The organism is Streptomyces sp. S.PNR 29, from assembly GCF_030386795.1.
In the GTDB taxonomy this organism is placed as follows: Bacteria; Actinomycetota; Actinomycetes; order Streptomycetales; family Streptomycetaceae; genus Streptomyces.
Window position 1 is genome coordinate 114573 of sequence record NZ_JANUQM010000008.1, and the last position, 115343, is coordinate 229915.

General features: G+C 71.6%; 100 protein-coding genes and 6 pseudogenes (2 of these 106 cut by a window edge). 52 read left to right on the forward strand and 54 right to left on the reverse strand.

What is annotated here, in order from left to right; all coding sequences use genetic code 11:
• On the reverse strand, positions 1–462 hold the 5' portion of the coding sequence (locus NW895_RS22020) for an HAD family hydrolase (protein ID WP_289937495.1). The gene continues 210 nt to the left of window position 1, outside the view; 462 of the gene's 672 nt are visible here — the first part of the coding sequence; its start codon is at positions 460–462; its stop codon lies off the left edge, out of view.
• Between the two features lie 37 nt (positions 463–499).
• Positions 500–1537, reverse strand: coding sequence for a PHP domain-containing protein (locus NW895_RS22025; protein WP_289937496.1), 1038 nt, complete (start codon positions 1535–1537; stop codon positions 500–502).
• A gap of 118 nt (positions 1538–1655) precedes the next feature.
• Between NW895_RS22025 and NW895_RS22030 the strand changes: the two genes are divergently transcribed.
• Positions 1656–2465: an SDR family oxidoreductase gene (locus NW895_RS22030; protein WP_289937497.1), complete on the forward strand. Its 810-nt coding sequence runs from the start codon at positions 1656–1658 to the stop codon at positions 2463–2465.
• A 225-nt stretch (positions 2466–2690) separates the two neighbouring features.
• Complete coding sequence (locus NW895_RS22035; protein ID WP_289937498.1) at positions 2691–2921, forward strand: hypothetical protein; 231 nt, start codon at positions 2691–2693, stop codon at positions 2919–2921.
• Between the two features lie 63 nt (positions 2922–2984).
• Here NW895_RS22035 and NW895_RS22040 read toward each other — a convergent pair whose 3' ends face one another.
• The 4 genes from NW895_RS22040 to NW895_RS22055 form a co-directional block, all read right to left on the reverse strand.
• Positions 2985–3614: a PadR family transcriptional regulator gene (locus NW895_RS22040; RefSeq protein WP_289937499.1), complete on the reverse strand. Its 630-nt coding sequence runs from the start codon at positions 3612–3614 to the stop codon at positions 2985–2987.
• A gap of 131 nt (positions 3615–3745) precedes the next feature.
• Positions 3746–4276 (reverse strand): hypothetical protein, encoded by a 531-nt coding sequence (locus NW895_RS22045; protein WP_289937500.1) that lies wholly within the window; start codon positions 4274–4276, stop codon positions 3746–3748.
• A gap of 63 nt (positions 4277–4339) precedes the next feature.
• Entirely contained in the window at positions 4340–6151 is a 1812-nt protein-coding gene (locus tag NW895_RS22050) for a PDR/VanB family oxidoreductase (protein WP_289937501.1), read from the reverse strand.
• Positions 6152–6453: 302 nt separating this feature from the next.
• Positions 6454–6987: a MarR family transcriptional regulator gene (locus NW895_RS22055; RefSeq protein WP_289937502.1), complete on the reverse strand. Its 534-nt coding sequence runs from the start codon at positions 6985–6987 to the stop codon at positions 6454–6456.
• A gap of 134 nt (positions 6988–7121) precedes the next feature.
• Between NW895_RS22055 and NW895_RS22060 the strand changes: the two genes are divergently transcribed.
• Positions 7122–7661: a phenolic acid decarboxylase gene (locus NW895_RS22060; RefSeq protein ID WP_289937503.1), complete on the forward strand. Its 540-nt coding sequence runs from the start codon at positions 7122–7124 to the stop codon at positions 7659–7661.
• Between the two features lie 33 nt (positions 7662–7694).
• Here the strand turns inward: NW895_RS22060 and NW895_RS22065 are convergent, their stop codons facing one another.
• On the reverse strand, positions 7695–8315 hold the full coding sequence (locus NW895_RS22065) for a hypothetical protein (RefSeq protein WP_289937504.1): 621 nt from the start codon (positions 8313–8315) through the stop codon (positions 7695–7697).
• 223 nt (positions 8316–8538) lie between these two features.
• Positions 8539–9081: a VanZ family protein gene (locus tag NW895_RS22070; protein ID WP_289937505.1), complete on the reverse strand. Its 543-nt coding sequence runs from the start codon at positions 9079–9081 to the stop codon at positions 8539–8541.
• A gap of 217 nt (positions 9082–9298) precedes the next feature.
• On the opposite strand from NW895_RS22070, the gene NW895_RS22075 reads away from it, so the two are divergent.
• From NW895_RS22075 to NW895_RS22100, 6 genes are read left to right on the forward strand one after another with little or no spacing between them, the layout of a single operon-like run.
• Positions 9299–9481: a hypothetical protein gene (locus tag NW895_RS22075; RefSeq protein WP_289937506.1), complete on the forward strand. Its 183-nt coding sequence runs from the start codon at positions 9299–9301 to the stop codon at positions 9479–9481.
• Positions 9478–9930, forward strand: coding sequence for a monovalent cation/H+ antiporter complex subunit F (locus NW895_RS22080; RefSeq protein ID WP_289937507.1), 453 nt, complete (start codon positions 9478–9480; stop codon positions 9928–9930). The genes NW895_RS22075 and NW895_RS22080 overlap by 4 nt, the downstream gene beginning before the upstream one ends.
• On the forward strand, positions 9923–10183 hold the full coding sequence (locus NW895_RS22085) for a hydrogenase subunit MbhD domain-containing protein (RefSeq protein WP_289937508.1): 261 nt from the start codon (positions 9923–9925) through the stop codon (positions 10181–10183). The genes NW895_RS22080 and NW895_RS22085 overlap by 8 nt, the downstream gene beginning before the upstream one ends.
• Positions 10180–10935, forward strand: a complete 756-nt coding sequence (locus tag NW895_RS22090; protein ID WP_289937509.1) for an MnhB domain-containing protein — start codon at positions 10180–10182, stop codon at positions 10933–10935. Before NW895_RS22085 ends, NW895_RS22090 begins: the two co-directional genes overlap by 4 nt.
• 19 nt (positions 10936–10954) lie before the next feature.
• Positions 10955–11302, forward strand: coding sequence for a cation:proton antiporter subunit C (locus NW895_RS22095; RefSeq protein ID WP_289937801.1), 348 nt, complete (start codon positions 10955–10957; stop codon positions 11300–11302).
• Positions 11302–13059, forward strand: coding sequence for a complex I subunit 5 family protein (locus tag NW895_RS22100; RefSeq protein ID WP_289937510.1), 1758 nt, complete (start codon positions 11302–11304; stop codon positions 13057–13059). Before NW895_RS22095 ends, NW895_RS22100 begins: the two co-directional genes overlap by 1 nt.
• An 8-nt stretch (positions 13060–13067) precedes the next feature.
• Here the strand turns inward: NW895_RS22100 and NW895_RS22105 are convergent, their stop codons facing one another.
• From NW895_RS22105 to NW895_RS22115, 3 genes are all read right to left on the reverse strand, one after another.
• Positions 13068–13730 (reverse strand): DUF4230 domain-containing protein, encoded by a 663-nt coding sequence (locus tag NW895_RS22105; RefSeq protein ID WP_289937511.1) that lies wholly within the window; start codon positions 13728–13730, stop codon positions 13068–13070.
• Between the two features lie 91 nt (positions 13731–13821).
• Positions 13822–14202, reverse strand: coding sequence for an anti-sigma factor antagonist (locus NW895_RS22110; RefSeq protein ID WP_289937802.1), 381 nt, complete (start codon positions 14200–14202; stop codon positions 13822–13824).
• Positions 14203–14356: 154 nt separating this feature from the next.
• On the reverse strand, positions 14357–14800 hold the full coding sequence (locus NW895_RS22115) for a MarR family transcriptional regulator (protein WP_289937512.1): 444 nt from the start codon (positions 14798–14800) through the stop codon (positions 14357–14359).
• Between the two features lie 104 nt (positions 14801–14904).
• Here NW895_RS22115 and NW895_RS22120 point away from each other — a divergent pair, with 104 nt between their 5' ends.
• Positions 14905–16359: an aldehyde dehydrogenase family protein gene (locus NW895_RS22120; protein WP_289937513.1), complete on the forward strand. Its 1455-nt coding sequence runs from the start codon at positions 14905–14907 to the stop codon at positions 16357–16359.
• A gap of 36 nt (positions 16360–16395) precedes the next feature.
• The gene (locus NW895_RS22125) at positions 16396–17502 is read left to right on the forward strand and encodes an NAD(P)-dependent alcohol dehydrogenase (RefSeq protein WP_289937514.1); all 1107 of its coding nucleotides are present in this window, start codon (positions 16396–16398) and stop codon (positions 17500–17502) included.
• 6 nt (positions 17503–17508) lie between these two features.
• Here NW895_RS22125 and NW895_RS22130 read toward each other — a convergent pair whose 3' ends face one another.
• On the reverse strand, positions 17509–18459 hold the full coding sequence (locus NW895_RS22130) for an NADP-dependent oxidoreductase (RefSeq protein ID WP_289937515.1): 951 nt from the start codon (positions 18457–18459) through the stop codon (positions 17509–17511).
• A gap of 71 nt (positions 18460–18530) precedes the next feature.
• Between NW895_RS22130 and NW895_RS22135 the strand changes: the two genes are divergently transcribed.
• The 6 genes from NW895_RS22135 (at position 18531) to NW895_RS22160 (ending at position 24171) form a co-directional block, all read left to right on the forward strand.
• The gene (locus NW895_RS22135; RefSeq protein ID WP_289937516.1) at positions 18531–19475 is read left to right on the forward strand and encodes a helix-turn-helix domain-containing protein; all 945 of its coding nucleotides are present in this window, start codon (positions 18531–18533) and stop codon (positions 19473–19475) included.
• Between the two features lie 294 nt (positions 19476–19769).
• Positions 19770–21554 carry an ATP-binding protein gene (locus tag NW895_RS22140; RefSeq protein WP_289937517.1) on the forward strand — a complete coding sequence of 595 codons (1785 nt, stop codon included), beginning with the start codon at positions 19770–19772 and terminating at the stop codon, positions 21552–21554.
• Between the two features lie 5 nt (positions 21555–21559).
• Complete coding sequence (locus NW895_RS22145; RefSeq protein WP_289937518.1) at positions 21560–21970, forward strand: roadblock/LC7 domain-containing protein; 411 nt, start codon at positions 21560–21562, stop codon at positions 21968–21970.
• Positions 21967–22338 carry a DUF742 domain-containing protein gene (locus tag NW895_RS22150; protein ID WP_289937519.1) on the forward strand — a complete coding sequence of 124 codons (372 nt, stop codon included), beginning with the start codon at positions 21967–21969 and terminating at the stop codon, positions 22336–22338. The genes NW895_RS22145 and NW895_RS22150 overlap by 4 nt, the downstream gene beginning before the upstream one ends.
• On the forward strand, positions 22319–22924 hold the full coding sequence (locus NW895_RS22155; protein WP_289937520.1) for an ATP/GTP-binding protein: 606 nt from the start codon (positions 22319–22321) through the stop codon (positions 22922–22924). Before NW895_RS22150 ends, NW895_RS22155 begins: the two co-directional genes overlap by 20 nt.
• Positions 22921–24171 carry a cytochrome P450 gene (locus NW895_RS22160; RefSeq protein ID WP_289937521.1) on the forward strand — a complete coding sequence of 417 codons (1251 nt, stop codon included), beginning with the start codon at positions 22921–22923 and terminating at the stop codon, positions 24169–24171. The genes NW895_RS22155 and NW895_RS22160 overlap by 4 nt, the downstream gene beginning before the upstream one ends.
• 149 nt (positions 24172–24320) lie before the next feature.
• Here NW895_RS22160 and NW895_RS22165 read toward each other — a convergent pair whose 3' ends face one another.
• Positions 24321–25352 (reverse strand): 7-epi-alpha-eudesmol synthase, encoded by a 1032-nt coding sequence (locus NW895_RS22165; protein WP_289937522.1) that lies wholly within the window; start codon positions 25350–25352, stop codon positions 24321–24323.
• A 376-nt stretch (positions 25353–25728) separates the two neighbouring features.
• Between NW895_RS22165 and NW895_RS22170 the strand changes: the two genes are divergently transcribed.
• Positions 25729–26121: a VOC family protein gene (locus NW895_RS22170; RefSeq protein ID WP_289937523.1), complete on the forward strand. Its 393-nt coding sequence runs from the start codon at positions 25729–25731 to the stop codon at positions 26119–26121.
• Positions 26122–26462: 341 nt separating this feature from the next.
• Here the strand turns inward: NW895_RS22170 and NW895_RS22175 are convergent, their stop codons facing one another.
• Positions 26463–26759, reverse strand: coding sequence for a DUF4235 domain-containing protein (locus NW895_RS22175; RefSeq protein ID WP_289937524.1), 297 nt, complete (start codon positions 26757–26759; stop codon positions 26463–26465).
• Positions 26760–26801: 42 nt separating this feature from the next.
• Complete coding sequence (locus NW895_RS22180) at positions 26802–27827, reverse strand: glutathione S-transferase C-terminal domain-containing protein (protein ID WP_289937525.1); 1026 nt, start codon at positions 27825–27827, stop codon at positions 26802–26804.
• A gap of 264 nt (positions 27828–28091) precedes the next feature.
• On the opposite strand from NW895_RS22180, the gene NW895_RS22185 reads away from it, so the two are divergent.
• The gene (locus tag NW895_RS22185; RefSeq protein ID WP_289937526.1) at positions 28092–29009 is read left to right on the forward strand and encodes a cation diffusion facilitator family transporter; all 918 of its coding nucleotides are present in this window, start codon (positions 28092–28094) and stop codon (positions 29007–29009) included.
• A gap of 186 nt (positions 29010–29195) precedes the next feature.
• Here NW895_RS22185 and NW895_RS22190 read toward each other — a convergent pair whose 3' ends face one another.
• Positions 29196–29822, reverse strand: coding sequence for a LysE family transporter (locus tag NW895_RS22190; protein WP_289937527.1), 627 nt, complete (start codon positions 29820–29822; stop codon positions 29196–29198).
• 704 nt (positions 29823–30526) lie between these two features.
• On the opposite strand from NW895_RS22190, the gene NW895_RS22195 reads away from it, so the two are divergent.
• Positions 30527–31723, forward strand: coding sequence for a cytochrome P450 (locus NW895_RS22195; protein ID WP_289937528.1), 1197 nt, complete (start codon positions 30527–30529; stop codon positions 31721–31723).
• 24 nt (positions 31724–31747) lie between these two features.
• Positions 31748–31948, forward strand: a complete 201-nt coding sequence (locus NW895_RS22200) for a ferredoxin (RefSeq protein WP_289937803.1) — start codon at positions 31748–31750, stop codon at positions 31946–31948.
• Here NW895_RS22200 and NW895_RS22205 read toward each other — a convergent pair.
• The 7 genes and pseudogenes from NW895_RS22205 to NW895_RS22235 form a co-directional block, all read right to left on the reverse strand.
• Positions 31923–32240: pseudogene (locus tag NW895_RS22205) on the reverse strand (TetR/AcrR family transcriptional regulator); the annotation flags it as partial. The gene NW895_RS22200 and the pseudogene NW895_RS22205 sit on opposite strands and share 26 nt — an antisense overlap.
• Before the next feature lie 82 nt (positions 32241–32322).
• Positions 32323–34017 (reverse strand): IclR family transcriptional regulator C-terminal domain-containing protein, encoded by a 1695-nt coding sequence (locus NW895_RS22210; RefSeq protein WP_289937529.1) that lies wholly within the window; start codon positions 34015–34017, stop codon positions 32323–32325.
• A 187-nt stretch (positions 34018–34204) separates the two neighbouring features.
• Positions 34205–34981: an IclR family transcriptional regulator gene (locus NW895_RS22215; protein WP_289937530.1), complete on the reverse strand. Its 777-nt coding sequence runs from the start codon at positions 34979–34981 to the stop codon at positions 34205–34207.
• 29 nt (positions 34982–35010) lie between these two features.
• Entirely contained in the window at positions 35011–35844 is an 834-nt protein-coding gene (locus tag NW895_RS22220; protein ID WP_126396058.1) for an ABC transporter ATP-binding protein, read from the reverse strand.
• A 13-nt stretch (positions 35845–35857) separates the two neighbouring features.
• Positions 35858–36640 carry an ABC transporter permease subunit gene (locus NW895_RS22225; protein WP_289937531.1) on the reverse strand — a complete coding sequence of 261 codons (783 nt, stop codon included), beginning with the start codon at positions 36638–36640 and terminating at the stop codon, positions 35858–35860.
• On the reverse strand, positions 36637–37506 hold the full coding sequence (locus tag NW895_RS22230) for an ABC transporter permease (RefSeq protein WP_234310559.1): 870 nt from the start codon (positions 37504–37506) through the stop codon (positions 36637–36639). The genes NW895_RS22225 and NW895_RS22230 overlap by 4 nt, the downstream gene beginning before the upstream one ends.
• Complete coding sequence (locus NW895_RS22235) at positions 37503–38477, reverse strand: ABC transporter substrate-binding protein (protein WP_030249854.1); 975 nt, start codon at positions 38475–38477, stop codon at positions 37503–37505. Before NW895_RS22235 ends, NW895_RS22230 begins: the two co-directional genes overlap by 4 nt.
• 350 nt (positions 38478–38827) lie before the next feature.
• Here NW895_RS22235 and NW895_RS22240 point away from each other — a divergent pair, with 350 nt between their 5' ends.
• The 6 genes and pseudogenes from NW895_RS22240 to NW895_RS22265 all read left to right on the forward strand — a co-directional run bounded on the left by NW895_RS22240 (position 38828) and on the right by NW895_RS22265 (position 44659).
• On the forward strand, positions 38828–39058 hold the full coding sequence (locus NW895_RS22240) for a hypothetical protein (RefSeq protein ID WP_289937532.1): 231 nt from the start codon (positions 38828–38830) through the stop codon (positions 39056–39058).
• A gap of 328 nt (positions 39059–39386) precedes the next feature.
• Positions 39387–39797 (forward strand): annotated as a pseudogene (locus tag NW895_RS22245) (hypothetical protein); the annotation flags it as partial.
• Positions 39798–39837: 40 nt separating this feature from the next.
• Complete coding sequence (locus NW895_RS22250; protein ID WP_289937533.1) at positions 39838–40923, forward strand: alpha/beta hydrolase; 1086 nt, start codon at positions 39838–39840, stop codon at positions 40921–40923.
• Positions 40924–40931: 8 nt separating this feature from the next.
• Positions 40932–42689, forward strand: coding sequence for an FAD-dependent monooxygenase (locus NW895_RS22255; RefSeq protein WP_289937534.1), 1758 nt, complete (start codon positions 40932–40934; stop codon positions 42687–42689).
• A gap of 6 nt (positions 42690–42695) precedes the next feature.
• The gene (locus NW895_RS22260; protein ID WP_289937535.1) at positions 42696–43583 is read left to right on the forward strand and encodes an intradiol ring-cleavage dioxygenase; all 888 of its coding nucleotides are present in this window, start codon (positions 42696–42698) and stop codon (positions 43581–43583) included.
• A gap of 38 nt (positions 43584–43621) precedes the next feature.
• Complete coding sequence (locus NW895_RS22265; RefSeq protein ID WP_289937804.1) at positions 43622–44659, forward strand: maleylacetate reductase; 1038 nt, start codon at positions 43622–43624, stop codon at positions 44657–44659.
• A 6-nt stretch (positions 44660–44665) separates the two neighbouring features.
• On the opposite strand, the gene NW895_RS22270 is transcribed toward NW895_RS22265, so the two are convergent.
• Positions 44666–45568, reverse strand: a complete 903-nt coding sequence (locus tag NW895_RS22270) for a LysR family transcriptional regulator (RefSeq protein WP_289937536.1) — start codon at positions 45566–45568, stop codon at positions 44666–44668.
• Between the two features lie 228 nt (positions 45569–45796).
• Between NW895_RS22270 and NW895_RS22275 the strand changes: the two genes are divergently transcribed.
• From NW895_RS22275 to NW895_RS22285, 3 genes are read left to right on the forward strand one after another with little or no spacing between them, the layout of a single operon-like run.
• The gene (locus NW895_RS22275) at positions 45797–47038 is read left to right on the forward strand and encodes an acyl-CoA dehydrogenase family protein (protein WP_289937537.1); all 1242 of its coding nucleotides are present in this window, start codon (positions 45797–45799) and stop codon (positions 47036–47038) included.
• Positions 47035–47607, forward strand: a complete 573-nt coding sequence (locus tag NW895_RS22280; RefSeq protein WP_289937538.1) for a flavin reductase family protein — start codon at positions 47035–47037, stop codon at positions 47605–47607. Before NW895_RS22275 ends, NW895_RS22280 begins: the two co-directional genes overlap by 4 nt.
• Positions 47608–47633: 26 nt before the next feature.
• On the forward strand, positions 47634–49163 hold the full coding sequence (locus NW895_RS22285; RefSeq protein WP_289937539.1) for a long-chain fatty acid--CoA ligase: 1530 nt from the start codon (positions 47634–47636) through the stop codon (positions 49161–49163).
• 629 nt (positions 49164–49792) lie between these two features.
• Here the strand turns inward: NW895_RS22285 and NW895_RS22290 are convergent.
• The 4 genes and pseudogenes from NW895_RS22290 to NW895_RS22305 form a co-directional block, all read right to left on the reverse strand.
• Positions 49793–51190 (reverse strand): carotenoid oxygenase family protein, encoded by a 1398-nt coding sequence (locus NW895_RS22290; RefSeq protein WP_289937540.1) that lies wholly within the window; start codon positions 51188–51190, stop codon positions 49793–49795.
• Between the two features lie 89 nt (positions 51191–51279).
• On the reverse strand, positions 51280–52617 hold the full coding sequence (locus NW895_RS22295) for an FAD-binding protein (protein WP_289937541.1): 1338 nt from the start codon (positions 52615–52617) through the stop codon (positions 51280–51282).
• Between the two features lie 86 nt (positions 52618–52703).
• Entirely contained in the window at positions 52704–53330 is a 627-nt protein-coding gene (locus NW895_RS22300; protein ID WP_289937542.1) for a TetR/AcrR family transcriptional regulator, read from the reverse strand.
• Between the two features lie 343 nt (positions 53331–53673).
• A pseudogene (locus NW895_RS22305) lies at positions 53674–53927 on the reverse strand (Sua5/YciO/YrdC/YwlC family protein); the annotation flags it as partial.
• A 580-nt stretch (positions 53928–54507) separates the two neighbouring features.
• Between NW895_RS22305 and NW895_RS22310 the strand changes: the two are divergent.
• A complete protein-coding gene (locus NW895_RS22310; protein ID WP_289937543.1) occupies positions 54508–55476 on the forward strand; it encodes an aldo/keto reductase in 969 nt (322 codons plus the stop codon).
• Between the two features lie 7 nt (positions 55477–55483).
• Here NW895_RS22310 and NW895_RS22315 read toward each other — a convergent pair whose 3' ends face one another.
• A complete protein-coding gene (locus NW895_RS22315) occupies positions 55484–56314 on the reverse strand; it encodes a phytanoyl-CoA dioxygenase family protein (protein WP_289937544.1) in 831 nt (276 codons plus the stop codon).
• 63 nt (positions 56315–56377) lie between these two features.
• On the opposite strand from NW895_RS22315, the pseudogene NW895_RS22320 reads away from it, so the two are divergent.
• Both NW895_RS22320 and NW895_RS22325 read left to right on the forward strand, forming a co-directional pair.
• A pseudogene (locus NW895_RS22320) lies at positions 56378–57393 on the forward strand (AraC family transcriptional regulator).
• 298 nt (positions 57394–57691) lie between these two features.
• Positions 57692–59641 (forward strand): ricin-type beta-trefoil lectin domain protein, encoded by a 1950-nt coding sequence (locus NW895_RS22325; RefSeq protein ID WP_289937545.1) that lies wholly within the window; start codon positions 57692–57694, stop codon positions 59639–59641.
• A 6-nt stretch (positions 59642–59647) separates the two neighbouring features.
• On the opposite strand, the gene NW895_RS22330 is transcribed toward NW895_RS22325, so the two are convergent.
• The gene (locus tag NW895_RS22330; protein WP_289937546.1) at positions 59648–60280 is read right to left on the reverse strand and encodes a DUF4232 domain-containing protein; all 633 of its coding nucleotides are present in this window, start codon (positions 60278–60280) and stop codon (positions 59648–59650) included.
• Positions 60281–60377: 97 nt separating this feature from the next.
• On the reverse strand, positions 60378–62759 hold the full coding sequence (locus NW895_RS22335) for a SpoIIE family protein phosphatase (RefSeq protein ID WP_289937547.1): 2382 nt from the start codon (positions 62757–62759) through the stop codon (positions 60378–60380).
• A gap of 281 nt (positions 62760–63040) precedes the next feature.
• Here NW895_RS22335 and NW895_RS22340 point away from each other — a divergent pair, with 281 nt between their 5' ends.
• From NW895_RS22340 to NW895_RS22360, 5 genes are all read left to right on the forward strand, one after another.
• A complete protein-coding gene (locus tag NW895_RS22340; protein ID WP_289937548.1) occupies positions 63041–66136 on the forward strand; it encodes a glycoside hydrolase family 2 TIM barrel-domain containing protein in 3096 nt (1031 codons plus the stop codon).
• A 148-nt stretch (positions 66137–66284) separates the two neighbouring features.
• Positions 66285–68528: a glycoside hydrolase family 9 protein gene (locus tag NW895_RS22345; protein ID WP_289937549.1), complete on the forward strand. Its 2244-nt coding sequence runs from the start codon at positions 66285–66287 to the stop codon at positions 68526–68528.
• A 120-nt stretch (positions 68529–68648) separates the two neighbouring features.
• Entirely contained in the window at positions 68649–68894 is a 246-nt protein-coding gene (locus tag NW895_RS22350; RefSeq protein ID WP_289937550.1) for a hypothetical protein, read from the forward strand.
• Positions 68895–68897: 3 nt separating this feature from the next.
• A complete protein-coding gene (locus NW895_RS22355) occupies positions 68898–69275 on the forward strand; it encodes a toxin Doc (RefSeq protein ID WP_289937551.1) in 378 nt (125 codons plus the stop codon).
• A 500-nt stretch (positions 69276–69775) separates the two neighbouring features.
• Entirely contained in the window at positions 69776–71392 is a 1617-nt protein-coding gene (locus tag NW895_RS22360; protein WP_289937552.1) for an RICIN domain-containing protein, read from the forward strand.
• Positions 71393–71455: 63 nt separating this feature from the next.
• Here NW895_RS22360 and NW895_RS22365 read toward each other — a convergent pair whose 3' ends face one another.
• From NW895_RS22365 to NW895_RS22375, 3 genes are all read right to left on the reverse strand, one after another.
• The gene (locus tag NW895_RS22365) at positions 71456–72619 is read right to left on the reverse strand and encodes a lactate 2-monooxygenase (RefSeq protein ID WP_289937553.1); all 1164 of its coding nucleotides are present in this window, start codon (positions 72617–72619) and stop codon (positions 71456–71458) included.
• A gap of 106 nt (positions 72620–72725) precedes the next feature.
• Positions 72726–73421 carry an alpha/beta fold hydrolase gene (locus NW895_RS22370; protein WP_289937554.1) on the reverse strand — a complete coding sequence of 232 codons (696 nt, stop codon included), beginning with the start codon at positions 73419–73421 and terminating at the stop codon, positions 72726–72728.
• Between the two features lie 92 nt (positions 73422–73513).
• Positions 73514–74044, reverse strand: coding sequence for a hypothetical protein (locus tag NW895_RS22375; protein ID WP_289937555.1), 531 nt, complete (start codon positions 74042–74044; stop codon positions 73514–73516).
• 324 nt (positions 74045–74368) lie between these two features.
• Between NW895_RS22375 and NW895_RS22380 the strand changes: the two genes are divergently transcribed.
• The gene (locus tag NW895_RS22380) at positions 74369–74803 is read left to right on the forward strand and encodes a protease inhibitor (RefSeq protein ID WP_289937556.1); all 435 of its coding nucleotides are present in this window, start codon (positions 74369–74371) and stop codon (positions 74801–74803) included.
• 131 nt (positions 74804–74934) lie between these two features.
• Here NW895_RS22380 and NW895_RS22385 read toward each other — a convergent pair whose 3' ends face one another.
• The 11 genes and pseudogenes from NW895_RS22385 to NW895_RS22435 form a co-directional block, all read right to left on the reverse strand.
• On the reverse strand, positions 74935–75348 hold the full coding sequence (locus tag NW895_RS22385) for an STAS domain-containing protein (protein WP_289937557.1): 414 nt from the start codon (positions 75346–75348) through the stop codon (positions 74935–74937).
• Positions 75349–75458: 110 nt separating this feature from the next.
• The gene (locus tag NW895_RS22390; RefSeq protein ID WP_289937558.1) at positions 75459–75722 is read right to left on the reverse strand and encodes a CDGSH iron-sulfur domain-containing protein; all 264 of its coding nucleotides are present in this window, start codon (positions 75720–75722) and stop codon (positions 75459–75461) included.
• Positions 75703–76365 (reverse strand): HemK2/MTQ2 family protein methyltransferase, encoded by a 663-nt coding sequence (locus tag NW895_RS22395; RefSeq protein WP_289937805.1) that lies wholly within the window; start codon positions 76363–76365, stop codon positions 75703–75705. The genes NW895_RS22390 and NW895_RS22395 overlap by 20 nt, the downstream gene beginning before the upstream one ends.
• 12 nt (positions 76366–76377) lie before the next feature.
• A complete protein-coding gene (locus NW895_RS22400; protein ID WP_289937559.1) occupies positions 76378–77400 on the reverse strand; it encodes an iron-containing redox enzyme family protein in 1023 nt (340 codons plus the stop codon).
• Positions 77401–77539: 139 nt separating this feature from the next.
• Positions 77540–78556, reverse strand: a complete 1017-nt coding sequence (locus NW895_RS22405) for a Ppx/GppA phosphatase family protein (RefSeq protein ID WP_289937560.1) — start codon at positions 78554–78556, stop codon at positions 77540–77542.
• 127 nt (positions 78557–78683) lie between these two features.
• Positions 78684–78836 (reverse strand): annotated as a pseudogene (locus NW895_RS22410) (MFS transporter); the annotation flags it as partial.
• Positions 78837–78850: 14 nt separating this feature from the next.
• Positions 78851–81664 carry an NHLP bacteriocin export ABC transporter permease/ATPase subunit gene (locus tag NW895_RS22415; protein WP_289937561.1) on the reverse strand — a complete coding sequence of 938 codons (2814 nt, stop codon included), beginning with the start codon at positions 81662–81664 and terminating at the stop codon, positions 78851–78853.
• A 1-nt stretch (position 81665) separates the two neighbouring features.
• Complete coding sequence (locus NW895_RS22420) at positions 81666–83891, reverse strand: NHLP family bacteriocin export ABC transporter peptidase/permease/ATPase subunit (RefSeq protein ID WP_289937562.1); 2226 nt, start codon at positions 83889–83891, stop codon at positions 81666–81668.
• The gene (locus NW895_RS22425) at positions 83888–84694 is read right to left on the reverse strand and encodes an HlyD family efflux transporter periplasmic adaptor subunit (protein WP_289937563.1); all 807 of its coding nucleotides are present in this window, start codon (positions 84692–84694) and stop codon (positions 83888–83890) included. Before NW895_RS22425 ends, NW895_RS22420 begins: the two co-directional genes overlap by 4 nt.
• Before the next feature lie 133 nt (positions 84695–84827).
• Positions 84828–85043 (reverse strand): type A2 lantipeptide, encoded by a 216-nt coding sequence (locus tag NW895_RS22430; RefSeq protein WP_289937564.1) that lies wholly within the window; start codon positions 85041–85043, stop codon positions 84828–84830.
• Between the two features lie 453 nt (positions 85044–85496).
• Entirely contained in the window at positions 85497–85910 is a 414-nt protein-coding gene (locus NW895_RS22435; RefSeq protein WP_289937565.1) for a PaaI family thioesterase, read from the reverse strand.
• A gap of 185 nt (positions 85911–86095) precedes the next feature.
• Between NW895_RS22435 and NW895_RS22440 the strand changes: the two genes are divergently transcribed.
• Positions 86096–87502 (forward strand): S1 family peptidase, encoded by a 1407-nt coding sequence (locus NW895_RS22440; protein WP_289937566.1) that lies wholly within the window; start codon positions 86096–86098, stop codon positions 87500–87502.
• A gap of 193 nt (positions 87503–87695) precedes the next feature.
• On the opposite strand, the gene NW895_RS22445 is transcribed toward NW895_RS22440, so the two are convergent.
• Positions 87696–89849, reverse strand: a complete 2154-nt coding sequence (locus tag NW895_RS22445; RefSeq protein WP_289937806.1) for a SpoIIE family protein phosphatase — start codon at positions 89847–89849, stop codon at positions 87696–87698.
• Positions 89850–90400: 551 nt separating this feature from the next.
• Here NW895_RS22445 and NW895_RS41235 point away from each other — a divergent pair.
• Positions 90401–90709, forward strand: a pseudogene (locus NW895_RS41235) (LuxR C-terminal-related transcriptional regulator); the annotation flags it as partial.
• Here the strand turns inward: NW895_RS41235 and NW895_RS41240 are convergent.
• The 4 genes from NW895_RS41240 to lanKC form a co-directional block, all read right to left on the reverse strand.
• On the reverse strand, positions 90632–92539 hold the full coding sequence (locus NW895_RS41240) for an ABC transporter ATP-binding protein (protein WP_354670102.1): 1908 nt from the start codon (positions 92537–92539) through the stop codon (positions 90632–90634). The pseudogene NW895_RS41235 and the gene NW895_RS41240 sit on opposite strands and share 78 nt — an antisense overlap.
• A complete protein-coding gene (locus tag NW895_RS22460; protein WP_289937568.1) occupies positions 92536–94239 on the reverse strand; it encodes an ABC transporter ATP-binding protein in 1704 nt (567 codons plus the stop codon). The genes NW895_RS41240 and NW895_RS22460 overlap by 4 nt, the downstream gene beginning before the upstream one ends.
• 104 nt (positions 94240–94343) lie before the next feature.
• Positions 94344–94460, reverse strand: coding sequence for a SapB/AmfS family lanthipeptide (locus NW895_RS22465; protein WP_289937569.1), 117 nt, complete (start codon positions 94458–94460; stop codon positions 94344–94346).
• A gap of 55 nt (positions 94461–94515) precedes the next feature.
• Positions 94516–97116, reverse strand: coding sequence for a class III lanthionine synthetase LanKC (lanKC, locus tag NW895_RS22470; protein WP_289937571.1), 2601 nt, complete (start codon positions 97114–97116; stop codon positions 94516–94518).
• A 225-nt stretch (positions 97117–97341) separates the two neighbouring features.
• On the opposite strand from lanKC, the gene NW895_RS22475 reads away from it, so the two are divergent.
• On the forward strand, positions 97342–99795 hold the full coding sequence (locus NW895_RS22475; RefSeq protein ID WP_289937573.1) for a SpoIIE family protein phosphatase: 2454 nt from the start codon (positions 97342–97344) through the stop codon (positions 99793–99795).
• A gap of 16 nt (positions 99796–99811) precedes the next feature.
• Here the strand turns inward: NW895_RS22475 and NW895_RS22480 are convergent, their stop codons facing one another.
• Positions 99812–100507, reverse strand: a complete 696-nt coding sequence (locus NW895_RS22480; RefSeq protein ID WP_289937575.1) for a type 1 glutamine amidotransferase domain-containing protein — start codon at positions 100505–100507, stop codon at positions 99812–99814.
• Positions 100508–100668: 161 nt separating this feature from the next.
• Here NW895_RS22480 and NW895_RS22485 point away from each other — a divergent pair, with 161 nt between their 5' ends.
• The 7 genes from NW895_RS22485 to NW895_RS22515 all read left to right on the forward strand — a co-directional run bounded on the left by NW895_RS22485 (position 100669) and on the right by NW895_RS22515 (position 106295).
• Positions 100669–101595 carry a LysR family transcriptional regulator gene (locus tag NW895_RS22485; RefSeq protein WP_289937576.1) on the forward strand — a complete coding sequence of 309 codons (927 nt, stop codon included), beginning with the start codon at positions 100669–100671 and terminating at the stop codon, positions 101593–101595.
• Positions 101596–101681: 86 nt separating this feature from the next.
• Positions 101682–102101 carry a CBS domain-containing protein gene (locus NW895_RS22490; protein WP_289937577.1) on the forward strand — a complete coding sequence of 140 codons (420 nt, stop codon included), beginning with the start codon at positions 101682–101684 and terminating at the stop codon, positions 102099–102101.
• 196 nt (positions 102102–102297) lie between these two features.
• On the forward strand, positions 102298–102474 hold the full coding sequence (locus NW895_RS22495; RefSeq protein ID WP_289937580.1) for a hypothetical protein: 177 nt from the start codon (positions 102298–102300) through the stop codon (positions 102472–102474).
• Between the two features lie 104 nt (positions 102475–102578).
• Complete coding sequence (locus tag NW895_RS22500) at positions 102579–103646, forward strand: glucose-1-phosphate thymidylyltransferase (RefSeq protein ID WP_289937581.1); 1068 nt, start codon at positions 102579–102581, stop codon at positions 103644–103646.
• On the forward strand, positions 103643–104623 hold the full coding sequence (gene rfbB / locus NW895_RS22505; RefSeq protein ID WP_289937582.1) for a dTDP-glucose 4,6-dehydratase: 981 nt from the start codon (positions 103643–103645) through the stop codon (positions 104621–104623). The genes NW895_RS22500 and rfbB overlap by 4 nt, the downstream gene beginning before the upstream one ends.
• Positions 104620–105495, forward strand: coding sequence for a dTDP-4-dehydrorhamnose reductase (rfbD, locus tag NW895_RS22510; RefSeq protein ID WP_289937583.1), 876 nt, complete (start codon positions 104620–104622; stop codon positions 105493–105495). Before rfbB ends, rfbD begins: the two co-directional genes overlap by 4 nt.
• A complete protein-coding gene (locus NW895_RS22515) occupies positions 105492–106295 on the forward strand; it encodes a class I SAM-dependent methyltransferase (RefSeq protein ID WP_289937584.1) in 804 nt (267 codons plus the stop codon). The genes rfbD and NW895_RS22515 overlap by 4 nt, the downstream gene beginning before the upstream one ends.
• Positions 106296–106345: 50 nt before the next feature.
• Here NW895_RS22515 and rfbC read toward each other — a convergent pair whose 3' ends face one another.
• Both rfbC and NW895_RS22525 read right to left on the reverse strand, forming a co-directional pair.
• Complete coding sequence (rfbC, locus tag NW895_RS22520) at positions 106346–106954, reverse strand: dTDP-4-dehydrorhamnose 3,5-epimerase (RefSeq protein ID WP_289937585.1); 609 nt, start codon at positions 106952–106954, stop codon at positions 106346–106348.
• Positions 106955–106958: 4 nt separating this feature from the next.
• Complete coding sequence (locus NW895_RS22525; RefSeq protein ID WP_289937586.1) at positions 106959–108881, reverse strand: glycosyltransferase family 2 protein; 1923 nt, start codon at positions 108879–108881, stop codon at positions 106959–106961.
• Positions 108882–109377: 496 nt separating this feature from the next.
• Between NW895_RS22525 and NW895_RS22530 the strand changes: the two genes are divergently transcribed.
• Positions 109378–109884 carry a metallophosphoesterase gene (locus tag NW895_RS22530; RefSeq protein WP_289937588.1) on the forward strand — a complete coding sequence of 169 codons (507 nt, stop codon included), beginning with the start codon at positions 109378–109380 and terminating at the stop codon, positions 109882–109884.
• A gap of 142 nt (positions 109885–110026) precedes the next feature.
• On the opposite strand, the gene NW895_RS22535 is transcribed toward NW895_RS22530, so the two are convergent.
• Positions 110027–110788, reverse strand: a complete 762-nt coding sequence (locus NW895_RS22535; RefSeq protein ID WP_289937590.1) for a ZIP family zinc transporter — start codon at positions 110786–110788, stop codon at positions 110027–110029.
• A gap of 159 nt (positions 110789–110947) precedes the next feature.
• Between NW895_RS22535 and NW895_RS22540 the strand changes: the two genes are divergently transcribed.
• On the forward strand, positions 110948–113383 hold the full coding sequence (locus NW895_RS22540; protein WP_289937591.1) for a SpoIIE family protein phosphatase: 2436 nt from the start codon (positions 110948–110950) through the stop codon (positions 113381–113383).
• A gap of 174 nt (positions 113384–113557) precedes the next feature.
• Positions 113558–115343, forward strand: the 5' portion of a protein-coding gene (locus tag NW895_RS22545) for a TetM/TetW/TetO/TetS family tetracycline resistance ribosomal protection protein (RefSeq protein ID WP_289937593.1). 185 nt of this gene lie beyond the right edge of the window; only the first 1786 of its 1971 coding nucleotides appear in the window; its start codon is at positions 113558–113560; its stop codon lies off the right edge, out of view.

Here is a 115343-nt window from a genome sequence, read left to right on the forward strand (position 1 = left end):
CCCGGCCAGCTCCAGGGCGTGTTCCACCGGCTCGGGCGCGGGCTTGCCCTCGTCGACGTCGTCCGCGCTCGCCGTCGCGGTGATGGCGTCGTCCGCGCCGATCGCCCGGCGCAGCGCGCTCAGTTCCGCGCCGCCCGCGGAGGTGGCGAGCACCACCTTCCAGCCGTCGCCGTGCAGTCGCCGCAGCAGGTCCCCGGCGTCCGGCAGTGGGGGCAGCCGGTCGAAGTACTGTCCGTACAGCGCCTTGTGGGCGGCGCTCAGTTCGCCGTCCCGGTCCTTGTCCCGGTCGTCGCCGAGCAGATGCGCGATGAGATCCGTCGAGGCGAGGCCGACGGCCCGGTGGATGGCGTGCATCGGCACCCGGTGGCCCGCCTGGCGGAAGGCCTCCCACCAGGTCGCCACATGCAGATGGTTGGTGTCGACGAGGGTCCCGTCGACGTCGAACACGGCCGCCCGTTCCATTCACCCTTCCTTTCTCGCTCGCCGCGCGGGTACCACGTCAGGCGCCCGCCACTCGGGACGGCGTACGGCGCTCCCGGGCCCAGGCCAGCAGCTCCTCCCTCGACCAGGTGGTGACCACCCGCTCGGCGGGCACCCCGCACTCCTCCGCCCGGGCGCACCCGTTGATCTGCCAGTCCAGCTGGCCCGGCGCGTGCGCATCGGTGTCGATCGAGAACAGCACGCCCGCCTCCACGGCCCGGCGCAGCAGCCGGCGCGGCGGGTCGAGCCGCTCGGGCCGGCTGTTGATCTCCAGGGCCGTGCCCGTCTCCGCGCACGCCGCGAACACCTCGTCCGCGTCGAACTGCGATTCCGGCCGGCCCCGCCCGGTCAGCAGCCGCCCGGTGCAGTGCCCGAGGACGTCGGTGTGCGGATTGCGGACGGCGGTCACCATACGGCGGGTCATCGAGCGGGCGTCCATCCGGAGCTTGGAGTGCACCGACGCCACCACGACGTCGACCCGTCCCAGCAGCTCCGGTTCCTGGTCGAGGGAGCCGTCCTCAAGGATGTCGCACTCGATGCCCGTCAGCAGCCGGAACGGCGCCCAGGTCTCGTTGAGCCCCGCCACCACCTTCAGCTGCTCGCGCAGCCTCTCGGGCGACAGGCCCCGGGCCACCGTCAGCCGCGGCGAGTGGTCGGTCAGCACCGCCCACTCGTGGCCGAGCCGTGCCGCCGCCCGCCCCATCTCCTCGATCGGGCTGCCGCCGTCCGACCAGTCCGAATGCAGATGGCAGTCCCCGCGCAGCAGCGCCCGCAGCCGCTCACCGGGCCGGGCCGAAGGGGTGCCCGCCTCGCTCTCCAGCTTCCGCAGATACTCGGGCACCGTCCCGGCCAGCGCCTCACGCACCACCTGCGCCGTCTTCGGCCCGACGCCCTTGAGCGACTCCAGCGACCCGGCCGCCGCCCGCTCGCGTACCTCGTCCTCGGAAAGCTCCGACAGCACCCGGGCGGCGGTGCGGAAAGCGCGGACGCGGTACGTCGGCGCCAGGGACCGCTCCAGCAGGAAGGCGATCCGGTCCAGTGCCTCGACGGGATCCATGGCATCCAGGGTTCCCCAGGGCCCCGGGGGCCGCACGACGGGGGAGGCGGTTTGCCCGGAACGTACCCGGGTACTGCGATGCGTCATCGCGAGCCCCGCGCCGACGAGGAGGCCTGTCATGTCCGCCCCCACCGCATCCCGCAGCAAGGTGGCTCTGATCACCGGTGCCGACTCCGGCATCGGAAAGGCCACCGCCGTACGGCTGGCCCGGGCGGGGATGGACGTCGGCATCACCTGGCACCGTGATCTGAAGGGCGCCGAGAACACCGCCGAGGAGGTGCGCGCCCACGGGCAGCGGGCCGCCGTGGCCCAGATGGACCTCACCCGCCTGCCGACCGCCGCGGGCACGGTGGACGAGCTGTGCGACCGGCTCGGCCGCCTCGACGTGCTGGTCAACAACGCCGGTACGGGCACCATGACGCCCTTCCTCGACCTGGAGCCCGACACCGTGCGCGAGGTCCTGGACGTCGACCTGATGGGTCCCTTCCTGTGCGGGCAGAAGGCGGCGCGGCACATGATCCGGCAGGGCGACGGCGGCCGGATCGTCAACGTGACCTCCGTCCACGAGCACCAGCCGCGAGTCGGAGCCGCCCCGTACTGCGCGGCCAAGGGCGGTCTCGGCCTGCTCACCCAGGTCATGGCCCTGGAACTCGCCGAGCACGGCATCACCGTCAACGCGGTCGCGCCCGGCGAGATCGCCACCCCGATGACCGGCCAGGAGGACACCGATCCGCACACCGAGAGCCGCCCCGGCGTCCCCCTCGGGCGCCCCGGAGACGCCCGCGAGGTCGCCGCGGTGATCGCCTTCCTGGCGAGCGACGACGCCTCGTACGTCACCGGCGCCTCCTGGAGCGTGGACGGCGGCATGCTCCGCATGGGACCGCAGGCCGGGTCGCACCTGACGAGCGACGACTGGCGGCGTCCCTGAGCGGCCGCCGCACGACCGCGCAGCAGCTCCTCCGCCACGGCCTGCGGCTGCACCGACCCGGGTCGTACCGCCGCCTGGCGCCCGATGACGCCGGGCCGGGCGGCCCTGAGCCGGTCCGGGGCACCACCGGCGCCGTACGCCTGCCGACGTCGGCTCGTCCGCACCGGATGACGGCACCGGATACGGCCCGCTCGCTACTGGCGGGTTCCGCTCTACGCTCTACATATGACCGAAAGCCTGCATATCGCCCATCCGCGGATCATGGTGCTGGGGGTCCAGCCGGGCACGCCGCCGTTCCGCATTGTGGAGATCGACGGCCAGCTGGTCGGTGAGGCGGAATCGATCACCGACGTGCTGCGGGCCGCCGCCGCGTTCGGTATCACGGTCCACGACCTGGACGACCCGGACGTCGTCTGCTGGGTGGGCGGGGACAAGTACACCTGGACGCCGCACTAGATGATCGACTTCTTGTGCCGGCTGTGGTCGGTGCGTCGCCATGAGCACGGAGTCGCCGTTGCCCTATCCCATGTGCCGCTCCACGGAGGGCCGATCCGTCGGGTGGAGTTCGTGCCAGAGGGCGCCGAATCCTGCGGGGTCCTGCCTGATCAGTTCGGCGAGGTGGTGGACGAAGTTCACCTCGGCCTCAAGTACCGCCAGCTCGTATTCGTGTTCGATGACGAAGATCCGGTCCACTCCCTTGGCGGGGGCGGCGTCGAGCCGGGCGCGGATCTCGCGTGTCCGTTCGGTCAGCGCTTGCAGCCGCTGGTCGAGCAGGGCGGGCACCTCGCTCGGGGACAGCACCGCGATCAGTGCCAGCGCGGCCTGGAAGCGGGGGTATTCCTTGACCGGGGCGGAGACCAGGTCGCGCATCCGGGTCCGGAGTTCGGCCTTCCCGGTCTCGGTGAGGGCGTAGGTGGTGCGCTCGGGGCGGCGGCCTTCGCGTGAGGTGTCCTGCGGAGTGACGTAGCCGTCCCTGTGCAGCTGGTCGACGACCATGTACAGCGAGCTGTTGCGGTACTTGATGCTCTGTTGCAGGTTCCTTTCCCTCAGAAGCCTGCCGATCTCGTAGGGGTGCATGGGCCGCTGGACCAGGAAGGCCAGCACGGCAAGCGCCAGCGGATTGCTCACCTTGCGGCGTTCCTGGTCCATGGCTCCGTCCCCGTGGTCCTGCTGTCCTCGGTCCTCATCCGCCTCGGAGGTTCGCTGTCCGAGTCGGAGAGTCCGATTGAATCACCGCACGCGCAGCGCAGGCACCGGCAGGTCGGGTTGATCCAGTGCCGTCACTCGCCCTGGGGCAGGGTCAGGCCGAATCGGGTGGCCCTGACCTCGACGTCGACTGTGAGCAGGACGTTGCCGTCGAGGTCGATGCCCTTGCCCACGCCGTGCGAGACGAGGGTGTCCCCGGTCAGCTCGGCCTCGTGCAGGGCCCGTACTTCTCCCTCGTAGGCATGGGGGAGCCCGTGGATGTCCACGGGCAGGACCTGCCACAGTCCGAACCTGACCCGCGTGTCGCCCCGGCCCTCCCATCGGCCTACGGCGACGTGGATGCCGTCGGTGAAGGCGGTGAACATGCCTCCGGGGTGGAACGCCAGCAGGGTCTGTTCGATCTCACCGTCGGAGCGGCTGACCGTGCCCCGCCAGGTGCCCAGTACCGGATGGGTGAACAGGCGGCGCAGCGCCTCGTCGGCCTGTCCGGGAGCGGCTGCGGCGGGCCCGGCCTCCCAGGGGCCTGCGACGCCCGCGGCGGTCAGTCCGGTCGCAGCGACGGTGGCCCGTCCGAGCAGCCCTCGTCGGCTGGGATGGTCATTCATGTTCGTCTCCCCTGTGTTCTCTTGCCTTGCCCTCTGCGGGCGGTGCCGTGGTGTGCCGGGATGTCAGGCGTCGAGCACGATGCGGTCGCTGTGGGAGCGGGAGACGCACGGGTAGATGATGTCGGTCCGCTCCCGCTCGTCGGGCTGCAGGACGTCGTCGCGGTGGTCCGGCACACCGCTGAGCACCCGGGTCGCGCAGCTGCCGCAGATCCCCTCCTCGCACGAACGGTCGACTGTGGGATCGACCTCCTGGAGGGCGCTGAGCAGGCTCCGGCCGGCGGGCACGCGCACGACGCGGCCGCTGCGCGCGAGTTCGGCCTCGAAGGGCCCGTCGCTCGCACCGCCTGTACCGCCCGCGCGCCCGCCGGCGGCGAACCGCTCGACGCGGAGCGTGCCGTGCGGGCAGGCGACCGGCATCGCCGCCGTCACCGCGTCGATGAGCCCCTCCGGCCCGCAGCAGTACACCGTGGCGCCCGCGGGCGCGTCCCGCAGGAGAGCGGTCAGGTCCGGGCGGGCGTGGGTGTCGGACGGCAGCAGCGTGACGCGGTTGCCGTACTGCTCGGTCAGCGCGTCGGTGAAGGCCATCCGGTCCAGGGACCGCCCGCGGTACACGAGCCGCCAGTCCGCGCCGGACGCGTCCAGGCGGTGCACCATGGACAGGAAGGGGACGATGCCGATGCCACCGGCGATGAAAAGCTGGGCGGGAGCGTCCACCAGGGGGAAGTTGTTGCGCGGGCCGCGGACCGCGAGGCGCGCGCCGACGGCCAGCCCATGGATCTCGGCCGAACCGCCGCGCCCGTTCTCTTCGCGCAGCACCGCGATCCGGTAGGCGTCGGGACCGCCCGGGCCGTCCGGATCACCCGGATCGCCGTAGAGCGAGTACTGCCGCACCCTCCCCGACGGCAGCACCACGTCGATGTGCGCGCCCGGCTCCCATGCCGGCAGCCGCTCCCCCTCGACCGGGTGCAGGGTCAACGCCACGATGTCACGGGCCACTTCGCGTACCTCGGCCACGGTCACCGGGATCTCCCGCGACCGTGCTGCCCGCTGGGCGGCAAGGAGGCGGCGACCCCGCCTGGTACGGCCGCCCGGCTTGTACAGCGACAGCAGGATGGCCAGAACCAGCTGCAGGAAGGCGAAGCCGAACCCGGCGGTGACCAGTGCCGGGGTGATGCCGAGCTGCGCGGCCGAGCCGCCCGTCCCAGCCAGCCGCTCGGCCTTCAGCGCGGCCGTCTCCAAGGTGTCGTGCAACCAGCCGAACGCCAGGAAAAGGATCAGCACGGAGATCGCGAGCTTGGCCGCGACCCAGCGGTATCGGATCACGCCCCACTGGGAGGTGATGGCCACGCCGAGGCCCGACAGGGTGGTGGCGAAGTTCAGCCAGCCCAGCAGAGTGACGTCGAAGGTCTCCATCAGCGTGTACGCCCAGGCCACGTACTGGATGTCGTCGCTGGTCAGTGCGGTGAGGCCGATGGCCGACATCATGAGCGCGACACCGCTCCAGCATGCGGCGGCGATGACGTGCACCACCACCAGGGCCTTCCTGGGGCGTCCGGTGAGCTGCCCGGCCAGCGAGGCCAGCACGGGCGCGATGGCATACAGCCCGGCCAGGGCAGGCAGATCCCCGATGACGAACGCCTGCACGACGGCCAGCGCGAGCAGCAGCCACCCCAGGAGCAGGACCAGCCGACGGGACGGGCGGTGGCGGGTCAGCAGCAGTGCGAGCCCGCCGGAGACCACCGAGGACGCGATCCACACCGGCGTGCGGGCATCCGGCATCTGCAGCGCGGCCGCCACGAGCGGCGGCGACAGGCCGGCGGCGAGCGTGAGTACGGCGTAGCAGTACAGCGTGGTCAGCGCGCCCCTGCCACCCATGGGCGGTCCCAACCGCCGCGGGGAGGAACGAGCCCCCCGTATCCCGAGCCCCATCCGGGTCCTCCTCGTCAGTCAATACCCGGTTCTGAATAGCCGACATCGGCTAATGACGAGTGTGTGAACCACGGACCCCGGCGATCCATAGGGGATCCCCCGGACGCGCCCCTGACGCGTCCCTGACTCACCCCCGAACCCGCACTGGACCGAGCGGGGGATGGCGGGGCTCGGAGGGCGGACGGCCCGGCAGGCGTGCAGGTGGCGCCACGGACTGGCGCATACCTACCGCACCGGGTCGGCCTCGGTCATGGTGCGGGCGTGCTGCCCCCGTTGCCGTCCGCGGCCTCCAGCGCGGCGACCAACCGCTTCAGGGCGGGCAGCGCCTGGTCCAGTGCCACCCGGTCGGCGTCGGGCAACTTCTCCACGACCCGGATGAGGGCTGCGGTACTGGCCCGGTCATAGCGTTCCAGCAGATGAAGGGCCTCTGCGGACGCGGTGAGCACCACGGTCCGCTGGTCGTGCTCGGGCCGGATCCGCTCCACCAGCCGCGCGGCGGACATCGTACGAACGAGGTTGCTCACCGTCGAAGGAGCCACCCGCAGTCGCACGGCCGCCGCGCCGGGGGAGAGGCCCTCGGGCGACGAGGAGAGCGCACGCAGCAACTCGATCTGCGCCTCGGGCAGGTCCGGCAGCCCCTCGGCGTTCCGGGTGGCGCGCAGTACGGCACGCCGCAGCGGTCCCAGCAGCCCACTCAGTCCGGCAGCTACCCGAGCCGCTCCCGGCACCCTCGGCGCGCCTCCGCCGCCCTTCCCGCCCACCGCTCTGCCCGTGTTCCGCATGACTCCATTGTGAACACCATAGAGTTTTGTCGCAAACATATTTCGTGGCAAAGTCATGTGGGGGCGATGGAGCCGGACCGGCCTGAACCGCACGCCGACCGGCCGCCGTTCGAAGCACAACGAGGAGCAACACCATGACACTCGGTCATGACATCCCCACCAGCGTCGAGAACCCCGTTCCGCCGCAGGACCTGTCCGGCATCACCGGGCACCGGTTCATCTACACCTACGCCAACGGCTGGCAGTACGAGATGTACGTGAAGAACGCCACGACCATCGACTACCGCATCCACACGGGCATGGTCGGCGGCCGTTGGGTGAAGAACCAGGCGGTCGACCTGGTGCAACTCGCCGACGACGTCTACAAGGTCTCCTGGCACGAGCCGACCGGCACCTCGGTCGTCGTCAACGTGCTGCCCGGCCGGCGTGTCCTGCACGGCACCATCTTCTTCCCGCAGTGGATCGAGCAGCATGGCAGCAAGACCGTGCTCTACCAGAACGAGCACCTGGACGAGATGCGTGCCTACCGGGACGCCGGCCCCACCTACCCGCTCTACGTCGTCCCGGAATTCGCCCGCATCACCCTGTTCGAGCATGTGGGGCAGAACGACGAGAGCGTCATCGCGGTGGGGCCCGAGGACCTGCCCGAAGGCTTCGCCGACCGCGCCGACTAGATCAACCCTGAGGTTCGGTACGGCAACGGCCGCTCAGTCAGCCTGAGCAGGCTGCGACGGCTGATCCGGTGTGTCCGGCGTGGTGTAGAAGACGGAGTTGCCCTGCTTGGTGCGTTGCGCCTGGCCTTTGGCCACGAGGTTTTCGAGGGTGGTGCGCACCACCGTCGTCCTGATGCGGCGTTCGGGGTGCGTCTGCTCCAGGGTGGCGGCGACTTCCGAGGCGGAGCGTGGTTCGCTCGCTTCGGTGAGATGAGCGCGGACGAGTTCGACCAGCGTGGGCGAGGTTGCCTTCGCGGCCGCGGACGACGCCTTACCCTTGGCCGGCTTCTTGGTTTTGGTACGGCCGGGCGCGGCAGCGGTCTTCTTCGCCCGCGCCGCCTTGCCCGTGCTGGAGGCGGCCTTCTTGCGGGGAGCCGGCACTGCGGGCGCGCCGGACGAGGCCGCGGGCTCGGCGGGAGCGGGCGCGATGCTCAGCGCCTGCCGCATGTTCACCAGCACGGTGTGGTCGTGCTGCAGAGTGGCCAACTGCTCCTGGAGAGCGGCGATTTCCGCGCTGACGCGTTCTTGCTCTTTGATGTTGCGGTCGAGGTCGTTGGTCACCTGGGCGGCGTACTGCGATGTGAGTTCGCTGGTCACAGCGGTGTTCTCGGACATGACGCTGACCTTTCCCCGGCCTGCGGCCGAAATGCCTGCGAGGGGCCGTCGAAGGACCGGAGTGCTGGACGTTGTTGAGTGGCAGCGCCGGACCGGCTGCCACGCACCTTGGCGTAGCGATAGTACGGACGAGTGGAGCGGATTGTTCCCCGCTGAGCGCTGTGTCGTCGGCTCAGTGGTACGTGAAGGCGCCCCTACGTGCCCTACTCGCATGGCCGCTTGGTCAGCCACGCTGCTCGCGTGCGTGCACCGCGCGGCTCAGCCGGCGGCCCACGAACAGGTAACCGATGAGCGCTCCCGTCGTGTTGAGGATGACGTCGTCGATGTCGAAGGCACGCCCGGTGACCAGGGCGCCCTGCGCGAACTCCACCATCAGCATGACCACCGCGGTCAGCAGCAGCACGCGCAGGACTCCGCGCGTCCGGGGAGCGACGACGGGCATCAGCACACCGAAGGGGACACCGAGCAGGATGTTGCCGCCGATCTGCCGGACGGCGTCACGCAGCGCGGGCTGGTTCAGGTAGGCCTCCAGAGAGCGGCCGGGGTGCAGATTGGTGTGCGTCAGTGCCTCCGAGGCGGGGGAGGGCTGCAACGTGAGTCGCGCCAGCACGACTGCGAACGCGACCATGAACGCGAAGGCGCACAGCATCGCCAGCAGGCGGAGGGGGAGGGGGAGCGGACGACGGGCGGGGCGTGTGCTCCTTGCCCTGGCTTTGGCGGTGCGGGGACGTAGCAAAGAACGCGGACGCAAGGCTGCACGGGCCATTCGGTCCTCCAGTCTTCAACTTCCCTGCGTGCTACAGCGGTTACCCATCGTGGGGCCGTCGATGCCCTGACCCGTCCGTACCGGCCATGTACCGGCGACCCGGTTTTCCTTCGCTCTGGCGGGGCACTCCGGCAGCAAGCCGCCGCGCGCCGCCACTTCCCACCGCCGGGGCGGTGCTTGGATGACCGTCGTCGAAACAGGGCCGTGGAGGTGGCGTGTGAACCGGCGTACGACGCTCCTCGCCGCGGCGGAGGTGGCGGGCTGGTGGGCCGCGCTGGCCGTGCTGTGGCTGGTGCTCATCAGCGCCGTCGACACGCTGGAACTCGTGGTGGGCGCCGCTGCCGCCGGTGTGGCCGCGCCCGCGGCGCGGGCCGCGCGGCGGGCGGTGACCGGCCGGTGAACGGCTGGCTCCTCGCGGCGACGGCCGTGCTCGGCGCCGGCGTGACCGCCACCCTGTGGGGCGTCGCCACCGGACCGCTGCGCCGCCGGGTCGTGGCGCAGAACCTGTCCACCTCCCTGGCCTGCCCCGTCCTGCTGCTGCTCGCCCAGGGCTACGAGCGTCCCTCGTACGTCGACCTCGCCCTCATCCTCGCGCTGCTGGGCCCGGTCGGCACACTGGTCTTCGCCCGGCTGCTCGCCGACGAACTGGCCGGCGACCCGCCGCGCGCCTGGGGCGTGACCTGGGTGGCCGCGGGCCTCGGCGCCGCGGTCGTGCTGGCGCTGTGCGCGGCCGGCGGACCGAGCCGGGCCACGGGGAAGCTGCTGGTCGTCGGGGCGCTGCTGATCGGCGGGAACCTCGTCGCCGCCCGGGCGCTGTCCGGCGGGATCGCAGGGGTGCGCCGTGGCTGACGTGGTGATCGTCGTCGCGCTGCTGCTCGTGGCCGCGTCCGCGACCGCGGCGGTGGCCACCCGCGACCCCGTACGCCAGTCGCTCGTCCTGGCGGTCCTCGGTGTCGTCCTCGCCGTGCTGTTCACCGCGCTGCAGGCACCCGACGTCGCCCTGTCGCAACTGGCGGTCGGCTCCGCCCTGACCCCGCTGTTGCTGCTGCTGACGGTCCGCAAGGTCAGACGGCGTGGACAGCGCAAGGAGAGCGGGCGGTGAACCGGCGCACCCGGCTGTGGCTCGTGGCCGTGGGCGGAGCGGGACTGGCCGCCCTGCTCGTGGCCGCCTGCCTCGATCTCCCGGGCTTCGGCGGCGACCGGCACCCGTACGGTGACCGCGCCGTCCAGGCGTCCCTGTCCCGGCGCACCGCGAACACCGTGGCCTCCGTCAACTTCGACCAGCGGGCCTTCGACACCCTCGGCGAGATGACCATCCTGTTCGCGGCCGTGCTGGGCTGCGTGGTCCTGCTGCGGCAGACCCATGACGAACACCGCGCCCGGCCCGAACCCGCCGACGTCGCTCCGCCCGTGCGCCGCTACGCCCTGACCGTGCTGCCCGTCGCCCTGCTGACCGGGCTGTACGTGATCGCGCACGGTCAGCTCAGCCCCGGCGGCGGCTTCCAGGGCGGCATCGTCGCCGCGACCGCCCTGCACCTGCTGTACCTGGGCGCCGACTACCGCGCCCTGGAACGCGTCCGCCCCCTCGGCCTGTACGAGGTCGGCGACGCACTCGCCGCCTCCGCCTACCTGGTCACCGGCGTCGCGGGTCTCCTCGCCGGCACCGCCTTCCTCGCGAGCACGCTGCTGCCGCACGGCACGTTCAACACGCTGTCCTCCGGCGGCACCGTCCCGCTGCTGAACGCCGCCATCGGCATGGAGGTCGCCTGCGCCGTCGTGGTGCTGCTCGCCCGCTTCCTGGACCAGGCGGTCGAGATCACCGAGACGAACGCAGAGAGGGAGAGCCGGAGTTGAGGCCGCTGTGACCGCCGTGATGCACGTCCTGCCGTACCTGGTCGCCGCGTGGGTCTTCCTGGCCGGCTGCTACGGCCTGGCCACCAGCCGCAACCTGATCCACGCGGTCGGCTGTCTGTCGGTGTGCCAGGCCGCCACGTACGTCCTGCTGCTGGCCGTCGGCTACCGCGACGACGCGACCGCGCCCGTGTTCTCCGACGTGGGGCCCGGCTCACGGCCGGTCGTCGACCCGGTGGTCCAGGCCCTGACCCTCACCGACGTGGTGGTCGGCGCCACCGTCACCGCCCTGCTGCTCGCGCTCGTCGTGCAGATCTCCAAGCGGCACGGCACGGTCGACCCCGACGAACTCTCCGAGCTGCGCGGCTGATGCACCATCTGCTGCCGCTCCTCGTCGCCGTGCCGCTGCTGGGGGCCGCCCTGCTGGTGGCGGGCGGGCGCAGCGTCCCCCGGGTCGTCGCCGAGTCCGCCGGATGTGCCGTTTCGGCGGGCACCGCCGCGCTCGCGATCGTGCTGCTGCTCCACTCCTCTCCGCCCCTGGCCGAGTGGGTCGGCGGCTGGGTGCCCGTGCACGGCGCGAGCGTCGGCATCGTCCTGGCCGGCGACGGGCCGGGGCTCGGCATGGCCGCGCTCGCCTCGCTGCTGACGCTGGCGGCCCTGGCGTACTCCTGGCGTTATTTCGACGAGCCGCCGCGTCGGCAGTCCGGGTCGTTCCCCGCGCTGATGCTGCTCTTCCAGGCGGGCATGTGCGGCTTCGCCGTCGCCGGGGACCTGTTCAACGCGTTCGTGTGGTTCGAGCTGATGAGCGTCGTCGCGTACGCGCTGACCGGACACCGGGTGGAGGAGGCCCGGGCGGTGCAGGGCGCGCTGACCTTCGGTGTGGTCAACTCCCTCGGGGCGTACGCCCTGCTGATGGGCGTCGGACTGCTGTACGCCCGTACCGGCGAGCTGGCCCTGGCGAGGATCGGGCAGGCACTGGACGCGCACGGCCCGCCCGACGCGCTGGTCCTCGCCGCCTTCGTCCTGCTGCTCACCGGCCTGCTGGTCAAGGCGGCGGCCGTGCCCTTCCACTTCTGGCTGCCGGACGCACACGCCGTGGCGCCCACCCCCGTGTGCATGCTGCTGTCCGGCGTCATGGTCGAACTCGGGGTGTTCGGCGTCTGGCGCGTGTACGACACCGTGTTCTCCGGCCCCGGCGGGGTACCGGCCGCCGGCGTGGAGCGGGCGCTGACGGTGCTCGGCGCGCTGACGGCGGCCGTCGGCGCGGTCATGTGCTGGTACCAGCGGCACATCAAGCGATTGCTGGCGTACTCGACCGTCACCCACACGGGCCTGTTCCTCCTCGGCATCGGCACCCTGACGCCCGAGGGCGACGACGGCGTCGCGCTGTACGTACTGGGCCACGCCGGTGTCAAGGCCGCGCTGTTCGCCTGCACGGGCATCCTCCTCGACCGGTACGGCAGCGTCGACGAGCACGTGCTGCACGGCCGGGCCCGGCCGCTGCGCGCGGTCGCGGCGATGTTCGCCGTGGGCGGGCTCGGTCTCGCGGGACTGCCGCCGTTCGGCACGGCGCTCGGCAAGTCCGTCACGGAGGAGGCCGTGGGCGGCCCGCTCACCGTGCTGTACGTCCTGGCGAGCGCGGTGACGGCCGCAGCGGTGCTGCGGGTGGCCGCACGGGTGTTCCTGGGCCTCGGGCCCAGGCCGGAGCAGGGCGAGTACGAGACGACCGGCTCCGGCGAGCGCCCCGAAACCCGGCGCCGGCTCCGGCGGATCCCCGACACCATGACGGCGGTGCCCGCGGTGCTGCTCGCCGGGGCGCTCGCCGTCGGCGTGGCCCCCGCCTTCGCCGATCTGGTGGCGGATGCCGTGAACGAGGCCGCAACCGGCGGGGTCGTGCACGCCTCGGTGCACTGGACCCCGCTCGGCGTCCTCCTCGGCCTCGCCTCGACCGTCCTGGCCGTGGGACTCGCGGCGGTGGCCGTCGCCCGGCCCCGGCTGCTCGCCGCTCCGCACCGGGCGCTGCCGCTCAGGCGCCTGCAGTCCGGGCACGTCGGGGACTACGTGGCCTGGATGCTGGTGGGCACGACGGTGCTGGGCGTGCTCGTCCTGCCGTCCGTCCACCGGTAGCCGGCTGATCAGTCCCCGTACGACACGTTCACCTCCTTGAAGCCGAGGGACCGCAGCAGGCCCTCCAGCATGTGGGTGGTGTTCGTCTCGGCGCGCTTGGTCAGCTCGCTCTCCTTCGCGGCGTCGCCGATGTGCCGTACCGCGAGCTGCTGCACGGCCTGTTCGCCGTTGGGGTTGTCCGAGAAGAAGTCCCCCAGGCGGTCCAGGAGACCTCGCTGCTTGGACACGGCGTAGGAGCGGTCGGTGTCGAGGGCCGGCTTGCCGAGTCGGGCGTGCGGCAGCCGGAGCGTGGCGGACGTACGGTCGTCGTCGACCGTCACGTCCCCCTCGCCGACCTTCCCGAGATCGACGTAGGCGTCGACGGTGCCCGCACCGACGTACAGGGTGCGGGTGCCGCGGATCGCGTCGGGCAGGTACTTGGTGTCCTTCTCCAGGTCCACGACGACCTGGAAGTTGCCGGAGGCGGCGTCGTAACGGCTGATGTCCTGGATGGACTGGAGCAGGGCGGGACCCGACCGGTCGTGCGTCTCGGTGCCGAACAGGTCCTTGAGGCCCGGCAGCACACTCAGCCGGATCCCCGCGAAGAACACGACGAGCACCAGCACGACGGCGCTCACCGCCTTCGCCCAGCCGGGCATGCGCCTGGGCAGGTGCCTGATGGGAGTCGTCATGGCGACGGTCCTCCTTCCTACTGTTCAGATGCCCCTCAATGCCCCTGCCAGACCGCTTGGTTGGGGGGATGAACGAGTAGGGGGTTGACCGTCACACCGAGCCGGGCGTGGCCTCCGGCTGGTTCAGGGCCGCGTCCAGGGTCGGCTGTGGGGGCAGCAGCCGCGCCAGACCGGTGATCCGCAGCACGCGCAGGGTCAGCGGATGGGCGCAGACGAGGTACAGCTGCCCGCGGCGGTCGAGCACCCGGCTCCTCGCCCGGTACAGCAGCCTGAGGCCGGAGCAGTCGAAGAACTCGATCCGGCTGAGGTCGATCACGACCCGGGCGTCGTCGCGTTCCGTCTCCCGGTCCAGATGCGGGGCGATCTCCTCTGCCGCGACGATGTCGATCTCCCCCGAGAACTCCAGCACCGTGTGCCCGCGGTCCTGGCGGATGCGCAGATGCCGGGTGGGCGGTACGGGTTCCTGCCGCACGACGACGTCGCCTCCATCCAGCTCGGTAGGTGGGGTCACGTGCGAGGGCAAATCCCTTCCCCGCCCTGCAAGTTACCCTCGACAGAGTGAATTTGAGCATGTTCGATTGACATATGTCTTCGATTTCCGTGGGTAACGTCGTCTGACGTCCCGTTCAGGTCTGCGACAGGGCGCGCCAGGCCTTGGTGAGCGCCTGGCGCAGCTGCTCGGTCTGGTGGGCGGTGAGCTCCTGGACCATCCGCTCCTCCAGCTCCCGCACCGGTGCGGCGTACCGGTCGAGCAGCTCGCGGCCGGCCTCGGTCAGCAGGATCAGCAGCTCGCGCCGGTTGCGCGGATTGCGCTCCCTGCGTACCAGCCCCTGGCCCTCCAGATACCGGACGAGGTCGGCGATGGACTGGGCGGTGACGAACGAGTCGCGGGCCAGCTGGGCCGCCGACAGCCCGTCGTGCCGCTCCAGGACGGTCAGCGCGGTGTACTGCAGCGCCGTGATCCCGGACGGCCTGACCAGCTCGTCCAGGCGGGACCGCGCGGCGAGTTCCACCTGCTTGACCATGTAGAGCAGCGACGGGGATGCCTTGGTTGTCTGGGTGCCGGCCATGAGCTCAGCGTAGAGCATTGACAGGAAACCTGTTGGTGCAGAGACTGCGAATCAGACAGGAAACCTGTTTGTTGAAATCTTGGCGACGATGCTGAGGAGCCGGAATGACCACCTTCGAGATCGAACCCGGGCAGCTGTTCATCGGGGGGCAGTGGCGCGAGGCCGCCGACGGGGCGCGCACCGAGGTGGTCGACCCGTCCCGGGGCACGGTCGTCACCACCGTCGCGGAGGCGGGCGCCGCCGATGTCGACGCGGCCGTGCGCGCCGCCCGGGAGGCCTTCGACGGTGGCGCCTGGCCCGGACTGAGCGGCCGGGAGCGGGGCCGGGTGCTGCACCGCGTCGCCGAGCTGATCCGCGAGCGGGCCGACGAGATAGCCGAGCTGGAGAGCCTGGACGTCGGCAAGCCCATCTCGCTGTGCAAGGCCGTCGACGTGACCAACGCGGCCAACGACTACGAGTACTACGCCTCCCTCGCCCACTCCCTGGAGGGCGCGACCCGTGACACCCCCCTCAACGCCCTCGCCTATACCCGGCGTGAGCCGCTCGGTGTCGTCGCCGCGATCACGCCCTTCAACTTCCCGCTGATCCTGGCCGGTTCCAAGCTCGGCCCGGCGCTCGCGGCCGGCAACACCGTGGTGCACAAGCCGGCCGACGAGACCCCGCTCAGCGCCCTCTACATGGCCCGGCTGCTGCAGGAGGCGGGTGTCCCGGACGGCGTGGTCAACGTCGTCACCGGCACGGGCCCGGTCACCGGCGAGGCGCTGCTGCGCCACCGCGGAGTCGACAAGGTCGCCTTCACCGGCTCCACCGCGATCGGCCGGCACGTGGCCGCCACCGCGGGGGAGGCCCTCAAGCCGGTCACCATGGAGCTGGGCGGCAACGCGGCGCACATCGTCTTCGAGGACGCCGACCTGGAGAAAGCGGTCGGGGCGATCATCAAGGGCTTCGTCTTCAACACCGGCCAGTTCTGTATGGGCGGCCCGCGGCTGCTGGTGGCCCGCTCCGTGTACAGCACTGTGCTGGGCATCCTCGCGGACGCCGTTCCCGGCGTGCCGGTCGGCGACCCGCGACGGCCCGAAACCGTCGTCGGGCCGATGGCGGGGGAGAAGCACCTGAAGAAGGTCGAGGAGTACGTCGACCTGGCCCGCAAGGAGGGCGGCCGGATCGTCTGCGGGGGCGAACGGATCGACCTGGACGGCGGCTACTACTACGCACCCACGGTCATCGCCGACCTGCCGAACGACTCCCGCGTCGTGCAGGACGAGATCTTCGGCCCGGTCCTCACCGTGCAGCCTTTCGACAGCGAGGACGAGGCCGTCGCCCTCGCCAACTCGACGCCGTACGGCCTGGCTTCCGGCGTGCAGACCGGCAACCTCGCCCGCGCCCACCGCGTCGCCGACCGGCTCCAGGCCGGCATCGTCTGGGTCAACGACTGGGCCATGCTCGACCCCGCGGTCCCCTTCGGCGGCGTCAAGGACTCCGGCTTCGGCCGTGAGTACGGCCCCGAGGCCCTCGCCGCCTACACCAAGGTCAAGTCCGTCGTCGTCTCACTCGACTGAGCGTCCCTCCGGCTTGCAGAATCAAAGGAGTTCGTGATGCCCACCACCACCCGTGCCGCCGTGGTCGAGTCCGGGGGAGCGCCCTTCACCCTGTCCGACGTCGTCCTCGACGAGCCCGGACCGCACGAGGCGGTCGTCCGCATGGTCGCGACCGGCCTGTGCCACACCGACCTCGGCGTGGCGAGCGGCGGACTGCCCTTCCCCCTGCCCGGCGTCCTCGGCCACGAAGGCGCGGGCGTCGTCGAGGCCGTCGGCCGGGCCGTCACCTCGGTCGAGCCCGGCGACCACGTCGTGCTGTCCTTCACCTCCTGCGGCGACTGCCGCAACTGCCGCGGCGGGCACCCGGCGTACTGCGCGACCTGGCTGCCGCTCAACCTCATCGGGGGCCGCCGCGCCGACGGCAGCAGCACCATCAGCCGCGACGGCGCACCGCTCGGCGGCCACTTCTTCGGCCAGTCCTCCTTCGCCGAGCGGGCCCTCGTCGACGAGCGCAGCCTGGTCAAGGTCGACCCGGACGTACCGCTGGAGTCCATCGCCCCGCTCGGCTGCGGCGTGCAGACCGGCGTCGGCGCCGTATGGAACGTGCTGAAGCCGGCCACCGGTGACACCCTCGTCGTCCTCGGCGCCGGCGCGGTCGGCCTGTCCGCCGTGATGGCCGCCGCCCTCACCCCGGCCGCCACCATCGTCGCCGTCGACCGGGTCGGCGAACGTCTCGCGCTGGCCAAGGAGTTGGGCGCCACCCACACCGTCAACGCCGCCGAGGCCGATCTCGCCGAGGCGCTCGCCGAGATCACCGGCGGGCAGGGCGCGGACGGCGCCGTGGAGACCACCGGCAACGTCGGCGTGCTGCGCCAGGGCGTCGACGCGCTCGGCGCCCGTGGCACCCTCGTGGTCGTCGGCGCCCCGCCTTTCGGCACCGAGGTCTCCCTGGACGTCAACGGGCTGCTCGGCGGCAAGCAGATCGTCGGCCTCACCCTGGGCGACAGCGAGACCCAGACCCTGATACCCGCCCTGGTCCGGCTGGTCCAGCAGGGACGCCTGCCACTGCACCGCCTGATCACCACCTATCCGTTCGCGGACATCGACCAGGCGGTGCGTGACATGGGCGCGGGCAAGACGATCAAGCCCGTGCTGACGTTCTGACCGCGGTCAGTCCATCACCAGCACCAGCTTGCCCGTGGTACGGCCGGTGTCGCCGAGCGCGTGCGCCTCGGCGGCCTCGGCCAGCGGGAACGTCCCCGCGATCGTGGCGCGCAGCCTGCCCGCCTCGGCCAGCTCCGCGATCGCCTTCATGCCGGCGCGGTCCGCGTCGACGAGCATCCGCGTCGCGCGCACCCCGAGCCGCTCGGCCTCCGCGTGGAACTCCTCCGGCCCGACCGGCAGGATCGACACCACGAGCCCGCCCGGGCGCAGCACGCGCAGCGAGCGTACGGCGGTGTCGCCGCCGATGGTGTCCAGGACGACGTCGACGTCCTTCACGGCCTCGGTGAAGTCCGTCTCCCGGTAGTCGACCGGCTCGTCCACGCCGATCTCCCGCAGGAAGTCGTGCTTGCCCGCGCTGGCGGTGCCGATGACGTGGGCGCCCCGCTCCTTGGCGATCTGCACGGCCACATGGCCCACCCCGCCGGCCGCCGCGTGGATCAGCACCCGCTGCCCCGGCCGGACGTCCGCGCGTTCCACCAGGGCCTGCCACGCGGTCAGCGAGACCAGGGACAGCGCCCCCGCCTGGACGTGGTCGATCCCGGCCGGCTTGTGCGTGAACGCGCGGGCCGGGGCCGTGACGTACTCGGCATGGGAGCCGTGCCCGAACGGGTAGGGCAGCATGGCGAAGACCTCGTCACCCGGCTGGAACTGATCGACGCCGATCCCCACCTCCTCCACCACGCCGGAGACGTCCCAGCCCAGCACGAAGGGCGGCTCGCCGAGGAAGCCGCCGGTGGCGCGGTGCTTCCAGTCGGTGGGGTTGAGGCCGGCGGCGCGCACCCGGACCAGCACCTCGTTCGGGCGCGGCGCGGGGCGCTCCAGCTCGACGAGCTTGAGGACCTCGGGACCGCCGAGGACGTCCTGGCTGATGGCTCGCATCGTCTTCACATCGCTCATGGTGTCCCAGCCTGCCGGTCCGCACCCGTCCGGGAAATGGCACGATTGCCAACCTTCGATAGGATCGTGCCATGCGACGTGAGCGAGTGGTGGTCCTGGCCCTCGACGGGGTGTACCCCTTCGAACTCGGCATCCCCAGCCGGATCCTCGGCGCGGCCGACGGCCGGTACGAGGTGCTGACCTGCACGGTCGACGGGCAACCGGTGCGCACCAACGCCGACTTCGGCGTCACCGTCGATCACGGCCCGGAGGTCCTGGCCACGGCAGGCACCGTGGTGATCGCCCCGGTCTCACCGTCCCGGGTCACCGCCGAGCTCCCCGGCGAGGTCGCGGCGGCCCTCGCGCTCATCCGCCCCGAGGCGCGCATCGTGTCCATATGCACCGGCGCCTTCGTCCTCGCCGCGGCCGGGCTCCTCGACGGCCGGAAGGCCACCACGCACTGGCAGTTGGCCGACCTCTTCCAGCGCATGTACCCGCACATCGCCCTCGATCCGGACGTGCTCTTCGTCGACGACGACCGCATCCTGACCTCCGCCGGAGCCGCCTCCGGTGTCGACGTCTGCCTCCATCTCGTCCGCAAGGACCACGGCAGCGAACTCGCCAACGCCGTCGCCCGTCGCTGCGTGGTCCCGCCGTTCCGGGACGGCGGCCAGGCGCAGTACATCGAGCAGCCCGTCCCCGAGCAGGGTGCGGCGAGCACCGCCGCCACCCGCGCCTGGGCCCTCGAACGCCTCGGCGAACCCCTGACCCTGGCCGACCTCGCGGGACACGCCCGGATGAGCCTGCGCACCTTCGCCCGTCGCTTCAAGGAGGAGGTGGGCCTGAGCCCCGGCCGCTGGCTGATCCAGCAGCGCGTCTCCCGCGCCCGGCACCTGCTGGAGTCGAGCGACCTGACGGTGGACCAGATCGCCGGTCAGGTCGGCTTCGCCACGGGTGCATCACTGCGCCAGCATCTGCACGCGGCGATCGGAGTCTCGCCGCAGACGTACCGGCGTACGTTCCAGACGGCGCGCTGATCCAACGGGACCCTGGCGGATACAGATTCCGTCAAGGACGGTCAAAGTCGAACACGTGGATCAACTCCGAGCCGGGCAAGGAGATTTGTCGATGTGTGGCTTCCTGGCGGAGCGTGACGGAACCCTCACCTCCGCCCGGGGACGAGATTGATCCTTTCGGGTCCAAACCCGATAAGGTTCCGATCGGCGCTGCGAGTTGACTCGATCGCGACGGGTCGTCTCGTGGTGTGTACCCCTGAGTGCGGTCCCTTGCACACCACCCCCTGTTCGATCGTGTTGCTTCGAAGGATGCAGATGGAACTCGCCACTCCGCCACCGGCGGCGCGGGCCCCTGTCACCTGGTACAGCTGGTGGCTGATGCCGCTGGGTCTGGGAGGCGGGACGGTAGCCGCCACGTTCATGAGCTCCGAGCGAATAACCGCGGCCGTCGCCGGTCTGGCGGCGACGGCGGCCAGCGCCGTGTGCGTACGCCTCCTGCTTCGCACCCGGACGCAGCTGCACCGGGCGGAGGCTTCCTTCCGCGCCACGCAGGCGGAGCACAACCAGCAGTGGCAGCAGCATGTGGCGGGCCTGGAACGGAAGTTCGCCGCCGAGCGCGCCGCTCAGGAGTCCCAGTTCGCCGACCGGGCCGGCGCCTACGAGGCCCGGCTCGCCGAGCAGTCCGAGACGTATGAGGCCCGGCTGACCGAGCAGACCGAGACGTACGAGGCCCGGCTCGCCGGACAGACCGAGACGTATGAGGCCCGGCTCGCCGAGCAGGCCGACACCTTTGAGGCGCAGCTCGCCGCGCAGACGGCGGCCTGGCAGGAGCAGCTGGCCCACCAGCAGGCCGCGGTCGCCCGCCTCGCCGACGAGCAGTTGCCCGACGCGCTGGGGCGACTGCGCGCCGGCGAAGCCATCGACGACCTCCTGCCCGCCATGAACCAGTGCGCGAAGGTCGCCCCCGAGCTGCAGGCCTCCCTGCGCAAGCTCCTGAGGACCTCTCTGATCGGCGTGGAGGAGGAGTTCAACCGCTCGACCTCCGCCGAACAGGCCGTCATCAGCATCGGCAACCGCATCCACGTACTGACCAGCAAGCTCCGTGGCCGCCTGCACGAAATGCAGGGCGAGCACGGCCGGTTGCCCGCCGTCGCCCGGGGCCTGATGGAGCTCGACCAGGCGATCGGCCCCGCCGACTGTCTCGCCGCCAGCATCGGTGTGCTCGGCGGCTCGGACCGCCCGGGCCGGCAGTGGCAGGAACCGCAGCGTCTGCTGAGCGTGGTGCGCGGCGGCATCGGCCGCATCAAGGACTTCCACCGCATCCAGGTGCGCCACCTGCCCGAACTGGGCGTCGACGGCGGCCTGGTGGACCACCTCACACTGATCTTCGCCCACCTGCTGGACAACGCGGCCCGCTACTCGCCGCCCACCGAGCCGGTGCTCGTCTCCGGCAAGGAGGTCCCCAACGGGGTCGGTATCGAGATCCAGGACTCCGGCAAGGGCCTGAGCGAGGAGAAGAAGCGCGAGGCCGAGCACGCTCTCGCGGGCACCCTGCCCGGAGCCGGCCTCGGCGGTATCTCCGAGGACGCGAACATCGGCCTGCGCGTCGTCGGCACCCTCGCCCGCCGCTACGGCATCCGCGTCACCTTCGCGGACTCCCCCTGGCTCGGCACCTCCGTGGTGGTCGTCGTGCCGCACAAGTACTTCAGCCCGCTGCCCACGGCCGCCACGGCCTCCGCCACCCCGGCGCCCGTGCCCGCGGCCTCCCCGTCCCGTGACACGGCCACCGCCCCGGAACCGGCCGCGACCACCGAGACCACCGAGACGACCGAGACCGTGGACACCACTCCCGGCGGACTGCCCCGGCGCAGGAGCAAGCGGGGCGAGGCCCCCCGGCACGGGTCGGCCGAACACGCCGAACGCCAGGCGGGGACCGGCGGGACCACCGTCTCGCCCGTCCCGCCGGACGCGTCCTTCGCCGGCCTCGCCGCCTTCGCCACCGCCGGACGTGACGCCGACGAGGCGCCCGGCGCGGCCGGCGACCGCGACACGACCACGGGACGCCAGTCCACCGAGCAACGCACTGAAGAGAGCGACTAGTCCACATGACGCAGCAAGGAACAGACGTGAGCTGGGCGCTCCGCGACCTTGTGGAGAGCCTCCCGGAGATCCGTTTCGCCCTCGTGGCCTCCAGCGACGGCAAGGCCATCACCTCCTACGGCGCCGAAGACCCCGACGACGTGGACCGCTTCGCAGCCGTGGTGGCCGGCCTGCAGGCGCTGGCCCAGCCGGTCGCCGAGCAGTTCCCCAAGTACGCGGGACAGCTCAGGCTGGCCATGATCGAGGTCGACGGCGGCCACCTCTTCGTCGTCCGCGCGGGCGTGGAGACGTACCTCGGTGTCCTCGCCCACGAGGGCATCGACCAGGGCCTGCTCGGACACCAGATGCGCGACCTGGCCCGCAGGATGGGTGAGCTCCTCGGCACCACTCCGCGCCTGGAGGAGCACTCTGGATGAGTGCTCCCCGCAGGCCGTCGGACCCGTCCGGTCTCGAGCGCTACTACGTCCTCACGCAGGGGCGCAGCGGGCCGGGCGGTTCGGCGTCCAGCCTCGACGTGGCGACCCTCATCGTCTCCCGCGCCGCGCCCTTACCGGGCATGCAGCACGAGCACGAGGAGATCCTCCGGCGCTGCCGCGATCCGCTGTCGGTCGCCGAACTCGGCGCCCACCTCGGACTCCCCTTCAACATTCTCGCGGTGCTGCTGTCGGACCTGCTGGACGCAGGCCGTATCGAAGCCCGTAACCCCATCCCGGCACACGATGCCGGCCGCGGGCCCGACCTCGCGCTCCTTGAGGAGGTACTCAGTGGACTTGAACGGCTTTGATCAACCCGGCCGGGACACGGCCGGGGACACCCGCTCGGTGAAGGTGATGATCGCCGGCGGCTTCGGTACCGGGAAGACCACCATGGTCCGCTCGGTCAGCGACATCAAGCCGCTCACCACCGAGGAGACCCTCACCCAGGCCAGCGCCGACGTCGACCACCTCATCGGCGTCGCCGACAAGACGCAGACCACCGTCAGCCTGGACTTCGGCAAGATCGGCCTCAACGAGTCCCTGGTGCTGTACCTGTTCGGCACGCCGGGCCAGGAGCGGTTCTGGTTCCTGTGGAACGGCCTGTTCAAGGGGGCGCTCGGCGCGGTCGTGCTGGTGGACACCCGGCGGCTGGCCTCCAGCTTCCGGGCGATCGAGGAGATGGAGCGGCAGGACGTCCCCTTCGTCGTCGCGCTCAACGTCTTCCCGGACTCCAAGGACTATCCGGTCGAGGAGATCCGCGACGCCCTGGACATCTCCCCGCACACCCCGGTCGTGGCCTTCGACGCCCGCGACCGGGCCTCCAGCCGTGACGTGCTCGTCGCCCTGATACGTCACCTGAAGGAACGTTCGGCCGTCGCCCTGGAGCCCCGATGACTGACCAGAACGCACCCGCTCCCGACGCCCCTCGCGGCTGCCCCGTCGCCCACCACACCGCCGACCTCACGCGGCTGTACGGGCCGGAGGCGGCGACCGACCCGATCGCCATCTACGAGCGGCTGCGCAAGGAGCACGGCTCGGTGGCGCCGGTCCTGCTGGAGGGAGACGTCCCCGCCTGGCTGGTCCTCGGCTACCGCGACAACCGGCGGGTGCTCGACAACCCCCGCCAGTTCAGCCGGGACGCGCGGATCTGGCGGGACTGGCGGGAGGGCCGCGTCGAGGAGACCTCGCCGCTGATCCCGATGATCGGCTGGCGCCCCGACTGCGTCTCCCAGGACGGCGAGCCGCACCGCAGGCTGCGCGGCGCCGTCACCGACGGGCTGCTGGCCGCGGCCGGGCGCGGCATCCGGCGTCATGTCACGCACTTCGCGAACAAGCAGATCGACGCGTTCGCGGACGCCGGACACGCCGACCTGGTGGCGGACTACGCCGAGTACCTGCCGATGCTCGTCCTCACCCGCATCCTGGGGCTCCCCGCAGCGGAGGGCCGCACCCTGGTCGAGTCCTGCGCCCACGTCCTCAAGGGCGGCGAGGACGCCATCGCGCACAACGAGCGCATCATGCAGATCCTCGGGGAACTCGCCGAGCGCAAGCGCGCCGAGCCCGGCCCCGACTTCACCACGGCTCTGCTGGAACACCCCGCGGGCCTCGACGAGGACGAGGTCGTCAGCCATCTGCGCCTGGTGCTGATCGCCGCCCACACCACGACCAGCAACCTGCTGGCGCGGGTGCTGGAGCTGATCCTCACCGACACCTCCCGTCTGACCGGCCTCATCAGCGGGGAGTTGAACATCTCCGCGGTGGTGGAGGAGGTCATGTGGAACTCGCCGCCGCTGACCGTCATGCCGGGACGCTTCGCCACCAGCGACCTGGAGCTCGGCGGCCATCCCATCCAGGAGGGCGACCTGCTCGTCCTGGGGCTCGCGCCCGGCAACCTCGACCCCGAGGTCCGGCCGGACACCGGGGTCTCGGTGCAGGGCAACCAGTCACACCTCGCGTTCAGCGCCGGCCCGCACGAGTGCCCCGGCCAGAGCATCGGGCAGGCCATCATCGAGGTCGCCGTGGACGTGCTGCTGCACCGCCTGCCGGGTCTGCGGCTGGCCGCCCCGCTGGACGAGCTCACCTCGACCGCCTCCACCTGGGAGTCCCGCCTGGACCGCCTGCCCGTCGAGTTCCCCGTCTAGGGCCGGCCCGGCGGGACCGGGCCGCCTCCACGGAAACGGCCTCTCACCAGCGCAGACGGGTGCGCCGGCCACGCCACCCCGGCCCGATCCGCCGGATCGGCCCTGGTGCCGCCGCCCGGCCGGACCGCCGGCCGGGCAGCGGCGCCGTCTCACACGGCCAGCAGATCGTCCACCGATCCCCGCCCGGCCAGCTCGGCCGTGGCCACCGGGCCCTCCTTCGCGGCCGCGTACCGGCCGCTGGTCAGCGCCCACTCGTAGTTGCCGTTGATCCAGTGCTGGATGGCCTCCACACCCATCCGCACCCGATCCCGCTCGCCCTCGTCGAGGCCGAGCTCGTCGCACATCAGCGGGACGCGGGCCTCCAGTTCGAGGTACTCCTTGAGGCAGTCGGTCGTCATGCGGTACGCCTCGTCGGCGGCCTCCCGCCACGAGCAGCCCCGCTCCCGGTGCAGGACGGCGATGAGATTGTGACCGTCACCGCGGCGCCGCTCGCGCTCGAAGGAGTGGATGTCGTTCATGAACCCGATGGTGTCCGCCGCCAGATCCCGCATCCGCTCCATCACCGGATGCCCCATCACCTCCGCCGGCACCTCGAAACCGCGGCTGCGCTCACCCGCGTCGATGCTGTGGTGGATGCCGACCGTACGGCGCCGGAAAGCCGCGTACTCGTCGAGTGTCAGCGTCCCCTCCAGCCCCCGTGCCGCCAGGTCCACCTCCTCGCAGTGCGCCACCAGGAACCGCCCCCAGGAGGCGGCGAACCGTGTCCGCCAGGTCAGGGACATGCCCTCGCAGAGGTGTTCCCAGACCTCCGCCCAGGCCAGGGTGATGGGGCAGACCACCCGTGGCCGTATGCCCGCCGGACGCAGTGGTGTGACGATGAGCTCCCGCGCGACCTCCGCTATGCGGTCCGCGCGGTCGGGCTGGTTGGCGTCGAACTGGTCGTCGAAGAGGAAGGCCAGGGAGAACCAGTTCATCAGGACGACCATGTCGTCCCGCGACGCGTGGGGGTAGGTGCGGGCGGCGGCCTGCGGGAGGTCCCAGGACTTGTACTCCTCGAACCCGGCCTTGCTGCGCACCAGACCCGTGTCCCACACCCAGCGCAGGTGGCGCGCCTTGGCGTGCTCCAGGTGTTCGCTGACGGGTGTGTCGAAGGGGAGGTCGAACCGGACGTCCTGAGGCATGCGCTTCCTTTCGGGAGACGGACCGCAGAGTCCCCCCACCCCTGCGAGCGGACGGTCACCGCGACCGGCCGCGCACTCGAACTGGGCTTCGCAGTCCGAAAGTTGAACCGAGAAGCGCTACGAGACTGCCCAGGGCTGGATTCAGCCATTCCGTAATCAGGCCGTGATGTCGGTTACTGCGCACGCCACTTGAGCTGCGTACACTCCCTCCTCCCACTCTCGGCAGCGGCACTTCGGCCTGAAGGCGCCGTGGTCCTGCCGATGTTGAGACGGGCGGTCGCCCGGTCGCCGACTGAATCTGCCGGGCCGGGATATCCGCAAGGGAAGAGGGCCGCGGGGCACCTCCGCTCCGCGCGCCGGACCCTTCGGAGGAGACATGGCACTGGTGAAAGCGGGCTTCGTGATACTCGACTGTGCCGAGCCCGAGAAGCTCGCCGTGTTCTACAAGGAGCTGCTTCAGGCCGACGAGACGGACGCGACCGCCAACCGGGTGGAGATCAGGGGTGCCGACGGGACCCGGATGGCGTTCCGCCGTGACGTGAACGCGACGCCGCCGAGCTGGCCGCGCCCGGAGAACTCCCTCCAGGCCCATCTCGACTTCGTGGTGGACGACCTGGACGCGGCGGAACGCAAGGTCGTGGAACTCGGCGGACGCCCACTGGAAGCCAAGGCAGCGCCCGGCCCGTACGAGGAGCGCGGTTTCGCCGACCCCGCGGGCCACTCCTTCACCCTGCGCCGCGTGGTACCGACGGCACCGAAGCAGGGCTGAGGGGGCGGTGGGGGGCCGGGCCGGGCTGAGGCACGCCGAGGAAGAAGCGCCGACGAGTCCTGGACACGCTGAGGCCCGGTCGGGCATGGCCGGGGTGCCCGGTCGGGGGGTGCTCGTACACATCCGGGTGGGTGGGGTCCGCTCAGGGGGTGATGCTCGTCCTGGCCCGGTTGTGTGCGCGCGCCCCGCGCGGCCCTCGTCCAGGGGGTGGCGTCCGGCACGGGGCGGCGCTCGTCAGGCTCGGTCGGTCTGTTCCGCCGTCACCCGGCCCGCGGGGCCCCGACAGGGCCGGGGTGGGCTGCACGGCTCTGTCGGTGGTGCCCCGCGGGGCCGTGGCGGCGTCAGTCCCGGCCGGCCTTGTCCTTCGTCGGCCAGGTGCCGGTCGAACGCTCGATGGCCTTCGCGCCCGTGCGGTCCACGGCGCTGCGCACCACGGCGAAGATGGCGCCCTGGATCGCGGCGGCCACCAGGATCTCCCCCCAGCTGCGGTCCGGGTCCAGCGCGTCGGGCGCGTCGTCCTCGTGCCGGATCGCCTTCCAGGTCTTGCGGAAGGCCAGCCCCGCCAGCCAGCCGCTCGACCAGCCCAGCAGAAACCCGACGGGCTGGTAGGCGAGGGGGAGCTTCTTCTTCTTGGCCACGTCGATCTCCTTAGTGTGCGGTGAAATAGAAGGTGTGTACGGTCAGGGCCTGCCCCGCTCCGGGACCTCCTCGCCGGCGCGGACCGGCCCCGGCGGCGTCCCGTCACCGAACGGCCGGCCGCCCAGCTCCTCGCGGTGATGCTGCGTCAGCCAGCCGGACGGATCAGGGCCCAGGGGCACGATGCGGGTCGGGTTGATGCCCGTGTGCACCTGGTAGTAGTGGCGTTTGATGTGGTCGAAGTCGACGGTGTCGCCGAAGCCGGGCGTCTGGTACAGATCACGGACGTACGCCCAGAGCACCGGATTCTCCGTCAGCTTCCAGCGGTTGCACTTGAAGTGGCCGTGGTACACGGCGTCGAACCGGACCAGGGTCGTGAACAGCCGGATGTCCGCCTCGGTGATCGTGTCGCCGACCAGATAGCGCTGCCGGGACAGCCGTTCGGTCAGCAGCTCCAGCCGCCGGAACACGGCTGCGCACGCGCCCTCGTACTCCTCCTGCTCGGTGGCGAAGCCCGCCCGGTACACGCCGTTGTTGACGTCCTCGTAGACGTCCGCCATCACCTCGTCGATCTCGTCGCGCAGCCCCCGCGGGTACAGGTCGGGTGCCCCGTCCCGATGCAGGGACCGCCACTCGGTGGCGAGGTCCAGCGTGAGCTGCTGGTAGTCGTTGGTGACCAGCTGCCCGCTCGGCACGTCCACGACCGCGGGCACGCTCACCCCGCCCGGGTAGTCGGTCTCCCGCCGGTCGTAGGCCTCGCTGAGGTAGCGGATGCCGAGGACGGGGTCGCGGCCGTCCGGGTCGAGGGTGAAGCGCCAGCTGCGGTCGTCCTGGATCGGGTCGGCGATCGCGAGGGACAGGGCGTCCTCCAGACCGAGCAGTCGCCGGGAGATCACCGCCCTGCTCGCCCACGGACAGGCGCGGCTGATCACCAGGCGGTAGCGGCCGGCCTCCACCGGCCAGCCGTCCCGGCCGTCCGCGGTGATCCGGTCCGTGAAGTGCGCCTTGGACCGCTTGAACGCCTTCCTGCCGTACGCGGTGTTCCCGGCGTCCCCGCCGTCGCCGCTCATGATGCTTCTCCTCCCTGGAGTACGTGTGCCCTGGTGGACGCGTTCCCCTTTTTCCGCCGACGGCACTGGGAAGAGGGCCGAAGGGGCTAGGGCCGGCACGAGACGGGGTGTGAGCCGCGCCGGCCGGGGCAGTCGGCGTGCGTGAGCGGGACATCCACGGAGCGGACGACAGACGGGAAGACGGACCGGAATGCGGAGGGGGGGTCGGACTGGGAGACGGACCGGGAAACGGACCGGAAGAGGGACCGCAGGACTCGTGTCACCGTGCTGGTGGCGCTCGCGGCCAACCTGGTGATCGCGGTCGCGAAGGCGGTCGGCGGCTTCCTCGCGGCGTCGCCCGCGCTGCTGTCGGAGGCGGCGCACTCCGTGGCCGACAGCCTGAACGAGGTCTTCCTCCTCGCCGCGCTGCGCCGCAGCCGCCGTCCGGCCGACAAGCGTCACCCTTTCGGCTATGGAAAGGAGCGGTTCTTCTGGTCGCTCCTCGCGGCCGTCGGGATCTTCGTCATGGGCGGCTGTTTCTCCTTCTTCCAAGGCTTCGAGGCGCTCACGAACGGCGCGGAGGAGACGTTCAGCGGGTACGTGGCCGGCCTGGTGGTGCTCGGCGTCGCCTTCCTCGCCGAGGGCATCTCGCTGCTGCGGGCCGTGTACCAGGCCCGTCGGCAGGGCGGCGCGAGCAGCCTGCGCGACCCGGCTCTGCGCACGGTCGTCGCCGAGGACGGCACGGCGGTGCTGGGGGTGAGCCTGGCCATCGTCGGCATGGCGCTGCACATGGCGACCGGGCAGGTCGTGTGGGAGGCGGCCGCCTCGCTCGCCATCGGCGCGCTGCTCGTGTACGTCGCCTACCGGCTGGGTCGCGAGGCCCGCGACCAGTTGATCGGTGAGGCCGCCGACCCGGAGGCGAGCGGACGGATCCGGTCCCTGCTGGCGGCGCAGCCGGAGATCGACACGGTGGAGGCGCTGTTCACGATGAAGACCGGCCTCGACTCCGCCCTGGTGGCGGCCCGCGTCGACCTGGTGCCCGGCCTGGACAGCGAGCGGGTCGAGGAGGTCGCCGTACGCATCAAGCGGTCCATCGCCCGCACCGTTCCCGAGGCACAGCAGATCTTCCTCGACGTGACCGACCGGCCCGCACAGGAGGCACGCGAAAGCCCCGCCGCGACGGGGGAACGCGGCGGGGCCTGACCCACGCGTGCCCCGCAGGCGCCGGTTCATGCCTCCCGCGAGAAGAAAAATTTCGGGGCGGGTGAGATTCCGCCGCATGGGGGAGCGGAAACCGGCCGGGCGCGGCTCGGCCTGCTCCCCGCCGGTCACCTCACGAGTCGTCAGTCCCGGTGATGGGGGACCCCGGCCCTCGCACCGTGGGCCGTATCAGGACCACACCATCCGCACGGCCAGCACGGTCATCACGCCGCTGGACACCAGCGCCGTCACCAGCCGCCCCCGGTGGCCCGTCAGCGCCCCGCCCAGCAGCGCACCGCCCCCGGCGAGCAGCAACTGCCAGCTCGCGGACGCGGCGAAGGCCGCCAGGACGAACACCGCCTGCTCCAGAGGGCTCACCGCGTCCGCGCTCCGGGAGCCGAGCACGAGCGCCGCGAAGTAGATCACGGTGGTGGGGTTGAGCAGGGTGATGCCGAGCAGCCCCAGATACGCCCGAGCGGGGCTGGGCGGAGGCGGGGCCGACCGGGTGGCGAGCCGGTGGCGGCGGTACTGCCGTACGGCCGTGACCGCACCCAGCACCGCGAGAGCGGCCAGGACCAGGGCGGAGGCCCAGCGCAGCGGGCCCAGCACCGGCCGCAGTGCGCCCGCCAGGGCCGAGCCGCCGAGCGTGGCCACCAGAGCGTAGAGTCCGTCGGCGGTGGCGACACCCAGCGCGGCGCACGCACCGGTCCGCAGGGTCGTCCGGGCAGTGAGGGAGACCAGGTAGGTCCCGACCGCGCCGACAGGCAGGGCGATGCCGTAGCCGGCGAGCAGCCCCGCGACGAGCGCGGCGGTCATGAGCGGGACGAAGTCGGCCCTCCGGAACGCCCGGACTGCTGCTGGACCAGCACCGGACGAGCGGCGGCGGTCAGCGGCAGGAGAACGTCGATCGTCGGCATGGGCTGATCCTGACGCCGACGGCTCCGCCGCCACAACCGGATTTCCGGGGGTGGGCAGGATCCCCGGGACGGCGGAGTGTTGCGGTCAGGCCTGGGGGCGCCGTGCCCTCCGGGCAGGCAGCGTCGGCCTTCAGCCTCGGCAGGCGCCGTGCCGGCCGGCCGGCGTCGGGTGTCGGTCGACCTGCGTCGGGCGTCGGTCTTCGTGTCGCCTGGGTGTCGGTCGACCTGCGTCGGGCGTCGGTCTTCGCGTCGCCGGGGTGTCGGTCGACCTGCGTGGGGTGTTGGTCTTCGTGTCGCCGCCGTGCCGGTCGAGCTGCATGGGGCCTCGATCTTCGCGTTGCCGCCGTGTCGGCCGGCCTGCTCGGGCCTCAGCCTTCGCGGCTACCGCGCCGTCGGCCGGCGGCGGACTCGTTCCTCACCGGCGCCGTACCCACCGTCCAGTGACGTTTCACGCCCCGTCCGCGCTCCGCGCGAGCCACGCAGCGACGATCCTCGGCCAGATCGCAGGCACCAACGATCTGGCCGAACTTCGCGTGGCCACATAGGTGCCCAGGGCATCTAATGATGATCGGCACGACGCACTCTTCGTCTGCGAGGTCTTCCATGACGGACTCGACCGCACCCGTCGCCTACCCCCAGAGCCGCACCTGCCCCTACCACCCGCCCGCCGCCTATGACCCGCTGCGCGCCACCCGACCGCTGGCCAGGATCACCCTCTACGACGGGCGTGAGGTGTGGCTGGTCACCGGACACGCCGCCGCCCGCCGGCTGCTGGGTGACCGGCGTCTGTCGAGCGACCGCACCCGCCCCGGATTCCCCGCGACCACGCCTCGCCTGGCCGCGCTTCGCGGCCGCAGGACCGCACTGCTCGGCGTCGACGACCCCGAACACCGCACCCAACGGCGGATGGTGCTCCCGGAGTTCACCCTCCAACGCGCCACCGCGCTCCGTCCGCGCATCCAGCAGATCGTCGACGAGCGGCTCGACGCGATGATCGCGCAGGGGCCGCCAGCCGAGCTGGTGTCCGCCTTCGCCCTGCCCGTGCCGTCGATGGTGATCTGCGCGCTGCTCGGCGTCCCGTACGCCGACCACGACTTCTTCGAGGAACAGTCGCGCAGGCTGCTGCGCGGCTCCGTACCGGCCGACACCCAGGACGCCCGGGACCGGCTGGAGGCCTACCTCGGCGAGCTGATCGACCGCAAGCGCAAGGATCCCGGCACCGGCCTGCTCGACGACCTCGTGCAGCGGCAGCCGTCCGACGGCGGGCCCGACCGTGAGGAACTGACGGCGCTGGCGATCGTCCTTCTGGTCGCCGGCCACGAGACGACCGCCAACATGATCTCGCTGGGCACCTACACCCTCCTGCAACACCCCGAACGTCTGGCCGAGTTGCGCCACGACCCGTCGCTGCTGCCCGGCGCGGTCGAAGAGCTGATGCGGACGCTGTCGATCGCGGACGGGCTGCTGCGGGTGGCCACCGAGGACATCGAGGTGGACGGGACGACGATCCGGGCAGGCGACGGCGTGGTCTTCGCGACCTCCGTCATCAACCGCGACGAGACCGTCTACCCCGCACCGGACACCCTCGACTGGCACCGCCCGGCCCGCCACCACGTGGCCTTCGGGTTCGGCGTCCACCAGTGCCTGGGCCAGAACCTGGCCCGCGCCGAGCTGGAGATCGCCCTGGGAACCCTCTTCGACCGGCTGCCCACGCTGCGTCTGGCCGCCCAGGCGGACGACATTCCCTTCAAACCCGGCGACACGATCCAGGGGATGCTGGAACTCCCCGTGGCCTGGTAGGAGGCTCCGGACATGCCCAACGACATGCGCATCGACATCGACAAGGACCTCTGCATCGGCGCCGGCCAGTGCGCCCTGACCGCCCCGGACGTCTTCACCCAGGACGACGACGGCTACAGCTCCCTCCTGCCCGGCCGCGAGGACGGCGGTGGCAGCCCCCTGGTACGGGAGGCGGCCCGCAGCTGTCCGGTAGGGGCCATCACCGTGTCCGAGACGGTGAGCTGACCCCCGGCAGCCACTCCGACCTGCCCGCGCGCGAGGCCTCCAGCAGGCACCGAGCCGCCTCGCCGGCCTCCCGCGCGGGCTCCGTACTCCCGGTGATGCCCGCCGTGACCATGGCGCCCTCGGCCAGCAGGAACTGCTGCCGGGCCAGCACGGCGGGCATCACCGCGTCGGCCACCAGGCCGTCGAGATACTCCAGGAACGCCCGCTTGTGCGCCTGCACCTGGGCCACCACACGGGGCGAGGTGGCGCCCAGCTCGCCGTACGAGTTGATCCACGCGCAGCCGCGGAAGTCACCGCAACTGGCCGGCGACAAGCTCGCCGACGTCACGGCAGCAGCCGTCACTTGACAGGACAGGAACCTCACTCCTCACAAACTACAGCTGCTGTGTCGGAACTCGCACGAATCGCCCGGTTATGTGCAGGTCGGCCTCGATGTGAGCAGCCGTGGCCCGCAGTTCCGGCAAGATGGTCGTGACGCACTCCGCGGCGGGGCGGCGACCGCTGTGCATGGTGACGTTGATCGCCGCCATCAGGCCGCCGTCGCGGTCACGTACCGGTACGGCGATCGAGCGAAGCCCTTCTTCCAGTTCCTCATCGACCAGGGCATAACCGTCCTCACGGACTCGGTCGAGAATCAGCTCGAGGTCGGTGGGCCGGGTGACGGTGCGAGCGGTCAGCGCACCCATCCGCACGCGCGCCAGACGGGCAGTGCGCTCCTCGGCCGGCAGCCCCGCCAACAGCACCCGGCCCGTGGAGGTCGCATAGGCGGGCACGCGCGCGCCCACGGCGATATCAGCGTCCATGATGCGTCCCGCGGCGACCGAGGCCGCGCACTGGACATCGTCACCGGCGAGCACTGCCAGGGACGTCGAGTCCTCCACCTTGCGGGTGAGGGCGGCGAGGTGGGGGTGCGCGATCCGGGTGAGTGTCGTCTTGGACAGCGGCGGGAAACCGAGGGCTAGGACGCGTGGAGTGAGCCGGAAGACCCGCCCGTGCCGCGTGACGTGACCGAGGTGTCCCAGGGTTATCAGGGCACGGCGAGCCGTGGCGCGGGACAGCCCCGTGGCTTCGGCGACCTCGGTGAGGGTCAGCTCCGCACGGCCCTCACCGAACGCGGTGACCACGGTCAGGCCGCGGGCCAGGGATTCGATGAACTCCCCGCCCAGTTCCTGTTTGGACGCGCTCGTCCAGGTGGCGAGCCCGACGGGAGTGCTCTTGCTCGGCGGCTCCGGAGGCGGAGCGTCGGCCAACTTCCGCTCCATGACGGTCACGGCAGTACGGAGCCTGGGGAGAAGGGCGTCGCGCAGCGAGTCCGCGCTGTGCCGACTGGTATGGCTCACGACGCTCGCCACACAGGCGATCCGGCCGTCGGGGGCGCGAACCGGAACGGATGCGGCGACGAGCCCCGGCTCGATCAACTGGTCGTCCATCGCCCAGCCGTGGGCGCGCGCCCGTTCCACCCGTTCTTCGAAGTCTGTCGTGGCGGTACGGTGCGATCGAGGGGGGACCGCCGCGAAGCCGAGGTCCTCGGGGTCGGCGCCCTGCCGCTTGTGCCACCGCGCCCAGTCCTCCGTGCTCCATTCGGTTGCCAGCAGCGGGCCTGGCGCGGTGCGTTCGGCGGGCAGCAGGTCGCCGATGCGGAAGCTCAGCGACAGGGCGCGGCGGCGGATCGCCTGGTGGATGAAGCGGATGCCGTCACCGTCCGCCACCGCGAGGGACACCGACTCGTCGAGTTCCTCAGCGAGGGTATCGGCGTGCGCACTCAGCAGCGCGGGAAGGCGCAGGGCGGCCAGGTATGCGTTCCCCAGCTCCATCAGGCGGGGGGCAAGGACGGCGTTGCTGCCGTCCATCCGCATGTACCCCATGTGAGCGAGTGTTCCGGTGACCCGGTCGAGGGTGGCGCGGGCCAGGCCGGTGGCCCGTCCCAGATCGCTGAGGCCGGCCGTCCCTCCGGCGTCGGTGAGCTCGCGCAGCACGGCGATACCCCGGATGAGAGGGGCCACGGCTTCCTCGGGTGGCGCGGGAGCCGCCATGGGGTCGGTAGGCGTCAGGGCGTGGGGCGATGTCATGGGCTCTCCGCGGCGACTGTCTCAGCACTGCAGTGAATGATGCCTGGTGGGGGCAGAGAGCCGACAGGTCTGGGTGGCCGTGACGAGCCCCCGGCAACGCTCGTCGCGCGGGGCGGTGTGTTCCGGCCGGTCGCCAAGGCCGGTGCTGCTCCGTGCTGCCGTCGCGGGGGCACGGCATCAGGACCGGCTAGCCGGGGACCTTCAGCTCGGCCTCGATGTCGGCGGCGGTGGCCAAGAGCGGCGGCAGCAGATCGTGGCGTATCGAGTCCGGCGTTCGCCGGCTGACGTGGGTGGAGAGGTTGATGCCTGCCACCACCCGTCGTGCTTCGTTCCGGATGGGTACGCCGATCGATATCAGGCCCTGTTCCAGTTCCTGGTCCACCAGACACCAGCCCTGTGCCCGCACGTGTTCCAGCTCGGCGGCGAGTGCCTCCCTTGAGGTGATGGTGCGGGGGGTGAGGGGCTTGAGTGAGGCGGTGTCCAGGTAGTGCCGCAGCCGGGGCTCGTCGAGGTGGGCGAGCAGGACCCGGCCGAGGGAGGTGGCATGGGCGGGGAAGCGGGTCCCGATGCTGATGGAGACCGTCATGATCCGCCGGGTGGGTACCCGGCTGACGTACACCACGTCTTCGTCGTCGAGCACCGCCACCGACGAGGACTCGTGGACCTCGGCGACCAGTTGCTCCAGGTGGGGCTGGGCGATCTCCGCCAGGGACATGCTGGACAGGTAGGCGTAGCCCAGTTCCAGGACCCGGGGCGTGAGGCGGAAGTGGCGGCCGTCGGTGGCCACGTACCCCAGGTCGGCGAAGGTGAGCAGGAAGCGCCGTGCGGTGGCACGGCTCATGCCGGTGATCCTGGCTACCTCCGAGAGGGTCATTTCGGGTGTGTCGGCGGTGAACGCACGGATGACGGCCAGCCCTCGTTCGAGGGACTGCACGAAGTACCGCCCGGGTTCGTTGTCGTCCATGTGCTACGGCCCTTGTGTCGGACGGTGTGTCAGGACTCGGACTTGTGCAGGGCGAGCTCGTCGCTGCGGTCGGCCACTGCTGCATGCGTGTCGCCGTTGTGGTGCTTGGCGCGCTGGATCTGCTCGTAGACGTGGGCGCGCAGTTCGGCGAAGCGGGTGCTGGAGCGGGTGTGCAACTGGTCGCGCTCGTCGGGGAGATCGATCGTCAGATCCTCCAGCACCACGGTCGGTGAGGTGGACAGGATGATGGTGCGCTGGCCGAGATAGACGGCTTCGTCGATGTCGTGGGTGACGAACAGGACGGTGACGCCCAGTTCGCGCCACAACCGCCGGATGAGGTCCTCCAGTTCGGCGCGGGTCTGCGCGTCGACGGCGGCGAACGGCTCGTCCATGAGCAGCACCTTCGGCTCGAAGGCCACGGCGCGGGCGATGGCGACGCGCTGCTGCATTCCGCCGGACAACTGCCACGGGTAGGCCTGGTGGGCGTCGGCGAGCCCGACCACCTCCAGCGCGTGGTCGACCAGTTCCTTCTCGCGGGCCTTGCCGAGCTTCTTGCGGCGCAGGGGCAGGGCGACGTTGTCGCGTACGTTCATCCAGGCGAACAGTGAGCGGCCGTACTCCTGGAAGACGACCGCCATGCCGGGCGGGGGCCCGTCCACCGGGCGGCCGTCCAGGCGCACTTCGCCGTCGGTCGGGTCGATCAGTCCCGCCATGCACTTCAGCAGCGTGGTCTTGCCGCACCCGGACGGGCCGACCAGGCATACGAGTTCGCCGGCACCGATATGGAATGTGAGATTCCGCAGTGCTTCGACGCTGCGGTTACGTCCGGTGTAGATCTTCTGCAGGTTGCGTACGTCGAGCATCGACGTCTCCTTGTCAGGGGTTGCGCTGGGCCCGGCGCAGGCCGTGATACCAGGCCAGAACCCGGTTCTCGGCGACGCGGAAGAGCAGGGAGAGGACGAATCCGAGCAGGCCGAGCAGCAGCACGCCGCTCCACATCTCGGGGATGGCGAAGGACCGCTGGAACTGCACGATGGTGAAGCCGAGCCCGTTGCTGGCCGCGAACATCTCGCTGATGACCATGAGGATGATGGCAATGGAGAGGGCCTGGCGCATGCCGGTGACGATCTGAGGGCTGGCCGAGCGCAGCACCAGGTGCCGCAGCCGGGAGGGGCCGGTGATGCCGTAGGAGCGGCAGGTGTCGCTGAGCACTTCGTCGACGGCTCGGACGCCTTCGACGGTGTTGAGCAGGATCGGCCACATGCAGCCGCTGACGATGACGATGACCTTCATGGTGTCGCCGATGCCCGCGAACAGCATGATGACGGGTACGAGCACCGGGGGCGGGATGGCCCGGAAGAGTTCCAGGACCGGCTCCAGTACGTCGCGCACGCCACGGTGCATGCCGACCACCAGGCCGAGTCCGACACCGACGGCGACGGCGAGGAGATAGCCGGTGAGCAGCCGGACCAGGCTGGGTACGACGTCCGAGAGCAGTCGTTCGCCCGTCCATACCTCCCCGAACTTGCCCAGGATGGTGGACAGGGGGGGAACGTAGAAGTCGGTGCTGCCCGCGGTGGCGAACCACCACATGGCGAACAGGACCGCGGGCAGGCCCAGGACCAGCCCGGTCCGCCGGGCGAGTGTGAGGACGGTCATCGCTGTCCCTCCCTGCGCATCGATTGGTGCCAGTGCAGTGCCCGCCGCTCGACCGCCCGGGCCACCAGGTTGACCGCGACCCCGAGGAGTCCGGTGACCAGGACCAGGGCGTAGACCCGCGGTACGGCGCCGGAGGTCTGCGCGACCGCGAGCTGGTTGCCGAGGCCGGGCGAACCGATGACGAGTTCGGCGGTGATCGTCAGGACGAGTGCCACGGTCGCGGCCAGCCGCACGCCGGTCATCACGTACGGCAGCGCGGTGGGCCACAGGACGTACCGAACCCGTCCCCAACTACCCATCCGGTAGCTGCGGGCGGTGTCCTCGGCCACCGGGTCGACGTCCTGCATGCCCGCCAGGACCTGGACGAGCACCTGCCAGAAGGAGGCGTACACGACCAGCAGCAGCTTCGACTCCAGGTCGGTGCCGTACAGCAGCACCGCCACCGGGATGAGCGCCACCGACGGGATGGGGCGCAAGAACTCGATGGTGGAGGCGGTCACCGCCCGCAGCACCGGCACCGATCCGATCACCACGCCGGCCACCACGCCGGCCACCACGGCGATGGCCAGGCCCAGGCCCCAACCGGTGAGGGTGTCACCGAGCGCGGTCCAGAACGCGTCTTCGCCGAGCAGTTGCCACAGGGCCCGGCCCATCTCGGAGGCGGGCGGAAGGTAGTCGGCGGAGACCACACCGATGTGCGGCAGCACCTCGAGCAACACCACCAGCCCGGCCAGGCCGGCCAGGCCGCGCAACGGGGTGCGCGCTCTGTCCAGAGTGCGCCGCACGCGGCCACCGCCCACCCCGCCGGGACCTGTCGCGGTCCCGGCGGGCTTCGTCAGCACAGGAGTGCTCCCGGACGCGCTCATGAGAACAGGGCATCCAGGTCGGGCTTCTTACCGCCGAAGATGCCGTCCTGCTCGCCGAGCGAGGCCAGCTTCTCCAGGGAGGCCATGTCGTACTCGGCCGGCCAGGTCGGCAGCGTCAGCTTCTTCAGCACCTCTCCGTCGATCTTGGTGTAGGTCGTGACGATCTGACGTGCCTCGTCCGGGTGCTCGGAGGCGTATTTCAGCGACTCGGTCACGGCCTCGGTGAACTTCTTCACCAGGTCGGGGTTCTCCTGGGCCAGCTTGGTGGAGGCGAAGTACGTCGCGATGGTGAGGTTCGGGTCGGTCTCGGCGAACGGCGACGCCACGACGCGGGCGCCCTGGCCCTTGGCGATGGTCAGCGCGGGCTCGCCCACCCACGCGGCGTCCACCTGCCCGCCGTCCAGCGCGGCCGGCATCTGGTCGAACGGCATCTCGACGAACTTGACCTTCGAGGGGTCGCCGCCGTCCTTGCGCACCACCTCACGGACCGTGGTGTCCCCGATGTTCTGCAGGGTGTTGACCGCCACCGTCTTGCCGGCAAGTTCCTTGGCCGACTTGATGGGGCTGTCCTCCTTGACGGCCACCCCGCTGATGTCCTTTCCGGTGTCACCGGTGGAGGCGGTCCCGTTGACCACTGACTTGATCGGCACACCCTTGGTCTGGGCGATCATCAACGACGTGACGTTGCTGAATCCGAACTGGAACTGGCCGCTCACCACGCCGGGGATGATCGCGGCGCCGCCCTGGGCGGTCTCCATTTTCAGGTCGATGCCGCGGCTGCTGAAGAACCCCTTCTTCTGCCCCAGATACAGGGGGGCCACATCGACGATCGGGATGATCCCTACTTTGACCTGGGTGGTCTTGTCCCCGGCCGAGGAGGACGCACCACCGGTCCCGGAAGAAGATCCGCATCCGGCCGCGGCTGCGACCGTCACTACCGCTATGGCAAGCCCGAGAACGCGCCTTTGCATGGGGCCTCCTGAACAGGAACGAGTGTGTGCGCATTGCGAACATTCGTCCGCGTTCCGAACAAATGCAAGCGGAGATTATGTCCCTGCCCGAATCGCGTCAATAGGTTGCGCCGAGGCTCCTCCCGGAACCGCGCCCTGCCGCCTTCTCCAGATCCAGACATGTTCCGACGGGTGCACCCCGGCAGCAGCAAGCCTGAGGCGCGGACGCGTGCAGCGAAGACCCAGGAGTCCTGCTCCGCGCCGCGGTCGACCACCTTGGTCACCCGCTCGTGGGGGTCCTCGCCCCGGTAGCCGGGTACTTGTCGGCGTGGTGCACGCCCGCGCCGAGGACGTTCGTCACGGCGTCGGAGTTGTCGACCCGCACCTTGGTGTTCGTGCCCTCCGACCGAGCCGCCCTCGGCGGTCACGTAGAGCTGGGACTCGAAGCGCATCTGGTTGTCGTTCAGGTTGCGGGTCAGGCGCTGCGCACCGCACACGTCGCCGACTACCGGGGGCTCTTCGACCGGTTTTCCCTGGACATCGGCCAGTGCCTCCCCGACGCCGCGCGCTCGTCTCCCGCGCCGACCGCGCTTCGACTGTGAGGATGCTCAGGTGCCGCTCCGGGCGGTGGTCGCCGCACTCGCGGCCGGTCCTGGGTGGCGGGCGTTCACCGAGGTCACCTGGCGCGAACCAGCAGTTCCGGTTGGCGGACTCACCGGACGGATACGTCCGGTTGATCTACCGCAACGGCGGGAAGGCCGTCGAGGTACCGGGCTTCTCCTCCGCCGACGCCGTCGGTTTCGCGGGCTCGCGCTCCTGCTGACACCGGTATTCGGTTCAAGCCCACTGAAACTCCCCTCGCCCCCCGCTGGACAAGGGGAGTTTCGGTCTGCGCGCGCCCGAGGTCGCACGGCCGACAGCGTGGTCCGAAAGGAGTGCTTTCAGGCGGCGAAGAACGAGTGCGGCTTGGACCAGTACGAGGTCCGTCGTTACATCGGCTGGTATCGGCACATCACCCTGGCCATGCTCGCGCACGCCTATCTCGCGGTCACGGCGGCCGACGCGGCGAAAAAGGGGATGCAGATCCTTCGAGGTCGTACGCGCCAAGCGGCGGGTCGGCACCGGCAGCTTCCACCTGACCGGCCTCTCCGACCGCGACCCGCAGCACAAACTGCCGGTCGCCGAGCAACTGGAGGCCGCGCTCTGCACCGACGCCCTGGTCACCCTCGCCGCCACGCGCACCTTCCCGGTGAAGCAGCCGCCCTCGGGGACGCTGATGAGCGCCATGCATCACGGCGTCCCCAACCGGCATTGGACCAGCCCGGAGCCGATCACCAATAGTGCTGGGGATGGGCGCAGACGCCGTGACGGAGGTTCACCGATGACCATCTCCCCACCCCCCGCAACCGCCGAGCCGGCCCGTGCCGCCTCGCCGTTGACGATCAGCGAGCAAGGCGCGTTCTGGGTCGGTGCCGGGCGCAAGCCGACCGAGGCCGGGACCGCCGCCGAGGCCGCGATGTACGTCCAGTACCAGATCCCGGCCGATCTCCGGCATCCGCTGCCCGTGGTGATGGTCCACGGGGGCGGCGGCCAGGGCACGGACTACCTGTCGACGCCGGACGGGCGCCCCGGCTGGGCCACCCGGTTCCTCCAGGCCGGTTACGCCGTGTACGTGGTCGACCGTCCAGGTCACGGGCGCTCCCCGTATCACCCCGATGTCCTCGGGCCCATCGAGGGCGCGGCGCCGACGTACGAGTTCATCCGCTGGCTGTTCTGCGACGGGGCGGGACGACCTGGTGGCCAGTGGCCCGGCAGCGGCGAGATCGGCGACGACTCCGCGCTGGACCAGTTGATGGCGAGCCAGGGCCCGACACTGCCCACCTTCGCCGAGAACGAGGAGCAGATGCGGCGCTGCGGGGCCGAGTTGCTGGACCGTATCGGACCGGCCGTGCTGATCACCCACTCCATGGGTGGGCCGTTCGGCTGGCTGGTCGCCGATGCCCGGCCCGGGCTGGTGAAGGCCATTGTCTCCATCGAGCCGATCGGGCCGCCGTTCACCGAACTGCCCGGCCTCGGAAAGCTGGAGTGGGGGCTCACCGCGGCCCCGATCACTTACGAGCCGCCGGTACGGACCCCGGAGGAACTGCGCCTTCGGCTGCGCGAGGCGGGGGGCGACGGGCTGCAGGACTGTCTCGTCCAGGACGAAGAGGCAGGCGCCGTGCGGTCCCTGCCAGGGCTCCAGGGCTTCCCGATCGCCGTGGTCGCGGCCGACCACTCGCCGTTCGCGACGTTCCAGCACGGTGTCGCCGACTACCTCGCCCAGGCCGGTGCCGACGCCGAGTTGCTGCGCCTGGCGGACCTGGGGCTCACGGGCAACGGTCACCTGCCCATGGGCGAGAAGAACTCCGACGACGTGGCCGAGGCGCTGATGACCTGGCTGAACAAGCGACTGGCGGATGGGGAGTAAACGTCCCGATGACAACCGTGCCGACCGTCGAGACCGATGTGCTCATCGTGGGCAGCGGCCCCGCGGGAGCGAGCGCCGCACTGGCACTGAGCACCTATGGCGTGCCGAACGTCATGGTCACCCGATACTCACGCCTCGCGGACACGCCCCGGGCGCACATCACCAACCAGCGCACCATGGAAGTGCTGCGTGACCTCGGTGTCGAAGAGGACGTGATCGCCCAGGCCACCCCTCAGCACCTGATGGGCAACACCGTCTTCTGCACCGCCCTCGCGGGCGAGGAGCTCGGCCGGCTGAGGTCCTGGGGCAACGAACCGCTCGTGCAGGCCGCGCACGAGCTGGCGAGCCCCACCCGCATGTGTGACATGCCGCAGCACCTCATGGAACCGGTGCTCGTGAACGCGGCCATAGCCCGCGGAAGCCAACTGCGGTTCGGCACCGAGTACCTGTCGCACCAGCAGGACGCCGACGGCGTGACCGCCACGGTCCGCGACCGGCTGCGCGGCGACACGTACACCATCCGCGCCAAGTACCTGATCGGAGCGGACGGCGGCCGCAGCAAGGTGGCCGAGGACGCCGGGCTGCCGATGGGCGGCCAGATGGGCGTGGCCGGCAGCATCAACATCGTCTTCGACGCGGACCTCACCAAGTACGTGGCGCACCGACCCGCCACCCTTTACTGGGTGCTGGCGCCCGGCGCGACCGTGGGCGGCATCGGCGCCGGCCTGGTGCGCTGCGTACGGACGTGGAACGAGTGGCTGATCGTGTGGGGCTACGACGTCGACGCCGGGCCGCCGGACCTCACCGAGGAGTACGCCCTGTCCGTCGTCCGCAAGCTGATCGGCGACGACGAGATCCCGGTGACCATCAAGTCGTCCTCCGCGTGGACGGTCAACGAGATGTACGCCGAGACGTACTCCAGCGGCCGGGTGTTCTGCGCGGGCGACGCCTGCCACCGGCACCCACCGTCCAACGGGCTGGGCTCCAACACCTCCATCCAGGACTCCTACAACCTGGCGTGGAAGCTGAAGCTCGTCCTGGACGGCACCGCGTCACCGTCCCTGCTGGACACCTACAGTGACGAGCGGGCACCGGTCGGCAAGCAGGTCGTCACCCGGGCCAACCAGTCCATCGGTGAGACGGCACCCGTCTTCGAGGCGCTCGGCGGCCTGGCGCCGCAGACCCCCGAGCAGCTGTGGCGGAACATCGCCGCCCGCAAGGACGCCACCCCGGAGGCCGAGCAGCAGCGGGCGTGGCTGCGGGAGGCGATCGCCTTCAAGGCATACGAGTTCAACGCCCACGGCGTGGACCTCAACCAGCGCTACACCTCCGCCGCGATCGTCCCGGACGGCACCGAGGACCCCGGCTTCGCACGCGACCCCGAGCTGCACTTCCAGCCGAGCACCCGCCCCGGCGCCAAGCTCCCGCACGCCTGGCTCTGCGCGGGCACCCGCAATCTGTCCACCCTGGACCTGGGCGGAAACGGCCGGTTCACCCTGATCACCGGCATCGGCGGCGAGCCCTGGACGGAGGCCGCCCGCATCCTCGGCAAGGAGTTCGGCCTGGAGATCGCCACGGCGGTCATCGGCCCCGGCCAGGAGTACGAGGACCCGTACGGGGACTGGGCCCGGCTGCGGGAGATCGGCGACTCGGGCGCGCTGCTGGTGCGGCCGGACAACCACGTGGCCTTCCGCCGCCAGGACGCCACCGGTGACGTCACGGCCGCACTGGGGGACGCACTGCGGCAGATCCTCGGGCGGGGCTGAGCGGCCATGGACCTCACCGCGACGACCGCGACGACCGAGAAGACCGCGACGACGACGGCGGTGCTGGAAAGCTTCGCCCACACCTCCGATCCCCGACTGCGCGAGGTGCTGGTCTCCCTGACGCGTCACCTGCACGATTTCGTACGGGACATCGAGCCGACCCAGGCCGAGTGGGAGCGGGCGATCGACTTCCTCACCGCGACCGGGCACATGTGCGACGACACCCGGCAGGAGTTCATCCTGCTGTCGGACGTCCTGGGTGTGTCGATGCTCGTCGAGACGATCAACGACCACAAGGTGGCCGCCGCGACCGACTCGACGGTGCTCGGCCCCTTCCACATGACCGAGTCCCCGGTCCGTGAACTCGGGGCGAACATCGATCTGGTCGGCGGCGGCGAGCCGTGTGTGATCAGCGGACGGGTCGTCTCCGTCGACGGCACCCCGCTGCCCGGCGCGACGCTGGACGTGTGGCAGGCCGACGACCAGGGCTTCTACGACGTCCAGCAGCCGGAGAAGCAGCCGCCGGGCAATGGGCGCGGGCTGTTCACCGCGGACGCGGAGGGGCGGTTCTGGTTCCGCTCGTGCGTTCCCAGCCCGTATCCGATTCCGACGGACGGGCCGGTCGGCTCCCTGCTGGAGGCGACCGGCCGCCACCCCTACCGTCCCGCCCATGTCCACTTCATCGTGGGCGCCGAGGGGCACAGCCCGGTGACGACGCACATCTTCGTGGCGGGCAGCGACTATCTGGAGTCGGACGCCGTCTTCGCCGTGAGGGAGAGCCTGGTCGAGGAGTTCGTCGAGGTGGACTCCCCCGAGGAGGCCGCGGAGCTGGGCCTGGCCAACCCCTTCCGCCGGGCGCGCTTCGACATCGTGCTGCAACCGGTGATCGCGTGAGGGAACGCGCCCTGGACTTCACCTACCAGGCCCAGCCGATGCGCGTCCTCTTCCGGTCGGGTGCCGTCCCGGACGCGGTGCCCGACGAGGTCGCGCTGCTCGGCCTGCGCCGCGTCCTCGTGCTGTGCGACGACCATGGCCGGGACACGGCCCGTGCCGTCGCCGCGTCTCTCGGCGACGCCTGCGCCGGGCTGCACGCGGGGGCGGTGACGCACGTCCCGGTGGAGGTCGCCGACCTGGCCGTCGAAGCGGCTCGCGAAGCCCGGGCCGACGGCTGCGTGGCGGTCGGCGGCGGTTCCGTGACCGGCCTGGCCAAGGCCGTCGCGCTCAGGACCGGCCTGCCGATCGTCGCCGTCCCGACGACGTATGCCGGATCGGAGATGACACCCGTCTGGGGCCTGACCGAGGGCGCGGTCAAACGCACCGGGCGCGACCCGAAGGTGTTGCCGCGCAGCGTCGTGTACGACCCGCTGCTCACGCTCACCATGCCGCCCGTGGGGTCCGCGACGAGCGGCATGAACGCGATCGCGCACGCCGTCGAGGCTCTGTACGCCCCGGACTCCGCTCCGATCGTCTCCCTCATGGCGGAGGAGGGTGTGCGGGCGCTTGCCGCGGCCCTTCCCGAGATCGTCGCCGACCTCTCGGGGCATGACGCGCGCAGCCGCGCGCTGTACGGGGCGTGGCTGTGCGGTGCCTGTCTCGGCGCCACCACCATGGGGCTGCACCACAAGCTCTGCCATGTGCTCGGCGGCACCTTCGACCTGCCGCACGCCGAGACACACGCCGTCGTCCTGCCCCATGTGCTGGCCTTCAACGCGCCGGCGGTTCCCGAGGCACTGGCGGCGCTGCGCCGGGCGCTCGATGTCCAGGATCCGGTACGGGAGTTGCACGAGCTGGGCGAGCGTCTTGGCATCCCGCGATCGCTCGCCGACCTGGGCCTGACCGCCGCCGACGTGGACCGTGCGGTCGATGTCGCTCTCGGGGCGCCGTACGCGAATCCCCGCCCGGCCTCCGCCGACGATCTGCGCGCCGTCCTGCACGCGGCCTGGGCGGGCGAGCCGCCGTACGGCGGCTGACCCCTCCTACCGGGAGATCTCGGCGTACGGAACGCCGGTCGCGCGTCGGGCCACCCGGCGTGCGACCTCGGCGAAGGCCGGGGCGGCGGGCGAGTGACCGGCCTCCGGAAACACGACGGCGGCCACCAAGCCGAGGGGCTCCTTCGGAGCGACGTTGTGCACTCCCGGGTGCGGGAACATCCGTGTGGCCGACAGCGGCATCAGTCCCACCATGTGCTGGTAGGCGATCTTCAAGGACACGTCCTGGGCCGAGCGGGCGTGGAAGCCGACCGTCGGGGCGTCGTCGTCCCCGTTCCGTCCGCCCACCCAGAAGTCGAGGCCCGGCTCGGGGGTGACCCAGGGCTGATCGAAGACCTCGGTCACGTCCACCGCGGCTGCCCCAGCCAGCGGATGCCCCTTCCACAGCGCGAGGGAAGCGGGCTCGGTGAAGATCGGTACTCGTGTCACGCCCGGCATGTCGACGTTCAGGGGCAACAGCGCCACGTCGTACTCGCCGGCCAGCAGCGGGGCGAGACCCTGGTGGAAGTCCGCTTCATGTACCCGGACTGTGACGCTGGGATACCGCTCGCAGAACGCCTCGATGACCGGATGCGTCAGCTCCGCGAGAGCCACCCCGTAGAGCGCGACCCGCACCTCGTCCCGTCGCCTGGCCCTGATGGCGTCCGCGGCGGCGGCGAGCCGGTCGGCGTCGGCCAGCACCTCGCCCGCCCGTTCGAGCAGTTCCGCGCCGTCGGCGGTGAGCGCCACATGCCGTTTGTCGCGGTCGAACAGCTGGACGCCCAGCTCACGCTCGAGGGCGGCGATCGATCGCGTCAGCGCGGGCTGGGTGAGGTGCAGACGCTCGGCGGCGACCCGGTAATTCAAGGTCTCGGCGAGCGCCGAGAAATGGCGCAGGTTCCGGAGTTCCACTCAGCCCTCCAGAAAGGCGGGGTCCACGGCGTTGTGGTCCGCGCCAGGTTACAGCGAGCTTCCCCGCACGTCACCAGGCAGAAATGTGCGGCATTCCCGTCATCCCCTCCGACCTGCTGTGATGCGCGGCATTCATCAAGCCCCCAGTTACCGGCATTGGACGGTCCTTCGCCGCGCCGCCAACACTCCCTTCAGGCCGACCCAGAACATCAGTGGATGGGGTGCGAATTGTCCGAGACAACCGAGGCAGCCGAGAAAATCATCGAGATTCCGCAGCCGGAGCCGGACCTGACACCGGAGGAACTGGTGCGCCGGGCCGCCGGCATGAGGGCCTGGCTACGTGATCATCAGGACGAGACGGAACAGCGGACCGGTATCCCCGAGGACACGCACAAGGCGTTCCTGGAGGCGGGTTTCTACCGGACCCTCCAGCCACGCCGCTTCGGCGGCTACGAGTTCGACCTGCGGACCTACTCCCGGATGGTCACCGAGGTGGCCCGCGGCTGCCCGTCCAGCGGCTGGAACCTGTGTCTGGCCGCCTCCCACAGCCTGGTGGTGGCCGGCCGCTTCCCCGAGAGCACCCAGCGCGAGGTGTTCGGGCCGGACGGTGACTTCCGGGCTCCGCTGCCGATGGCCCCGAGCGCCACCGCGACGAGGACCCCCGACGGGTACCTGGTCAACGGCCGCTGGGACTACGCCTCCGGAGTCAACGTCTCCACGCACTTCCTGGGTGGCGTGCTCATCATCGACGAAGAGGGCGGCATTCCCACGCCGGGCATGGTGCTCGTGCCCTCCGGCTGGCGGATGCTCGACAACTGGGGCGAGATCCTGGGCTTCCGCGGCAGCGGCTCCAACAGCGTCGTGGCCGAGGACGTCCTCGTACCGTACGAGTACGTGTCCAGGACCCACCTCGCGGCGAGCGACGTCACCGACGGGCCGGGGGTGGAACTGCACGGCAATCCGCTGTACGCGGGCCGGCTGATGTCGTTCTTCAACATCCAGCTGTGTTCGATCGTGGCGGGCACCGCCTGGGCCGCAGTCGACGAGTACCGGCGGATCATCACCACCAAGAACAGCCCGCTGCCGCCCTTCAAGCCGCGCAGCCACGATCCGGAACATCAGCGCAACCTCGGCCTGGCCACGGCCCTGGCCGACAGCGCGCAGCGGATCATCCTGTCCGTCGCCGACGACTACACCGCGTACGCCGCCCGGGGCCTGGCAGGGGGCGAGCCCTTCTCCGAACTGGACGACCAGGCCCTCTCCGTCACGGCCCGGCAGTCCGGCCAACTCGCCTGCCAGGCCGTCGAGATGCTGGCCTCGGCCAGTGGCTCCAGCGCGCTGGCGAACGGCGAGCGCATGCAGCGGTACCTGCGCGACGTCGCCACGTACAAGACCCACATCAACGCGCAGCACGGCTCGTGGGCCACGGCGTACGCCCGTTCTCTGCTCGGGCTGGAGACCCCGGCGTGAACCGGCGGACGCCCGCCGCGACGGCGCCCGGCGGTGGCCCGGCGGACGACCCCGGCCGGTTCCGGCATGTGCTCGGCCACTACCCGACGGGTGTCACGGTGGTCACCGCGAAGGAACCCGACGGCACCCCGGTCGGCATGGTGATCGGCTCGTTCGTCTCGGTGTCCCTGGACCCTCCGCTCGTCGCGTTCTTCGCCGGCCGCTCCTCCACGACCTGGCCCAGGATCATGGCCGGCGGCGTCTTCTGCGTGAACGTGCTGGCCGCCGGCCAGGAGAGCCTCTGTCGGGACGTCAGCGCCAAGGCACCCGACGTCTTCGACCGCCACCCGTGGCGCGGAGCGGCCTCGGGCAGCCCCGTCCTGGCGGGCGTCGTCGCCTGGATCGACTGCGACGTCGCCGACGTGTGGACCCTCGGCGACCACTACTTCGTCCTCGGCCGCGTCCGGGAACTCGGGGTGGAGAAGACCGGCGCCGCACCGCTGGTCTTCTCCCGGGGGCGGCTCGCCCCGTTGCCGCCCCGCCGGGACCACGGCGAATCGGCCGACTACACATGGCCCGACTGGTTCTGAGAGCTCTGAGAGAAAAGAGACGCACCATGCGCAATCAAGGGCTCGGCTCGTGGCCCGCTCGGCGTGCCCGCATGGCACCGGAGGCCACCGCCGTCGTGCACGACGGTGGATCCCTGTCCTACGGAGAGCTGGCCGCGCGCGTGACGCGGCTCGCTCACGCCCTGCGTGCCCTGGGGGTCGGACACGGCGACCGGGTGGCCTACCTGGGCGCGAACCATCCGGCCCTGGCGGAGACGCTGTTCGCCGCGAACGCGCTGGGCGCCGTCTTCGTCCCGCTCAACACCCGCCTCGCGGCACCGGAGTTGGCCTTCATCCTGGGCGACTCGGGAGCGTCGGTGCTGGTGTTCGGGGCCGAACTCACCGACGTCGTCGACGCGTTCAGGGACGACGTCGGGGTGAAGCACTACGTCGAGGTGGGGAAGGCGTACGAGGAGCTGCTCGCGGGCGCGCCGGACAACCCCCTGGACGAGACGGTCGGCCTCGACGAAGTGTGCATGATCCAGTACACCTCCGGCACCAGCGGCCGTCCCAAGGGCGTCATGCTCACCCACGCCAACATCGCCTGGAACTGCTTCAACATCCTGCTGGACGTGGACATCGCCTCCGACGACGTCGCTCTGGTGGTGGCACCGATGTTCCACACCGCCGCTCTCAACACCGTCTTCCTGCCGGGCTTCCTCAAAGGAGGGACGTCGGTGCTGATGGGCGGTTTCGACCCGGAACGGGTGCTCGACGTCATCGCCGAGCACCGGGTGACGAGGATGTTCGGCGTGCCCGCGATGTACCAGGCCATGGCCCGGTCGTCGCGGTGGGCGACGGCCGACCTGTCGTCGGTCCGGATCCTGATGTGCGCGGCGGCACCCGTACCCAAGGCCCTCATCCACACGTACCAGGACCGTGGCCTGACCTTCCTCCAGGCGTACGGCCTGACCGAGACCGCTCCCGCCGCGCTGGGCCTGCGCGCACAGGACAGCATCCGCAAGGCCGGCTCGGCCGGCACACCCTGCTTCTTCACCGACGTACGTGTGGTGCGGCCCGACCTCACCGATGTCGCACCGGGCGAGGTCGGCGAGGTGATCATCGCGGGCCTCAACGTGATGAAGGGTTACTGGCAGTGGCCCGAAGCGACCAAGGACGCCTTCGTCGAAGGAAGTTGGTTCCGCTCCGGAGACGCGGCCACTGTGGACGAGGAGGGGTACGTCACGATCGTCGACCGAATCAAGGACATGTACATCTCCGGCGGGGAGAACGTCTATCCGGCCGAGGTCGAGCAACTCCTCTACCAGCATCCCGCGGTCGCCGAATGCGCGGTGATCGGCGTACCCGACGAACGATGGGGCGAGGTCGGCAGAGCGCTGGTCGTGCCCCGCGCGGGCGCCGACGTGTCGCCCGACGACATCATGGACTCCCTGTCCGGCCGACTCGCCAAGTACAAGCTCCCCAAGTCGGTCGTCCTCGTCGACGCCCTGCCCCGCAACGCCGCCGGCAAGATCCTCAAGGCCCGCCTGCGCAGCCAGTACGGCTCCGTGCCGGCCCGCGGCGCCGAGGAGGCATGACGCCAGGCTCCGTGCGTAGGACGCGGGCCCAGCCCCGGCCCACCGCACGGGATCTTCTCGATGCCTCCCAGCGCGTGCAGCTCACCAGCGGAGACCACGGCGGGCCGAAGGACAAAGGTCGAAAGGCCGGCGTAAGACCAGCAGCCTCGACGGCAAGGCCTCACGCGCCGCCCGGCTGCGTGAAGACCACAAGCCCGGCCAGGCCTGCCAGTCCGCTTCCCTGTCAACTTCAGCGTGTTGAAGCGGACACCGGCATCCGGCGCAGCGGTGACTGCGATGTACCGGCGCTCACGGGCCTGGAGCCGCTGTTGCCGCTCACCCAGACCAGTTCGTTGCGAAGGCTCACGGCATGCCAGCAGCCGGATCAGGGTGCCGCGCTCGCGGGCGGTCAGGGCTCGAGCCCACTCGACCTCGCGGGCGTTGTTGCGTGCGAAGAGCTCACCGACCACGTCGTGTCCGTAGTCGGTGAGCTGGATGGTGACCGACCGGCCGTCCTTCTCCGACCTGCTGCGCTGGAACGTCGATGTCCGCGTCCGGCGCGATTCCTTACTTCACGACCTACCCGCAGGACGACTGATCGGCGCCCGCTTCGGGGCCCTCCGAAGCGGGCGCCGCCCCAGGGCTCCTTGTCAGCCCGCGTCGGGGATCCAGCTGCCGTGGAAGCCGAGGGGAACCCGGGCCGGCAGGTGAACGGTGGCCACGGGATCCGCTGTGATGTCCTGGGCGGACAGGATGACCAGGTCCGTGGCGGAGCGCTCGGGGTTGTGCGCGAACGCCAGCACATGACCGTCGTCCTCGGCCACGCCGCCTGCCGCCGGCACGAAGACCGGCTCGCCGAGGGCCTGCCCCCGGCCGAATGTGCGGATCTCCTGGGTGCCGCGGTGCAGGTCGTGTTTGATGACCCGGTTGGAGAACGCGTCGTCACCGAGTTGGTCGAGTTCGCGGGTGGCGGCGAAGGACTCGATCAGATCGGTGGTGGCCGCCGTGTAGCCGTAGCGGTGCGGCAGCGAGGTCAGCCGGTCGTTGATCCGGGGGAACTCCTGCGGCCGGTCGTCGAGGCGCTGCACGGTGGCCTTCCCCGCGGCCGGGTCGAGGGTGTAGCGGTCCAGGGCGGGCGTGCCGTGGCCTTCGATGGAGCCGGTGGCGTTGGACATCATCCTCGGGTGGGTTACCACGTCCAGAACCACGCGCTCCCCGTCGTCGTAGGCGTTCAGCGTGTGGAAGATCCATACGGGATCCACATCAACCCACCGCACGTCGGCCGCGGTTCCCGCCCGCGGCATCACCCCTATGCGGGCCTGGTGCGCGTCGTTCCACTCGTAGGGAACCGGTGCGCCGCGCAGGGCGGCCTCGCGGCTGAAGGTGACCGGCAGGTCGTAGACGAGGACGTGGTTCTGGGTCAGGGCGAAGTCGTGCATCATCGCGCCTGACGGCACGGAGATGTTCTCGGTGCGGGTGACCCGGCCCTCGGGGCCGACCACGTGGTAGGCGACGTAGGGCAGGCCCGCCATGTAGGCCACGGCGTGGAGTTCGCCGGTGGCGCGTTCCGCCTTGGGGTGGGCGGTGAATCCCCCGGGGAGGGTGCCGTCGAAGTCACAGGTCGACAGAGTGGTGAGGTCATGGCCGAGTTCGTAGGGCAGGGTGCCGCCCTCGACCAGGGCCAGTGTCCTGCCCGCGTGGCCGATGACGTGGGTGTTGGCGGCCACCTCCACGCCCCCGTAGACCGTGACCTTGCGCGGTGGTTCGCCGAGCAGGTGGTTGACCGCGCTCTGGCGCACCCAGCGGTTGCGGTACCACTCCGCCCGGCCGTCGCGCAGGCGCACGCCGTGCACCATGCCGTCACCGAGGAACAGGTGGTAGCGGGCGTCGTCGACGGCGATGGGGTTCGGGCCGTTGCGCAGATAGCGGCCGTTCAGATCGGCCGGGATGGTGCCGGTGACCGGGAGGTCGAATGCCGTGACCTCTTCGCGCACGGCGGCGAAATCGCCGCGCAGATAACGGTTGGGGCCGGCTGCGGCGTCGTTCATGAAGGTGCCTCCTTGGCGTGTTCCGGTGGACACCGAGGGCGGTAACACTGTTACCCCACGGGTGTGATCGGTCGGTTCTGGACGCCGGGTCAGGACGCGGGCAGACGCCTGAGCACTCCGTCCGGGTCGTACCGGCGCATGGCAGCGGTCAGCCGCGGCCACTGCGGGCCGAAATGGGCGGCCCAGTCCTCGGCGGTGCGGGCGACGGCGCCGACCGGGTCGCCGGTTCCGCCCAGGGCGAGGGCCCGCTCGGATCGGGTGCGGTTGGCGGCGGCCGTCCGCTGGGCCCAGTCCGGATCGTTGTTGGGGCCGCAGGGGAAGAACGCGACCATGAACACCACCGGTTCCCCCTCGGGCACCCGGAACAGGGGAGTGGTCAACCGCTCGGTGGAGAGGGGGTACACCTCGATCGTGCCCATGGCGCCCATGTCGCTCGGCGGGACTTCCGCCGTGAGTCGTTCGATGTACTCGGTGACGGCTCCCGGGGGCAGGAAGACGGCGAACCAGGGGTGCGCGTGAGGTGCGTCGGTGGTGACGCACGAGAAGGTGTCTTCCGTGCCCAAGCGGTGGAGGAACTCCCGGTAGGTCATGTCGGTGATCCGCACTGTCCCGCGAGGGCGGTTCAGGAGGGCCAGCAGAGCCTCGTCGTCGGGGAGCCCGTGTGCGGGGTCGTACTCGACCGCCGCGTCGACGGCGTACAGCCAGCCACCGGGCCCCGGCGGGACCCATCCCTCCAGATGGCCGAAGGCCCCGGTGCGCAGGAGTCGCCCCTGCTCGGTGACGAGGTCGTCCGCCGAGTCCAACGTCGCCTGGTACAGGCGGACCCGCGGCGGGGCGGGAATCAGCCGCAGGGTGACCTTGGTGACGACCCCGACCTGGCCGAGGCCGCCCAGCACCGCGTGGAACAGCTCGGGCTCACGGTCGCGAGAACAGATGTGTGTCCGGCCGTCCCCGGTGACCACTTCGAGCTCCAGCACCTGGTCGGTCTGCGCGCCATGGCGGTGCGAGGCACTGCCGAGGCCGGCGAACGAGAGGGTGCCGCCCACGGAGACACTCGGGAAGTCGGTGAGCACAGGGGGAGTCAGGCCGTGTTCCAGGGTCGCGTCCACCACGGCGGACCAGGGGACGCCCGCGTCCACGGTGACCCGGTCCTCGCCCACTTCGTGGACGGTCGACAGGGCGGACATGTCGATCACGATGCCGTCGGCGACGAGGGCCCGGCCGTGCACCGACCGGCCGCGGCCGCGCACGGCGACGGGCAGGGAGCGGGCGGCGGCCAGCCGGAGCGCCTCGGCCACGTCCGGCGCGCCGGTAGGGCGTACCACGGCATACGGCGGCTGCGTCGGGGCGACCCTTCCGAAGTCGTCGGCCGCCGCGGCGGTGGACTCCTTGTCCGTCAGCAAGGTCACGCGGGGTTCTTCCGGCATGGCCGGGTTCCTTTCTGGAGCAGCGGGCGGTAACAGTGTTACCGCCCGCCCGTGGACAGAGGCGGGAGCCGGCGGCAAGCTCGCCGTCAGAAAACGCGGTCGGTCAAGTGCGCCCCGATCACCGTGTCGAGCAGGGCGGCATGCTGCCTCTCCGCGGCCTCGTGGGTCAGGTAGCCCGCGAGTTCGAGGCTGACCACCCCGTGCTGGGAGGCCCACAGCATGTGGGCCACCTCTTCCGGGTCGCTGTCCGCGGAGAACCGCCCGGACGTCACGCAGGCGGTCACGGCCCGGACCAGGATCTCGAAGACGGCACGACTGTGTCCCCTGGCTTCCTCGCTCGGCACGAACCCGGGGATGGCCTGTTCGAACATCACCCGGTAGTAGTCGGGTACGGCGAGCGCGTTCTGCCGGTAGGCCACTCCCAGCGCGCGGAGGTGGGCGACCGGGTCGCCCTGAGCCGGAACGCGCAGCAGTCGCTGCCGGAACCGTTCGAAGCCGTCCGTGAACAACGCCTCCGCCAGGCCGTCCTTGCCGCCGAACATCGTGTACACGACCTTGGTGGTACAGCCCACGTCGCCGGCGATACGCCGCAGCGTCAGCGCCCCCGGTCCCTCCTCGACCAGGAGACGCCTGGCCGCCTCGAGGAACGCCCTGCGCAACGCGCCCTGCCCGCTGCGCAGGGCGCGCTGATACGCCGTCACCTCTGCGGCCATGCTGGTCCTCCGTCGGTGGTAACACTGTTTCCAGAATGCGACAGTGTTACCTCCGCCGTCAAGGGAGCCGGTGACGAACCGGACGCCGGCGGCCCGGCCGCTCGGTGGACTGCGAGGGCTCGCCTGAGCCGGGTGAGCCACGGCCGGTCGACCAGGTGCCCTGTGGTGCCGGGCACGTGCAGGCGAGAGGCCTGACGCGAACGGCACCTCAAGGAGCCGGCACAGCGCCTGCCGCGGGCGCGCGGGCCACTTACCGGCCGAGCGGTCCTGCGCGCCGATCACGGGCGGATGTGGTCGTCGGCGGCACCGACGGTGGCCGGCCGCGCTGCCTCACCGGTCAGTCGGAAGAGACCGGCGGCCACCAGGCGAGCCGGAAGGCCGGCACGTCCTGGACCCAGTCGCCCAGCAGCTCGGCGCCACCGATGTGAACAATCAGAGGGTGGGAGGGCGGACGTCCCTTGACCCGGAAGATGCGGGCGACGCGGCGGGGTCCTCGGCGTTCGCGCCCAGTCCGTACACGGTTTCGGTCGGGAGGGCCACCAGGCCGCCGCCGCGCAGCACACGGGCCACGTTCTCGATGTCACTGGTTGTTGCCATCACCTTGGCAATTCCTCCTACTCGCTCCGCGCTCTCACGTTCTGTGGTCGCACGACGAGCCTCTCGGGCGATGGCACCATGAGCTCGGCCGCACCAAAGCCGTCACGGCGGTGGTGGCGGCCGGCTTCAGCGCAGAGTCCACAGGTCCTACCCCGGCCGGCCGGTCATCGCCGGTGTCGTCTGCTGGGGGAACCGCGCCTCTGGTAGCCAACGAGCCGGCAGCGCCGATGTTGCGAGCATCCGGACCTCCGACTTGGCCGGGCCCCGCATCCGAGAAACTCCTGCATCCGCAGCGGACCAGGCGCGTTGACCAGCCCGAATTGCCCCTTCGGCAGAGTGCTGGCCGATCCCGTGCTCATCCGGCGTCAGTAAGGCCCAGGCGGTGTGCGCCGCTGGGGAAAGACATGGACGACTGGATCGGAGGTGGACGGCCGCTCACGCAACTGCAGGTTCTCCGGAGAGCCGGAAACGGACGGCGGTCGCCCGGAGTTCGGGTGGGAGCGGGCGCTGGACCTGATCGAGAGGCGTTAGCGACGTACGCTCCCCACTGGTACCCACCCCGAAGGCAGGAGCAGCAACGATGCAGTACGTGAAGCTCGGTTCGACGGGCCTGGACGTGTCGCGGATCTGTCTGGGATGCATGACCTACGGCCTCCCCGACCGCGGCGCGCACGAGTGGACCCTCGACGAGGAGGCCTCCCGCCCGCTGATCCGCCGGGCGCTGGAGGCGGGGATCACCTTCTTCGACACCGCCAACGTCTACTCCGACGGCACCAGCGAGGAGATCGTCGGCAGGGCGCTGCGCGACTTCGCCCGCCGCGACGAGGTCGTGCTGGCGACGAAGGTGCACGGCCGGATGAGGCCCGGCCCCAACGGCGGCGGCCTGTCCCGCAAGGCGATCATGACCGAGATCGACCACAGCCTGAGCCGGCTCGGCACCGACTACGTCGACCTGTACCAGATCCACCGCTGGGATCCGCACACCCCCGTCGAGGAGACCATGGAGGCCCTGCACGACCTGGTCAAGGCGGGCAAGGTGCGCTACATCGGGGCCAGTTCCATGTACGCCTGGCAGTTCTCCAAGGCCCAGTACACCGCACAGCTGCACGGCTGGACCAGGTTCGTGTCCATGCAGAACCACTACAACCTCCTCTACCGGGAGGAGGAGCGCGAGATGCTGCCCCTGTGCGCGGACCAGGGCGTCGGAGTGCTGCCCTGGAGTCCGCTCGCCCGCGGCCGGCTCACCCGGGACTGGGACACCGTCACCGGCCGCAGCACGAGCGACAACTTCGGCAGCCGTCTCTACCAGGAGGGCGACCGCACCATCGTGGAGGCGGTCACCCGCATCGCGGACGACCGCGGCGTCCCGCGCGCCCAGGTCGCCCTCGCCTGGCTGCTGCACCAGGACACGGTGACGGCGCCGATCATCGGCGCCGCCAAGCCGCACCACATCGACGACGCGGTGGCCGCGGTCGAACTGGAGCTGAGCGACAAGGAGATCGAGCAGCTGGAGCAGCCCTACACCCCGCACCCGATCGCCGGTCACTGAACCGGCGCTAGGTGTGCTGTCCGTGCGGCGCGAACTCCGTGCCGCACGGACCCGCGCCCTCGCTCTCCGGCAGCGCCACCCGATCGCCGCTCATCGTCAGCGTGCGGTAGTAGCCGCCGATGCGCTCGGTGGAGCGGCCCACGTAATGGCCGATGAAGGAACGGCGGAACCGGTCGGCGGTGTGGTTGGGCTGCGAGCCGTGCACCAGACTGCCGTTGAAGAACAGGACGTCGCCCGGCTCCAGGTCCACCGGCACGGGCGTCAGACCGGGCGGCGGCGGTACGTATTCCCGTGCGAAGGACAGTTCCACATCCGCCTCCTCCGGGCAGAACAGCTCCATCCGGTGCGTGCCCGGCACCACCTCCAGGCCGCCGTTCTCCCGGTCGATCACGTCGCAGGCCACCCAGGCCGCCACGCACGTGCCCGGCTCCACCCGCAGATAGAAGTTGTCCTGGTGCAGCGCCTGCCCCCGGGCCCCCGGCGGCTTGAAGTAGAACATGCTCTGCGCGGCCAGGACCTCCTCACCCAGCAGCGTCTCCAGCACACTCCGCAGCCGCGCGTCCAGCAGCATGCTCCGCGCCAGGTCGTTGATCTCGTGCGGATGCATCACCCGCGGCCACGCCCGCAACGGGTCCGTACCGGGCCCGTCGGCACGGGGCTCGAAGTGCCCGGGCACCGGTCCGGCCGCGCGCAGCGCCGCGAACTCGGCGCACAACCTGTCGATCTCCTCGTACCCGAACAGCCCCCGGACGACCGTGAAGCCGTCCTCCTGGTACCGCCTCAGCTCCTCCTGAGACAGGATGGGAGCGCCGGCGGCGCCGATGTCCGTGACGGTCATACGTCCACTCCTCGGTCGGGTGTCCTCGGCCCGTCACGCTAGGCCACCGGCCAAAGGAGGGGGATGCCCGTGTGTGCTGACGGATTGCCCAGGACTGCTGCGGCCGGTGATCCGGCCCCTCCGCCGGGCCTGGTGGTGGTCGGCCGCTACGACGAGGCTTCCGGCTACCGCGTCAGCCGGCCGCGCGGCGCGGACAGCTGGCTGTTCACCTGGACCACGGGCGGCCATGGCCGGCTGCGCCAGGGCACGGCCGAGGTGCGCGCCGGGGCCGGAGACCTGGTGGTGCTCGGCCCGGGTGTCCCGCACGGCTACTCGGTCGAAGAGGGCGCACCGCACTGGCGGTTCTGGTGGGTGCACTGCCAGGCCCGGCCCACCTGGTCGCCGTGGCTGCGCCCGTACGACGCCGGGGACGGTATGTACGTCGTCACCCCGGCCCCGGCCGCTGTGCACGGCCGTATCGAGGCGACGTTCCGCCGGATGCTGACCGACGCCCGCTGGACCGGGGCGGAGCGCCGCCCGCCACCGCCCCCGGGGACGACCGGGTGGCCGTCGCGCACGGCACCGCCGCCCGCGAACTCACCCTGTGCGCCGTGGAGGAGGTCCTGCTGCTCACCGCCGCCACCGCCCTGGCCCCGTCACCCCGGCCCGGTGCCGACGCCCGGGTGCGCCGGGCCCGGGCCCTGATCGACGCCGACCCCGGCGCCCCGCACACCGTCCGGTCGCTGGCCGAGACGGTGGCGCTCTCACCCTCCCGGTTCGCCCACCTGTTCACCCAGCAGCTCGGCCAGTCGCCGATGCGCGCGCTGCGCGAGGCGCGCCTGCGGCATGCCGCGCGGTTGCTGGAGGGCACCGACCTGCCCGTGGAGCGGGTCGCCGCCGCCTCGGGCTTCGCCAGTCCGTTCCACTTCAACCGCGTCTTCCGCGAGCGCTTCGGCACGCCGCCGGGCGCCTACCGGGCGGCCCTTCTATTGGTTGGACGAGAGCGCTCTCAATGCCGGTGCGGAGACCGGCGTCCCTGTGTGAGCTGCTGGGAGGGGAACGGTTCAATGGTTTCGGGGCGCGATGGGGGAGTGGAATGAATGTGCCGCGGCAATTACCGCTCCGATAGGGCGCTATCCTTTAGGTCTCCCGATTGACGTTTTGTCAACAGCCTTGTCAGCGCACGCAATGCACAAAACTGTGAGATCCCTTGTTCCACCTCGCTGGCCTGTGCAAAGGTGTGCCTGCTTCCCGTGGCCCCGCGTGCTTCAAAAGAGCTGCCCAGGGTCCGTGTTCGGGAGGCCCAATCCCGCACGAATCGGATCCTGCCACCCCATGGGCGGGGCCACATACCCCTTGGTATGGACTAATTGCGCATGTCCTTGGAGGAATGCAGCCGTGAATGACGCAGGCCTGCCGAATTCCCCCGCTTCAGCCCGCCGGTTCGACACGACCGACGAGCAACTGAGCGCCGAGCTCAGGAAGTGGACGGGGGCGACGCCCGCGCTCCAGCCGGTCGGCGAACTGCTGGACCGGCACTGGGAAGCGGCCTTCGCCTACGCGCGGCTGTGCACGGACGGTCCCCGTTCCGCCGGGATGCTCACCACCGCCGCGTTCACCCGGCTCTTCGGCGAAACCCTGCGCCAGACCGGACCGACCTCCGCCTGGCGGCCCCAGCTGCTCGTCACCGTGCGCCGCATCGCCGCCGAATGGGACACCGACCGCCGACGCGAACACCTCCACCCCGAGCTGTGCTCCGAGGCGGGCGACGGGGAGCGTGTGGCGGCCCGCCTGCTGCCGACGCCGGACCGGCGTCTGCTGTCCGGTGCCTTCCAGCGGCTGCCGCAGTCCGCCCGCTGCCTGCTGTGGCACACTGAGGTCGAGGCCGAGCCGCTCGACGTCCCCGGCGCGCTGCTGGGCCTGGACGAGGAGGGCGCGCGCGTCGAACTGGGCCGGGCCCGCGAGCGGCTGCGCGAGGAGTGCCTCCAGCTTCACCGCGAACTCGCGCCCGAGCAGGAGTGCCGGCAGTACCTGCGGCTGCTGGACGTGACCTACCGGCGTGGCGGCATCGACCTCGACCCCGACCTGCGCGCCCACCTGGACCGGTGCAAGCACTGCCGGCACACCGCCGAGCAGCTCGACCGGTTCAACGACGGCCTCGGTCTCGCGCTGGCCGAAGCGGTGCTCGGCTGGGGCGCGCGGGCCTATGTGGAATCCAGAGCGGCGGGCGCCGACGACCCGGCCGCGGCCGATGAGGCGGTGCCGCCCCACATCGCCGCGGCAGCAGCGGGGATGCCGTTCCACGACGCCCAGGCTGCGGGGATGCCGTTCGACGACGCCCCGGAGGCGGCGGCCCCGTCCCAGGGTGCCGCGGCCCACTCGGCGGTGCCGCTCCCGCCCCTGGCCGGCGAGGCCTTCCCCACCGTGGCGCCCCGTCCCCGTACCGTCTCCCGGTCCGCGCAGAAGGCCGCCCGCCGGGCCCGTCGCCGGAACACGGCCGTGGCCGTCCTCACCGTCGGCGGGCTGATCGTCCTTCCGTTGGTCCTGTGGTCCACCAGCGGCTCCGGGGCAGGAACCCCTCCGGCCGACGGCGCCCCGTCCTCCGACACGCCCGAGAAGGGCACATCGACCTCCGACCCGTCCTGGGCCGACAGCGGTGACGCCGCCAAGGGCGCCCTGACCGGACGGCTGCACAACGCCGATTCCGGGCTGTGTGTCGGCCTCGTCGGCAAGAAGGCGGTCGAGGGCGCGGAGACCGAGCTGGCCACCTGCTCCTCTGAGGCTGGCCAGCAGTGGACGTACGAGACCGACGGGCTGCTGCGCAGCGTCGCCGACCCCGGCCTGTGCCTGGACTCCCACCTCGGTTACTCGGTGCGGCTCGCACCGTGCACGGGCGAGTCCGAGCAGGACACCAAGGACATCCGCTACGACTTCACCCTCCAGGGCGCCCTGGTGCCGCGCTGGGACCAGGATCTGGCCCTGGCGCCCGCCGCGACCGACGGGGCGGGGGCGCTGGTCCTGAAGGCCCGCTCGGACAGCGCCGCCCAGCGCTGGGTGATCGACACCTCCAAGACCGACCTTCAGATGGAGGTGGTCAACTGGGACGCCAAGAGCGGCCTGACGAAGTCCGTGTCCCCGACGCCGAGGCCGACTCCGCGGCCCTCGAAGACGTCCACGGCCACGCCGACGCCGTCCCCGACGCCGTCGACGCCCACGCCGACGGGCCCGAGCCCCAGCAGCGACCCCTGCTCCTCCTACGGCTACCACTGCTCGTGGGACGGTCGGTACGGCCGGCCCGGCTACGGCGACGGATATGGCTCCGGCCACGGCTATGGCGGGGGCCGCTGACGCTGGTCAGGGGCCGGTGCCGGGGCTGAGGGGCGTGAGAAACACCTTGGAGGCGTTGCCGCCCACGGGGACCTTCCCGGCCGTCCACTTCACTTCGAGGGAGTCCCGCTCGTCCGGGGGAGTGACGAGCAGGGCTGCCGGGGTGGCGGTGCGGGCTCCGCTGATCTCGGGGCTCGCGAACCGCAGCCCGGCCCAGGCACTCCTCCCCGGCGTCAGCGTGACGGTCTCGGGTGTGCCGGGGGAGCGCTGGGGGTCCGGGCCCAGCTGCCTGCCCGAGGCGTCCACGAAGGCGGCGCCCGGGTAGCCGTACAGGGTGCAGGTGCGCGAGGACGCGTTGGTCAGGACGACCGGGAAGTTCCGCTGCCCGGCCCCTGGGTCGACGCGGCCGACGGCCGCGCGCAGCTGCGACGTGTGGCAGCGGTCGCCGGTGTGGCCGGAGGCGGCCATGGACGCGGCCGTGTCGCTCGGCACTGCGGCGTTTTCCTGGTCAGCGGCACCGCCGGTGCCGGTCGTGCGGCCGTCCGTTGCGGGCAGTTGCTGGGCGGCGCGATCGGTGCCGCAGGCGGTCAGCGCGCCGAGTAACGCGACGGAACTCGTGAGCAGGGCCGCCCGGCGCCTGGACCGGGACGTGTTCGCCATGGGGTCTCCTCGGACGTGGCTACTGTGCGCAGTGGCCCGGCTACGGGTGTCCGATGCCCGACGCGGCAAACAACCGGCACCGGGCCCCAGGGTCCCGTCAGCCCTCCCCGAACAGCTCCAGCTCCGCCCAGATCGTCTTGCCCTCGGTCGTGTGCCGGCTGCCCCAGCGCTGCGTGAGCTGGGCGACCAGGAGCAGACCGCGGCCGCCCTCGTCCCAGGTCTTGGCGCGACGCAGGTGCGGAGCCGTGTGGTTGGCGTCGGACACCTCGCAGATCAGCGTGGAGGCGTCGTGGATCAGTCGCAGCCGGATCGGCGGGGCGCCGTACCGGATGGCGTTGGTGACCAGCTCGCTCACCACCAGCTCGGCGATGAACGCGGCCTCGTCCAGCCGCCAGCCGGCGAGCTGATCGACGACCTGCTTGCGGATGGGCGCGACCAGCGCCGGGTCGGCCGGGATGTCCCAGGTGGCGACCTGCGAGGCCGGCAGCCCTCGGGTGCGGGCCAGCAGCAGGGCCACGTCGTCGGCGGAGCCGCCCGGCGGGAGCAGGGCGTGCAGCACGTGGTCGCAGATCTCGTCCAGGGAGTCGGAGGACACCGACAGGGTGTCGCAGAGCAGCCCGCGGCCGACGCCGGCGTCCCGCTCGCCGGCCTCGATCAGCCCGTCGGTGTAGAACGACAGCACCGTGCCTTCGCGCAGCTCGAACTCGGCCGACTCGAACGGCAGCCCGCCCACGCCCAGCGGTGGGCCCTCGGGCAGGTCGACCAGCCGGGGCCGGCCGCCCGGCGGGATCATGACGGGCGCCGGATGGTCGGCCCGGGCCATGGTGCAGCGCCGGGACACCGGGTCGTAGACGGCGTACAGGCAGCTGGCGCCCACCTCTCCCGCGCCGTCGCCGCCGGACTCCGCGGACAGCCGGACCACCAGGTCGTCGAGGTGGGTGAGCAACTCGTCGGGGGTCAGGTCGATGTCGGCGAGGGTGCGGACGGCGGTGCGCAGCCGGCCCATGGTGGCCGAGGCCTGGATGCCGTAACCGACGACGTCCCCGACGACCATGGCGACCCGCATCCCGGACAGCGGGATCACGTCGAACCAGTCGCCGCCCACTCCGGAGCGCGTGGCCGGCAGATAGCGGGAGGCCGCGTCCACCGCGGGGGTGCGCGGCAGCACCCGGGGCAGCAGGCTGCGCTGCAGGGTCAGGGTCGTCTCGCGCTCGCGGGAGTAGCGACGCGCGTTGTCGATGCACACGGCGGCACGTGCCGTGACCTCCTCGGCCAGCAGCACGTCGTCGTGGGTGAACTCGGCCGAGCGGCGGAAGCGGGTGAAGACGGCGACGCCGAGGGTCATGCCCCGGGCCTGCAGCGGGACGGACATCGTGGAGTGGATGCCGTACTCCTTGACCCGCTGGTAGCGGACCTTGTCCCAGGCCAGCCACTGCTCAAGGTCTCCGGACGCCAGGGTGGCCACGACCGTGTGGCCCGCGATCAGGGAGGAGGCCTGGGGTGAGGCGGCCGGGTAGACGTCCAGCTGCCCCGGTTTGGCCACCGCCTCCGGGCTGCCCGGGTTGACCGACCGATGGGCCGCCCGCCGCAGACCCACCGGCGCCGTCAGACGGCCGGCGGGCTCACCGCTGTCCTCCTGCGCGTCGAGCAGGTCGACGCTGACGAAGTCGGCGAGCGCGGGTACGCACACATCCGCCAGCTCCTGGGCCGTACGGGCGACGTCGAGGGTGGTGCCGATGCGCACGCTGGCCTCGTTGACCAGCTGCAGCCGCTCCCGGGCGAGGTACTGCTCGGTGAAGTCGTGCGCGGTCACGCAGACGCCCAGCACCTGCCCCTGGCCGTCGGTGACCGGTGCCAGCCGGGCCAGCCAGGCGTGTGCCTCGCGCTCCCCGCTGGCCTTCAGGTACGACTCCATCTCGCGCCGTCCGCCGGTGGTGAGCACGTGCCGCATGTGCTGCTCGAACTCCCTGTTCTGCGGTCTGACGCCGAGGTCGGTGGCCCTGAGGCCGCGGACACGGGTGGCGGGCAGGCCGATCAGTTCCGCCATGGCGTCGTTCATGCCGCGCAGCCGCAGCTGCTCATCGAAGATCATCGTCGCGCAGGGCGACTGCGTCAGGGCCACCGCGATCAGTGGGTCGTGCCGCTGATCGGGCACGTCGCTGCCCAAGGGCGTGACGGCCAGCCAGTCGCCGGGGCCGCCGCCGTCCGGCTGTCTGCGGTGGGCGAGCACCCATACGGGCACGGTGTGACCGGCACGGTGCCGCAGCGTGAGCGTGCCGCTCCAGCGCTCCTCGCCGGGCCCGGGCGGCGTGACCTTGCCGCCGTCGGCCAGCAGCTCGGCGGCGGGACGCCCCACCACGTCCTCCGGGGCGTGGCCCAGTAGCCGGCGCGCACCGTCGTTCCACTCCAGCAGCGTGCCGGTGTCGTCGATGACAGCCCGGGCCGTAACGGCATCGTCGTACGGGTTGACCGGACTCATCGTCGCCACTCCATCGCGCACACTCACAGTGAACAGGTGAGGTCACTTGAGTTCCAGCCTAGTGCGTCGGGTGCTCGCGTGGGCCGGAACCCCCTTGTCCCCGCCACGCGGGCCGGGGCGAAGATCCGGCCGGATGCGGCCGGTGGGGCAGAAGGACGTTCCCGCACCCTTGACGGCCGAGTGTGGCACCCCGTCAGAATCTGTTTGTTCGCGATCAGTTATGAGTAATTCTGAGCCATTCGAGACGTAATGGCTTCTGAGCCCTGATGAGGGAGAGCCGCATGACGGTCACGCGCAGATCGGTCCTGATCGCCTCCGCGGCCGCGCCAACGGCCGGAGCGCTCCTGGGCGCTCCGGCGGCGTGGTCCGCGGAGGGGACGGGAGGCGCCCTCGGCCGCCGCACCGTCGCCCTGCGCGACGGCTGGCGCTTCGCGCTGGTCAACCCGGGCGGGATCACCGACCCCACCGGCGTGTACGCGGACGCCGCCGACCCCGGCCACGACGACACGGCGTGGCGTGAGGTGGCCGTCCCGCACGACTGGAGCATCGAGCAGACACCCACCACCGAGCACGGCACGACCAGCGGCACCGGCTTCTTCCCCGGCGGCCTCGGCTGGTACCGCCTCGCCTTCACCCTGCCGCCCTCCTGCGCCGGCAAGCGGATCTCGGTGGAGTTCGACGGCGTCTACATGGACTCGTACGTCTACTGCAACGGCAAGGAGGCCGGCCGCCACCCCTACGGCTACACCGGCTTCGCCTTCGACCTCACCGACCTGCTGCACACCGACGGCACCACCGAGAACGTCCTCGCGGTCAAGGTCCAGAACCGGCTGCCGAGCAGCCGCTGGTACTCCGGCAGCGGCATCTACCGCGAGGCACGCCTGGTCGTCACCGAACCGGTGCACGTGCGGCGCTGGGGCACGTACGTCACGACCCCGGAGGTCACCGACGAGCGGGCCCTCGTCAGGGTGCGGACCTCCGTGGTGAACGAGTCGGGCGCCTTACGGCAGGTCGAGATCCGGTCGACGGTGAAGGACGCGGACGGCCGCACCGTGGCCCGCGCCGCCTCCACGGTCGGCGTCGAGGACGAGCGGACCGAGGCACACGAGCTCACCGTCGCCCGGCCCCGCCCGTGGGACTTCGCCGACCCCCACCGCTACACCCTGCTGACCGAGCTGCGCGTCGACGGCAGGACCGTCGACACCTACCGCACCCCCTTCGGCATCCGCACCGTCCGCATCGACCCCGACGAGGGCTTCCACCTCAACGGCGTGTACACCAAGTTCAAGGGCGTCGACCTGCACCACGACCTGGGCGCCCTGGGCGCCGCCGTCAGCAGGGACGCGATCCGCCGGCAGATGACCATCATGAAGTCGATGGGCGTCAACGCCTTCCGCACCTCCCACAACCCGCCCTCGCCCGAGATGATCGAGGTCTGCGAGGAACTCGGCATCGTCATGCTGGTGGAGGCCTTCGACTGCTGGAAGAGCCCCAAGACGCGCTATGACTACGGCCGCTTCTTCGACGAGTGGGCCGACAAGGACATCGCGGAGATGGTGCTGGCCGCCCGCAACTCGCCCGCCGTCATCATGTGGTCGATCGGCAACGAGATATCCGAGTTCACCTCCACCGCCGGCCTCGCCATGGCCGACCGGCTCATCGCCGGCATCAAGGCGTACGACGACACCCGCCCGATCGTGATCGGCTCCCACCGGCACCGCAGCGTGCCCGCCGCGGGCTCACCCGCCGATCTGATCCTCGCCAAGATCGACGGCCTCGGCCTCAACTACAACACCGCCAAATCGGTGGACGCCCTGCACGCCCGCTACCCGAAGCTGTTCCTGTTCGAGTCGGAGTCGTCCTCGGAGACCTCCACCCGCGGCGCCTACCAGGAGCCGGAACACCTCAACACCGGCGAGAACCACACACCCGGCAAGAGGGCGACCTCCTCGTACGACAACAACCTCGCCTCCTGGACGATGAGCGGCGAGTACGGGCACAAGAAGGACCGGGACCGCAAGTGGTTCGCGGGGCAGTTCCTGTGGTCCGGCATCGACTACATCGGCGAGCCCACGCCGTACGACGTGTTCCCGGTGAAGGCGTCCTTCTTCGGCGCGGTCGACACCGCGGGCTTCCCCAAGGACATGTACCACCTGTTCAAGAGCCAGTGGACGGACGAGCCCATGGTCCATCTGCTGCCGATGACCTGGAACCACGCCAAGGGCGACACGGTCGAGGTCTGGGCGTACGCCAACGTCGGCACCGTGGAGCTCTTCCTGAACGGAAAGTCCCTGGGGACACGGAAGTTCGACACGAAGAAGACCGTCGACGGCCGGGTGTACCTGGAGACGACCGAGGCGACCGGTGACGACAAGACCTTCACCGACGGCCCCTACCCCGGTAGCTACACCAGCCCGAACGGCAGCGCGGGCAAGCTCCACCTGACCTGGAAGGTGCCGTACGAGCCGGGCGAGCTGAGGGCCGTCGCCCGGCGGGACGGCAGGGTGGTCGCCACCGACGTGCTGCGCACGGCCGGGGCGCCGCACGCGATACGGCTCACGCCCGACCGCACGTCCCTCGCCGCCGACGGCCGTTCTCTGGTCTTCGTGACCGCCGAGGTGGTCGACCGGCGCGGCACGGTGGTGCCCGGCGCCGAGCACCTGATCGCCTTCGAGGTGACGGGCGGCTCCCTCGCCGGGCTCGACAACGGCCGCCAGGAGAGCGCCGAGCGCTACCAGGCGAGCACCAGGACCGCCTTCCACGGCAAGGCGCTCGCGATCGTCCGGTCCGGTACGAAGGCGGGGACGGTGAAGGTGACCGCCCGCGCGGACGGCCTGCGCGCGGACACGGCCACCGTGCGCGCCACCCCGGCCCCCTCCCGAGCGACCACGCCCGCCCCCGAGTTCCGGCCGGACCACCCGGCGCCCCTGGACCACCCGCACGCGGACGCCAGTTACTCCGGGCGCCCCGACACCCTCCCCGCCGCCATGCTCGACGGCGACCCGGCCACCGGCTGGTCCAACGGCTTCTCCAAGGCGGCCACGGCCCTGCTGCCCGCCTTCGACGGGGCCCGCACCGAGGACTGGGTCTCGGTCGACTACGGGCGGACGCGGAGCTTCGACCGGGTGGAGGTCTCCTTCACCGTGGACGCCTCCCACACCCTGCCCGCCGCCATCGAGGTCGAGGTGTGGGACGGCCGGGCGTACCGGCCGGTGAAGGACGCCGTGGTCGACTGGGCCACCGCCTCCGACACACCGACGCTGATCACCTTCGGCGCGGTCCGAGGCTCCCGCCTCCGGCTGACGCTGACGAGCCGGCACCCGGACGAGGCGCGCGGCGCGCTGCGGATCAGCCGCCTGGAGGCGCCGGTCGCCTGATGCCGGCGCAATGAGAGGCCCGGACGGGGCAACCGGTCCCGTCCGGACCGTTGACGGAGTGTCATAACTGCAACAAGCATGGCTGCGTCCGCATCTGGGAGCGCTCCCACAACGAGCGTCACCCGTACCTCCCGCGAGGAGCCCAGACGTGAAACGACGCAGAACCGCCCTGTTGTCACTGACAGCCCTGTTAGCCGCAGCCCTCACGGCGCTGCCCGCCGCCCCGGCCGGGGCCGAGGAGGTCGAGCAGGTCAAGAACGGCACCTTCGACACCGGTACCGAGCCCTGGTGGACGACGAGCAACGTCACCGCGGGCCTGTCCGACGGCCGGCTGTGCGCCGACGTCCCCGGCGGCACGGCCAACCGCTGGGACGCGGCCGTCGGCCAGAACGACATCACTCTCGTGAAGGGGGAGTCGTACCGGTTCAGCTTCACCGCCTCCGGCTCGCCCGAAGGACACGTGGTGCGGGCGATCGTCGGCCTGTCGGTGGCGCCGTACGACACCTACTACGAGGAGACGCCGCAGCTCAGCGTCTCCGGGAACACGTACACCTACACCTTCACCTCCTCCGTCGACACCACCCAGGCCCAGGTCGGCTTCCAGCTCGGCGGCAGTGCGGAGGCGTTCCGTTTCTGCCTGGACGACGTCTCGCTGCTCGGCGGGGTGGCGCCCGAGCCGTACGAGCCCGACACCGGGCCCAGGGTCCGCGTCAACCAGGTCGCCTATCTGCCCTCCGGACCGAAGAACGCCACCCTGGTCACCGACGCCACCTCGAAGCTGCCCTGGCAGCTGAAGAACGCCGACGGGACGGTGGTCGCCCGGGGCACGACCGTGCCGCGCGGCACCGACGCCTCCTCCGGGCAGAACGTCCACTCGATCGACTTCGGCGCCTACCGGAAGGCGGGCAAGGAGCTCACGCTGGTCGCCGACGGCGAGACCAGCCGCCCCTTCGACATCGGCACGGGTGCCTACGAGCAACTGCGCCTCGACGCGCTGAAGTACTACTACACCCAGCGCAGCGGCATCGCGATCCGCGACGACCTGCGTCCCGGGTACGGCAGGGCGGCCGGGCATCTGAACGTGGCGCCCAACAAGGGCGACGCCGACGTGCCATGCCAGCCGGGTGTGTGCGACTACACCCTCGACGTCACCGGCGGCTGGTACGACGCCGGCGACCACGGCAAGTACGTCGTCAACGGCGGCATCTCCGTCTGGGAGGTGCTGAGCACCTACGAACGCGAGACGCTGGCCCGCACCGGAGAGCGGGAGAAACTGCGCGACGGCACGCTCGCCATCCCCGAGAGCGGCAACAAGGTGCCCGACATCCTGGACGAGGCCCGCTGGGAACTGGAGTTCCTGCTGAAGATGCAGGTGCCGGACGGGAAGCCGCTGGCCGGCATGGCCCACCACAAGATGCACGACGAACAGTGGACGGGACTGCCGCTGCTGCCGAGCGACGACCCGCAGAAGCGCGAGCTGCACCCGCCGTCCACCGCCGCGACGCTCAACCTGGCGGCGACCGCCGCGCAGGCGGCACGCCTGTACCGGCCCTATGACCGCACCTTCGCGACGAAGGCTCTCGCCGCCGCGCGCAAGGCATGGGCGGCGGCCCTGGCCCACCCCGGCGTGCTCGCCTCGGAGAGCGACGGCACCGGGGGCGGCGCATACGCCGACCGGGACGTGGCCGACGAGTTCTACTGGGCGGCAGCGGAGCTGTATCTGACCACGGGGGAGAAGCCGTTCGAGGAGTACGTCCTGAAGTCGCCCGTCCACACGGCTGACATCTTCGGCCCCATCGGCTTCGACTGGGCCCGTACGGCAGCGGCCGGGAGGCTCGACCTGGCACTGGTGCCGAGCAGGCTCCCCGGCCGGGACAAGGTCCGCCAGTCCGTCGTCAAGGGCGCCGACGGCTACCTGGCCACGCTGAAGGCCCACCCGTACGGTATGCCGTACGCCCCCGACAAGAACCTGTACGACTGGGGCTCCAGCCACCAGATCCTCAACAACGCGGTCGTCCTGGCCACCGCGTACGACATCACGGGCGCCTCGAAGTACCGTGACGGGGCCGTCCAGAGCATGGACTACATCCTCGGGCGCAACGCGCTGAACATCTCCTACGTCACCGGCTACGGCGAGGCCAACGCGCACAACCAGCACAGCCGCTGGTACGCCCACCAGCTCGACCCGAAGCTCCCCGGCCCGCCGAGGGGGACGCTGGCCGGGGGAGCGAACTCGGGCATCCAGGACCCCTATGCACAGAGCAAACTCCAGGGCTGCGTCGGCCAGTTCTGCTACATCGACGACATCCAGTCCTGGTCGACGAACGAGCACACCATCAACTGGAACGCGGCCCTGACCCGCATGGCGTCCTTCGTGGCGGACCAGGGCTGACCCCGGGCCGACGGGATGCATGTGAGCCACGTCTCACCGCTGCATCCCGTCGGTACCGTCGTGAGAGCTGCTTGACCTGGGGATATTTACGAGTAAGTACCCGCGCGGTACCGTGGGGGCATGCCAGCTCTGAACGTGGAGTTCAGCGACCGCGAGCTAGAGGATCTGCGGCAGATCGCCAAGGAGCGCGGTACGTCGATGAAGGCCCTCGTGCGGGAGGCGGCCGCCGCCGACATAGCACGGCACCGGGCGCTGCAGGAGGGCGCGGCGGCGTTCCGCCGGTTCTTCTCGACCCACGCCGACGAGTTCGCCGCCGCGTTCCCCGACGACGAAGCGACCTCCAGGAGCGAGGGACGGGTCGCCTGACCGATGCCGCCCGTCCTGCATATCGACGTGCCCTGGTTGCTCCAGCGGCACGAGGAGGTCCTGCCGGACCAGCCCACGATCAACGACTTCTCCGCGCTGGTCGCCGCCGTGGCGCGCCATCGCGTCGACCCGCCCCGTCTCGGTGTGAACTCCGACCCGGCCTGGCGCGCCGCCGCCCTGCTGCACACCCTCGCGGTGCTGAGGCCGCTGCCCTCGGCCAACGCCCGCTTCGCCTGCGCGACGGCCGTGGCGTACATGTTCGTCAGTGGCGTCGGCATCGACCCGCCCTACGGCGCCCTCGTCGACCTCGCCCGGGACCTGATGGACGGCAAGACAGACGTCTACGGCGCGGCGGACCGGCTGCGCTCCTGGCAGATCTGAGGCCCCTCGGCTTCTCGTCGGCTCGCCCCTGCTCTTGGGGCCGCCGACCGAGGGCGGGAAGAACGGGGTCGGCGGCCCCCTCTTCGCGCAGGAGAGCCGCCGTCCTGCGCGGGGCCTTGCGAGTAGGGCCGGTGCCAGTGCACTACGCGGCGGTGCACGCCGGGAGCGTGTGCGGTGTCCGGTTGCGTGCGCGTGTTTCACACGGGGCGCGTGGAAAGTCGCGAAAGCCGGTGCGGGACACGTGAGTTGGTCACCGATCTGACTTTCCTTCAATGATGCGGAAGTTGCGTAGGCGCCTTGTTGGCCCTGAGTGAGTTGTGCAAGAGTGAAGCACACGTGCGGGGGGTAAAGCCGGGTGTCGCACGCGCGTTTGAACCGGGTTCGATTCGCCTCAGCGAATTCTCGCTCCCCGCAGCTGCGCCGAAAGGGACCCGTCGGTCAGGGATCCTTTTCGGCGGCCGGAACGTCTGTGCACGTGCGCGTGGGAAGGAAACATCTCAGTGCCCACCCCCCACCCCCCTCGTCCTGCCTACCCCCCGTCCGGCGGGGACCCCGGGGACTCCGACGAATCCCTCGCCGCCCGGCTGAGAGGCCGACCGGAGGGCGAGTCCGCCCATGCCGTCGCCCTGTTGATGGCGCGACACTGGCAGGCGGTGCATGACTACGCGGTCATCTGCCTCGCCTCGTCGGCAGACGTCGCCGACATGGTCACCGCGGCTGCCTTCCGCCGGCTCCTCGACCGGCTCGCGCTCGGCGAGTCGGCCGTCGCCTTACGCCCCCGGCTCCTGCTGGCCGTGCGGGACACGGTCCGGGAGTGGTCCGCCGACGACCGGATATCGGGCGTTCTGCCGGATCTGCAGAAACCTGCCGGCGGTCGTGGTATGCGCGCGGCGAAGTCCTTGACGCCGGAAAACCGCGTCCTGGCGGAACGGGCATTCCAGTCCCTTCCCGGACTCGCCCGCTGTTTGCTGTGGCACACGGAGGTCGAGGCCGAACCCATAACCATACCGGCCGGTCTGTCGGGCGTGGACGCCGAGACCGCGTCGGTCATGCTCGAACAGGCGCGGGATCAATTCCGCGAGGGGTGTGTACATGCCCACCGGGAACTCGCGCCGACCAAGGACTGCCGCTTCTACAACCGCCTCCTCGACGTCCCCATCCGCCGCGGGGGCGCCCTGCTGCCGGATGTCCAGCAGCATCTCGCGGAGTGCCGCTACTGCCGTCACGCCGCGGACCAACTGAACCACTTCGAAGGCGGATTGGGCGCGCTGATCGCCGAGTCGGTGCTCGGCTGGGGCGCCCGCCGCTATCTCGACTCCCGCCCGGACCGCGCGGCGCGCGGTGAGTGCCCGAAGGGTGCGGCCCGGCACAGACGGCGGCCGGGTGGCGGCCCCGTCCGGCTGCTGTCGCGGATCCCCGCGCCCGGACGCCGGATCCCGGGTGAGCCGCGCTCCTCCCGGGCGGTGCTCCGGGGCGTCAGCGCCGCCTCCGCCGGGGTGTTGGTGACCGTGCTGGTCGTCAGCCTGCTGTCGCCCGGCGGTGACGGCGCCGACCCGGCCGCCTCCACCAGCGCCGTCGGCGGCAGCGATACGGCGCCCGGCACCGTCTCGCCGACCCCGCCGGACACGGCCGGGCTGCCCACGGCGCCGGGGCAGACCCGGCTGCGCAATGTCGCCGCCGACCTGTGCCTCGACATCCGGGGCGAGGCGAAGGCTGGGGCGAGCGCGAAGCTGGCGGTGTGCTCGGCGGCATGGACCCAGCAGTGGAGGTACGAGGACGACGGGCTGCTGCGCAGCGTGGCCGACCCGGAGCTGTGCCTGGACTCCCACAAGGACGCCGGTGTCGTGATCCTGGGGGAGTGCGCCGACGAGGACGCCAAGCGGGCCGACGACGTGCGCTACGACCTGACCGTGCAGGGCGAGTTGCTGCCCCGCTGGGAGGAGCAGCTCGCCCTCACCTCCACCACCCGGGACCCGGACGCCGACATCGTCGTCAAGGTACGCGACGGCTCCCCCGACCAGAGCTGGCGCACCGACTCGACACCGGTCACCGCGGGGTCGCTGTCCACCACCGGCAAGGGCGCGTCGGCGGGGCCCATCGAGCGGGCCGACGCCTAGGCACTGTCGTTTGGATCATCCCGGCGTCGCGGGGTCTGGCCTGGCCGCCGGCCGCAGGCCCCGTCACTCCTCGATGAGGTCGGCGGAGCCCAGCGTGGTGGGGGTGGTGTGCCCGGACAGGGCGAGGGTGAGGTCGAACTCGGCGAGCAGGCAGCGGATCACGTGCTCGACGCCTGCCTGCCCGTCGAGACCGAGGCCGTAGACGTACGGGCGTCCGACGAGCACTGTCCGCGCACCCAGCGCGAGCGCCTTGAACACGTCGTCGCCCGTGCGGATGCCGCTGTCGAACAGGACGGTGAGCCGGTCGCCGACCGTCTCCACCACGCGGGGGAGCGCGTCGGCCGCCGCGACGGAGCCGGCCACCTGACGGCCGCCGTGGTTGGACACGACGACACCGTCCATTCCGGCGTCGGCGGCGAGACGGGCGTCGTCCGGGTGCAGGACGCCCTTCAGGACGATCGGCCCGTCCCAGTTGTCCCGCAGGAACGCCAGGTCCGGCCAGGTCTTGCCGGGGTCGCCCTGCACGCCGATGAAGTGCATCACCGCCGCGGTCAGGTCCTCGTGCACCGGCTTGGCCAGGCCCGCCTGGAAGGCCGGGTCCGTGAAGTAGTTGGCGGTGCCCACCCCGTGGAGGAACGGCAGGTACGCCTGGTCCAGGTCGCGTGGCCGCCAGGCGAGCAGCGGTGTGTCCAGGGTGACGACCAGGACGCTGAACCCCGCCGCCTTCGCCCGCTCCAGGAAGCTCCGCGCGACCTTCTGCTCCTTGGGCCAGTACAGCTGGAACCAGCGCTCGGCATCACCCATCGCCTCCGCGACCTGCTCCATCGGCGTGCTGGACACCGAGGAGAGGATGTAGGGCACACCTTGCGCGGCGGCGGCCCGGGCCGCGGCGGGCTCCGCGTCGGGATGCATGATCGACAGTACGCCGACCGGCGCCAGGGCCAGTGGGGCGGGCAGCCGACGGCCCAGCACCTCGACCGACAGATCGCGGTCGCGCACGTCTCGCAACATGCGCGGCACGATCCTGCGGCGCTCCAGCGCGGCCCGGTTGGCGCGCGTGGTGCTTCCCGTGCCCGCGCCGCCCGCGACGTAGCCGACCGGGCCGGGGCCGAGCCGGTGCTCGGTGAGTGCCTCCAAACGGGTCAGATCGGTGGGGAGCCGGGGTACGGCTCCCGTCGTTCCGTTCAGGTAGATCTCGTGCTGGAAGTCCGCCCAGTGCGTGGCCATGCCCGGGTCCGCCTCTCGTTGTCCAGCTAGCGCCACACCGACGATACTCACGAGTAGACGGCGGTCCGTCCCTGACACGGGCCCTGTGACAGGGACGCCAGGGCCGTCAGGGCCGCATGACCGACTCCCGCAGGATCCGGGCCAGTTCACGCGGCTGGGAGAACATCGGCCAGTGTCCGGTGTCCATGTCCACCCGCTCCCAGCGCTCGCTCTTCAGCAGGTCGGCCACGGCGTCCAGCGGCTCGTCGCCGTCGAGCAGGCACTTGACGTAGGTCGCGGGCAGCTCACCGAGCGGGCGTGTGAGGACGGCCGGTTCGGTCAGCGTGGCGCCCGGGTGCGGGGTCGAGCCGTTCACGATCCGGGATATCTGCTCGTCCGTCAGGCCCTGGCCGGCGTAGTGGTCGGCGGTCACGATCGGCCAGAAGCCACCGTTGTCGGCGATCTCCTGCCGCACATGGTCGCTCGGCCAGCCCGACAGGAACGACTCCCCGTCCACCGGCACGTTCGCGTCGACGAACACGATCCGCGTCAGCCGGTCGCCGATCCGCTCGGCGGCCTGACCGACCGGTACACCGGAGTAGCTGTGCCCGACGAGGACGACGTCCCGCAGATCGAGGCGCTCGACCTCGTCGACGATGTCCTGGACATGGGTCTGCTGCCCGGCGGGCACACCCTGTTTCTCCGCGAGGCCGGACAGGGTCAGGGGGTGGACGGCGTGCCCGGCCGCGCGCAGCTCGGCAGCGGTCTCGTCCCACGCCCACGCACCGAGCCGGGCACCCGCCACCAGTAGGAAGTTGGTCATGCCCGCAAAGTAGCGGACGGGTCTGACAACGACGCGTCACCACAAGGGGCTTCGGCGCGGCCGCGGCGGGAACGGATGCCGTTGCTCCTCCTTCACTCGTCGTCCGCGTCCGGTCCCTGCGCCCGCACTCGCTGGACGTGCTCAAGGGACTCCCGCAGCTCGGTGAGCCACTCGTCGGCGTGCCGCTGGACCAGCCGGACACACCAGGCGAGGGCATCGCTGCGGCTGCGGGCGACCCCGCCGGCGATCAGGGTGTCGAGGACCTGGCGCTCGGGCTGACGCAGCCGGGTCATGACGGGCGCGGCCACATGCGTGAACAGGGCGCGCCTGTCGCCGCACTCCACGCCCCAGGAGACCTTTCGCCGGAACCGGTGTTCCGCTTCCCGGGCCACCGCCATGCGGGCCTCCCGCGTGCGTTCCCGGAACTCCTGGATGCGGCCCTGAACGGCTCCCTCGCGCTCGGCGGCCGAGGCGTCCTCGGCGAGCCGGGGCTCGGGGATACGGCCGATCACGGTGATCTCCTCGCGGTCGACCGTCACCTCGGACAGCTCCTCGAAGAGGTCGTCGGGCAGTCGCCCGGCGAACCATCCGCGCAGTTTCTCGTTCTGCTCTGTCGTAATCATGTAATGACGATTACTCCACCGGAGCATGAACACAAGGGGGCGCGGGGTGGTCCGCCGAGAGCTCAACCGGAATGTTTCAGGCCTATTAACGAGGGCGGGGGAATCTGCCAGATGGCCGGAATGCGCGAGGCGGAACCGCTCAGTTCCGGGATTGGAACGTTCGAATTCCGTAACTTCACGCCACTGATTCAATACGGCACGTTACTGAAACCTGTGGGGTCGATGTGAGTTTCCGCAGCGGACTCGGCAGACTCCCGGTCGCCGGCCCGGCACCGACCGAGCACGGACCGGCACCCCGTTGAATCAAGCGGAAGGATGCACACAATGCGGAACACCGCGCGCTGGGCGACGACCCTCGGCATCACGGCCACCGCCGTCTGCGGGTCCCTCGCCGGGGCCGCCCTCGCCTCCCCGGGCGCCGCCCCGGCGTCGCTCTACGCTCCCTCGGCCCTGGTGCTCACCGTGGGGCACGGAGAGAGTGCCGCCACCGTCACTCCGGACCGCGCGGTCACCCTGACCTGTGCCCCGCGGCCCTCCGGCAGCCACCCGGACCCCGTGCGTGCCTGTGCCGAACTGCGCGGCACCGAGGGGGACTTCGACGCCCTGACGGCTGAGGACGGCGTGCTGTGCACCAGGGAGTACCAGCCTGTGGTCGTCACCGTCGACGGCGTCTGGCAGGGCCGGCGCGTGTCGTACGAACGCACCTTCTCCAACGAATGCGTGAAGAACGCCCACGGGACGAGCGTCTTCACCTTCTGAGGGACCGGGACCGTGCGGTCCTCGTGACGTCGGGAGCGGCTCGCGGATGGGGAGTGCGAGCCTTGTCACGGGGTCCCGCGGTCTCGCACCGGGGTCGGCGGGCGGAGTGGGGCCGCCCGCCGGCCCCCGGGTCACTCGGGCTCGCTGGGAATCGCCGGCAGCGGCGGGAAGCGGCCCAGCAGCCCGGATACCCGCAGCAGGCGGCGGATGTGCGGATCGACGCACACGATGCGCAGCCGGCCGCCGCGCCGCCCGGCCCGCGCCTCGGCCCGGCACAGCGCCCTGAGGCCCGAACAGTCGAAGAAGTCCACGCGCCGCAGGTCGACCAGCACGTCCGGCTCGGGCCGGGCGGTCGCCGCGTCCAGATGCTCCGCGAGCAGCTCCGCGGTCAGCAGGTCGATCTCACCGGCCACCTCGACCACGGTGTACGGGCCGCTGACGCGGGTGCGGGCATGGGGATTCGCCACGGGCGGTTCGGCTCCGGGCGAGCCCGCGGCCGTGCCCTCGGCCGCCCCAGGGGCGCTGCCGTTCGCTTCCGGCCTCATGTCCGTTCCATCTCGGCAGGGGCAAAGTTCGAGCCCGGTAGCTACCCCGGGAGCGCACGAGTCATCCCTGCACTGCCGCCCTTCAGGACTGATTCACCCGACCCGGTGAACTACTGCCGGGAATCCCGACTCCTCCGGGAGGCGCCGTCGGACGGGCGGCCGGAGTCGTCGCCCCCGGTGGTCCTGGCCCGGTGGCTGGTGTCGCACCAGGGGTAGCGGCGGCTGCGGCGGCAGGTGCACAGGGCCACCCGGAAGCGGTCGGAGGACACCGTCGTGCCGTCCTCCAGCTCGACTTCCACGGGGCCCTCGACCAGAAGCGGGCCCCGGCGCTGGACGGTGATCCGGCGGGGGGCGTCAGACGGGGAGTTCGGCACGGACGACCACCAGCTCTTCCTTGTCGTCGGCGGCGGACAGCAGCCCCCGCTGTCGCAGCCAGCGTTCCCGGCCGCGCAGCACGGGACCGAACGCGATCCGGCGACGCCGGGTCACCGAGGCCTTCAGTCCGGCCGCGCGCAGGTGCCCGAGCGTCCGGTCGGGGTCGCTGAGCGCGGACTGCACGATCAGCAGCACGCCTCCGGGGCGCAGCACCGCCGGGGCCTCTTCGCAGATCCGGTCCAGGACGAGCCGCCCGTCGCCGCCCGCGTCCCAGGACCGGGCCTCACCGCGCGGCCGGGCATCGCCGCCCGGCGTCGGCACGTACGGCGGATTGGCCAGGATGAGGTCGAACGACTCGTCCCGCACGGGCGCGAAGAGGTTTCCGCGCCGGACGCGGACCGAACGCCCGGCCAGCGCGGCGTTCAGCCGCGCGGTGCACACCGCGCGCCACGACACGTCCACCGCGGTCACCAGGCCTCCCCTCCGCGCGGCCTCGATCGCCAGCGCGCCGGTCCCGGTTCCCACGTCGAGGACGCTGGCGCCCGGGGGAAGCGGTTCGTCGGACAGGGCACCGGCCAGCAGCTCGGTGTCCTCCTGCGGGGGGTAGACGCCCGGTAGCACCAAGTGATTCACCACGCTCAGGTACCCCGGGCCTCAGGAAATATGGAATATTTCGGGTGATTCGGCTGCAAGGGGTGTCCGCAGGGAGGAGCGGGCCGCATGCCAGTCGGAGAGCAGACGGGCGGCGAACCGGTCCTCGACGTGTCCGGTGGCGTCGATGCCGAAGGCGACGTCCGGCGCGAGATGCGGTTCATCGGCCAGCAGGCCGCCGATGACGTCGTTGCGGACGACCTGTTCGTGGACGGCGTCCGCCTCCACGTGTTCGTCGTAGAAGTGCTCGGCGGCGGGCCCGGCGCCCGTGCGGCGCATCGCCTCGGCGAGTCGCCGGGAGCCCGGCGAGGAGGTGACCTCGACGGCCGCGAAGTGGCCCACGAGGGCGCCCCTCAGGGCCCGGTGCAGGCCGAAGAGGGACATGAGGTTCACCGTGGCCAGGGCCTCCGCGGGCGCGGCGTCGAGGTAACGGCCGTACGTCGTGTCCAGGCCCAGGTCCTCCATCAGGTCGGCGAACAGGCGGGCGTGCACCCGGTCCGCGCGGCCGCCGCCGTACTCGTCGAACTCCACCGCCGCCATCGCCGCCTTGGCCCTGCCCGTGAGGCGCGGCAGCACCCAGGCGTGCGGGTCGGCCTCCTTCAGGTGGTACAGGGAGCGCTGGGCCGCGTACTCGCGCAGCTGCCACAGTTCGCCCTCGTCGCGCAGGTAGTGCGTGACGCCCGTGCCGTCGACGGGTTCGACCAGGATGTCCCCGAGCGCGTCCTCGACGCTGTCGTGGACCTTGGTGTCCGTGCGCAGGGCGGACAGGAAGGGGCGTTCCAGCGCCGCGCGGGTGCGCAGCAGGTCCGGGTCCCACTCGCGGTCGGGGGAGACGCCGGCGAAGCCGCGGTAGTGCAGCTCGTAGCACAGGTACAGGGCGAGCTGGAGGTCGTCGCCGTACGCGGGCGCGTCGGCGATGTGCTCGGGGCCGGGCAGTGGGCCCGTGCCGAGCAGGTACTCCTCGACGGCTGCGGAGATCGGGCCCCGGGCCGACGGCAGCCGTGGTCCTTCGCATTCATGCGCCATGCGCCCCGGGTACCCGGGCGGCGCCGGGCCACCCGCCCGGGTGGGGCTGCCCCGGAGGGTACGGGTGCCGGAGCGGATGGACGCGCCGATCTCCGAGACCGACGGCGGGGGCAGGCCGGTCGCGGCCCACCTCTGAAGGTCAGCTCGTGGCGGTCGCGATGCGCAACGGCACCGGATCCGGGGGGTCGGCGGAGTGGGCGCTTTCGTCGAGGCGGCTGACCTGCGCCCACCAGGACGGTCCGTCCTCGATGTGGCGCAGCAGAACGCCCTCGCGGATCGCCCAGGGGCAGATCGTCACCGTGGTGAGCCCGGTCAGTTTCATCGCCGTGTGCCCGACGACCGCGCCGGCCAGGCTCTGCTCGGCGCGCGGCGCGGAGATGCCGGGCAGGCGGGCGCGTTCGGCGGCGGGCAGGGCGGCCAGGCGGTCGATCGCCTGCCGCAGGTCCGAGCGGTGCAACTGCCGCTCCACGAACGGGCCGTGGCGTCCGGGCGCGGCTCCGCACAGCCGGCCCAGCTGCTGGAAGGTGCGCGAGGTGGCCACCGCCGTGCGCGGTCCCTCCCAGCGGATCCGGGCGGCGACGTCCCGCAGCTGATGGCGGACCTTGCGGCGCAGCGCCCGCACCTGCTCCGGCGGAGGCGGGTCCTGGGTCTGGAAGAACTCGTGGGTCAGCCGTCCCGCGCCCAGCGGCAGGGAGGCCACGAAGTCGGGCAGCCGGCCGCGGCCGAAGGCGACCTCCAGGGAGCCGCCGCCGATGTCGAGCAGGGCGAGCGGCCCCGACCGCCAGCCCATCCAGCGCCGGGCCCCGAGGAAGGTGAGCTCTGCCTCGACCTCCCCCGGCAGAGTGCACAGGTCAACCCCGGTGCGGGTTCGGACCGTGTGCAGCACCTCCTGGCGGTTCGGCGCGGAGCGCACCACGGCGGTGGCGAAGGCCAGGGGGTCGGCCGCGCCCCACCGGGCCGCGGTCCTGCTCGCATCGGCGACCGCGTCGACGAGCCGCTCGACGGCCTCCTCGGGGACCGGTCCCCCCGGTTTCACCTGCTCCGACAGCCGCAGACGCCACTTCGCGGTGTGGACCGGCAGCGGCACCCCGCCCTCCGCGTCCGCCACGACCAGCCGGACCGTGTTCGATCCCACATCCACCACGCTGATTCGCATGGGCCGTGGGTACCCACTTCGGGGGCGGAGCAACGGTGTACCCGCGGTTACGGCCGAAACGTCACCACAGCAGCGAAAAGGGGCCGCCGTGTCCCTGCGAGCGGCGGCCCCTGACCGATCCGGACGGTCACATGCGGACGACCGGCGCGGCCGAAGTGTCCTGCTGCGGCACTCCACGCCGGTGTAGCAGGAAGGTGATCAGCGCGCCCGCGGCGAAGAAGCCCGCCGACCACCAGAAGGCGGTGGTGCAGCTCTCGATGGGCGCTTCACCTGCGACCAGCGCAGTCCTGAGGCTCACGCCATCTGGCGGCGCACCAGTTCGTGCAGCCGGCCGCTCGTGTCGGCGAGCAATTGCGCCGGCGGGCCCTGCTGGGTGACCTTGCCGTCCTCCATCACGACCACGCGGTCGGCGTCCAGCACCGTCGACAGGCGGTGCGCGATGACGATCCGCGTGGCGTTGAGCTTGCGCGTGGACTCGATCACCGTGCGCTGCGTCTCGTTGTCCAGGGCGCTGGTCGCCTCGTCGAAGAAGAGGATGCGCGGCCGCCGGATCAGCGCCTGGGCGATCATCAGCCGCTGCCGCTGGCCACCGGAGATCGCCCCGCTGCCCGAGACGATGGTGTGCAGTCCCATCGGCATCCGCTTGATGTCCTCCGCGAGCCCCGCCATCTCGGCCGCCGCCATCGCCTCCTCCGGCGTGTACGGCTCGGTACCGCAGATGACGTCCAGGATCGAGCCGGTGAACGGCTGCGCGTGCTGGAGCACCACTCCGCACTGCCGCCGTACGGCCGACTGGTCGAGGGCCGCCAGGTCCTGACCGTCGTACAGGACGCTGCCCGACAGCGGCCGGTCGAAGCCGATCAGCAGCCTGAGCAGGGTCGACTTGCCGCAGCCGCTGGGCCCGACGATCGCCACGAACTCGCCCGGCCGCACCTCGAACGACACGTCGTCCAGGACGAGCGGCCCGTCGTCCGAGTACCGGAAGGAGAGCCGCCGTGCCTCGACCGCCCCCGACAGCGGACCCGGCCGGGTGCTCGCCGTGCGCACCTCGGGCGTCGCCTCCAGCACCGGCGTGATCTCCTCGAACAGCGGCAGCGCGGCCACCGCCGAGACGAACGCGCCGGTCAGCTGGGTGACCGAGGTCAGCACCATCGTCACCGAGGTGTTGAAGGTGAGGAACGCCGCCGCCGACATCGAGCCGCGCGCCGGCCCCGCCAGCAGCATGAACATCAGCAGCGAGCACAGCGGCAGGTACACCGCGCCCAGCACCGTCGTCAGGTTCTTGATGCGCCCCACCTTCTGCTGGAGCTCACGGCTGCGCGCGAACTGGGACGCCCAGGCCGCGTAGGCGTAGTTCTCGGCCGCCGCCACCCGCAGCTTCGGCAGACCGCGCAGCGTCTGGAACGCCTGGTTGTTCAGCTTGTTGGAGAGCACCACCAGCCGCCGCTGCCAGCGCACCTGCCACAGTCCGAGCCCGAGGAACACGGCGGCGATGACGACGAGCATGCCCATCGCGGCCAGCGCCATCGGCACGCTGTACCACAGCAGCAGCGCCAGGTTCATCGCGCCGACCGTCACCGACTGGGCGATCACCGGGCCCACTCCCGCGAGCAGGCGGCGGATGGAGCTGATGCCCATGGCCGCGCTCGCCAGCTCGCCGGTGGAGCGTTCGGTGAAGAACTTCGTCGGCAGACGCAACAGCCGGTCCCACACGGCCGGCTGGAGCGTGGCCTCGATACGGCCCTCCAGCCGGAGGATGGTGAGGTTCTGCAACAGCATGAACGCCGCCGCCACCACGCTGCTCACCATCACCGCCAGGCACACCTGCACGATCAAAGCGGTCTGCGCCTTCGGCACGAACTCGCCGAGCACCTTGCCGGTGGCGATCGGCACCAGCGCGCCGATCGCCACCGTCACCAGGCCGCTGATCAGCAGGTTCGTCAGATCAGCGCTCGTCCCGCGCATGCTGAACCGCATGAGCCTCAGCGGGCTGAGCCGACGCTCGGGCAGCGGGCGGTAGAACATCACCGCACGCGGCTCGAACTCCTCGGCATTGGCCTTCTCGATCGGCGTCTCCCGCCCGGTCGAGGGATGTACCGCCACGTACCCGCCGCGCCGCCACAGCAGTGCCACCGGCGCTCCCGACAGGGCCCGGTGCCCCACCAGCGGCCCGACGTTGTCCCGCCACCAGCGGCCGTCCAGACGCACGGCCCGGGTGCGGACGCGCGAGGCCACCGCGACCCGCTCGACCGGATCGAGGCGGTCGCTGCCCGTGCCGCTCTGCGCGGGCTCGGCGAGCGTGATCCCGGCGGCCTGGGCGACCAGCTTGCACGCCGCGTACGTGGCGTCGGCGTCGGCGGTCGTCGTGCGCTTGGACGATCGCTTCCCGATGGACGCCAGCAGCGTCCGGTCGGCCTGGGCACGGACCGCCTCACCGGCCTTGATGCCCTCGGCCGTACGGTCCTCGTGAGTCCGCTCCAGCTGCTCGATCCAGCGGTCCAGCGTGGTCAGCAGCCGGTACTGCTGGTCGACCATGGACTGCCACAGCGCCGGGTCCATCAGCAGGTCGGCCGCCGCCTCCGCGCCGTACAGCGAGCCGTACTGCACGCTGCCCGGCGGCACCTGCATCCAGAACACGTCGTCATCGGTGACCTCGGCGGCCCGCTCGGCCATCGGCGCCTGGAAGAGGATGGACAGGCTGCGGCCGACGCCCAGGGCGAGGGCGTACTCCAGCGGACTCGTCGTCGGCGGTACGTACTGGGGGTTGCCGTACTCGTCGTACGACCACGTCTGTGTGTCCGCCGGCTGGTACAGCTCGCGCAGCCCTATGCGGTGCACGACACAGTCCCTCAGCGGGCGTGCCACCAGCGTGTGCTGTGGTCCGGCGACCGGGCCGAGCAGCAGCGAGCCCGCCTCCAGGCGGCCGAGGTGGTGCCAGTGGCCCTGCTCCTCGGCGTCGACCGCGAACAGGTCCACGGCGCCCGACGCGACGAGCCACAGCACCTGCGGCCCCTCCAGGTCGAGGCGGCTGAACCCGGCGCAGTCGATGGGCGTGCCCACGGACCCGAGCGCCTGGAGAACGAGGTCCCCCTCATGGACGGAGGTCATCTCACCGCTCCCTGACCAGAGCCGCGTACGCGCCGCCGCGCGCCACCAGCTCCTCGTGCCGTCCGCGCTCCACGATCGTGCCGTGCTGGAGGACGACGATCTCGTCGCTGTCGCGCACGGTGCTGAGCCGGTGCGCGATCACCACGCAGGCGCAGCCCCGCTTGCGCAGGTTGTCCATGACGATCTGCTCGGTCTCCGCGTCCAGCGCGCTGGTCACCTCGTCGAGGACGAGGATGCTGGGCCTGCGCACCAGGGCCCGCGCGATCTCCAGCCGCTGGCGCTGACCGCCGGAGAAGTTGCGGCCGTCCTGCTCGACCTTGCTGTGGATGCCGCCGGGGCGGCGCATGACGACGTCGTACAGGGCCGCGTCCCGCAGCGCGTCCACCACGGCGTCGTCCGGGATCGACGGATCCCACAGCGCCACGTTGTCGCGGACGGTGCCCTCGAAGAGGAACACCTCCTGGTCGACGAAGGAGACCGAGGCGGCCAGAGCGCCGCGCGGGATGTCCTCGATGCGCTGCCCGTCGATGCGGATCACGCCCTCCCAGGGCGCGTACAGCCCCGAGATCAGCCGGGACACCGTGGACTTGCCGCTGCCGGAGCCGCCGACCAGCGCGACCTGCTGCCCCGGACCGACGGTCAGGTCGAAGCCCGTCAGCAGGGGCTTGTCCAGCGGGTTGTAGCCGAAGGTGATGTTCTGCAGTTCGACATGGCCGTGCAGGCGGCGCGTCGACTCGCCGGCGCCCGGACGGCCGTAGAGCGGGTCGGCCTGGAAGTTCTCGACGTCCTTCAGCCGGGCCACGTCGGCCGCGAAGTCCTGGATACGGCCCGCGACACCGTTGAGACGGGTGAGCGGGGCCGTGAAGCGGGTGACGAGCGCCTGGAAGGCGACCAGCAGGCCGACCGAGATATGCCCCTCCACCGCTCGCATGCCGCCGATCCACAGGATCAGCGCGCTGTTCAGCGTCGCCAGCGTCGGCGCGACGATGCCCAGCCAGGCGCTCGGCACACCCAGCCGCTGCTGCTCCTCCAGCGTGGTGGCGTGCTGTCCGGCCCACTTGCGGAAGTAGCCGTCCTCGCCGCCGGTGGCCTTCATCGTCTCGATCAGCTGGAGCCCGGTGTAGGCGGTGTTGGTGAGCCGGGCGGTGTCGGCGCGCAGCTTCGCGGTACGGGTCGCACGCAGCCGGACGACGACCCGCATCGCCACGATGTTCAGCAGCGCCACGCCGACGCCGACGAAGGTGAGCTGTGGGTCGTACGTGTACAGCAGCACCGCGTAGAGCACGACGACCACCGCGTCGACGCCGGCCGCCGCGAGGTCGCGGGCCAGCGTCTCGGCCACGGCGTCGTTGGACTGCAGCCGCTGCACCAGGTCGGCCGGGCTGCGCTGGGCGAAGAACGTCACCGGCAGCCGCAGCAGATGGCGCAGGAAGCGAGCGCTGGAGAGCGTGGAGGAGATGATGCGGCCGCGCAGTAGGTTCGCCTGCTGGAGCCAGGTCAGGACCACCGTGAGCAGCACGCACGCGCCCATCGACGCGAACAGCACGCCCAGCAGCGAGGTCTGACCGCCGATCAGGAACATGTCGATGTAGGTGCGGCTGAGCGCGGGCACCGCCGCGCCGACCACCACCAGGAGCAGGCTCGCCAGCACCGCGGCGGGCATGGTGCCCGCGGTGCCGCGCAGCCGGGCGGGCATCGCGCCCAGGATGCCCGGCTTGCGGCCGCCCTTGGAGAAGCCCTCGCCGGGCTCCATGGTCAGCACGACGCCGGTGAAGCTGCCGTCGAAGTCCTCCATGGGCACGAACCGGCGGCCCTTGCCGGGGTCGTTGATGTACACCCCGCGGCGGCCGAAGCGGCGCCCCATGCCGTCGTAGACGACGTAGTGGTTGAACTCCCAGAAGAGGATGGCCGGCGCCTTCACCTCGGCGAGGGCGGCCAGGTCCATCTGCATGCCCTTGGCCGTCAGGCCGTAACTGCGGGCGGCCTTGAGCAGGTTGCTGGCGCGTGAGCCGTCGCGTGAGACGCCGCAGGCGATGCGCAGTTCCTCCAGCGGGACGTGCTTGCCGTAGTGGCCGAGCACCATCGCCAGGGAGGCGGCACCGCACTCGACGGCCTCCATCTGCAGGACGGTGGGCGTGCGGACGCTCTTGGCCCGGCCCTTGGGCACCTTGCGCTTGGGCGGCGCGGCGCGGCGCCTGCTCCGGGTGTCCGGTGCGGTGGCGGTCACGGCAGCAGCCAATCGACGGGACGCTGGTCGGCCAGCCGGATCGAGCCCGTGGCCATGGTCATGGAGGTGAGGGCGTAGGGCGGCCCGTCCGCCGAGGACCACCGGTAGCCGCTCTTCGTCGCGGAGGACGTGTCGAGGCGCACCGTCACGGCCACCGGCCTGCCCTTCTTGGTGAACTGCTCGCCCAGCTGGCTGTCCCCGAGGAAGGCGGAGATCTGCTGCGCGGACTGCGCGGAGCGGTCCACCGACTTCACGTGGCCGCGCAGCACGCCGTACTCCTGACTCGGCACCGACTGCACCGTCAGGTCGACGGAGGCGTGCGCGGGGATGGAGGCGGCGTTCTCGGCGGGCACGTACACCGTGGCGTACAGCGGGTCCTTGGTGTGGGCGACCTTCTCCACGGCGGCGACGTTCGCGCCGGTCTGGATGATCTGGCCCACGGTGGCGGCGAGCGCGCTGATGCGGCCCGCGTCGACGGTTCGGACGACCGTGTCGCCCTTGGCCGTACGGACCTTCAGGACGGGGGAGTTGGCCGGGAGCCGCTCGCCCTGTCTGGCGAGGACCGCGGTGACCTGGCCCGCGACGGGGCTCTGCAGAAGATAACTGCCCTGCCCGTGGGTGAGGATGGCGGGCGCGCTGACCGTGGAGGCCACCGAGCCGGTCACCGCCCACATGGACGCGGCGACCATCGCGACCACGGTCACGGAGAGCACCAGCCAGCCCTGCGGGCGGGCGAAACGCACCGGGAGGTCGAGTTCCTCCGGTGACTGGAGCTTGGCGAGGGCCTGTTGGCGGAACTGCACGTGGTTTCCCTCACCTGCGGAACACTTGCGGAAAGACTGAGTGACCGGCTCACGTGCCGGTCGGACGACGGCATCCGAGAATCCCGGAACCGCTGGTTGCGGCTCCGGGACCCGTCAGCACAAAGGGGTGCGATCAGAGACCGGCGACCAGGTTGGTGACCGGAGCGGTGTTCAGACCGGTGGCGCCCTCAACGGTGCCGACGGCGGTGTCGACCAGCGGGGAGACCGGGAGGATGCCGTCCACCGCACCGGTGACGGAGTTGACCGCGTTCACGGACAGGCCGCCGGAAACGTTGTCCAGCTCGGCGTCGGCGATCTCGACGGTCTCAACCTGGGGGGTGGAGTTCATGATGGAACTTCCCTTCATATGGATATCTCACAAGGGGGGAGCGGCCCCCTCTGGGGACAGATGGACGGCCGCGACCGCGAGCGCCTGGCGCCCGTCTCCGAGAGCCGTTGGCGGTCCGCGGTGCGATGGATCAAAGCACGCTGCGGGTCCGCGCTTCCAATCAACCACCCGTCTCACCTGCGGAATTGAGTCTCAGGAGCACCGAACCGTGCAGGTCTGCGCACGGCTCGGTGGCGACTTCTTCACATGCGACACGCCGTCAACCCGCCCCGCACGCTTGCCATCCCGGAGGCGAATCCGGCACTCCCGCCCCAAAGGCGTGGCCGACGTCGGTGACCTGTGCGGGCGCGTCGGCTTCGGTGACTGGCTTGGGCATTCGATGTGCAGATTCTCTGAAGCCGGGATTAGGGTCCGTGATCGAGACGGACTGTTACTGATCGGTAGCCGACCGTGTCAGCCCAGTAGGGCATACACCGTGCTCGCGCGTGCCGCGAGTTCCCCCGACTCCTCGGCGGTCAAGGTGATGTCGGCGAACGCCATCCGGCGGCCCAGCTTGGTCAGCACCGACTCGATCAGGACATCCGAACCGGACACCGCCCGCTGGAACGACGTGGACTGCTGAACGGTCGTCATGGGCCCGTAGCCGCCGCGCGCCGCCGACACGGCGATCACCGTGGCGGTGTCCGCTGCGGCCATGAGCGCCTGGCCCGACAGCGCTCCGCCTTCCCGGGCCAGCCGCTGTGACCAGGGCAGTCGCAGGATCGCGCGGTCCTGGCCCACCGCTTCGACGGTGAGGCCCAGGTCGAGGACCCAGGGGGCGAAGTTGGCGGAGAGGATCTTGTCGGCTTCAGCGGTGGTCATCGTCATATGGGGGATTGTTCCCGCCGCCGGCCCACCGGACGCGGCGCCTGGCCGATTCGCAGTGCACATCGGCATACCCGCAAACGGAATTGAACGCCCCGCGCACCCCGTGCGTACCAACAGCCATCCAGGCGCCACAGAACAGCTGCCGAACGGTGGCACGGACCCCGTTCCTCAGGAGGTCGAGAAGTTTGAGTCACAAGCGAATTCCGAAGCGCAAGGCCGCGATCGCGGCGGGCGGCGTGGTGGCGCTCGGAGCGGCCGCGATTCTGCTGCCGAACGCCAACGCGTCGCAGGACGGCGCGTCGGACGACGCCGCCGCGCCGAAGACCCTGAAGGCGGCGGACGCCTCGGATCTCGCCTCGCAGCTCGCCGGGCTCCTCGGTGAGACCTTCGGCGGCTCGTACTACGACGCCGACAGCCAGCAGCTCGTCGTGAACGTCGTACCCGGCGACAACAACAACGTGGTCGTGCAGGCGAAGAAGGCCGGCGCCGAGGTCCGCGAGGTCGACAACAGCTGGTCCGAGCTGAAGGCCGGTGCGCAGACCCTCAAGTCCAAGGCGACGATCGCGGGCACCTCGTGGGCGCTCGACCCGCGGACCAACAAGATCCTGGTGACCGCCGACAGCACCGTCACCGGCGCCAAGTGGGACAGACTGGAGTCCACCGTGCAGAGCCTCGGCTCCGGCATGGCGACCATCAAGAAGTCCGCGGGCACCTTCAAGACGTTCGCCTCGGGCGGTGACGCCATCTTCGGCGGCGGCGCGCGCTGCTCGCTCGGCTTCAACGTCACCGCGGGCGACGGCTCGCCCGCCTTCCTGACCGCGGGTCACTGCGGAGTCGCGGCCGAGCAGTGGTCCGACGCGCAGGACGGCCAGCCGATCGCCACCGTCGACCAGGCGGTCTTCCCGGGCGAGGGCGACTTCGCACTCGTGAAGTACGACGACCCGGCCACCGAGGCGCCGAGCGAGGTCAACCTCGGCGACCAGACCGTCCAGATCTCCGAGGCCGCGGAGGCGACGGTGGGTCAGGAGGTCTTCCGGATGGGCAGCACCACCGGGTTGTCCGACGGTCAGGTCCTCGGCCTGGACGCCACCGTGAACTACCCGGAGGGCACCGTCACCGGGCTCATCCAGACCAACGTCTGCGCCGAACCCGGCGACAGCGGCGGCTCGCTGTTCACCCAGGACGGTCTCGCGATCGGTCTGACCTCGGGCGGCAGCGGCGACTGCACGGTCGGCGGCGAGACGTTCTTCCAGCCGGTCACCACCGCACTGGAGGCGGTCGGCGCGACCCTCGGCGGTGGCGGCGCGGCCGGTGCCGGCGGAGACGCCGGTGCTGGTGAGGAGGCCGGCGCCGGTGAGGAAGCGGGCGCGGGCGAGCAGGCCGGCGGCGAGGAGGCCGGTGCCGGTGAGCAGGCCGGCGCCGGTGAGGAAGCGGGCGCGGGCGAGCAGGCCGGCGGTGAAGAGGCCGGCGCTGGTGAGCAGGCCGGCGCCGGTGAGGAGGCCGGCGCAGGCGAGCAGGCCGGCGGTGAAGAGGCCGGTGCCGGTGACGGTGCGGGCGAAGGCGCCGCGCACGGCTCCGGTCTGACGCAGTAACAGTGAGTCGGCCACCGGTGGGTGAGGACGGCTGACCCGGCCCCACCGGTGTCCCGGAGACCACCGTCGGCCCCACCCGCGGTTCCGGCCGACGGTGAACCGGTCCGGCCCTCCGGCGGGAGGGCCGGACCGTTCTGTTCCACTGCCTCGGGCCGACGCGGACCTGTCCGGCGCGCCGGGCGGACGCCCTGCGTCAGCCGTCCGCCCGCGCCCTGAGCAGCAGCAGCGCCACATCGTCGATCCGGTGCTCCGTATCCGCCTCGTGCCGGACCAGGCTGTCGGCGAGCTCGTCCAGCGGCAGGTCCCCGGCCTCGGTCAGCCGGCGGCCCAGGTCGGCCAGAGCCTCCTCGAAGTCGACGCCGGGGGACTCGACCAGCCCGTCGGTGTAGAGGGCGAGCAGGGAACCGGGGGCGAGGTCTACCTCCGTCGAGGGATACGCGGCAAAGGCGTCGATACCCAGCAGCGGACCGCCGGCGAGGTCGAGCACCCGTACCCGCCCGTCCGGCCGGCGCAGCAGCGGCGGCGGGTGACCCGCGCGGGACATCACGGCCCGGCCCCGGCCCGGATCGAGCCGCAGGTACAGGCAGCTGACGAACAGATCGGTACCCAGGTCGATCAGCAGCCGGTTGGTGCTGCGCATGATCTCCTCGGGGGCCTGCCCGACGGTCGTGTACGCGCGTACGGCGGTGCGGATCTGCCCCATCAGCCCGGCCGCGGTCACGTTGTGCCCCTGCACATCACCGATCACCGCGGCCGCCCGGCCCTCGGTCGGCACGAGGTCGTAGAAGTCGCCGCCGATGTCCATGCCCCGCGTGGCCGGCAGATAGCGGGCGGCGGCGTCGATGCCGGGCAGCGACGGCAGCGAGTGCGGCAGCAGGGCCGCCTGCAACCCGTGCGCCAGCCGGTGCTTGACGTCGTACAGCAGGGCGCGGTCCAGGGCCTGCGCGACCAGCCCGGCCAGGCTGGTCAGCACCGCGCGCTCCTCCGTCCGGAAGGGATGCGGTTCGGAGTAGGCCAGCACACAGGTGCCCACCGGCCGGCCCGAGGCGATCAGCGGCAGATAGGCCCAGGCCGCGAACCCGTCGAGGGCCGCCTGCCGCCCCGGATACAGACGCTCCAGCTCCTCCCGGGACTCGAAGAACGCGGGCACCCCGGTCTGCAGGACCTGCGTGCCCGGAGTCGGCTCCGACAGCGGCATGCCGTCGAACCGCTGCACCACGGCCGGATCCTCATACCCCCGGTGCCCCAGCACGTGCAGCCGTCCCGCGCGGGAGCCCAGGACGACCAGGGCCTGGCTGCGTACGACCGGCGCGATCTCGTCGGCGACCAGCCGCACCACGTCCTGCACGCTCACCGCCTCGGTGAGCGCGCCGGTCAGGCTCACCACGTGGGAGATGGTGACCAGCCGGGGCGAGGCGTCGTCGGCGGCCCGGGCGGCCCCGCCCGCCTGCGACACCCCCCGGGCCCTGCTGATGCGGACGCTGATCCCGTTCGGACTGGGATAGAGGCGGAACGACAGCCAGTCGCCGGGCGGACGCAGCGCCACGAAGGAGGTGGTGTGCTGGCTGATCAGCGCGGCCCGGTACTGGTCCTCGTAGACCGGGTCGTTGAGCCACGGCGCCGCCGACCACAGATGGGAACCGAGCAGCCTGCCGACCGGCACTCCCGTCAGCTCCGCCGCCGCCGCGTTGGCGAAGCCGATCCGCCCGTGCAGATCGAGCGAGCACAGCCCGTACGGCAGCCGCGCCACCATCCGCGCCGCCTCGACCGAGCCGAGGGTGCCGGCCGCGCCCCCCACCGTCGGGGAGGCCACCAGATCCGCCTCGGCGTGCAGCGTACGGCTCTCCGCCGCCGCGCGCTCCAGCCGCAGCGCGAGCCGGTCGCAGGCCGCGGTCAGCTGCTCCCGCTCCCGCTGCGACAGCTCCGGCGGGTGCGAACCGGGCCAGGTCACGAACACCGCGCCGTACACGGTGGTGCTGGTGGCGACCGGCAGCGCGGCCAGCGCGAACGGGTAGGGCAGCACCATGGCGACGCGCGGATAGCTGCGCGCCATCTCCTCCTCGCCACCGACCCAGACCAGCCGCCGCTCCCGTGCCGCGTCGGACACCGGGATCCGCGCGTTCAGCCCCAGCCGCTCCCAGGGCGCCGCGAACGCCCGGGGCAGGCCCGCCATCACCGCCATTTCGAGCACCGGCTGGTCCTCCGCCATCAGGTAGACCGCGCCGGAGTGCGCGTGCACCTCGTCCATCATCGAGGCCAGCGTCAGGGACAGCAGCGGACGTCCGACGGGTGCCCTCGCGGTCGGGGGCGCCTGCCGGGACGACGGCCCGTCGGACACGCCGACCACCTCCTCGCACGGCCGCACGACGGTTCCAGGGTCAAATCTCTCTCCTGGCGGCTCGGCGCGCACGGCGAGCGCCCAGCCCGCCGCTCCCGGCCGGGAACGGGCGCAAGGGACCCGCGTGCGGCACAAGGCACTCACGCACGACGAAGCCCCCCTGTGTACCCCGCACCTTGCGTCCCATGCCCCCAGAGTCGGTGCGCGGGCCCATGTGCGGGCGCCGCGCGTGCGCCCCCGCGCACCCTGATGGCCGGTTCCTCGCGCCCAGGACCGGTCACGCTCGCGAACAATGGGGCAGGCGTTCAGGAACCGGCGTACGGCGAGCTGAAGGGGTGGCAGTGATCCGGGTACTTCTGGTGCACGACGCGTGTCTGGTGCGATCGGTTCTGGCGGAGTGGCTGCGCCGGGAGCCCGACCTCGCGGTGGACGACACTTCGTGGCGCGGCGCGGCCGGCCGGGTGCGGTCGGTGCGGCCGGACGTCTGCGCGGCGGACCTGGAGTGCCTGGACACCTACGGCGTCCCGCCGCTGGGCGACCTGCTCCCGCAGGGGCCGGGCATGACGCCCCCACGGCTTCTCGTCCTTGCCAGTGCGAACAGACCGGGGCTGCTGAAACGGGCCATCGAGGCCGGGGCGCTGGGTTACGTCGACAAGGAGAGCGGCTCGCCGGAACACCTGGTGCGCGGGATCCGGAGGGTCGCCCAGGGGAAACGTTTCATCGACGACTCGCTGGGCTTCGGCTTCGTCAAGGCCGCGGAGATGCCGCTGACCCGGCGGGAGCTGAGCGTGTTATCCCTGGCCGCCAAGGGGGCCTCCGTCGCGGAGATCGCCGGGAGCCTGCACCTGTCCCACGGGACCGTGCGCAACTACATGGCGGCCATCACCCGCAAGACCGGGGCCCGCAACCGTATCGACGCGATCCGTATCTCCCAGGGGGAGGGCTGGCTGTGACCGCCTGGCGGACCCGGGCGTCCAGCCGCCGACGAGATCGCGGTACAGCGCCGAACGGCGCAGGAGCTCGTCGTGGCTGCCGTACGCGGTGTGCGGGCCGTCCATGACCAGGACGCGGTCCGCGCGGCGGGCGGAGCTGATGCGGTGCGCCACGACGACCAGGGTGCCGCCCGGCCGCTCCGCGAAGGCGCGCTCCGCGCGTTCCTCCGTCTCCGGGTCCAGGTGACAGGTCGCCTCGTCGAGCAGGGCGAGCGGGGCGTACGACAGATAGGCCCGGGTCAGCGCGATCAGCTGCCGCTCGCCCGCCGAGAGCGCCGCCGGATCGACCCGGGCCGCGGGCCCGCCGAGCGCCTCCAGGAGCGGAGCCAGCCCCACCGCCTCGGCGGCGGCGAGCAGCTCCGCCTCGGGCACGCGGTCCGGCCGGAGGTGGCCGAGGTTCTCGGCGAGGGTGCCGGTGAAGACGTACGCCTCCTGCGGGATGAGCACCCGCCGAGCGGCCGCCGCCGGTCCCGGTACCGCGTGCCCGGCCACCCGGATCGTGCCCCGCGCGGGTTCCAGCAGCCCCGCCACCAGCGCCGTGAGCGTGGACTTGCCGATGCCGCTCGGACCGACGACGGCCAGGTGGGAGCCGGGAGGGAGAGTGAGGTCCAGGTCCTCGATCACGGGGGCGGCGGCGGGGCCGTAGGCGAAGGTGACGGAGGAGAGCAGGAGGGCGGGGGTACCGACGGACGGCTCGGGCAGGGGCGCGGCGTCGGGCTTCGCGGGTGCGCGGTGCGTCCCGGAGCCGGCACGGCTGGAGCGGGGCCGGCCCGCTGCGCCGTCGTCGGCCGTGAGGCGGCGCAGCACGACCGCCAGCCGGGAGCCGCTGACGCCCAGGCCGTGGACCAGGTTCCGCAGGGCGGGGAGCAAGGACTGGGTGACGTAGGCGAGGGCGCCGACCAGGGCGCCCGTGGTGACGCCGTGGTCGAGGAGCCAGGGCGCGGCGGCGAGCAGCAGCACGATCGGCAGCTGCCCGCCGACCGCCAGGGAGGCCACGCGCAGGACGCCCCAGCGGGCGAGGGAGCGGGCGGCCCGCAGCTCGGCGTCGACGCGTTCCCCGGTGTCGGCGGCGATCCGGTCCTCCGCGCCGGCCGCCGTGATGTCCCTGAGGCCCGGGCCGACGTCCCCCAGGTGACCGGCGAGGTTCTCGTCGGCGACGAGGAACGCCTGCTGCCTGCGGGCCAGCGGCCGTAGCGTCGCCGTGAACAGCGCCACCCCGGCGACGAGCGGCGGCGCGACGACCAGCAGCAGCGGCGGGGCGAGCGAGAACAGCCCGGCGAGCGCGCCGACGGCGGTGAACACGAACGAGCGGGAGACCATCACCAGCCCGGCGAAGGTGTCCCGTGCGATCTCCACCTGCTGCGTCAGCCCGGACAGGGCGCCGCCGTCCCCGTCCCGCACCCCGCGGGCCACCACCCCGGTCACCAGCCGGTCCCGGAGCGGCTCGACGAGGGCCGCCACAGCCGTGTACACCCGCGCGGTCCCGAACGCACCGACGACGACCGCGAGCCCGGCCACGCCCAGCCAGCCGAGCCCGACTCCGGGCCGTCCCGCCAGGAACCCCTCGTCCAGGGCGCGGGCCGGCGCGTACCCGAGGAGGAACGTCTGCCCGGTCTCCAGTACGGACCAGCCGCCGAGCCGCAGCAGGATCCGCCATCGCGCCCGGAGGAAGCGCAGGCCGCGTCCGTACACCCTGCCGTCGCTCACGCATCGCCTCCCGCTTGGCCGAACACGGCCCGGTACTCCGGGCGTCGCCAGAGCTCCTCGTGCCGTCCCACGGCCCGCACCCGCCCCTCGTCCAGCCATGCCACCGCGTCGGCACGGGCGGCCGTGGCCGCGCGGTGGGCGACGAGGAGCCGGGTGCTGCCGGGGGCGGACCCGAGGAGGGCCTGGGTGATGTGGTGCTCCGTCACCGTGTCGAGGCTGGAGAGCGCGTCGTCGAGGATCAGCAGCCGACCGCCGTGGGCGAACGCCCGGGCGAGGCCCAGTCGCTGGGATTCCCCGCCGGAGCGCGGGGCGTCGGCGAGGGCCGTGGCGTACCCGTCGGGCAGGCGGCGGACGAAGTCGTCGGCGCGGGCCGTGCGGGCCGCCTCGCGGATACGGGCGGGGGAGGGGGACGACAGGCCGAGGGCGATCGTGTCCTCGACGGTCGTGCCCAGCAGGGCGGGGCGGGCGAACGCACAGCCGACGGCGCGGCGCAGTTCCTCGCGGGTGAGGTCCCGCAGCGGTACCCCGTCGAGCAGAACGTCTCCGGAGTCCGGGTCGGCCAGCCGCCCGGCGAGCGCGGCGAGCAGCGACTTGCCGGAGCCCGACCGGCCGACCACGGCCAGCGTCGTCCCGCCCGGCACGACGAGGTCGACGCCGTCGAGGACGGTCCGCCCGCCGCGCCGGGCCGTCACGCCACGCAGCTCCAGCCGGCCGGGTCCTTCGGGCAGCCGGCGCTCCCCGTGGGCGGGGGCGGGCTCCGCCAGGAGCTCGCCGAGGCGCCCGGCCGCCGCCCGGGCCCGGGCCAGGCCCGCGAGCTGTCCGACGAGCACCCCGACGCCGGTCGCGAGCACCGCGTACCGGGAGGCCGCCAGCACCTCGCCCACCGACAGCTGGTGCAGGGTGAGCAGCAGCCCGGCCACGGCGACCACGCCGAGCTGCAGCACCGGCGCCACGGCGACGGCCTGCCCGGCGGCCCGGCCCTGCACCCGCCACATCTCGTGCCCCGCGCGGGACAGCTCGGGCAGCGGCCGCAGGATCCTCGCCGCCTCCTTCTCCGCCGTACCCGCCGCCCGGATGGTGCGGGAGCCTCCGACGGCCTCCGCCAGCCCGGCCGCGATCCGCCCCTGCACCTGCTGGTAGCGCGCCGCACACGCCGTCGTGTCGCGGGCGACGGCGCGCAGCAGCAGGTACAGCACCGGCGCTCCGGCGAGGAACACGGCGGCGAGCCGGACATCGAGGATGCCGAGCGCCACCACGCCCCCGACGGGACCGGCGACCGCGGCGAGCAGCGCGGCACGGGCCGCGGGGGTCGTCCCGGCCTGGGCGGCGTTGCCGACGAGGCGTGCGACGAGGTCACCGGAGCCGAAACGGTCGGCGGCGCGCGGGCCCACGGCCAGCACATGGCCGGTCAGCCGCCGGCGCAGCCACGCCGTGGAGCGGGCGTCGACGGTGCCGGTGAGCACGGTTTCGCAGGCGTCGAGCAGGGCGAGCAGCAGCACGATGCCGGCGCAGTACAGCACCCAGCGGGTCGCCGGGGCGTCGGCCAGCAGCAGGTCCAGGGTCCTGCCCAGCGCGGCCGGCAGCAGCAGTCCGGCACCGGTCGCGACGGTGCTCGCCAGGCACAGCACCACACAGCGGGGTCCGCTGTGCCGGGTGGCGTCGCGCAGCAGCGTACGGGCGTCGTCGGCAGGGGTCGTCATAGGGCTGCGGCCCTCGCGTCTCAGTGGCTCGGGGGTGGTACGACGGACCCCGGGCGGCCCCTCCCGCGTGGGAGAGGACCGCCCGGAGCCAGGGGCGCCGCTCGTCAGAGACAGAGCAGAACGCTCGCCGCGCTGACGCAGGACAGCAGGGAGGCCGTGCTGGCGCCACCGCCGCCGGTGTGCTCGTCGGACTCCATCGTCTGCAGGTCGAGAAGTGCCATGACGTGTCCTTTCTGTCGTGTCCATCCGTGGGGACGGGGTTGAGTCACGGCTCCGTCAGGTCGCGGAGCCGCGTTCGTGGGGCCGCCGTGGCGGCAGGAACGGCAGGTGGGCGGTGCTCTCGCCGTCGAGGGCCGCCGCGAGAGCCAGCAGGCAGCCCGCCGTTCCGGTGGCGAGGTCCATGGACAGCCGCATCATCTGGTGGCCGGGGAAGGCGAGTTGGCCCTGGTACGCCATCGCGAACCAGCCGAGCCCGGCGATCTGTTCGTCCAGCCGCGCCCGGGTCGCGCCCGGCGCGGAGGAGCGGCTGAGGTGCAGGATCATTCCGGCGCGGCCCTGGAAGAGGCCGGGCTGCGCGTAGAAGCGGCAGGTGGCGGCGGTGATGATGCCGGAGCGCGCCCGCTCCAACTGCCCGTCCGGATCAGGGACTTGAGAGAGACAGTCGTCGAGGACCATGCCCAGCCCCGCGCTGCCGTCGCCGAGGTACGGCAGCGTCCGCCAGCCCTCGTCGACCTCCAGCGCCCCGACCTCGCGCGTCACACAGCAGTCCAGGTCCCGGCGCAGCGCGGCACCGGCCGCGTCCAGCAGCTCCTTCTCGCCGGTCCGCTCGTACTGCCGCAGCAGGAACAGCGCGGGCCCGCTCGCGCCGCGCAGCAGCCCGGCCCGGCGCCGGGGCGTGGCGGAGGGCGGCTCGGCGAGCCGTCGGACGAGGAGGTGGGCGGCCTCGGCGGCCCTCTCCGTCAGCTCCGGATCGCCGGTGGCGTGGGCCAGGTGGCCCAGGACCAGGCCGAGCCCGGCCAGCCCGCCGTGCAGGTCGGAGGAGAGGTTCTGCCACCGCTCCTTCAGGATGCCGTCGACCAGGTCCAGCGCCCGCTGCCGGTGCCCGAGCCGGTCGAGTACGTAGGCGATGCCCGCGAGCCCGTCGTACAGGCCGAGCGGTGTCCCCGCCGGCGCCGGATCGGTGCGGGTCAGGAGCCAGCGCTCGCCCTCCTCGTACCGTTCGGCGCCTGCCTCGGCCAGCGCGTACAGCACACCGGCCGCGCCGTGCGCCAGGCCGAGTCCGCCGCCGTCGGAGAACTGGGCGATGTCGCCGGGGAAGAGCCGGTCGTCACGCTCCGGGGTGGCCGAGGCGAGGATCGCCTTGACCATCGAGTCACGGCTGTAGGGCCAGTCGCCGGGGGCCGTCGGCGCGGCGGAGGGCAGGCGGGCCGGGCCCGGCATCCGCGTGATCTCCGCGACCGCCTCGTCCAGGAACTCCCGTGGCACGTCCGGGAACTGACCCGCGATCACCTCGGCCAGATGGGCCGCCTTCCCTCGGTCGACCACGAACAGCGTGGTGACCGGCATGAACAGGGCGAGTCTGAGGCAGGCCAGCGCGTACCGGTCGACGTCGGTGCCCCTGCGGTCCGGCGGGGCGAAGAAACCGGGGTGGGCGACGACCTGGCGGCCGTTCTCCTCGGCGTCGGCCGCCGCCTCGAAGTCCAGCAGGAAGACCGACTCGTCGTCGGGCGCGACCATGATGTTGAAGACGTGCAGGTCGTTGAAGACGATCCCGCGTTCGTGGACCGCCGCGACCGCCTCCTCGACCCTGCGGTGGATGCGCAGCGCCCACGCCGTGTAGGCGGCGACCGCCTCGGGATCCGGGTCCGGGGTGAGCAGCGGGTGCCGTTCGGCGAAGAAGGAGTTCAGCGGGCGGCCTTCCAGGAAGTCCATCACCAGGAACCGGTGGCCGCCGAGCTCGAACCAGTCGCGCACCTCCGGCACCACACCCGTGCCCGAGACGCGCTCCAGCGCCGCCTTCTCCCGCTCCAGCCGCGCGACCGCGTCCGCTCCGTCCGCCGCCAGGCCCGCGTGCGGCCGTCCCTCCTTCAGGACGACCTTGCGCCCGTCCCGGGTGTCGGTGCCCGCGTACACGCCGCCGCCGTTGGAGAAGTGCAGCGCCTTCTCGATCCGGTACGGCAGCTCGCCCACGGTCGTGGTGTTGCGGGCGTCCAGATGCGGCTGGAGGAACGCGGGCAGCGTCACCCACTCCGGCACCTGGAAGGACGGCGCCCGCCGGTCCGGCACCAGCCGGCCCTCGCCGTCCCGCACCGCCGGCACCAGCGACCCCCGCTCGTCCACGACGAACGAGCGCGCGAAGGCGCCGTAGCGCACGTACAGCGGACCCTCGCCCCAGCGCAGGTCGGTGAGGATGTACGGCCCTTCGAAGCCCTCCAGCCGTTCTCCCAGCTCGCGCAGGACCCTGTGCAGCTGCTCGTCGTCGGCCGGGTAGAGGGTGACGAACTTGCCGCTGCCGTCGCGGGGCGCGTACTTGGTGTTGCGCAGGTGCAGCAGGTGCGGGCCGGGCACGAACTTGAACGGGATGCGTCGCGGCACGCAGTAGTCCCACACGATTCCGGCGATCTCCTCCGCGTTCGCGCGGGTGGCGGAAGCGTGGATCTTCCAGCCCTGCGCCGGACCCGGCAGCGCACCGCCGTCCTCGCCGAGCGGCGTCATGGTCAGCCAGTCACCGATCCGGGCCGCCTCCCAGCCCTCCGGCACCGCGCGGCGGGCCGCCTCGTACAGCGGCGTGGCCTCCCGCGTGCCCGCGCCCGCCCGGTCCGGCGTGTCGTAGAAGTGCCGGTCGGCGAGCGCGTACACCTCGTACCGCTTGTCCATACGCGTCCCCTCCCTATGGCTCCGCCTCGGCTTCTTCCAGGGAGGCAGGCCCTGAACGGCACCGACATTTCCAGTCGGCGGGCGGCCCCGCACAGTCACTTCTGTCACGAGACCACCGTGCGGAACGCACGCGTAAAGACATGTTCGGCACCTTTCGAGCGGTCCGGCCCGGTCGGCTCCACGGAACACTCACAGGGGCTGCGCACGTGCCCCATAAGCGCTGTAATGACGGACGTGGTCAGTCAGGGCACAGCCGGACGCAGAGAGAGAACTCTGCGTGCAGAGGATGCCCTCAAAACGATCACGTCCGGTCAGGATTCACCCGAGCGGCTGCGGCGCGTCCTCGAACAGGCGCTCGTCTTCGCGGGCGCGGCCCTCGCCGCCGTCTACCGCCTGGGCGAGGACGGCGAGCTGCTGTGCCTGGTCGAATCGGCCGGCGTGCCGCGGACGCTGTACGGCGTGCGCGACACCTATCCCGTCGCCGGTGGCTCCCCGGCGGCCGAGGCCCATCGCGGTGGGCGTCCGGTGTGGCTCGGCCCCGAGGAGCTCGCCGCCGGCGCCCAGTCCCGGCGCACGCCGCCGGGTGACTTCCATCTGGCGGCCCTGCCCGTGCACGGGGACGGCGGCGGCTGCCTCCTGGCCGTCACCGAGAGCCCACGCGGCTTCGACACCGACGACCGCACATGCCTGGAACTGATCGCCGAGGCCGCCACCTGCCCCCCTCCGGGGCCGGCCGCCGAGAGCGAGGAGCTGCCGCCCGACGCCTTCAGCCTCGCCATGGACTCCGGCCGGGTGGAGGTCGGCGACGACATCCTGGCCCTCTTCGCCCTCGACCCGGACGAGTACGACGGCAAGGTGGAGACCCTGCTCGGCCTCACCGTTCCGGAGGACCTGCCCTCGCTGATGTCGGTCGTGGAGGCCGACCACATGTCCATCGGCGACCGCGAGCTGGAGTTCCGCGTGCTGCAGCCCGCCGGCCCGCCGAAGTGGCTGCGGCTGCGCGGCCGCCTGCTGCCCGGCGGCGAGGGCCGGCCCGCGCGGCTCGTGGGCACCGTCGCCGACGCCGCCGAGCTGCGCCCCGACGTCACCGACGTGGCCCGTGTGCAGCGCCTGGCCGCCGCGCTGGCCACCGCGGGCACCGTCCGCGACGTCGGCCAGGCCGTGGTCGGCGCCCTGCGCAAACCGCTGCGCGCCGACCGGATCGCGCTCGCCGAACTGGAGAACGACCGGCTCGTCGTCACCGTCCTCGACCCGCCCGAGCCCGAGGCCTGGCCCGAGCTGTGGCGGCTGGAGTGGCGCACCGAGTGGCCCGACGCGCCGGTGCGCGCCATGCCCACGCTGGCCACCGCCCTGCGCGAGGGCCGCGCCCAGATCTGGCCCGCCGGAGCCCCTCTGGAACCCGCGCTCGCCGAGGTCGGCCCCGGCGGCCTCGCCGTGCTGCCGCTGCCCGCCGGTGGCCGCATGGCCGGCGTCTGCCTGATCGGCTGGGACGCCCCGCACGACTTCGGCCCCGACGAACGTGCCCTGCTCACCGCCTCCGCAGGCCTCGCCGGTCAGGCCCTCACCCGCGCCCGCGCCTTCGACGCCGAGCACGAACTCGTCGGCATGCTCCAGCGCCAGCTGCTGCCGCGCCGCCTGCCGAAGCTGCCCGGCGCGGTCGCCGTCGCCCGCTACCTGCCCGCCACCGCCGGCCTGGAGGTGGGCGGCGACTGGTACGACGTGATCCCGCTGCCCGAGCACCACGTCGCCCTGATCATCGGCGACGTCCAGGGCCACAGTGCGGGCGCCGCCACCCTCATGGGGCAGATGCGCACCGCGCTGCGCGCCTACGCCGTCGAGGGACACCCGCCGGACGTGGTGGTCTCCCACGCCAACCGCCTACTGGTCGACATGGAGACCGACCTCTTCGCCACCTGCGCCTACGTCGACGTCGACATGGAGGAGGGCTCCGCCTGGTGCGTCCGCGCCGGCCATCTGCCGCCGGTGCTGCGGCATCCGGACGGCAGTACGGAGATCCCGGAGGCGGAGGGCGGCCCGCCACTCGGCGTGGTGGCCCAGGCCGACTTCCCGATGAGTCCGCTCAGGCTGCAGCCCGGCACCGTCCTCGCCCTGGCCACGGACGGCCTCGTCGAGTCCGCCGACGAGGACATCGACGTGGGCCTGGACCGTCTCGCCCGCGGGCTCGCCGCCTGTGACCCCGCCCACCTCGGCCCCGTCGCCGACGCCCTCCTTGAGGGCGCCCGCCGCAGCGACGACGTCGCCCTGCTCCTCATGCGCTACGACGGCATGGCCGTGCGCCCGCTGCGCGAGAGCTGGACGGTGTGGCGCCTCCCCGAGGCCGTCCGGCACGCCCGCCGCTTCACCCGGCGCACCCTGCGCACCTGGGGCGTGCCGGAGCGCGACATGGACGCCGTCCTCCTCGTCGTCTCCGAGCTCGTCACCAACGCCCTGGTGCACACCGACGGCCAGGTCCGCCTCGACCTCACCCGCGTGGGCGACCGGCTGCGCGTCGCCGTCGCCGACTCCTCGCCCCGCGCGCCCGTCCGGCCGGCCAGCATCGGCTGGGAGGCCACGGGCGGGCGCGGCCTCCTCCTCGTCGAGGCGCTGTCGGTGGCCTGGGGGACGCTGCCGGTCAGTGGGGGCAAGCAGGTGTGGAGCGAGATCGTGCCGGGGCAGTAGGTGCCCCGGCCGGAACTCAGACCAGCTTCTTCAGCAGTTCCTGCGCGAGCGGAGCGGACGACGCCGGGTTCTGGCCGGTGACGAGGGTGCGGTCCACCACCACATGAGGCGCCCACGGCTCGCCGACGCGCACCTGCACCCCGGCCTCCGTGAGGCGGTCCTGCAGCAGCCACTTCGCCCTGTCCGCCATGCCGCCCTGGATCTCCTCGGCGTTGGTGAACGCGGCCACCTCATACCCCTGGAAGACGTTGCGGCCGTCCTCCTCCACGGCGGCCAGCAGCGCGGCGGGGCCGTGGCACACCACCCCCAGCGGCGTGCCCGACTCCAGAGCCCGGGCGAGCAGCCGGCCCGAGCCGGCGTCGACGGCGAGGTCCTCCATCGGGCCGTGGCCGCCGGGGTAGAACACGGCCGCGTAGTCCTCCAGCCGCACATCCGCCAGGCTCACCGGATGCTGCAGCTCGGTGAAGGAGGCCAGCGCCCCGGCGATCCGGTCGGCGTTCTCCTGGCCGCCGTTCACCTCCGGAGCCAGGGAGGCCTTGTCGACGGTGGGCACGACACCGCCGGGGGTGGCGACGACGATCTCGTGGCCCGCTGCCTTGAACGCCTCGTACGGGGCGACGGCCTCCTCGGCCCAGAAACCGGTCGGGTGCCGGGTTCCGTCGGCCAGGGTCCAGTGGTCGGCGCCGGTGACGACGAAAAGGATCTTCGACATGGTGGTGCTCTGCTCCCGGGATGGACGGGCCGCGGTCTGTCACTGCGGCGAGGACTCGACCGTAGGCCCGCTCACCCTCAGGAATCCAATGGCACAGCCAATGGCTGCCATAGGAATGTTCATGGCCACCTTCGGCGGGGGAGGGACTTAGGGTCGCTCCTGTGAGGCACTCCGATCCCCCTGGCGCGACCACGCAGCCCGACCTGAACCTGCTGCGCACCTTCCTCGCCGTCTACCGCTCCGGGTCCTTCACGGCCGCCGCCCAGCTGCTGGGTCTCTCCCAGCCCACCGTCACCACACAGATCCGCTCACTGGAACGGCAGACGCGCCGGGAGCTGTTCGAACGGCTGCCCCGCGGCGTCGCACCGACCGCGGTGGCCGACGAACTCGCCGCCCGTATCGCCGCCCCGCTCGACGCGCTCGCCGCGGCCACCGGACACGGCCCGGCGGGGGAGGCACGGCCCGAGCCCGTCCATCTGGCCGGACCCGCCGAACTCCTCTCCACCCGCGCGCTGCCCGCCCTGTCCACGCTCGTCACACAGGGCGTGCGGCTGCGCGTCACCATGGGACTGACCGACCCTCTCCTCGACGAGCTGCGCGCCGGGCGCCACGACCTGGTGATCGCCACGACCCGGCCCCGTGGCCGCACCCTGTCCGCGGTGCCGCTGTCGGACGAGGAGTTCGCGCTGGTGGCCGCTCCCGCATGGGCCGAGCGCCTCAGGGAGCCCCTCGCCGCCGACGGTCCCGGCGTGCTGCACACCGTCCCGCTGATCACCTACGCCGAGGACCTGCCGATCGTCCGCCGCTACTGGCGGCATGTCTTCGGCCGGCGCCTGAACTGCCAGGCGGCCGTCTCCGTGCCGGACCTGCGGGCCGTACTGGCCATGGTCGTGGCCGGTGCCGGCTTCAGCGTGCTGCCGCGCTACCTGTGCGCAGCCGAGCTGGCCTCCGGCGCCCTCGTCCTCCTCGACGAGCCCGCCGACCCGCCGATCAACACGACCTACCTGGCCCAGCGGCCGGGCGCCTCCACGGCGCCGCACGTCACCCTCGTGCGCGAGCGCCTGCTGGAGGCCGCACGCGGGTGGTGACCATGACGTGTCGATGTGACACATCGGGTACCCGGCCGTCCCAACGGCGTCGGCCGACGCCGCCGGAGTCGAGAAAGGAGCACGTCATGGCCCAGTACGTCCGCGACATCATGACCAGCGACCTGGTGACCGTGGAGCCGCAGGCCTCCGTCGCCGCGGTGGCCCGGATCATGCGCGACCAGGATCTCGGCGCCGTTCTGGTGACCGACGGGGACCAGCTGCGCGGCCTGGTCACCGACCGCGACCTGGTGGTCCGGTCGATCTCCGAGGGCGGCGATCCCGAGCAGATCACCGTGGCCGGCGCGTGCAGCGACGATGTGGTGACCGTACGCCCGGACGAGGAGCTGGACCACGCGGTGGAACTGATGCGCGAGCACGCCGTACGCCGCATCCCGGTCGTCGAGCACGGGCACCCCGTGGGCATCGTCTCCCTGGGCGACCTGGCCCTGGAACGCGACCCGGAGTCGGCCCTGGGCGACATCAGCGTGGCCGAGCCCAACGTGTAGGGCACCGCCGCCGCTGCGGGCGGCGGCGTTCACGGCGTTTGGCGGGACCACGATCGGGGGACCCGGTGCTCAACACGGCAAGGGGGAACCGCAGTCGGGGAACTGCGGACGACAGCCGAGCTGCTGGAGCAGTGCGTAAAGAAGTACACAAAGATCTGCGCAGAAGATGTGCGCAGAAGAAGGAAGATGATGCGCCGTGACCACGGAAACCGGTGAGAAACCCATCGTCCGCCGACCCGAGACGGGGTGGTCGAAGGCCCGCCGCCTGAAGGGCAAGAGGGCGCTGCGGACCTGGGTACCGGCCGTCGAGGACCGCAGCGGGCGCACCCCGCAGGCAGTCCAGGAGGGGAACATCGTCAGGGGCGAGGACTGATCACCTTCCCGCCGAGTCGTCGTAACCCTGCCGCCCGGCTGCCGTAATGCACAAGTAAAACTAGGAATCTTCCGTTCCGCCGGATCGCGACTAGGGTGTGGCAGATGAAGGCTCTAGTGCTGTCCGGCGGTGCGGGTACCCGGCTGAGGCCGATCACACACACCTCGGCCAAGCAACTCGTCCCGGTCGCGAACAAGGCCGTCCTCTTCTACGGCCTGGAATCCATCGCCGCGGCCGGTATCACCGAGGTCGGGATGATCGTCGGCGACACCGCCGCCGAGATCGAGGAAGCGGTCGGTGACGGTTCGAAGTTCGGTCTGAAGGTCACCTACATACCCCAGGAACGCCCCCTGGGACTGGCCCACGCGGTGATGATCGCCCGCGACTACCTCGGTGACGACGACTTCGTCATGTACCTGGGCGACAACTTCATCGTCGGCGGCATCACCGACCTCGTCGACGAGTTCCGCGGCAACCGGCCCGACGCCCAGATCCTCCTCACCCGCGTCGCCGACCCCCGCGCCTTCGGCGTCGCCGAACTCGACCCGTCCGGGCAGGTGATCGGCCTGGAGGAGAAGCCGGAGCACCCCAAGAGTGACCTGGCTCTCGTCGGGGTGTACCTTTTCACACCCGTCATCCATGAAGCGGTGCGTGCCATCGAGCCGTCCTGGCGCGGCGAGTTGGAGATCACGCATGCCATCCAGCACCTGATCGACAAGCGTGCCGACGTACGGTCCACGGTCATCAAGGGCTACTGGAAGGACACCGGTAACGTCGGCGACATGCTGGAGGTCAACCGGACCGTCCTGGAGAGCGTGGAGCGCCGCATCGACGGTGACGTGGACGCCGAGTCGGAGACCATCGGTCGAGTGGTGGTGGAGGAGGGTGCGCGGATCGTGAACTCCCGTATCGTCGGGCCCGCCGTCATCGGCTCCGGGACCGTGGTCAGCGACTCCTACGTCGGGCCCTTCACCTCCGTCGCGGAGAACTGCCGGATCACCGACAGCGAACTGGAGTTCTCCATCGTGCTGCGGGACTCCTCGATCCGCGGGGTGGGCCGGATCGAGTCCTCGCTGATCGGCCGGCACGTCGAGGTGACCCCGGCGCCGAGCGTGCCCAGTGCCCACCGCCTCGTCCTCGGAGACCACAGCAAGGTGCAGATCAATTCATGAACCTCCTCGTCACCGGCGCCGCCGGGTTCATCGGCTCCCGCTACGTCCGCATGCTGCTCGCCTCCGACGCGCCCGACGCGCCGCGGATCACCGTGCTGGACAAGCTCACCTACGCCGGCACCCTGGACAATCTCGAACTCGGCCATCCCCGGCTGGAGTTCGTGCAGGGCGACATCTGTGACGCCGAGCTCGTCGACAAGCTGATGGCCGAGGCCGACCAGGTCGTGCACTTCGCCGCCGAATCCCATGTGGACCGCTCGATCGCCGGCGCCGCCGACTTCGTCCGCACCAACGTGCTGGGCACCCAGACCCTGCTGGACGCGGCACTGCGCTACGGCGTCGGCCCGTTCGTGCACATCTCCACCGACGAGGTCTACGGCTCCATCGAGACCGGGTCCTGGCCGGAGACCCACCCGCTGCAGCCCAACTCGCCCTACTCCGCCTCCAAGGCCTCCTCCGACCTGCTCGCCCTCGCCTACCACCGCACCCACGGCCTGGACGTCCGGGTCACCAGATGCTCCAACAACTACGGCCCGCACCAGTTCCCGGAGAAGGTCATCCCGCTGTTCGTCACCAACCTCCTCGACGGGAAGAACGTGCCGCTGTACGGCGAGGGACTCAACGTCCGCGACTGGCTGCACGTCGACGACCACTGCCTGGGCATCGACCTCGTGCGCACCAAAGGCCGCTCCGGCGAGGTGTACAACATCGGCGGCGGCACCGAACTGACCAACAAGGAGCTCACCGGACTGCTCCTGCAGGCCTGCGGCGCGGACTGGGACCGGGTCGAGTACGTCGAGGACCGCAAGGGCCACGACCTGCGCTACTCCGTCGACTGGGGCAAGGCCCGCGACGAGCTGGGCTACCGCCCCCGCCACGACTTCACGACGGGGCTCGCCGAGACCGTCGCCTGGTACCGGGACAACCGCTCCTGGTGGGAGCCGCTCAAGCGGCGCGTCACCGAGGAGCGCGCATGAGGTGGCTGGTCACCGGTGCGGGCGGCATGCTCGGCCGGGACGTCGTCGACGAACTGACCGGCCGCGGCGCGGACGTGGTCGGCCTGGACCGCACCGCCCTGGACATCACCCGATCCGCCTCCGTGGACAGCGCGTTCGCCGGCCACCGGCCCGACATCGTGGTCAACTGCGCCGCCTACACGGCCGTCGATGACGCCGAGACCGACGAGGCGCGGGCGATGGCGGTCAACGGTGAGGGGCCGCGCCTGCTCGCCCGGGCCTGTGCCGCTCACGGCGCCCGCCTGATCCACGTCTCCACCGACTACGTCTTCCCCGGCGAGGACCGCACCACCCCCTACCCCGAGGACCATCCCCCCGCCCCGCGCACCGCCTACGGCCGCACCAAGCTGGCCGGCGAGCGGGCCGTACGGGAGGAACTCCCCGAGGCGAGCGCCGTCGTACGCACCGCCTGGCTCTACGGTGCCCACGGCCGGAGCTTCGTCCGGACGATGATCGACCTGGAGGCCCGCCGCCCCACCGTCGACGTGGTCGACGACCAGCGCGGGCAGCCCACCTGGAGCGCGGACGTCGCCGAGCGCATCGCCGACCTCGGTCCACGGGTCGGCCGCGACGCGAGCGGCGTCTTCCACGCCACCAGTGCGGGCGAGGCCTCCTGGTACGACCTGGCCCGGGAAGTGTTCCGGCTCCTCGGAGCCGACCCGGACCGGGTACGCCCCACCGGCAGCGCGGCCTTCCCCCGGCCCGCGCCCCGCCCCGCATACAGCGCCCTCGCGCACGGCCGCTGGCAGGAGATCGGCCTGCCGCTGCCGCGTGACTGGCGCGCCGCTCTGCACGAAGCACTGCCCCGCATTCGCAAGGAGTCCCGTCCGTGAAACGCCATGAGTTCCTGCGGGAACTGCACAAGGTCAGCGCCAACCGCAACTACCTGGAGATCGGCGTCAACGACGGCCGCAGCCTTCGCCTGTCCCGGGTCCCCAGCATCGCCGTCGACCCCGCGTTCAAGGTGGTCTCGGAGATCAAGTGCGACGTCCATCTGGTGAAGGCCACCAGCGACGACTTCTTCGCCCGTGAGAATCCCCTGGCGCACCTGAAGGGCGGCCGCCACCCGCTGCGCAACCTGCGCCGGGGCCGCTCGCCGATCGGCTACTGGCGGCGCACCACGCTCGACCTGTCGTTCATCGACGGCATGCACCTGTTCGAGTACGCCCTGCGTGACTTCATCAACATCGAGAAGTACTCCGACTGGGCCAGCGTGATCGTCTTCGACGACATGCTGCCGCGCAGCGTGGACGAGGCGGCCCGCGACCGGCACACCAACGCCTGGACCGGCGACGTCTACAAGATCGTCGAGGTTCTCAACCGGTACCGCCCCGACCTGGTCACCGTCCTGGTCGACACCCAGCCGACCGGACAGCTCGTGGTGTTCGGCGCCGACCCCGGCAACACGGTGCTGAAGGACAAGTACGACGAGATCATCGCCGAGTACGTCGTGCCCGACCCGCAGAAGGTGCCCGAGGCGATTCTGGAGCGGGCCGGCGCGGTGCAGCCGGAGGCACTCGTGCAGGCCGGCTTCTGGAGTCGGCTCGTCCGGGCCCGCAACCTCGGTCTGGGGCGTTCCCAGGGCTGGGAGCCGCTGCGCCGCGCCGTGGAGCAGGTCGGCGTCAGCCGCTGAATGTCCTCATCCGGCCGCGCACCGCCCGCAGCGGTGCGCGGCCGGTGTCGTCAGGTGCCGAGCGGCCGGCCGCGCAGCTGCTCGTAGTACGCGGAGCAGACCTCGTACGAGGGCAGCAGCCCCGCCCGCTCCGCCTCGGCGAGCGACGGCGCCTCGGCGTCCTTGGGGGACAGCACGGGGGACAGGCCGTCGGGCCAGTCGATGCCCAGCCGCGGGTCCAGCGGGTGCACCCCGTGCTCGCGCTCGGGCGCGTAGCCCGTCGAGCACAGGTACACGACGGTGGCGTCGTCGGTGAGCGCCATGAAGGCGTGCCCGAGCCCCTCCGCGAGGAACACGGCGTGCCGGGTGTCCTCGTCGAGGCGCACCGCCTCCCACCGCCCGAAGGTGGGCGAGCCGACCCGGATGTCGACCACGACGTCGAGGACCGCTCCGCGCACGCAGGTGACGTACTTGGCCTGGCCGGGCGGCACGTCGGAGAAGTGCACCCCGCGCAGCACACCCCGGCGGGAGACCGAGCAGTTGGCCTGCGCGAGGGACAGGTCGTACCCGGTCGCCTCCCGGAACTCCTGGCCGCGGTACCACTCGTGGAAGCTGCCCCGGTCGTCCGGGAACACCTTGGGCTCCAGGACCCAGGCACCTGCTATGTCCAGTGGCCGCACGCTGTCACACCCTCCGAGCCTTGATCAGGGAAGCCGCCTTGCCGAGTTCGCGCCGCACTCTGCGGGCCAGTCGCAGCAGGACGCCGGGGCGCGGTTTCCGGATCACCTGCACATCGCCGTTCCCGGCGCGCAGGGCGAGCGGCAGGAGGTGGAAGCGCGGCTCGGCGGCGTCCGGGGCCAGGCACACCGCGGCCCGCCAGGTCGCGCCCGCCAGCGTGGCGAGGGGCAGACCGGCCTCCAGCCGGGCCTGCGCGCCGTCCGCGGTGGGCGACAGCGTGCCGGCCACGTCGACGGATCCGCCGGACGAGGCGAGCCGTAGCACCACCTTGGTGTCGCCGGGGACGTACAGCGGCAGCACGGCATGGAACCGGTCGCCGGACACGGAGGCCGCCGCGTGGCCGAGGCCCAGCCGCTTGCCCGAGGCGCCCAGGTCCAGGGAGAGGTTGCCGTGCGGCTCGGTCCAGTACGGCAGGACCGCTCGGTCGGCGACGACCCCGGCGTGTGTGGCGGCACGGCCCGCGTGCGGCACCGGGCCGAGCCGGCACTCCTTGGTCCAGCCGCCCAGCTTGACCCGGACGACGGCGTCCCAGACACCGCCTCCCGGCAGGGTGGCCGGGTCGACGGTGACCGTCGTCCGCAGCACCAGCCGGACCCGTCCGCCGACGCCGACGGGCACCCTCTCGCGGGTGAACCGCACCGGCTGGAAGTGCTGTGCGGAGCTGGAGCGCTCGCGCAGCAGCAGGTCCGAGGTGGCCTTGCCGAAGCGGACGGCGGTCTGCGCACCCACCCAGGTGATCGCCTCGGAGATCTCCTTCGGCGGATCACCGAGGGGAGCGTTCGCGGGCTCGGCGGGGAAGGCCATCGGATCACCGGCGGAGGCGTACTCGGCGGAGAAGTCGATGCGCAGCACGCCGTCCTGCCACACGATGTCGCCGGACGTCACCTTGAGCGCGATGGAGTCCTCCCACTCCGCGAAGGCGACGGCCTCGTCGTAGCGGTTGGCGGCGATCAGCGCGGCGACGACCTGCTGCGTGGGCTGCAGCCCGGCCGCGACGCCGGGGCCGAAACGCTCCACGACGACCCCGTGGATCTCCTGGAACAGCTCCCGGCGGTAGTCGTCGGGCAGGACGAGGAAGCGCCGGCCGCGCACCCGCTCCACCATCTCCACGCGCAGCCAGCGACGGAAGAGCCGGTCACGTGCGGGGCCCGGCTCGGTGTACCGCTCGACGACGTCGAGGGCCTCCCGGAGGTTCTTGAAGTACCCGACCGGATCGAAGCGCTGGAAGCCCGCGTTGGAGGCGTCGTCGCGTCTGACGTGGTAGTAGCACACGTAGTCGCTGAGCACGGAGACGTTGTCCGCGCGCAGGTACGCCTCGGCGACGAAGACGTGGTCCTCCAGGCGCCGCCTGCCCTCGGGGAAACGCAGACCGGTGCGCTCCAGGAACGCGCGTCGCACCATCTTGTGCGGGGTGAGGCTGTCGATCAGCGGGGCGTTCTCAACGGTGGCACGGGGGTGGTTGCGGCGGAACAGCTCCACCGGCACGGGCCGCCCCTGGCCGGCCATCTTGCCGACGACGACGTCCGCGCCGTTCGCCACGCCGTAGTCGTACATCCGCTCCAGGGCCTCGTCGCCCAGGTAGTCGTCGTTGTCGACGAACATCACGAACTCGCCCCGGGCGGCGTCGATGCCGACGTTGCGGGGCTTGCCCGACCAGCCGGAGTTCTCCTGGTGGATGACCCGCATCCGGGGGTCCTCGGCGGCGAGCGCGTCGAGCCGGGCCGGTGTGGCGTCGGTGGAGCCGTCGTCGACGAAGATCACCTCGTACTCTTCCGGAGGCAGCGACTGCCGCTGCAGTGAGGTGATGCAGTCCTCGATGTACGTCCCGGGGTTGTACACAGGGACGATGACGCTGACCTTGACCGGCATCGGGCTACGGGCCCCCTCGGTTTCTTGCCGTTCACGTGCTGGTTGGTGCAGGTGGGCCGATGCTAACCCGATCGGAGGCCTAATCCATCTCTCAACCACCGACGAGACCGTCTTGTGAGCTCGCGTCAGCCGTGCGTCCTGCCGGCAGCTCCAGGATCTCATCCGTGGGGGCCGGCTGCGCCGAGGCGGGAGGCAGCCCCGCTGGACGCGGCCCGGCGGACACGGTCCCCGCGCCCCGGCCGCACCCGGCCCAGGAGCTGGGACGTCCTCGTCGGTGAACTCGCAGGTCTCCCGGGCGACCTCTGGTCCCTCGCACGGGTGATGCCGGTCAACTCGTCCGTGCCGGTGACGACTTCGAGGGCGGAGCACGGAGATGACCCGCATGGGAAAACCTTTCCGGGAATTTGAGGAGCGGCGCTGCCCGGCGACCGGGTCCGCCAGGTCCGTTCCCGGGAGGCGCGGAGCGGACAGTGCGCGACAGCCGTAGGCTGATCCTGTGCGCCTGCTGTTCATGTCCGACACGCACCTGCCCAAGCGCGCCAGGGAACTGCCCGAGCCGTTGCTGGCCGAACTCCCGCACGCGGACGTCGTGTTCCACGCCGGGGACTGGGTCGACACGGCCACGCTCGACCTGCTGGAGAGCCTCTGCCACCGGCTCGTCGGCGTGTACGGCAACAACGACGGACCCGGCCTGCGCGCCCGTCTGCCCGAGGTGGCGTACGCCGAGGTCGGCGGCGTGCGCTTCGGCGTCGTCCACGAGACCGGACCCGCCCAGGGACGTGAGGCCCGCTGCGCGGCCCGCTTCCCCGACCTGGACGTGCTGGTCTTCGGCCACAGCCACATCCCCTGGGACACCACCGCCGCCACCGGCCTGCGCCTCATCAACCCGGGCTCACCCACCGACCGCCGTCGCCAGCCCCACTGCACGTACATGACCGCCACGGCCGCGGACGGCCGCCTCACGGACGTGGAGCTGCACCGCTTGCCGCCACGACAACGGTGACCGTCCGGGGCGTTGTCGGTGCCGGGTGGTACCACGGAGGCATGGCTGAGACCCGTGTGACGCGCCTGAGGCGCGCAGTCCGTCCCTCGGCGTAGCCGCGCGTCGTGCCGCTGGTGATGTGCGCCGGGCCGGGGCCATGCCGTCATGCGTGGGAGAGCGCGAAGGAGAGCAGGAAGCCACTGACGGTGATCAGCCCCATGGCCAGGTGGGTGTCCTCGAACGCTTCGGGGATCATGGTGTCCGCGATCATGGCGAGGATCGCCCCGGCGGCCACCGCCGTCACACCGGCGATGACGGTGGGGGAGAAGGTGCCGACCACGGTGTAGCCGAGGACGGCCGACAGGGTGCTCGCGGCGGCGATCGCCCCCCAGACGCCGAAGACGTACGCCCGGCTCCGGCCGGCCTTCTTCATGCCCGCCGAGCTGGACAGTCCCTCGGGCACGTTGCTGATGAACACCGCTGCCACGGTGACCAGGCTGACCGCACCGCCGTCCAGCAGGCTCACCCCGATGACCGCGGACTCCGGCACGCCGTCGAGCAGCGCACCGAGCGCGAGTGCCGTCCCGGACCCGCCCTGCTGGTCCTCCGACGGCTGTGCCTGAGCCTGCTCGTGGCCTGAGCGCTTTCGATGCCGGGCGCCCCGGCGGGCCAGCCACATATTGCCCCCGGTGTAGGCGAGGGCCCCGACGAGCGTGCCGACGGCCGCGGGCGCGAGCCCCGCCTGTTCGTACGCCTCACCGACCAACTCGAAGGAAACCGCTGAGATCAGCACCCCGGCCCCGAAGGCCATCACGGTCGCGATCACCTTCTGAGCCACTCGCAGCCCGTACCCCAGCGCCGCACCCAGCAGCAGCGCCGAGCCCGCCAGCAATCCCCACAGTCCAGCCTGTACGACTTCAGCCATGCCCGCCCGTCTACCCGGGGCCGATCTGGATCAACAGCGACTGCGCCGGCCGGCCCCTTCTCCCAAGCTCAGCGCTCTGTTGAAATTTCTGCCTGTTTTAGAATGAATGCCGCATGTGTCGATTTACGGTCCGGTGCTGCTGAGGGCAGATGGGGCGCGATGATGCAATCGGGAACCACCGGGGACGAGCCGGCGGCATCGCCGGTGCAGGCCGACGGCGAGGCGACCACGGCCAGAGCCGTCGTGGACGCACACGGCATGGTGACCGGGTGGAGCGAAGGCGCACGACGGCTGGTGGGCTATCACGCGTCGGAGGTCGCGGGCCGGCCCGCCGCGGTGCTGCTCGCCGACGAGCTGCCCGCTGCCACGCTGCGATCCATCGTGGAACTGCGCCGGTGGAACGGCACAGTGAACCTTCGCCACAGGGATGGCCACCTCGTCCCCGTGAGTCTGCTGGCCCACCGCCGCATGCAGGGCCCCTCCGGCGACGGCGACGGCCATGAGTGGCTTCTCGTCTCGCCGGTGGCCCGCTCCCATGCGGAGCCCGACGAGGACGGTCTGCTCGGCTGGTCGCTCACCCAGTCCCCGTGCACCATGGCCCTCTACGACACCGGGCTGCGGCTACTGCGGGTCAACGCGGACATGGAACGCGTGATGGGCCTGTCGGAGGCCGAGATGCGCGGGCTGAGGGTGTCGGAGATCGTCCTCGACGCGGAGAGCGACCGCACCGAGCACCTGATGCGGCGGGTCCTGGAGACCGGTGAACGGCAGCATCTGCGGGCGACCCTGCAGTTGGCAGGCAGTCAGCGGGAAAGTCTGTGGTCGGTGTCGCTGGCGCCGGTGCGGGACCCCGACGGCACCGTCCAGGGCGTCCTGCTGTCCGCGCACAACATGACAGACGAGCACCTGGCCCGGCAGCGGCTCGCCCTGATCGCCGAGGCCGGGGTCCGTATCGGCACCACCCTCGACCTGGCCCGCACCGCTCAGGAACTGGCCGATGTCGCCGTCGGGCAGCTCGCGGACTTCGTCACCGTGGACCTGCTCCCCGACATAGACGACGACCAGGAACTGCGCGCCACGACGCTGGCCGACCCGGTCATGCTGCGCCGTGTGGCCAACCAGTCGGTTCTGCCGGGGTGCCCCGAAGCCGTGGTCGCGCTGGGCACGGTCGCCGTCTACCCGGCCACCTCACCCGCGGCCGAATGCCTGGCCTCGGGACAGCCCTCGATCCATCAGGTGACCCGGGCCGGGATGGCCAGGTGGGCGAACGAAGCTCCGGATCGGGCGGAACGCATGCGACGGTTCGGCTTCCACTCGGTCCTGGCGGTGCCCATGCGTGCCCGCGGCATCACGCTCGGCGTGGCCACCTTCTCCCGGCACCGGCGTGCGGACCCCTTCGAGCAGGACGACCTGCTGCTGGCGGCGGAGATCACCGCCCGAGCCGCCCTGAGCATCGACAACGCCCGCCGCTACACCCGGGAGCGCACCACCGCGCTGACCCTGCAGAGCAGCCTGCTGCCGCAGCGGCTGCCCCGGCAACCCGCGGTCGAGGTCGCCTCACGCTATCTGCCGGCCAGCGCGCAGGTCGGCGTGGGAGGCGACTGGTTCGACGTCATCCCGCTGTCCGGCGCCCGGGTGGCCCTCGTCGTCGGCGACGTCGTGGGGCACGGGATTCAAGCCTCGGCCTCCATGGGACGGCTGCGCACCGCCGTGCGCACCCTGGCCGATGTCGACCTGCCGCCCGACGAACTCATGACACACCTGGACGATCTGGTGAACCGGCTGTCGGCCGAGGCCGGGGAGCCACCCGGCAGCGCCGCCGACATCGGCGCCACCTGCCTGTACGCCGTCTACGACCCGGTCAGCCGACGCTGCTGCCTGGCACGCGCGGGCCATCCGGCGCCGGTCCTGCTCACCCCCGGCAGCGAGCCACAGCTCCTCGACCTTCCCGCCGGGCCCCCACTCGGCCTGGGCGGTCTGCCGTTCGAATCGACCGAGATCGAGCTGCCCGAGGGCAGCCTGCTCGCGCTGTACACCGATGGTCTCATCGAGGAGCGTGGCCGCGACCTCGACGACGGGATCGACGCCCTGCTTCAGGTGCTGGCCCGGGCGGGGCCCTCCTTGGAGAGCACCTGCGACACCGTGCTGCAGGCGCTGCTCCCGGACCGCGCGGCCGACGACGTGGCACTGCTGCTGGCCCGGACGCACGCCCTGGATTCGGCCCACGTGGCCGCCTGGGACGTACCGCCGGAACCGTCCGCGGTCGCCGACATCCGCGGCAGGGTCGGCCGGCAGTTGCAGGAATGGGGCCTTGGGGACGCCATCTTCGTCACCGAGCTGCTGGTCAGCGAACTGGTCACCAACGCCATCCGGCACGCCGAGCCACCCATCGAACTGCGCCTCATACTGGACCGTCACCTGATCTGCGAGGTGACCGACGCCAGCAGCACCGCGCCGCACCTCCGCCGAGCCCGCGTCTACGACGAGGGCGGGCGTGGCCTGCTTCTGGTCGCCCAGCTCAGCCGGAGCTGGGGCACCCGCCACACGCACCGCGGAAAGACCATCTGGGCGGAGCAGGCGCTGCCGACCGGCTGACGCGTCAGCGGCACCCCCGCACCCTTGTAGCGCATTAATCCGTTGTGGCCGCACCTCTCGGTCTGCTGCACTGCACGAGACCAGCCGTCGAAGAGCCGAGGAGCTCAAGGATGCGTGCACCGTTCATGTCCCCCCAGGCAGCAATGGCCCCCTCCCCGAAGGACATGACGGTTCGTGCACGTGCTCAACTTGGGCATTCTCGCGCATGTCGACGCAGGTAAGACCAGCCTGACCGAACGGCTGCTGCACACGGTCGGCGTGATCGACGAGGTCGGCAGCGTCGACGACGGAAACACTCAGACCGACTCGCTCGCGCTGGAGCGGCAGCGCGGCATCACCATCAAGTCCGCCGTGGTCTCGTTCCCCCTCGACGGCGTGACGGTCAACCTCATCGACACCCCCGGCCACCCGGACTTCATCGCCGAGGTGGAACGCGTGCTCGGTGTGCTCGACGGCGTCGTGCTGGTGGTCTCCGCCGTGGAGGGCGTGCAGGCGCAGACCCGCGTCCTGATGCGCACGCTGCGGCGGCTGCGCATCCCGACCCTCCTCTTCGTCAACAAGATCGACCGGCGCGGTGCGCGCTACGAGGGCATGCTGCCCACCGTCGCCGAGCGGCTCACGGCGGCGATCGTGCCGATGGGCACCGTCACCGGCGCCGGAACGAGCGACGCCCGCTTCACCCCGGGGCTCGCTCCGGTCGCGCTCGACGTCCTCGCCGACCACGACGACGGCCTGCTGTCCGCCTACGTCGAGGGCACCGTCACCGGCGACCTGCTCCACGCGGCCCTCGCCGCCCAGACCCGGCAGGCCCTCGTGCACCCCGTGTACGGCGGCTCCGCCCTCACGGGCGCGGGCGTGGACGCGCTGCTCGCCGGCATCAGGGACCTGCTGCCCGCCGCCGGCGGCGACCCCGGCGGCCCGGTCTCCGGCACGGTGTTCAAGGTCGAACGTGGACCGGCGGGGGAGAAGGTGGCGTACGCGCGGATGTTCTCCGGAACGCTGCGGGTGCGCGACCGCGTCCCGTTCGGGGACGCCGGCGCCGAGGGCAAGGTCACCGCGATCAGCGTCTTCGACCGGGGCACGCAGGTCGCGCGGGACGCGGTCGGCGCGGGCCGGATCGCCAGGCTGTGGGGCCTGACCGACATCCGGATCGGTGACGCCGTCGGCCGCCCGCGGAAGGCGTACGAGCACTTCTTCGCGCCGCCGACCCTGGAGACCGTCGTGGTACCCGGCCCGGGCGTGGACAACAGGGCCCTGCACCTCGCCCTCACCCAGCTCGCCGAGCAGGACCCGCTGATCGGCCTGCGGTACGACGAGGTGCGGCAGGAGATCTCCGTGTCCCTCTACGGCGAGGTGCAGAAGGAGGTCGTCCAGTCCACCCTCGCCGACGAGTACGGGCTCGACGTCGGCTTCCGCGAGACCACCCCCCTGTGCATCGAACGGCCCGTCGGCAGGGGAGAGGCCGTCGAGTTCAACAAGAAGGACCCCAACCCGTTCCTCGCGACGGTCGGTCTGCGCGTCGAGCCGGCGCCGGTCGGCTCCGGAGTCGGCTTCCGCCTGGAGGTGGAGCTGGGCTCCATGCCGTACGCCTTCTTCAAGGCCGTCGAGGACACCGTGCGGACCACGCTCGCCCAGGGCCTGAACGGCTGGCAGGTCACCGACTGCACGGTCACCATGACCCACAGCGGCTACTCGCCCCGGCAGAGCCATGCCCACCAGGGCTTCGACAAGAGCATGTCCAGCACCGGCGCCGACTTCCGCGGTCTGACCCCGCTGGTCCTGATCGAGGCGCTGCGGCGGGCGGGCACCCGGGTCCACGAGCCCATGCACCGCTTCCGGATCGAGGCCCCGGTGGACACCCTCGGCGCCCTCCTGCCGGTACTGGCCTCACTGACGGCCGTACCGCACACCACCGAGACCCGGGGCGATACCTGCCTCCTGGAGGGCTCGGTGCCCGCGG

Excerpts from the sequence above, each read along its gene's own strand:
- NW895_RS22300 (WP_289937542.1), bottom strand. The coding sequence starts at position 53,330 with ATGGCCGCAGAGGTGACGGCGTATCAGCGCGCCCTGCGCAGCGGGCAG.
- NW895_RS22285 (WP_289937539.1), top strand. The coding sequence starts at position 47,634 with ATGCGCAATCAAGGGCTCGGCTCGTGGCCCGCTCGGCGTGCCCGCATG.
- NW895_RS22365 (WP_289937553.1), bottom strand. The coding sequence starts at position 72,619 with ATGGCCACGCACTGGGCGGACTTCCAGCACGAGATCTACCTGAACGGA.
- NW895_RS22290 (WP_289937540.1), bottom strand. The coding sequence starts at position 51,190 with ATGAACGACGCCGCAGCCGGCCCCAACCGTTATCTGCGCGGCGATTTC.
- NW895_RS22225 (WP_289937531.1), bottom strand. The coding sequence starts at position 36,640 with ATGACCGTCCTCACACTCGCCCGGCGGACCGGGCTGGTCCTGGGCCTG.
- NW895_RS22385 (WP_289937557.1), bottom strand. The coding sequence starts at position 75,348 with ATGAGGCCGGAAGCGAACGGCAGCGCCCCTGGGGCGGCCGAGGGCACG.
- NW895_RS22170 (WP_289937523.1), top strand. The coding sequence starts at position 25,729 with ATGGCACTGGTGAAAGCGGGCTTCGTGATACTCGACTGTGCCGAGCCC.
- NW895_RS22415 (WP_289937561.1), bottom strand. The coding sequence starts at position 81,664 with ATGACCTCCGTCCATGAGGGGGACCTCGTTCTCCAGGCGCTCGGGTCC.
- NW895_RS22215 (WP_289937530.1), bottom strand. The coding sequence starts at position 34,981 with ATGGACGACAACGAACCCGGGCGGTACTTCGTGCAGTCCCTCGAACGA.
- rfbD (WP_289937583.1), top strand. The coding sequence starts at position 104,620 with ATGAGGTGGCTGGTCACCGGTGCGGGCGGCATGCTCGGCCGGGACGTC.
- NW895_RS22135 (WP_289937516.1), top strand. The coding sequence starts at position 18,531 with ATGCGACGTGAGCGAGTGGTGGTCCTGGCCCTCGACGGGGTGTACCCC.
- NW895_RS22350 (WP_289937550.1), top strand. The coding sequence starts at position 68,649 with ATGCCAGCTCTGAACGTGGAGTTCAGCGACCGCGAGCTAGAGGATCTG.
- NW895_RS22525 (WP_289937586.1), bottom strand. The coding sequence starts at position 108,881 with ATGCCGGTCAAGGTCAGCGTCATCGTCCCTGTGTACAACCCCGGGACG.
- NW895_RS22030 (WP_289937497.1), top strand. The coding sequence starts at position 1,656 with ATGTCCGCCCCCACCGCATCCCGCAGCAAGGTGGCTCTGATCACCGGT.
- NW895_RS22540 (WP_289937591.1), top strand. The coding sequence starts at position 110,948 with ATGATGCAATCGGGAACCACCGGGGACGAGCCGGCGGCATCGCCGGTG.
- NW895_RS22025 (WP_289937496.1), bottom strand. The coding sequence starts at position 1,537 with ATGGATCCCGTCGAGGCACTGGACCGGATCGCCTTCCTGCTGGAGCGG.
- NW895_RS22535 (WP_289937590.1), bottom strand. The coding sequence starts at position 110,788 with ATGGCTGAAGTCGTACAGGCTGGACTGTGGGGATTGCTGGCGGGCTCG.
- NW895_RS22165 (WP_289937522.1), bottom strand. The coding sequence starts at position 25,352 with ATGCCTCAGGACGTCCGGTTCGACCTCCCCTTCGACACACCCGTCAGC.
- NW895_RS22435 (WP_289937565.1), bottom strand. The coding sequence starts at position 85,910 with ATGACGATGACCACCGCTGAAGCCGACAAGATCCTCTCCGCCAACTTC.
- NW895_RS22380 (WP_289937556.1), top strand. The coding sequence starts at position 74,369 with ATGCGGAACACCGCGCGCTGGGCGACGACCCTCGGCATCACGGCCACC.
- NW895_RS22255 (WP_289937534.1), top strand. The coding sequence starts at position 40,932 with ATGACAACCGTGCCGACCGTCGAGACCGATGTGCTCATCGTGGGCAGC.
- NW895_RS22120 (WP_289937513.1), top strand. The coding sequence starts at position 14,905 with ATGACCACCTTCGAGATCGAACCCGGGCAGCTGTTCATCGGGGGGCAG.
- NW895_RS22465 (WP_289937569.1), bottom strand. The coding sequence starts at position 94,460 with ATGGCACTTCTCGACCTGCAGACGATGGAGTCCGACGAGCACACCGGC.
- NW895_RS22180 (WP_289937525.1), bottom strand. The coding sequence starts at position 27,827 with ATGAGCGGCGACGGCGGGGACGCCGGGAACACCGCGTACGGCAGGAAG.
- NW895_RS22250 (WP_289937533.1), top strand. The coding sequence starts at position 39,838 with ATGACCATCTCCCCACCCCCCGCAACCGCCGAGCCGGCCCGTGCCGCC.
- NW895_RS22035 (WP_289937498.1), top strand. The coding sequence starts at position 2,691 with ATGACCGAAAGCCTGCATATCGCCCATCCGCGGATCATGGTGCTGGGG.
- NW895_RS22105 (WP_289937511.1), bottom strand. The coding sequence starts at position 13,730 with ATGACGACTCCCATCAGGCACCTGCCCAGGCGCATGCCCGGCTGGGCG.
- NW895_RS22235 (WP_030249854.1), bottom strand. The coding sequence starts at position 38,477 with ATGCAAAGGCGCGTTCTCGGGCTTGCCATAGCGGTAGTGACGGTCGCA.
- NW895_RS22265 (WP_289937804.1), top strand. The coding sequence starts at position 43,622 with ATGCGCGTCCTCTTCCGGTCGGGTGCCGTCCCGGACGCGGTGCCCGAC.
- NW895_RS22220 (WP_126396058.1), bottom strand. The coding sequence starts at position 35,844 with ATGCTCGACGTACGCAACCTGCAGAAGATCTACACCGGACGTAACCGC.
- NW895_RS22100 (WP_289937510.1), top strand. The coding sequence starts at position 11,302 with ATGCACCATCTGCTGCCGCTCCTCGTCGCCGTGCCGCTGCTGGGGGCC.
- NW895_RS22160 (WP_289937521.1), top strand. The coding sequence starts at position 22,921 with ATGACTGACCAGAACGCACCCGCTCCCGACGCCCCTCGCGGCTGCCCC.
- NW895_RS22400 (WP_289937559.1), bottom strand. The coding sequence starts at position 77,400 with ATGGCGCATGAATGCGAAGGACCACGGCTGCCGTCGGCCCGGGGCCCG.
- NW895_RS22500 (WP_289937581.1), top strand. The coding sequence starts at position 102,579 with ATGAAGGCTCTAGTGCTGTCCGGCGGTGCGGGTACCCGGCTGAGGCCG.
- NW895_RS22210 (WP_289937529.1), bottom strand. The coding sequence starts at position 34,017 with ATGACATCGCCCCACGCCCTGACGCCTACCGACCCCATGGCGGCTCCC.
- NW895_RS22480 (WP_289937575.1), bottom strand. The coding sequence starts at position 100,507 with ATGTCGAAGATCCTTTTCGTCGTCACCGGCGCCGACCACTGGACCCTG.
- NW895_RS22055 (WP_289937502.1), bottom strand. The coding sequence starts at position 6,987 with ATGCGGAACACGGGCAGAGCGGTGGGCGGGAAGGGCGGCGGAGGCGCG.
- rfbB (WP_289937582.1), top strand. The coding sequence starts at position 103,643 with ATGAACCTCCTCGTCACCGGCGCCGCCGGGTTCATCGGCTCCCGCTAC.
- NW895_RS22095 (WP_289937801.1), top strand. The coding sequence starts at position 10,955 with ATGCACGTCCTGCCGTACCTGGTCGCCGCGTGGGTCTTCCTGGCCGGC.
- NW895_RS22115 (WP_289937512.1), bottom strand. The coding sequence starts at position 14,800 with ATGGCCGGCACCCAGACAACCAAGGCATCCCCGTCGCTGCTCTACATG.
- NW895_RS22140 (WP_289937517.1), top strand. The coding sequence starts at position 19,770 with ATGGAACTCGCCACTCCGCCACCGGCGGCGCGGGCCCCTGTCACCTGG.
- NW895_RS22190 (WP_289937527.1), bottom strand. The coding sequence starts at position 29,822 with ATGACCGCCGCGCTCGTCGCGGGGCTGCTCGCCGGCTACGGCATCGCC.
- NW895_RS22475 (WP_289937573.1), top strand. The coding sequence starts at position 97,342 with ATGACGGACGTGGTCAGTCAGGGCACAGCCGGACGCAGAGAGAGAACT.
- lanKC (WP_289937571.1), bottom strand. The coding sequence starts at position 97,116 with ATGGACAAGCGGTACGAGGTGTACGCGCTCGCCGACCGGCACTTCTAC.
- NW895_RS22375 (WP_289937555.1), bottom strand. The coding sequence starts at position 74,044 with ATGATTACGACAGAGCAGAACGAGAAACTGCGCGGATGGTTCGCCGGG.
- NW895_RS22310 (WP_289937543.1), top strand. The coding sequence starts at position 54,508 with ATGCAGTACGTGAAGCTCGGTTCGACGGGCCTGGACGTGTCGCGGATC.
- NW895_RS22045 (WP_289937500.1), bottom strand. The coding sequence starts at position 4,276 with ATGAATGACCATCCCAGCCGACGAGGGCTGCTCGGACGGGCCACCGTC.
- NW895_RS22040 (WP_289937499.1), bottom strand. The coding sequence starts at position 3,614 with ATGGACCAGGAACGCCGCAAGGTGAGCAATCCGCTGGCGCTTGCCGTG.
- NW895_RS22060 (WP_289937503.1), top strand. The coding sequence starts at position 7,122 with ATGACACTCGGTCATGACATCCCCACCAGCGTCGAGAACCCCGTTCCG.
- NW895_RS22315 (WP_289937544.1), bottom strand. The coding sequence starts at position 56,314 with ATGACCGTCACGGACATCGGCGCCGCCGGCGCTCCCATCCTGTCTCAG.
- NW895_RS22490 (WP_289937577.1), top strand. The coding sequence starts at position 101,682 with ATGGCCCAGTACGTCCGCGACATCATGACCAGCGACCTGGTGACCGTG.
- NW895_RS22200 (WP_289937803.1), top strand. The coding sequence starts at position 31,748 with ATGCGCATCGACATCGACAAGGACCTCTGCATCGGCGCCGGCCAGTGC.
- NW895_RS22405 (WP_289937560.1), bottom strand. The coding sequence starts at position 78,556 with ATGCGAATCAGCGTGGTGGATGTGGGATCGAACACGGTCCGGCTGGTC.
- NW895_RS22150 (WP_289937519.1), top strand. The coding sequence starts at position 21,967 with ATGAGTGCTCCCCGCAGGCCGTCGGACCCGTCCGGTCTCGAGCGCTAC.
- NW895_RS22070 (WP_289937505.1), bottom strand. The coding sequence starts at position 9,081 with ATGGCCCGTGCAGCCTTGCGTCCGCGTTCTTTGCTACGTCCCCGCACC.
- NW895_RS22145 (WP_289937518.1), top strand. The coding sequence starts at position 21,560 with ATGACGCAGCAAGGAACAGACGTGAGCTGGGCGCTCCGCGACCTTGTG.
- NW895_RS22130 (WP_289937515.1), bottom strand. The coding sequence starts at position 18,459 with ATGAGCGATGTGAAGACGATGCGAGCCATCAGCCAGGACGTCCTCGGC.
- NW895_RS22460 (WP_289937568.1), bottom strand. The coding sequence starts at position 94,239 with ATGACGACCCCTGCCGACGACGCCCGTACGCTGCTGCGCGACGCCACC.
- NW895_RS22370 (WP_289937554.1), bottom strand. The coding sequence starts at position 73,421 with ATGACCAACTTCCTACTGGTGGCGGGTGCCCGGCTCGGTGCGTGGGCG.
- NW895_RS22230 (WP_234310559.1), bottom strand. The coding sequence starts at position 37,506 with ATGAGCGCGTCCGGGAGCACTCCTGTGCTGACGAAGCCCGCCGGGACC.
- NW895_RS22295 (WP_289937541.1), bottom strand. The coding sequence starts at position 52,617 with ATGCCGGAAGAACCCCGCGTGACCTTGCTGACGGACAAGGAGTCCACC.
- NW895_RS22260 (WP_289937535.1), top strand. The coding sequence starts at position 42,696 with ATGGACCTCACCGCGACGACCGCGACGACCGAGAAGACCGCGACGACG.
- NW895_RS22195 (WP_289937528.1), top strand. The coding sequence starts at position 30,527 with ATGACGGACTCGACCGCACCCGTCGCCTACCCCCAGAGCCGCACCTGC.
- NW895_RS22330 (WP_289937546.1), bottom strand. The coding sequence starts at position 60,280 with ATGGCGAACACGTCCCGGTCCAGGCGCCGGGCGGCCCTGCTCACGAGT.
- NW895_RS22125 (WP_289937514.1), top strand. The coding sequence starts at position 16,396 with ATGCCCACCACCACCCGTGCCGCCGTGGTCGAGTCCGGGGGAGCGCCC.
- NW895_RS22065 (WP_289937504.1), bottom strand. The coding sequence starts at position 8,315 with ATGTCCGAGAACACCGCTGTGACCAGCGAACTCACATCGCAGTACGCC.
- NW895_RS22340 (WP_289937548.1), top strand. The coding sequence starts at position 63,041 with ATGACGGTCACGCGCAGATCGGTCCTGATCGCCTCCGCGGCCGCGCCA.
- NW895_RS22335 (WP_289937547.1), bottom strand. The coding sequence starts at position 62,759 with ATGAGTCCGGTCAACCCGTACGACGATGCCGTTACGGCCCGGGCTGTC.
- NW895_RS22430 (WP_289937564.1), bottom strand. The coding sequence starts at position 85,043 with ATGAACTCCACCCCCCAGGTTGAGACCGTCGAGATCGCCGACGCCGAG.
- NW895_RS22355 (WP_289937551.1), top strand. The coding sequence starts at position 68,898 with ATGCCGCCCGTCCTGCATATCGACGTGCCCTGGTTGCTCCAGCGGCAC.
- NW895_RS22050 (WP_289937501.1), bottom strand. The coding sequence starts at position 6,151 with ATGGGTGGCAGGGGCGCGCTGACCACGCTGTACTGCTACGCCGTACTC.